This window comes from Mycoplana rhizolycopersici, from assembly GCF_013378445.1.
GTDB classification, from domain to species: Bacteria; Pseudomonadota; Alphaproteobacteria; order Rhizobiales; family Rhizobiaceae; genus Mycoplana; species Mycoplana rhizolycopersici.
On the sequence record NZ_JABXYK010000016.1, the window covers coordinates 1 to 96,354 of the forward strand.

At 58.8% G+C, this 96,354-nt stretch carries 104 protein-coding genes and 5 pseudogenes; 53 read left to right on the top strand and 56 right to left on the bottom strand.

What is annotated here, in order from left to right:
• Nucleotides 1-49: 49 nt before the first annotated feature.
• The 10 genes from HV823_RS20915 to HV823_RS20960 form a co-directional block, all read right to left on the bottom strand.
• Nucleotides 50-1,030, bottom strand: a complete 981-nt coding sequence (locus tag HV823_RS20915; RefSeq protein ID WP_003501092.1) for an ExeA family protein — start codon at nt 1,028-1,030, stop codon at nt 50-52.
• A complete protein-coding gene (locus tag HV823_RS20920) occupies nt 1,027-2,679 on the bottom strand; it encodes an IS481 family transposase (protein WP_003501095.1) in 1,653 nt (550 codons plus the stop codon). Before HV823_RS20920 ends, HV823_RS20915 begins: the two co-directional genes overlap by 4 nt.
• On the bottom strand, nt 2,672-3,274 hold the full coding sequence (locus tag HV823_RS20925) for a recombinase family protein (RefSeq protein ID WP_003501098.1): 603 nt from the start codon (nt 3,272-3,274) through the stop codon (nt 2,672-2,674). Before HV823_RS20925 ends, HV823_RS20920 begins: the two co-directional genes overlap by 8 nt.
• Before the next feature lie 339 nt (nt 3,275-3,613).
• The gene (locus HV823_RS20930) at nt 3,614-4,534 is read right to left on the bottom strand and encodes a LysR family transcriptional regulator (protein ID WP_003501100.1); all 921 of its coding nucleotides are present in this window, start codon (nt 4,532-4,534) and stop codon (nt 3,614-3,616) included.
• Nucleotides 4,535-4,546: 12 nt separating this feature from the next.
• Nucleotides 4,547-5,545 (bottom strand): phosphonate dehydrogenase, encoded by a 999-nt coding sequence (locus tag HV823_RS20935; RefSeq protein WP_003501101.1) that lies wholly within the window; start codon nt 5,543-5,545, stop codon nt 4,547-4,549.
• Nucleotides 5,546-5,558: 13 nt separating this feature from the next.
• Nucleotides 5,559-6,365, bottom strand: a complete 807-nt coding sequence (phnE, locus tag HV823_RS20940) for a phosphonate ABC transporter, permease protein PhnE (protein ID WP_006473411.1) — start codon at nt 6,363-6,365, stop codon at nt 5,559-5,561.
• Nucleotides 6,366-6,435: 70 nt separating this feature from the next.
• Entirely contained in the window at nt 6,436-7,284 is an 849-nt protein-coding gene (gene phnD, locus HV823_RS20945) for a phosphate/phosphite/phosphonate ABC transporter substrate-binding protein (protein ID WP_003501103.1), read from the bottom strand.
• Entirely contained in the window at nt 7,281-8,090 is an 810-nt protein-coding gene (gene phnC, locus HV823_RS20950) for a phosphonate ABC transporter ATP-binding protein (RefSeq protein ID WP_006473175.1), read from the bottom strand. Before phnC ends, phnD begins: the two co-directional genes overlap by 4 nt.
• Before the next feature lie 208 nt (nt 8,091-8,298).
• Nucleotides 8,299-8,592, bottom strand: coding sequence for an IS66 family insertion sequence element accessory protein TnpB (tnpB, locus tag HV823_RS27260; protein ID WP_080600525.1), 294 nt, complete (start codon nt 8,590-8,592; stop codon nt 8,299-8,301).
• Between the two features lie 167 nt (nt 8,593-8,759).
• Nucleotides 8,760-9,419, bottom strand: coding sequence for a LysR family transcriptional regulator (locus HV823_RS20960; protein ID WP_246301838.1), 660 nt, complete (start codon nt 9,417-9,419; stop codon nt 8,760-8,762).
• 160 nt (nt 9,420-9,579) lie between these two features.
• Between HV823_RS20960 and HV823_RS20965 the strand changes: the two genes are divergently transcribed.
• Nucleotides 9,580-10,299, top strand: coding sequence for a putative quinol monooxygenase (locus tag HV823_RS20965; RefSeq protein ID WP_176951683.1), 720 nt, complete (start codon nt 9,580-9,582; stop codon nt 10,297-10,299).
• 580 nt (nt 10,300-10,879) lie between these two features.
• Nucleotides 10,880-11,149 carry a hypothetical protein gene (locus HV823_RS20970; RefSeq protein WP_176951684.1) on the top strand — a complete coding sequence of 90 codons (270 nt, stop codon included), beginning with the start codon at nt 10,880-10,882 and terminating at the stop codon, nt 11,147-11,149.
• Nucleotides 11,150-11,154: 5 nt separating this feature from the next.
• Here HV823_RS20970 and HV823_RS20975 read toward each other — a convergent pair whose 3' ends face one another.
• From HV823_RS20975 to HV823_RS21000, 6 genes are read right to left on the bottom strand one after another with little or no spacing between them, the layout of a single operon-like run.
• On the bottom strand, nt 11,155-11,577 hold the full coding sequence (locus HV823_RS20975) for a hypothetical protein (RefSeq protein WP_113460402.1): 423 nt from the start codon (nt 11,575-11,577) through the stop codon (nt 11,155-11,157).
• Between the two features lie 9 nt (nt 11,578-11,586).
• Nucleotides 11,587-12,174, bottom strand: coding sequence for a hypothetical protein (locus HV823_RS20980; RefSeq protein ID WP_176951685.1), 588 nt, complete (start codon nt 12,172-12,174; stop codon nt 11,587-11,589).
• Nucleotide 12,175: 1 nt separating this feature from the next.
• Complete coding sequence (locus tag HV823_RS20985) at nt 12,176-12,580, bottom strand: hypothetical protein (RefSeq protein WP_176951686.1); 405 nt, start codon at nt 12,578-12,580, stop codon at nt 12,176-12,178.
• Nucleotides 12,581-13,285: a thermonuclease family protein gene (locus HV823_RS20990; protein ID WP_176951687.1), complete on the bottom strand. Its 705-nt coding sequence runs from the start codon at nt 13,283-13,285 to the stop codon at nt 12,581-12,583.
• Nucleotides 13,282-13,818 carry a thermonuclease family protein gene (locus HV823_RS20995; protein WP_102022194.1) on the bottom strand — a complete coding sequence of 179 codons (537 nt, stop codon included), beginning with the start codon at nt 13,816-13,818 and terminating at the stop codon, nt 13,282-13,284. Before HV823_RS20995 ends, HV823_RS20990 begins: the two co-directional genes overlap by 4 nt.
• On the bottom strand, nt 13,815-14,423 hold the full coding sequence (locus tag HV823_RS21000; RefSeq protein WP_176951688.1) for a hypothetical protein: 609 nt from the start codon (nt 14,421-14,423) through the stop codon (nt 13,815-13,817). Before HV823_RS21000 ends, HV823_RS20995 begins: the two co-directional genes overlap by 4 nt.
• Before the next feature lie 155 nt (nt 14,424-14,578).
• Between HV823_RS21000 and HV823_RS21005 the strand changes: the two genes are divergently transcribed.
• Genes HV823_RS21005 through HV823_RS21060 form a run of 13 tightly spaced genes read left to right on the top strand, consistent with a single transcriptional unit; the run spans nt 14,579 to nt 27,572 of the window.
• Nucleotides 14,579-15,553 (top strand): lytic transglycosylase domain-containing protein, encoded by a 975-nt coding sequence (locus HV823_RS21005; protein ID WP_176951689.1) that lies wholly within the window; start codon nt 14,579-14,581, stop codon nt 15,551-15,553.
• A 10-nt stretch (nt 15,554-15,563) separates the two neighbouring features.
• Nucleotides 15,564-15,911 (top strand): TrbC/VirB2 family type IV secretion system protein, encoded by a 348-nt coding sequence (locus tag HV823_RS21010; protein WP_052642572.1) that lies wholly within the window; start codon nt 15,564-15,566, stop codon nt 15,909-15,911.
• Nucleotides 15,911-16,210 carry a VirB3 family type IV secretion system protein gene (locus HV823_RS21015; protein WP_081950740.1) on the top strand — a complete coding sequence of 100 codons (300 nt, stop codon included), beginning with the start codon at nt 15,911-15,913 and terminating at the stop codon, nt 16,208-16,210. The genes HV823_RS21010 and HV823_RS21015 overlap by 1 nt, the downstream gene beginning before the upstream one ends.
• A gap of 3 nt (nt 16,211-16,213) precedes the next feature.
• A complete protein-coding gene (locus HV823_RS21020; RefSeq protein WP_176951690.1) occupies nt 16,214-18,673 on the top strand; it encodes a VirB4 family type IV secretion/conjugal transfer ATPase in 2,460 nt (819 codons plus the stop codon).
• Complete coding sequence (locus HV823_RS21025) at nt 18,670-19,761, top strand: lytic transglycosylase domain-containing protein (protein WP_176951691.1); 1,092 nt, start codon at nt 18,670-18,672, stop codon at nt 19,759-19,761. The genes HV823_RS21020 and HV823_RS21025 overlap by 4 nt, the downstream gene beginning before the upstream one ends.
• Nucleotides 19,762-19,775: 14 nt before the next feature.
• Nucleotides 19,776-20,474, top strand: a complete 699-nt coding sequence (locus HV823_RS21030) for a type IV secretion system protein (RefSeq protein ID WP_037093749.1) — start codon at nt 19,776-19,778, stop codon at nt 20,472-20,474.
• A gap of 10 nt (nt 20,475-20,484) precedes the next feature.
• Entirely contained in the window at nt 20,485-20,703 is a 219-nt protein-coding gene (locus HV823_RS26805; protein ID WP_246251533.1) for a hypothetical protein, read from the top strand.
• A 4-nt stretch (nt 20,704-20,707) separates the two neighbouring features.
• Entirely contained in the window at nt 20,708-21,733 is a 1,026-nt protein-coding gene (locus tag HV823_RS21035; protein ID WP_176951740.1) for a TrbL/VirB6 family protein, read from the top strand.
• A gap of 39 nt (nt 21,734-21,772) precedes the next feature.
• A complete protein-coding gene (locus tag HV823_RS21040) occupies nt 21,773-22,465 on the top strand; it encodes a VirB8 family type IV secretion system protein (RefSeq protein WP_176951692.1) in 693 nt (230 codons plus the stop codon).
• Nucleotides 22,462-23,274, top strand: coding sequence for a P-type conjugative transfer protein VirB9 (gene virB9 / locus HV823_RS21045; protein ID WP_176951693.1), 813 nt, complete (start codon nt 22,462-22,464; stop codon nt 23,272-23,274). The genes HV823_RS21040 and virB9 overlap by 4 nt, the downstream gene beginning before the upstream one ends.
• On the top strand, nt 23,274-24,485 hold the full coding sequence (gene virB10 / locus HV823_RS21050; RefSeq protein ID WP_037093760.1) for a type IV secretion system protein VirB10: 1,212 nt from the start codon (nt 23,274-23,276) through the stop codon (nt 24,483-24,485). Before virB9 ends, virB10 begins: the two co-directional genes overlap by 1 nt.
• Nucleotides 24,466-25,488 carry a P-type DNA transfer ATPase VirB11 gene (gene virB11 / locus HV823_RS21055; RefSeq protein ID WP_037093762.1) on the top strand — a complete coding sequence of 341 codons (1,023 nt, stop codon included), beginning with the start codon at nt 24,466-24,468 and terminating at the stop codon, nt 25,486-25,488. Before virB10 ends, virB11 begins: the two co-directional genes overlap by 20 nt.
• Nucleotides 25,485-27,572 (top strand): type IV secretory system conjugative DNA transfer family protein, encoded by a 2,088-nt coding sequence (locus HV823_RS21060; RefSeq protein WP_176951694.1) that lies wholly within the window; start codon nt 25,485-25,487, stop codon nt 27,570-27,572. Before virB11 ends, HV823_RS21060 begins: the two co-directional genes overlap by 4 nt.
• Nucleotides 27,573-27,579: 7 nt before the next feature.
• Here the strand turns inward: HV823_RS21060 and HV823_RS21065 are convergent, their stop codons facing one another.
• From HV823_RS21065 to HV823_RS21075, 3 genes are read right to left on the bottom strand one after another with little or no spacing between them, the layout of a single operon-like run.
• Nucleotides 27,580-27,762: a hypothetical protein gene (locus tag HV823_RS21065; RefSeq protein WP_176951695.1), complete on the bottom strand. Its 183-nt coding sequence runs from the start codon at nt 27,760-27,762 to the stop codon at nt 27,580-27,582.
• Nucleotides 27,763-27,791: 29 nt separating this feature from the next.
• Entirely contained in the window at nt 27,792-30,269 is a 2,478-nt protein-coding gene (locus tag HV823_RS21070; RefSeq protein WP_176951696.1) for a relaxase/mobilization nuclease domain-containing protein, read from the bottom strand.
• Between the two features lie 3 nt (nt 30,270-30,272).
• Nucleotides 30,273-30,674 carry a DUF6290 family protein gene (locus HV823_RS21075; RefSeq protein WP_176951697.1) on the bottom strand — a complete coding sequence of 134 codons (402 nt, stop codon included), beginning with the start codon at nt 30,672-30,674 and terminating at the stop codon, nt 30,273-30,275.
• A gap of 677 nt (nt 30,675-31,351) precedes the next feature.
• Here HV823_RS21075 and HV823_RS21080 point away from each other — a divergent pair.
• The 4 genes from HV823_RS21080 (at nt 31,352) to HV823_RS21095 (ending at nt 33,616) form a co-directional block, all read left to right on the top strand.
• A complete protein-coding gene (locus HV823_RS21080) occupies nt 31,352-32,056 on the top strand; it encodes a ParA family protein (protein WP_176951698.1) in 705 nt (234 codons plus the stop codon).
• Between the two features lies 1 nt (nt 32,057).
• Complete coding sequence (locus HV823_RS26810; protein WP_246301840.1) at nt 32,058-32,504, top strand: hypothetical protein; 447 nt, start codon at nt 32,058-32,060, stop codon at nt 32,502-32,504.
• The gene (locus tag HV823_RS21090) at nt 32,501-32,914 is read left to right on the top strand and encodes a hypothetical protein (protein ID WP_176951699.1); all 414 of its coding nucleotides are present in this window, start codon (nt 32,501-32,503) and stop codon (nt 32,912-32,914) included. The genes HV823_RS26810 and HV823_RS21090 overlap by 4 nt, the downstream gene beginning before the upstream one ends.
• 204 nt (nt 32,915-33,118) lie before the next feature.
• Nucleotides 33,119-33,616, top strand: a complete 498-nt coding sequence (locus tag HV823_RS21095) for a helix-turn-helix domain-containing protein (RefSeq protein ID WP_176951700.1) — start codon at nt 33,119-33,121, stop codon at nt 33,614-33,616.
• A gap of 14 nt (nt 33,617-33,630) precedes the next feature.
• On the opposite strand, the gene HV823_RS21100 is transcribed toward HV823_RS21095, so the two are convergent.
• The 9 genes from HV823_RS21100 to HV823_RS21140 all read right to left on the bottom strand — a co-directional run bounded on the left by HV823_RS21100 (nt 33,631) and on the right by HV823_RS21140 (nt 42,347).
• A complete protein-coding gene (locus HV823_RS21100) occupies nt 33,631-34,512 on the bottom strand; it encodes an ArdC family protein (RefSeq protein ID WP_176951701.1) in 882 nt (293 codons plus the stop codon).
• A gap of 220 nt (nt 34,513-34,732) precedes the next feature.
• On the bottom strand, nt 34,733-35,797 hold the full coding sequence (locus HV823_RS21105; protein WP_246301843.1) for a Fic/DOC family protein: 1,065 nt from the start codon (nt 35,795-35,797) through the stop codon (nt 34,733-34,735).
• Nucleotides 35,798-35,862: 65 nt separating this feature from the next.
• Entirely contained in the window at nt 35,863-36,069 is a 207-nt protein-coding gene (locus tag HV823_RS21110) for an antitoxin VbhA family protein (protein WP_037093580.1), read from the bottom strand.
• 119 nt (nt 36,070-36,188) lie between these two features.
• Entirely contained in the window at nt 36,189-36,521 is a 333-nt protein-coding gene (locus HV823_RS21115) for a DUF736 family protein (protein ID WP_176951703.1), read from the bottom strand.
• A gap of 397 nt (nt 36,522-36,918) precedes the next feature.
• Nucleotides 36,919-37,422 carry a thermonuclease family protein gene (locus HV823_RS21120; RefSeq protein ID WP_176951742.1) on the bottom strand — a complete coding sequence of 168 codons (504 nt, stop codon included), beginning with the start codon at nt 37,420-37,422 and terminating at the stop codon, nt 36,919-36,921.
• A complete protein-coding gene (gene repC / locus HV823_RS21125) occupies nt 37,422-38,702 on the bottom strand; it encodes a plasmid replication protein RepC (RefSeq protein WP_176951704.1) in 1,281 nt (426 codons plus the stop codon). The genes HV823_RS21120 and repC overlap by 1 nt, the downstream gene beginning before the upstream one ends.
• Nucleotides 38,703-39,277: 575 nt before the next feature.
• A complete protein-coding gene (locus HV823_RS21130) occupies nt 39,278-39,457 on the bottom strand; it encodes a hypothetical protein (protein WP_176951705.1) in 180 nt (59 codons plus the stop codon).
• A gap of 71 nt (nt 39,458-39,528) precedes the next feature.
• Nucleotides 39,529-41,457, bottom strand: a complete 1,929-nt coding sequence (locus tag HV823_RS21135; RefSeq protein WP_176951706.1) for a ParB/RepB/Spo0J family partition protein — start codon at nt 41,455-41,457, stop codon at nt 39,529-39,531.
• A 683-nt stretch (nt 41,458-42,140) separates the two neighbouring features.
• Complete coding sequence (locus HV823_RS21140) at nt 42,141-42,347, bottom strand: hypothetical protein (protein ID WP_037094711.1); 207 nt, start codon at nt 42,345-42,347, stop codon at nt 42,141-42,143.
• Between the two features lie 110 nt (nt 42,348-42,457).
• Between HV823_RS21140 and ligD the strand changes: the two genes are divergently transcribed.
• Complete coding sequence (gene ligD / locus HV823_RS21145; protein WP_176951707.1) at nt 42,458-43,513, top strand: non-homologous end-joining DNA ligase; 1,056 nt, start codon at nt 42,458-42,460, stop codon at nt 43,511-43,513.
• Here ligD and HV823_RS21150 read toward each other — a convergent pair.
• From HV823_RS21150 to HV823_RS21180, 7 genes are all read right to left on the bottom strand, one after another.
• Nucleotides 43,510-43,761, bottom strand: a complete 252-nt coding sequence (locus tag HV823_RS21150) for a hypothetical protein (protein WP_176951708.1) — start codon at nt 43,759-43,761, stop codon at nt 43,510-43,512. The genes ligD and HV823_RS21150 overlap by 4 nt on opposite strands.
• Nucleotides 43,762-43,858: 97 nt before the next feature.
• Nucleotides 43,859-44,056 (bottom strand): hypothetical protein, encoded by a 198-nt coding sequence (locus HV823_RS21155; protein ID WP_052642493.1) that lies wholly within the window; start codon nt 44,054-44,056, stop codon nt 43,859-43,861.
• A gap of 460 nt (nt 44,057-44,516) precedes the next feature.
• Nucleotides 44,517-45,539, bottom strand: coding sequence for an alpha/beta fold hydrolase (locus HV823_RS21160; protein WP_176951709.1), 1,023 nt, complete (start codon nt 45,537-45,539; stop codon nt 44,517-44,519).
• Complete coding sequence (locus HV823_RS21165; RefSeq protein WP_176951710.1) at nt 45,529-47,139, bottom strand: RcgA family putative transporter; 1,611 nt, start codon at nt 47,137-47,139, stop codon at nt 45,529-45,531. The genes HV823_RS21160 and HV823_RS21165 overlap by 11 nt, the downstream gene beginning before the upstream one ends.
• A 628-nt stretch (nt 47,140-47,767) precedes the next feature.
• Nucleotides 47,768-48,073 (bottom strand): hypothetical protein, encoded by a 306-nt coding sequence (locus HV823_RS21170; protein WP_176951711.1) that lies wholly within the window; start codon nt 48,071-48,073, stop codon nt 47,768-47,770.
• Nucleotides 48,074-48,625: 552 nt separating this feature from the next.
• Nucleotides 48,626-49,624, bottom strand: a complete 999-nt coding sequence (locus tag HV823_RS21175) for a hypothetical protein (RefSeq protein WP_246301845.1) — start codon at nt 49,622-49,624, stop codon at nt 48,626-48,628.
• Entirely contained in the window at nt 49,621-50,076 is a 456-nt protein-coding gene (locus HV823_RS21180; protein WP_176951712.1) for a DUF3846 domain-containing protein, read from the bottom strand. The genes HV823_RS21175 and HV823_RS21180 overlap by 4 nt, the downstream gene beginning before the upstream one ends.
• Before the next feature lie 744 nt (nt 50,077-50,820).
• Here HV823_RS21180 and HV823_RS21185 point away from each other — a divergent pair.
• Complete coding sequence (locus HV823_RS21185) at nt 50,821-51,282, top strand: helix-turn-helix domain-containing protein (RefSeq protein WP_176951713.1); 462 nt, start codon at nt 50,821-50,823, stop codon at nt 51,280-51,282.
• A gap of 464 nt (nt 51,283-51,746) precedes the next feature.
• On the opposite strand, the gene HV823_RS21190 is transcribed toward HV823_RS21185, so the two are convergent.
• Entirely contained in the window at nt 51,747-52,094 is a 348-nt protein-coding gene (locus HV823_RS21190; protein WP_176951714.1) for a hypothetical protein, read from the bottom strand.
• 162 nt (nt 52,095-52,256) lie between these two features.
• On the opposite strand from HV823_RS21190, the gene HV823_RS21195 reads away from it, so the two are divergent.
• The 3 genes from HV823_RS21195 (at nt 52,257) to HV823_RS21205 (ending at nt 54,921) form a co-directional block, all read left to right on the top strand.
• Nucleotides 52,257-53,096 carry a hypothetical protein gene (locus HV823_RS21195; protein ID WP_176951715.1) on the top strand — a complete coding sequence of 280 codons (840 nt, stop codon included), beginning with the start codon at nt 52,257-52,259 and terminating at the stop codon, nt 53,094-53,096.
• A 125-nt stretch (nt 53,097-53,221) separates the two neighbouring features.
• Nucleotides 53,222-53,653 (top strand): LexA family protein, encoded by a 432-nt coding sequence (locus HV823_RS21200; RefSeq protein ID WP_246301846.1) that lies wholly within the window; start codon nt 53,222-53,224, stop codon nt 53,651-53,653.
• Complete coding sequence (locus HV823_RS21205; RefSeq protein ID WP_176951716.1) at nt 53,650-54,921, top strand: Y-family DNA polymerase; 1,272 nt, start codon at nt 53,650-53,652, stop codon at nt 54,919-54,921. Before HV823_RS21200 ends, HV823_RS21205 begins: the two co-directional genes overlap by 4 nt.
• A gap of 525 nt (nt 54,922-55,446) precedes the next feature.
• Here the strand turns inward: HV823_RS21205 and HV823_RS21210 are convergent.
• The 4 genes from HV823_RS21210 to HV823_RS21225 all read right to left on the bottom strand — a co-directional run bounded on the left by HV823_RS21210 (nt 55,447) and on the right by HV823_RS21225 (nt 57,634).
• Nucleotides 55,447-55,611, bottom strand: coding sequence for a hypothetical protein (locus HV823_RS21210; RefSeq protein WP_176951717.1), 165 nt, complete (start codon nt 55,609-55,611; stop codon nt 55,447-55,449).
• A gap of 567 nt (nt 55,612-56,178) precedes the next feature.
• Nucleotides 56,179-56,520, bottom strand: coding sequence for a hypothetical protein (locus HV823_RS21215; protein WP_176951718.1), 342 nt, complete (start codon nt 56,518-56,520; stop codon nt 56,179-56,181).
• Nucleotides 56,521-56,626: 106 nt separating this feature from the next.
• A complete protein-coding gene (locus HV823_RS21220; RefSeq protein WP_246301847.1) occupies nt 56,627-56,926 on the bottom strand; it encodes an I78 family peptidase inhibitor in 300 nt (99 codons plus the stop codon).
• Between the two features lie 24 nt (nt 56,927-56,950).
• Complete coding sequence (locus tag HV823_RS21225) at nt 56,951-57,634, bottom strand: SOS response-associated peptidase (RefSeq protein WP_176951719.1); 684 nt, start codon at nt 57,632-57,634, stop codon at nt 56,951-56,953.
• Between the two features lie 460 nt (nt 57,635-58,094).
• On the opposite strand from HV823_RS21225, the gene HV823_RS21230 reads away from it, so the two are divergent.
• The 4 genes from HV823_RS21230 to HV823_RS21245 all read left to right on the top strand — a co-directional run bounded on the left by HV823_RS21230 (nt 58,095) and on the right by HV823_RS21245 (nt 62,048).
• Nucleotides 58,095-58,397, top strand: a complete 303-nt coding sequence (locus HV823_RS21230; protein WP_176951745.1) for a HigA family addiction module antitoxin — start codon at nt 58,095-58,097, stop codon at nt 58,395-58,397.
• A gap of 11 nt (nt 58,398-58,408) precedes the next feature.
• Nucleotides 58,409-60,022 (top strand): Eco57I restriction-modification methylase domain-containing protein, encoded by a 1,614-nt coding sequence (locus HV823_RS21235; RefSeq protein ID WP_176951720.1) that lies wholly within the window; start codon nt 58,409-58,411, stop codon nt 60,020-60,022.
• Complete coding sequence (locus HV823_RS21240) at nt 60,019-60,933, top strand: XamI family restriction endonuclease (protein ID WP_176951721.1); 915 nt, start codon at nt 60,019-60,021, stop codon at nt 60,931-60,933. Before HV823_RS21235 ends, HV823_RS21240 begins: the two co-directional genes overlap by 4 nt.
• 563 nt (nt 60,934-61,496) lie before the next feature.
• Complete coding sequence (locus tag HV823_RS21245; RefSeq protein WP_142523879.1) at nt 61,497-62,048, top strand: recombinase family protein; 552 nt, start codon at nt 61,497-61,499, stop codon at nt 62,046-62,048.
• A 173-nt stretch (nt 62,049-62,221) separates the two neighbouring features.
• On the opposite strand, the gene HV823_RS21250 is transcribed toward HV823_RS21245, so the two are convergent.
• The 5 genes from HV823_RS21250 to dsbD form a co-directional block, all read right to left on the bottom strand.
• Nucleotides 62,222-62,983, bottom strand: coding sequence for a L,D-transpeptidase (locus HV823_RS21250; protein ID WP_142523878.1), 762 nt, complete (start codon nt 62,981-62,983; stop codon nt 62,222-62,224).
• A gap of 115 nt (nt 62,984-63,098) precedes the next feature.
• Complete coding sequence (locus HV823_RS21255) at nt 63,099-63,710, bottom strand: DsbA family protein (protein WP_142523877.1); 612 nt, start codon at nt 63,708-63,710, stop codon at nt 63,099-63,101.
• Nucleotide 63,711: 1 nt separating this feature from the next.
• Nucleotides 63,712-64,407 (bottom strand): L,D-transpeptidase, encoded by a 696-nt coding sequence (locus HV823_RS21260; RefSeq protein WP_246301854.1) that lies wholly within the window; start codon nt 64,405-64,407, stop codon nt 63,712-63,714.
• Nucleotides 64,404-65,219, bottom strand: coding sequence for a TlpA disulfide reductase family protein (locus tag HV823_RS21265; RefSeq protein ID WP_176951722.1), 816 nt, complete (start codon nt 65,217-65,219; stop codon nt 64,404-64,406). Before HV823_RS21265 ends, HV823_RS21260 begins: the two co-directional genes overlap by 4 nt.
• Nucleotides 65,216-67,006, bottom strand: coding sequence for a protein-disulfide reductase DsbD (dsbD, locus tag HV823_RS21270; RefSeq protein ID WP_343051976.1), 1,791 nt, complete (start codon nt 67,004-67,006; stop codon nt 65,216-65,218). The genes HV823_RS21265 and dsbD overlap by 4 nt, the downstream gene beginning before the upstream one ends.
• A 150-nt stretch (nt 67,007-67,156) precedes the next feature.
• On the opposite strand from dsbD, the gene HV823_RS21275 reads away from it, so the two are divergent.
• A complete protein-coding gene (locus tag HV823_RS21275; protein WP_142523874.1) occupies nt 67,157-67,819 on the top strand; it encodes a response regulator in 663 nt (220 codons plus the stop codon).
• Nucleotides 67,816-69,207, top strand: coding sequence for an ATP-binding protein (locus HV823_RS21280; protein WP_142523873.1), 1,392 nt, complete (start codon nt 67,816-67,818; stop codon nt 69,205-69,207). Before HV823_RS21275 ends, HV823_RS21280 begins: the two co-directional genes overlap by 4 nt.
• On the opposite strand, the gene HV823_RS26815 is transcribed toward HV823_RS21280, so the two are convergent.
• Genes HV823_RS26815 through HV823_RS21290 form a run of 3 tightly spaced genes read right to left on the bottom strand, consistent with a single transcriptional unit; the run spans nt 69,188 to nt 70,439 of the window.
• Nucleotides 69,188-69,400 (bottom strand): hypothetical protein, encoded by a 213-nt coding sequence (locus tag HV823_RS26815; protein ID WP_246301856.1) that lies wholly within the window; start codon nt 69,398-69,400, stop codon nt 69,188-69,190. The genes HV823_RS21280 and HV823_RS26815 overlap by 20 nt on opposite strands.
• Nucleotides 69,397-69,990 (bottom strand): DUF2243 domain-containing protein, encoded by a 594-nt coding sequence (locus HV823_RS21285; RefSeq protein WP_246301858.1) that lies wholly within the window; start codon nt 69,988-69,990, stop codon nt 69,397-69,399. Before HV823_RS21285 ends, HV823_RS26815 begins: the two co-directional genes overlap by 4 nt.
• Nucleotides 69,987-70,439: a hypothetical protein gene (locus HV823_RS21290; RefSeq protein ID WP_142523871.1), complete on the bottom strand. Its 453-nt coding sequence runs from the start codon at nt 70,437-70,439 to the stop codon at nt 69,987-69,989. Before HV823_RS21290 ends, HV823_RS21285 begins: the two co-directional genes overlap by 4 nt.
• Before the next feature lie 118 nt (nt 70,440-70,557).
• On the opposite strand from HV823_RS21290, the gene blh reads away from it, so the two are divergent.
• The 6 genes from blh to dsbG all read left to right on the top strand — a co-directional run bounded on the left by blh (nt 70,558) and on the right by dsbG (nt 74,720).
• Nucleotides 70,558-71,856, top strand: coding sequence for a bifunctional sulfur transferase/dioxygenase Blh (gene blh, locus HV823_RS21295; RefSeq protein WP_142523870.1), 1,299 nt, complete (start codon nt 70,558-70,560; stop codon nt 71,854-71,856).
• Nucleotides 71,847-72,194, top strand: a complete 348-nt coding sequence (gene bigR, locus HV823_RS21300) for a sulfite-sensing transcriptional repressor BigR (protein ID WP_142523869.1) — start codon at nt 71,847-71,849, stop codon at nt 72,192-72,194. The genes blh and bigR overlap by 10 nt, the downstream gene beginning before the upstream one ends.
• Entirely contained in the window at nt 72,191-72,601 is a 411-nt protein-coding gene (locus HV823_RS21305; protein ID WP_142523868.1) for a YeeE/YedE family protein, read from the top strand. Before bigR ends, HV823_RS21305 begins: the two co-directional genes overlap by 4 nt.
• The gene (locus HV823_RS21310; RefSeq protein ID WP_142523867.1) at nt 72,598-73,029 is read left to right on the top strand and encodes a YeeE/YedE family protein; all 432 of its coding nucleotides are present in this window, start codon (nt 72,598-72,600) and stop codon (nt 73,027-73,029) included. The genes HV823_RS21305 and HV823_RS21310 overlap by 4 nt, the downstream gene beginning before the upstream one ends.
• A complete protein-coding gene (locus HV823_RS21315) occupies nt 73,026-73,808 on the top strand; it encodes a sulfite exporter TauE/SafE family protein (protein ID WP_176951723.1) in 783 nt (260 codons plus the stop codon). The genes HV823_RS21310 and HV823_RS21315 overlap by 4 nt, the downstream gene beginning before the upstream one ends.
• Nucleotides 73,809-73,916: 108 nt before the next feature.
• Nucleotides 73,917-74,720 carry a thiol:disulfide interchange protein DsbG gene (gene dsbG / locus HV823_RS21320; protein ID WP_210270888.1) on the top strand — a complete coding sequence of 268 codons (804 nt, stop codon included), beginning with the start codon at nt 73,917-73,919 and terminating at the stop codon, nt 74,718-74,720.
• A 69-nt stretch (nt 74,721-74,789) separates the two neighbouring features.
• On the opposite strand, the gene HV823_RS21325 is transcribed toward dsbG, so the two are convergent.
• Nucleotides 74,790-77,756, bottom strand: a complete 2,967-nt coding sequence (locus HV823_RS21325; RefSeq protein WP_137114099.1) for a Tn3 family transposase — start codon at nt 77,754-77,756, stop codon at nt 74,790-74,792.
• 161 nt (nt 77,757-77,917) lie between these two features.
• Here HV823_RS21325 and HV823_RS21330 point away from each other — a divergent pair, with 161 nt between their 5' ends.
• From HV823_RS21330 to HV823_RS21385, 12 genes and pseudogenes are all read left to right on the top strand, one after another.
• On the top strand, nt 77,918-78,493 hold the full coding sequence (locus tag HV823_RS21330) for a recombinase family protein (protein WP_137114117.1): 576 nt from the start codon (nt 77,918-77,920) through the stop codon (nt 78,491-78,493).
• A gap of 62 nt (nt 78,494-78,555) precedes the next feature.
• Nucleotides 78,556-78,876 (top strand): annotated as a pseudogene (locus tag HV823_RS21335) (transposase domain-containing protein); the annotation flags it as partial.
• Between the two features lie 166 nt (nt 78,877-79,042).
• Nucleotides 79,043-79,495 (top strand): hypothetical protein, encoded by a 453-nt coding sequence (locus HV823_RS21340; protein WP_176951724.1) that lies wholly within the window; start codon nt 79,043-79,045, stop codon nt 79,493-79,495.
• Nucleotides 79,492-80,262 (top strand): UDP-2,3-diacylglucosamine diphosphatase, encoded by a 771-nt coding sequence (locus HV823_RS21345; protein WP_176951725.1) that lies wholly within the window; start codon nt 79,492-79,494, stop codon nt 80,260-80,262. Before HV823_RS21340 ends, HV823_RS21345 begins: the two co-directional genes overlap by 4 nt.
• 152 nt (nt 80,263-80,414) lie before the next feature.
• Entirely contained in the window at nt 80,415-81,356 is a 942-nt protein-coding gene (locus HV823_RS21350) for a glycosyltransferase (protein WP_210270889.1), read from the top strand.
• Nucleotides 81,353-81,913 carry a VTT domain-containing protein gene (locus HV823_RS21355; protein ID WP_176951727.1) on the top strand — a complete coding sequence of 187 codons (561 nt, stop codon included), beginning with the start codon at nt 81,353-81,355 and terminating at the stop codon, nt 81,911-81,913. Before HV823_RS21350 ends, HV823_RS21355 begins: the two co-directional genes overlap by 4 nt.
• Nucleotides 81,910-82,638, top strand: coding sequence for a glycosyltransferase family 2 protein (locus tag HV823_RS21360; RefSeq protein WP_210270890.1), 729 nt, complete (start codon nt 81,910-81,912; stop codon nt 82,636-82,638). Before HV823_RS21355 ends, HV823_RS21360 begins: the two co-directional genes overlap by 4 nt.
• 277 nt (nt 82,639-82,915) lie before the next feature.
• A complete protein-coding gene (locus tag HV823_RS21365) occupies nt 82,916-83,365 on the top strand; it encodes a hypothetical protein (protein WP_176951728.1) in 450 nt (149 codons plus the stop codon).
• Nucleotides 83,366-83,438: 73 nt separating this feature from the next.
• The gene (locus HV823_RS21370; RefSeq protein WP_176951729.1) at nt 83,439-84,020 is read left to right on the top strand and encodes a hypothetical protein; all 582 of its coding nucleotides are present in this window, start codon (nt 83,439-83,441) and stop codon (nt 84,018-84,020) included.
• A 21-nt stretch (nt 84,021-84,041) separates the two neighbouring features.
• A complete protein-coding gene (locus HV823_RS21375) occupies nt 84,042-84,797 on the top strand; it encodes a response regulator (RefSeq protein ID WP_176951730.1) in 756 nt (251 codons plus the stop codon).
• A gap of 35 nt (nt 84,798-84,832) precedes the next feature.
• Nucleotides 84,833-86,182: an ATP-binding protein gene (locus HV823_RS21380; RefSeq protein ID WP_176951731.1), complete on the top strand. Its 1,350-nt coding sequence runs from the start codon at nt 84,833-84,835 to the stop codon at nt 86,180-86,182.
• Nucleotides 86,183-86,267: 85 nt separating this feature from the next.
• A pseudogene (locus tag HV823_RS21385) lies at nt 86,268-86,558 on the top strand (IS3 family transposase); the annotation flags it as partial.
• A gap of 47 nt (nt 86,559-86,605) precedes the next feature.
• Here HV823_RS21385 and HV823_RS21390 read toward each other — a convergent pair.
• Together HV823_RS21390 and HV823_RS27400 are read right to left on the bottom strand one after the other, a co-directional pair.
• A complete protein-coding gene (locus tag HV823_RS21390; protein WP_176951732.1) occupies nt 86,606-87,172 on the bottom strand; it encodes a hypothetical protein in 567 nt (188 codons plus the stop codon).
• A 171-nt stretch (nt 87,173-87,343) separates the two neighbouring features.
• Nucleotides 87,344-87,619 (bottom strand): annotated as a pseudogene (locus tag HV823_RS27400) (cupin domain-containing protein); the annotation flags it as partial.
• 582 nt (nt 87,620-88,201) lie between these two features.
• Here HV823_RS27400 and HV823_RS21400 point away from each other — a divergent pair.
• A pseudogene (locus HV823_RS21400) lies at nt 88,202-88,408 on the top strand (helix-turn-helix domain-containing protein); the annotation flags it as partial.
• Nucleotides 88,409-88,532: 124 nt separating this feature from the next.
• On the opposite strand, the pseudogene HV823_RS21405 reads toward HV823_RS21400, so the two are convergent.
• From HV823_RS21405 to HV823_RS21415, 3 genes and pseudogenes are all read right to left on the bottom strand, one after another.
• Nucleotides 88,533-88,745, bottom strand: a pseudogene (locus tag HV823_RS21405) (ATP-binding protein); the annotation flags it as partial.
• 148 nt (nt 88,746-88,893) lie between these two features.
• On the bottom strand, nt 88,894-91,023 hold the full coding sequence (locus tag HV823_RS21410) for a heavy metal translocating P-type ATPase (protein WP_176951733.1): 2,130 nt from the start codon (nt 91,021-91,023) through the stop codon (nt 88,894-88,896).
• 56 nt (nt 91,024-91,079) lie between these two features.
• Nucleotides 91,080-91,649: a hypothetical protein gene (locus HV823_RS21415; protein ID WP_176951734.1), complete on the bottom strand. Its 570-nt coding sequence runs from the start codon at nt 91,647-91,649 to the stop codon at nt 91,080-91,082.
• Nucleotides 91,650-91,722: 73 nt separating this feature from the next.
• On the opposite strand from HV823_RS21415, the gene HV823_RS21420 reads away from it, so the two are divergent.
• Entirely contained in the window at nt 91,723-92,130 is a 408-nt protein-coding gene (locus HV823_RS21420) for a MerR family transcriptional regulator (protein WP_176951735.1), read from the top strand.
• Nucleotides 92,131-92,144: 14 nt separating this feature from the next.
• On the opposite strand, the gene scpB is transcribed toward HV823_RS21420, so the two are convergent.
• Both scpB and HV823_RS21430 read right to left on the bottom strand, forming a co-directional pair.
• On the bottom strand, nt 92,145-92,843 hold the full coding sequence (scpB, locus tag HV823_RS21425) for an SMC-Scp complex subunit ScpB (RefSeq protein ID WP_176951736.1): 699 nt from the start codon (nt 92,841-92,843) through the stop codon (nt 92,145-92,147).
• Between the two features lie 5 nt (nt 92,844-92,848).
• Nucleotides 92,849-93,865 carry a DUF1403 family protein gene (locus tag HV823_RS21430; protein WP_176951737.1) on the bottom strand — a complete coding sequence of 339 codons (1,017 nt, stop codon included), beginning with the start codon at nt 93,863-93,865 and terminating at the stop codon, nt 92,849-92,851.
• A 124-nt stretch (nt 93,866-93,989) separates the two neighbouring features.
• On the opposite strand from HV823_RS21430, the gene HV823_RS21435 reads away from it, so the two are divergent.
• The 3 genes from HV823_RS21435 (at nt 93,990) to HV823_RS21445 (ending at nt 96,294) form a co-directional block, all read left to right on the top strand.
• A complete protein-coding gene (locus tag HV823_RS21435) occupies nt 93,990-95,123 on the top strand; it encodes a site-specific integrase (protein ID WP_176951738.1) in 1,134 nt (377 codons plus the stop codon).
• 132 nt (nt 95,124-95,255) lie between these two features.
• A complete protein-coding gene (locus HV823_RS21440) occupies nt 95,256-95,531 on the top strand; it encodes a metal-sensitive transcriptional regulator (RefSeq protein ID WP_176951739.1) in 276 nt (91 codons plus the stop codon).
• Between the two features lie 61 nt (nt 95,532-95,592).
• Nucleotides 95,593-96,294: a MauE/DoxX family redox-associated membrane protein gene (locus tag HV823_RS21445; RefSeq protein ID WP_425487684.1), complete on the top strand. Its 702-nt coding sequence runs from the start codon at nt 95,593-95,595 to the stop codon at nt 96,292-96,294.
• The last annotated feature ends 60 nt before the right edge of the window (nt 96,295-96,354 follow it).

Below are 96,354 nucleotides of genomic sequence, written 5' to 3' on the forward strand. Positions count from 1 at the left end.
CTTGCAAACATCCGCCACGTGCTCAGATTAATTGCCAGCGACGGCATGGTCAAACCGGGACGCCTGCCTGTCGTAGTTGCTCGGTCAGCTGACGGGAATATTCGGGATCAAGGGTGCCCGCCAGGAAGGCGCGGATATCCGACGGCCGAGCATTGAGGTGCGTGACCAGAGCCGTCGCATCGTAACCATTTCGGGTCAACGTCGGTTCGAGATCGTCGATGGCGCGGGACAGGACCTGCTCGACGATTTCGGCGGTAACCGGCTTGGCGCCGAGGCGAAAGCCCTGCTCGAATGCGAGGGTGAGATGCATCTCGATCTGAAGCGGCGTGCGCAAACGTTCGGCGATGAGGTCGATGGCTTCTTCCTCGAGGAGTTCGCCAACCTTTACGCCTTCGGCCGCACAGGCGCCAAGCAGCCAGGCAACATAGTCGCGGCGCGCGGAGCCGATCCCCTCGTAGTCAAAAATGGTCGTGCGGTAGCCAATCTCCTCCATTTGCGGCCGGCGCAGATCATTGCGCAACCGGGGATGCCCGACAAGAAGTACGGAAAGGAGCACGCCGGCGTCGGCGACCACCTCCATCAGTCGCTTCAGGCCGGTTAAGGTCTTGTGGTGCAGGTCATGGGCCTCGTCGACCACGAGGACGATCGGCCGTTTGCCTTTTTTCATGATGTCGCGCAGGTCGCGCTCCCGGCGCTCGGCCTGCTTGGGGATCTTGACCTGCGCACGATCGCCGGGAGACAAGTCGTAGAACAGGGCTTCAATGAGCGATGGCAGCGAAGTGCGCCGCTTGTCGACCGCCAGCGATTTGGCGAGTGCGACCTTGCCGGCTTTGGTGAGTTCGGCCTCGATGCGGCGCAAAAGGTGGGTTTTCCCCGAACCGACCAGGCCGGAGACCACGACAAGCCGACCGGTCTGGACGGCCGCACACACCTCGCGGATGATCGTGCGCTGATGCTCGGTCTCAAAGTTGCCGGCCCCTTGGAAAGGCCGGTCGAGGCCGTAACTGGATTGAACGTCAGCGAGCATCATTCTTCCTTTCTTCGCGCCTGGAAGCGTTCGCGGATACGGGCCGCGATCATCTTTTTGTCGAGTGTTTCTCCAAGCAGTTCATTGATGAAGGCGCGGTCACCGGCATTCATCGCGCCGATCGGCCGGCCGAGCTGGTCGGCGATGGCCCCACGGGCTGCGAGGCCATTTGGATAAGCGGTCTCTATTGCGGGTTCCGGAAACGGTGTCCGCCGTACACTCAGCCCAGCCGTGGTCGGGGGCAGCGAAGGCAATGGACGATCCCCGCCGGTGACCGCGGCGCGGGGGAGCCCAAGTTGGTCTGCCAGGCGCACCACCTTGTCGAGCCGCTCTTCGAGCTTGCTCTTCTGGTATTTGCGATAGCGAAAGAGGGGAACCGCCCCGCGCGAAGGTTGGAATGGACCGAAGCGCTTGCCCTCATGCTCGACGAACAGTTCCTGATCGAACAGGCCCCAGAGCAAGGTCACCGTTTCGCCGGCAAGTTCGGGCTCGACCTCATAGGATGCGCCTTCGACCGATACGGTCGCGTCTCCAGCAACCGTCCGTCGTTCCGGTTCGCGCGCAAAGGCGCAGAACCGCTCCCAGGAGCACATCGCCCGCACCCCGTCAGGAGGAAGATGCCGCAGCCAATCCTCGATGCGTGCATGAGACTCTGTGCGATGGTCGCCGTTATTGTAGGTGACCAAGGCGCGCCTGAGCCAAAGGTTGGCTTCCTCTTCGTCCTTCGGCTTGTGGAAATGATAGAGGGTCTCGTGCACTTCCTTGATCGTGCGAAACGGCCGCTCGACCTTGCCTTTCGCTCGCGCCGGCGTGCGCCGCTCGCTGTCCGACGGGGGCATATGCGTGAGAACCCGGACACCAAGGCTACCCATGACGGACTGGAAAACGCGCGAGCGGCTCACCGGCCCGTTATCCATATGGATGGTCGTTGGAATCCCCTGAAGCGGCAGTTCCGGTTCAGGCTTGGCGGCGAAGGCATTGTAGAGAAAGCGCAAGGCGGACTCCGCGTCCTCGCCGTAGACGGAGCGGTATTCCTGATAGCTCGCGCCGGAGCGATCATCGACCACGGAGAACAGCATCAGCGTCGGCCGGCCGCGCCCTTCCTCGACCCAAAGCGGCGCTTCCACCTGCTTCAGGTCGGACGGGCTCATGTCGAAGTGCCAGAGTTCGTTGGAACGCCGCGCCTGGAATCGGACGGCAGCCACCGGGCGGGTGACGCGCGCATAATCCAGGCCGGAAACACGCAGCAGCCGATCGACCGTTGCGCGTTTCAAGATGCCGGGCGGTGCACGGACCAGGCCATCGGGCGTCACCACGCCGTCTTCCTCAAGCAGCTTGATGGCGCGCGCCGTGGAGATATGCCGCCCCTTCCGGTTCGCCGTTCTGATCTTCAGGGCCGCGATGATTTCGGCATAGGTTTCCATCTCCGGCTGCGGGGCGATCCGGGAGGTTCCGTGATCGGCGCGCCGTACGGATTTCGGGCGGTTCAACTCCCGCAGCGCCCGATACAGGGTCCAGATCGAGATGCCGTAGGCATCGGCGGCACGAGCAACAATCTCGGTACGGCCTGGATCACGGGGAGAAAGCAGCGACAATCGGCGTCGAAGATCGACAAGAGCCTCTCCGGGCGGCCGCTTTCTCCGCTCAGCCATGGACGTCCTCGGATTCCACTGTTTTGGGAGAGCCACCCTTCTTGCCGATATGACGATAGAGGGTTGCAACAGAAACCCCCATGCGCTGCGCAATATTGCGTACCGGTATGCTGCCTTCCTTCATCAGGGCGCGCGCCGCGGCAATATCGCCCGGGCGCATCGCGGGCGGGCGGCCACCCTTGCGGCCACGTTGCCGCGCCTCGACCAGTCCAGCCGTCGTGCGTTCGCGGATCAGAGCACGTTCGAACTGGGCGATCGCACCGAAGACATGGAAGGTCAGCATGCCGCCCGGCGTCGTCGTATCAATGCTCTCGGTCAAGGACACGAGCCCGATCTTCGCGCGCTCCAACTCTTCCGCCGTCGCGATGAGCTTCTTTAGCGATCGCGCCAACCGATCGAGTTTCCAGACAACGAGCGTGTCACCAGTGCGAAGCACGTCGGAGAGAATTCGGCCCAATTCCGGGCGGTCATCGCGAGCGCCTGACCCGCGCTCGGTAAACACCTTCTCGCAACCGGCGCGTCTCAGCGCCTCAAGCTGAAGCTCCGGATTTTGATCGATCGTGCTGACCCTGGCGTACCCGACCCGCATAGCCATCCAAATGTTCTTGAAAGTCGTTGGACACATAGCATTTTGCGACAACCGTTTCTATAACAGTTTTGAGAAGATTCCATCGCGCCATTCAAGGGGCGTGACGGCATGCGCTATGGCATGCTCAAAAACCCTCGTTTATGACAAACGATCCATGGAAACCAACTATGTGTCTGACGGCCGAATATTCGCGACATGGAGCAGGGAACCTTACGCATCGAAAATCGGGCGGTCCCCGATCTTGTCCCCTTGTATGGGATACTCCGGGAATTGAGGCGGCGATACCAAAGGATGCGGTCGGCCAGGCCGTTACCATGTTCGAGCCGCAGGAATGCGCCAACTACTTCAAATCTTGCGGATATGACCCCGAGTAATGTGGACGTGCTCTAGGTCACCCAGAGGGGCGCTCGCATCGAGTATAACCTTAAGCGCGATTGCTTCCGGTGAACCATCCTCCATATGTACGGGATGTACAGCCCACACAGACTTTTCGAGAACCACATTCTCAACAGAAACCTCATAAAGCCTACCCGACGCGAGCTCATCGAGGACAGTGCTCCTCATCACGATCGAAATGCCGAGACCAGCTCGAACTGCATGCTTCACAGCCTCAGTGCTCCCGACATTGAATGAGATTGGGAATTGCTCTGCCGCTTGGCCGAAGGCCTCGCGGAGCACGGATCCGGTACCGGTTCCACGTTCTCCGCCAATGAGGGACTCTTGAAATAACTCTGCCGCTTCAATTGTTTTTCGCGTCCTCCAATTATGCTGTGGGGATACGATTATTACCAGCTTTTCCTTCCGCCAAAGGCGGGCTTGATATCCTTTTCGATCGTCCCACCATTCGGTAAAGGCTAGATCAATCTCCTTCCTCAAGAGCTTTTCGATGATTTCAGGATTTGAGGCAACGGCCACCTCAGGTGGCCGGCCTTGAGCATCCTGTAAACGCTTCAAGTGGACTGGCAAAATATAGGTACCGATGTTAGTACTGGCACCCAACGTAATCCGGCCGCTGTGCAGGCGGTCCAGAGATCTCTTCGTGACGGTCAAAAGGCTGCGTGCGAATGGCAAGAATACGAGCCCTTGCCGAGTCGGCACACACTTGTCCTTCCTCCTCTCGACCAGCCGCACCCCTAGTATATCCTCCAATCGTTTCACATTATGTGAGACAGTCGGTTGGGATATCTGAAGCCGTCGCGACGCCTCGTGAAAGCTGCCAGTTTCGATTACCTCTATGAATGCTGCGACATGCGAAAGGCTAAACATTACTTTCTCTAATCAAGGAATTAGTTGAACCTCGTTAATTGCCGCACGAGGTCTTCGGCCTTGGACAAAATCTATAATGTTGTCAGCAGCCTCGTGCTCGATAGCCAAACGCGACTTCGCCACTGCTGAGCCTATGTGGGGTGTCAAGATCGAATCATGTTCGCGATTGAGGAGACCCCCGTGGACCTTGTCAGGCCGGTCGGGTCTGGCCCAGTCCTCCATCTCATAAACATCAGCGGCGTAGCCTCCCAAGCGCCCCGCCTGCAATGCAGCGACAACAGCCTCTTCATCAACCACGCTTCCGCGTGCAGGATTGATAAGAAGTGCTCCTTTGGGCATTTTGGCGAGTTGTTCAGCGCCGAGGAGATGCTTCGTTTCGGCCGAAAGCGGGAGTGCACACACAAGAAAGGTAGACGACGAGATCAACTGGTCAAATTCAAGAGGCTTTACGTTCAGTCTGATCTCATCGGCTTTGTCCAGGGATTGACGATCCCAGTACGACACAATGGCGCCGAAGGTACTTAGGCGCTGTGCTATAGCTTTTCCGATCGCTCCCATCCCTAAAATGCCGATTGCTGTGCCCTGCAGCCCAAGGCCGTAAAACCGAGGGCGCCAACCTTTGTAATCCCTCCTGACGCTCTTGTCGCCTGGCAGAATGTGCCGCCCAAGAGCAATCATCAGACCGATTGTAAGTTCGGCTGTCGGGTCAGTGAGAAGATCGGACACTATCGTGACGTGGACTCCACGCTGCGTGCAGGCTTCGATGTCGAAGTTATCGAAGCCTTTCAGCGCACATGCCACAAGTTGAAGATCGGGAGCGTGCGCGAGTACAGACGCGTCGATCATGTCCGGCATGAACGCCATCATCGCCTTGGCGTCGCTCAATTCTGCGAGCAGTTTCTCGCGGGGCCATGTATCATCAGTATCGTTGCAAACTAAACGAGCGTGGGGAGATAGCTTTGAGATAATCTCCTCGTGGACGCGATGGGTGATTACTACCTTTGGGAGCATTTAATTTATCCTTCTATTGCAGCTGGCGGCGGAGGAGAGCGCCGACCTGGTCAACGATGGTGACCATCAGAAGGACAACGAGCATGATCGCAAGAACCTCCTGATAATTCATGATCCGGAGGGATGTCATCAACTCGAAACCGATACCACCAGCTCCCACAGTGCCCAGGATTGTCGAGGCGCGGAAGTTGTACTCCCACCGATAGATGGTCACATCGGCCAATTGCGGTAGAACTTGTGGCAAGATCGCCCGCGTCACGATCTGGAACGGCGACGCACCAGCTGCGCGTGCGGCTTCTATAGGCGCATTATCGCAATGCTCGATCGCCTCCGCAAAGAACTTGCCCACCATGCCAACCGAGTGAAGACCAAGAGCCAGCACGCCTGGGAGCGCTCCAAATCCCACTGCCGCCACGAAGACGATGCCCATAATCAGCTCCGGGATCGACCGTAGACCATTCAACAATCCACGCGAGATCATATAGATGACAGCGTTGGGTGCTGTTTTCCCTGAGGCGAAAAAGCCAACTGGAAGTGATATCAGTACCGCGATCGCAGTCCCAGCTATACTCATCGCCAGAGTGTCGATGAGAGGGCTGATCCACTCCAAGCCTCGGTTGAAATCCGGGGGAAACATTTCCGTACCGAGCTGCCAGAGCGCAGGAAACCCAGATCCCAGACGCTCCAGATCAAGAAGACCGGAGTGATAACTGCTAACAATGATCACACACGCAATTGCCAACGCGATCACGCCAGCTCTGGTCCAAGCTTTGTTTTGATGTTGAAGGATAGAGTCGTAGTCGGCCGACGGCTGTGTCATCACATATCCTGGAAGAAAGGACGCAGGCCAGCGCCTGCGTCGAAAGGTGAGAAACTGTCTCGAACGCGCCTTACTGACTCAGGTCCAAGTTCAGCACTTTACCGAGCTCACGGACGACGTCGTAGGCTTTGTCATCGATCGGAGCGAACCCATCGGCTTTGAAGGATGCCAATACCTTTTCGTCTTTAAGGTCGATGAAGGCTTTGGTGATCGCCTCTTTCAACGAAGTGTCAAGATCCGACCGCATGGTCCAGGGGTACTGCGGGAACGGATCGGACTCGGCGAGGGCGATAACTTTCTTAGGATCAATGGTGCCACGAGCGACCATTGAATTGTAGATGGGCAACGAAAGTCCGCCAATCTGAGCATTGCCATTCTGCACTGCAATAGCCACGGCATCATGCGACCCTACGAAGTTCTCGCTATAGTCTTTTCCAGCCTCAACTCCGGCCTTAAGCAGCATAGATTTCGGGATAAGGTGGCTTGAGGTGGAAGCCACGTCCCCAAACGCGACCTTTTTCCCTTTTGCATCTTCAAGGCTTTCGATGCCAGCCTCTGCATTGGCGACAACTACAGCGCGATAGGTGGTTTCGCCATCCTTCATAAGTGCTGCGAAAGGCTCGATATCAGCCTTGGTTTTCGCGAGCGTGTAAGAGAGCGGCCCGAAATAAGCCAACTCAAGCCGGCCGAAACGCATCGCTTCGATCATTGACGAGTAGTCGGTCGTTACGATCAGTTCAATCTCCCGACCGAGTGTCTTCTCAAGATACTCCTCGAGAGGACGATTGTTTTTGATGACAGTGGCGGCGTTCTCGTCCGGTAGCAACGCGACGCGCAATGTCTCTGGATTTGAGCCAGCATGCGCCAACGAACTCCAGCCAAGAACGGCGAGGAATGCGAGGGACAGAAGCTTCTTCATAATGCGGCCTCCATGGCAGCTAAAGGTTGATCATACTCGTAGTTGGACAAATCTTGTGTTGTGGTCGGATTTCTTGGGGCGCTGCGGTAGATCGACGCACACATTTGATCGGTCAGTTCGTCGACAGCGGCGTCCGCAACCACTTCCCCGTCGCGCATAGCAATGACCCGGTCGCCGAACCGGCGAGCTAGATCGATCTGATGAAGGCTGATCACAGCAGTGATGCCGTCGGCTGTGCATATTTCGCGAAGCTGCGACAGGACCTCGACAGCCGTTTCAGGGTCCAGACTTGCAACGGGCTCATCTGCAAGGACCAGTTGGGGCTTCTGGACCAGCGCGCGCGCAATGCCCACCCGTTGCTGCTGACCGCCGGATAGTTGATCCGCCCTGACGAGAGCCTTATCAAGAAGGCCTACGCGTTCAAGGCATTCCAACCCCAGCCTTCGATCCGAACGCGGCATAGGGAACAACGTACGCCAGCCAGAGTGGTAGCCCAGGCGGCCCGTCATGACGTTGTCGAGCGCGCTCAAGCGCCCTATGAGTTGGTGCTGCTGGAATATCATCCCAGTTCGCCTTCGGTGAATGCGAAGCTTAGTTTCCGCATCCAGAGCACCAATATCGTTAGAAGTGATCGAACCAGACGTCGGCGCAACCAAGCCGTTGAGTGTCCGGATGAGGGTAGATTTGCCTGCGCCGGATCTACCGAGGAGCACGACGAACTGACCCTGGTTGAACGTCAATGTCGTTGTCTTCAAAGCTTGGGTGCCGTTGGCATAGGTCACGGCAACTCCGTTCAGAGCCAGCATCACAATAATCCTGATCGTTAGTGGTGCATCGATTGAATATTTGCATCACTATGGGCGACATATGACGTCCGTTTATCAGGCTCGTGAAACTTCAATGACAGCACTTAAACTCAGCTCTACCTCCTCGCGTAGCTGCGATGGAGAAATTTCACCCAGAGCCGCCTGATCATGACGGCCCGGTCCCAATTCTACACCACCTTGACGGATGCTATCCCATATTCGGCCAGATAAACCGGCCCTTCTCCAGCCGCCGGGTAAAAAGGCAGGCGCCCAGACCATCATGCCAGATGATCTTCAAAATATCCGATCTGCGGCCCCTGAAGACGAAGAGATGCCCTGACAACGGATCATGCTGCAGAACCTCCTGCACCCGAAGCGCCAAGGAGGGAAAGCCACAGCGCATGTCCGTATATCCGCGCCTTCCTGGCGGGCACCCTTGATCCCGAATATTCCCGTCAGCTGACCGAGCAACTACGACAGGCAGGCGTCCCGGTTTGACCATGCCGTCGCTGGCAATTAATCTGAGCACGTGGCGGATGTTTGCAAGCAGACCCGGATGTTTGCGAGCACATTGGCAAAGAGCGTGAGCACGACGCCCGCTCCATTGTCAGATAATTCGAGCAGAAAATGCCGATGTTTGCGAGCAGAGGCGCTTATGTTGGCAAGCCGCTACAGATAGGCCGCGTAGAGTTCGTGACCATGATCCGCGCAGGTCCCATGCAAAGCATCCCGCATTTCGCAATTTAGTCGGTCAAGCATGTCAGTTTTAGCAAGAGTCGAAAGAGAAATCGCATCTAGTTCAGACAACGGGTGCGACTTTGACACCACTACCTTGTAGTCCTCATCATAGAGATGATCTATGCGATAGAGGTCTTCGCTGACCTTCTCTGCTGTGACGACAACGTCAAATTCACCATCTCGCAACCCAGCAAGAAGCTCGGAGGATGACGCAACGATCAGTTCGATTTCGGCTTGCGGCGATCGTGTACGAGTACGCTCCAAAGCTGCCGAAATCCTGTTGTGGCCAATCGTTTCGCCAATACCGACAGAAATTGGAACCCGCTCCAAGCGCAAATGACGGACCGCCTCGGCCTTAGCCTGTCGCGTCTCATCATGAACCGTCTGCAACCTTGGCTGCATGAGTTTTCCGAGTGCCGTAAGCCTGCATCCCGCACGGTCCCTGACAAACAGGTCACCTCCAAGCTCGTCTTCAAGTTTCTTGATCGCAGTCGTCAAGGAAGGTTGGGAGACATTGGAGGCACTGGCCGCATGGGTGAAGTTCCGGTGCTCGCAGACAGCGAGAAAATACCTGATCTGGTTCATTTCCATCGCCGCATTCTCCGTCACATCTCGGTTCAGGTCATCAAAACAATTTCGATAGCTCATGTCTATCAAAGAATAGCATTTCGGAATTGGAGTCCGAAGCATCCGGCATGGGACAAGAGTGCATCGAGACCAAGCACGGTGCACTTCAGATCAGGAGACTACCATGAAAATGCAAATCCTTCAGACATGCGCCGCACTGGCTCTGATCACAACTTCTGCAACTGCTCAGGACAACCCAATGGAAAATCACACTGCCAGCTACATCGCCATGCCGGCCGCAGAAGGCCAGACCGCTGCCTTCGCGGAGTTTCTGGCTGGTGCCGCACCCATCGTGGGAGAAACAGAGCCGGGCACTGTACTTTGGTTTGCTTTGCAAGCCGACGATACGCTCGCAATCTTTGACATCTTCGCAGATGAAGAAGCACGCGACGCTCACTTCTCAGGAGCGGTTGCTGCGGCTCTGAACCAAAACGCCGACGCGTTGGTCGACGGAGGATGGGACGACGGTGTTGTCGCGAATATCAACAACTCCGATGTCCTGTCGGCAAAGGCGCCGGTTGATCTCTACACGGCAACGACCGCAACTTACATCAAGCTCGAAGCCGCTCCAGGTAAAGGCCCCGAATTGGCAGCCTTGCTGACCGCCGCCGGCCCCATCGTCGCAGATACCGAACCCAAGACATTGTTCTGGGCGGCGCTGCAGATTGACGAGAACAACTTCGCCATCTTCGACATCTTTGCCGACAACTCTGGCCGCGAAGCGCACTTTGCCGGACAAGTCGCCGGACTCTTGAATGAAAAGGCTTCAGAATTGGTCTCAGGCGGATGGGACGACGGTGTGGTGGCAAACATCCACAATTTCAACATCCTCGCTACCAAGTAATCTCGAGGTGACTTGAGAAAGAAGTGCCCGTTGCAACCCAACGGGCGCTTTGCTGTTTGAATTAGGTTCACGCCAAAGCGGCCGTTCGAGTAATCGCAGCGAAAGCCGCTCCGTCCGCTCTGCAGACCTCCATGTCGTCCAAGCCGAACTTCCGCCCTCCTCCCTATCAGGACGTTGCTGCCGAGCGAGGCGAACGGCTGCTTAGGGGAGCTTGGTTCCAAATCGGGAACGACCGGAATGACGGCGCAAAGCCGCCTGGCAGCTATAAGTCCCCAATGACCGCTTCGGGCCGAAAGCCGACTTGATCTAACTCACTGAGAGGGGAGAAAGGCGCTCTGCCCTCTCTCCCCCACAAGCACTAAACCGGTCTCCCCATGCTTCGGCCTGCGGCCTGCAGCACCGGCCGCATTTCCCTGAAATCCGTCTCGGCCCTCCGGGTGGGTGATCCCCCTCCGGTTTAGCGCTTGTCCCCCTCTCTCCAGCTGTTCCGCACGAGCTCGGGAGCAGGAGCGGGGCTCCTGCCCTCCCTTCGATTTCGGGAGGTCAAGGAGTGATCGCTTGCGCTTGTTGAGAGGATAAGATGTCAGAGAACATTGAGCTGGAGACGAACCCGTCGTGGTCCTTGAAGACCGAACGTCACTTGGCGGCGATCCGCACCGCTGTTGCCGGACAAGAGGATCGGGAGACGGAGGCACGAATGGAAGTCATTAGGCACAAGCCTTCAGATCAGGAAGAAAGACGGCAGAAGCTCATCTACGTCGTTGCGTATTTGCTCGCCTCAAAAGAGGACCTTACGCCTGAGGAAGTGGAGCTTGTCCTTAGAGGCCCCACCTCGGTTCAAGGGCATTGAAGGCGTCAGTAGTTGGTGGCAACCCATTCGCCGGATGCAGACTTGGCAAATCCAATGACGCGATCGAGAGGAGCTGCGTTCGGATTCCTCTTGATGGCCGCAACGCATGATACGCCTGGACCGCTGGCGTTCTCGTCACACTCTCCCAAAGCAAGGGTTACATCGGCTTCACCGCGGCCGGTCCTCAGAGGATTGCGGGCATAAGCCTTGCGGTATGCGGCTAGGGCTTCCTCTTCTGTCGGTATTTCAAGCACAGGGGCCGGAGGTTCGGGAATTAGGGAGGGATTGGCTGCGATAAGGGCCGCGATCTCCGCATCAGTAGGGGCCCGGACAACCGGCTCTGGCTCCGGCATGATGAGATAAGTACCTCCAGCACCGGCGAGAATGCCGATACCTGCGGCTGCTACGATGAGAATGTTGCTGTTCATGTCATCCACTCAGTCATTCAGGTTGAACCAAGCGCGCTGCTTGACGCCCTTATCGTTCGGAATGTCGAAATAATAAGGATCTGCGCGGCGAGGGCGGGGCTGAGTGATCTGCACCATGCAGCCATTGTCTCGGTTGAAAACATCATTGTCGTTGTTCTGGTTGATCTGCCGGATCGTGACACCCTTGCGCTCGTTTTCGCGCTTGTCACTAAATTGGGTACGGAAGGCGGCACGGTTGCTGCACTGGTTGACGGTCTTCGTGCACTGATCCTTGTCGTCTCGGCCCAAGAACGGCCGATCTCCATCGGTGCGGGAGGAAACGGCGGTCATGCCGGCAGGGCATTCCTCGTAAGGTTCATAGCCCGGTTTTCCGGCTTTTGCTTCATGGCAGATCGGCCAGGAGAAGCCGGGCTTCGCCATAGCTGATATGAGCCTTTTCATCGGGGGAACGCAGTAGGGGACGCCATGCCATGACGGGCTTTGTGAGGCTGCGCACAAGAGGATCTGGCAACCCCATGAGGCATCCTCGGCCTTGGTAGATGCTGGAGAGATGGCAAGAGCCGCGAGACCGGCTGCGGCAAAAAACACTGGTTTCATATCAGGTGTCCCTCTTGATCAAAGCTGCTGAAATTGCCGGCTCGGAAAAAGGTCTTTCGAGCGGAGTCCTGTGCTGGATGCGTTCGCCTGCGGCGTAGATGACGGCCGAGATCAGCGCGAAGCACGCAAACCAGGAAATGCCGATGCGATAGAGCAGTGGCTGATTGGGAATGTCCCGAGAAACCGCGGCGAAGGCTAGGAGCCCGACCAGGTAGCTGTCGAAGGACAAGTGACGCTTGTCGTGGAAAGCCAGCGACAGGATGAGAAGGAAGGCCGCTAGTAGCGCGTGGATCCACCAGAGTCTCTGCGCCGGGATTATGAGGGCGATCGAGAGGGAGATGGCAAGCAGCAAGCCAGCCAAGGGATCCGTTGCGAGAGAGGTCGCAATATGTGCGATGTCTGGCAACTATCGGTCTGTCCTCTTCGGCTTGTTTCGCGCATCAGCAAAAGGAGGAGAGATCTCGCTTTTCCTCTCGGCCAATAGATTGAAGTCGGCGATCGGATGCCGATCTAGCGTCTTGTCGACGGCTTTGCGGCGCCATTCGTTCATGTCCAACACGTAGGTTCCCCACATCCCATACCGGGCGGCCATCGCGTTGGTCTGATAGGCGTAATATTGGGCGTTGATGTAAGGGGAATCGAGACGAGCCCAACCGACGCGCAGCATTTCGGCGGCGAGATCCACACCGTTAGTCGTGCATTGTGCGACGGGTATCCCATCGTTCGCGTAGGCCAGACCGACGCAAGTCGTGGGTCTGTTTCCGACAGTCCTTTTCAGCCAGGCCTTGGCGAAGGGACCGCATGGAACGGGGGCTGGAGCCTGTTGCTTGTCGCGGTTGGTCCACTTTGGGTTCAAAGCCCATTGAGGAAGCTCACAGGTGTCGATGCCAGCCAACCTTACTTTATAGCCATTGCCAAGCGTGCCGAACCATAGCGTTCGGCCGTCGAGAACGGTTACCGGGCCTTTGAACGTCGGCAACCGAACAGCAGCAGCAACGGGAGGCGCAGCCTGACCGCGTAGGGCGTGCCAGTTCTGATAGATCGGATCGGCGGCAAACGCCGGCAGGGCCAAAGAGCTTGCGGCGATAGCAACGATAAGGCGGTTTCTCATGGCTGGGCGCTCCTCGATCGCTGGTTCGCCTCACGACTAAGCAGGATGGAAGGGTGCTGAACGTCGGAGAATTGCCAAAGGCCGGCCTTCTTTTGCTGAGCAAGCTGCTCGGCTATGGCGTAGGGGGCATGATAAGGGAGACCATCGGTCTTCAAGGCGGCGAATGCATAGCCGCTTGTCACCATGATCTGCGCGAGGTCGAGCCTTTGACTGCCAACCGTGGCGTAACAAACGACATATGAGATGCCGTTAAGCTTCGCCACGGGGGCACAGATCGGTTTGGTGTCCTTGATGTAGGCAGCCAACATCGCAAGCGATGCCTCGCCGCAATCCTTCTTGTTGCCCTGACCGTCCGTGTAGGCAGTGCCGCGCAAACAGGACTGGATGCCATAGAGACGAAACCGTTCTCCGTTCGAAATCCAGGTGTCCCCCGTTTCCAAGGTAATGCCGGGAGCAAGATCGAAGTACCCTTCAGGTGCGGCATTGGCTGCAAAGGGCAGTAGAGTCGCGACGAGTGCAGCAGCAAGCTTCATTGCGCCTTCACCCGAGGATCTGCCCACATGCCGTAGGAACCCTTCTGGCCGATTTCCTGAGCTTCCGTGAGATCAGGACGTTCGAATGAACCATCGGCTTTCTTAGTCAGGCGAACCGCTCCCAACGACAGAAGCTGCTCCTCAAGATTATCGACCGTGTCCATTGCTCCAGGATAGTTATAGTAGCCGTAGCAAGTGACATCCTGAACGGGGGCTGTCTGCTCGCTGATGAAGGCCCTGCAGAACAGAACCTTGGGACTTTGCAGCATCGTTTGGAGCTGCTGCGTACCAAACTCCTCGCAAGTCCCGGAATAGTCCTCCGCACGATTGACCAGATCGCCGCTGCAGGGCTGAACGCCGTACAGGTGCAAGGTGGTCCCTTCATCGACACGGAAGTCGGTAGCCGAGACGGCCTTGAAGCCATTGGCCGTGGCGAAGCCTTTGCGATCAGCGACTTTGCCGGTCCCGTCATAATACTCAATGACGAGAACCGTCTTGCCCGGCGCTGCCAGCGACCGGATGTAGTCCTTGTTTACGGGAGATGCCGCGAGAGCCTGTGTTGCTATCACGCAACTTGAGAGCGCGGTAATGATGGTCCGTATCATGTTCTAGCCCTAACCATCTGCTGTGCGGTCGCTGCCCTGAAAAGGGCTTTTCCACCGATTGGAAAACTTGTAAGTCTGCGCCAAATCGGTATCATGCAAACGCTAACTTAATCGGTTTTTGTGGCGATCACAACACCGTTTGCTCAGGCGGAACGATGGAAAAAAGGGCTAGATACAAGGGCTATCGAGGCGGTTTTGCCTTGGTCGGCACAACCTTGTCTGCGTTGGTCGCGGCGCATCAAACCTATGCGCAAGATGCACATAAGTTCGCCGAAAAACCCAGCATTTACAACGGTTCTGTGACAGATCAACACACGGATTTAGCAACGAATTTTGAAGATCGTTGGCGTGGCACATCGTCAACAGGGCAGGAGTTCGTTCTGGGAAGCGATGGCGTTGTGTCGAAAGAAAACAATACTGACTCTGCCTCACATTCGGAAACCTTCACTCCAGACTCAAAATATAATATTGGCGCAGATATCAACGCATATTTCCACGTTTCTGATGCCGAACCAGCATCTATCACTGCCTCGCGACCGACCGGTTCAGTTGCCTCACTTGGTCGAAATCCCCAAAAATCAGGGGGTCATTTCACAACCAACGAGTGCGGCCCTTCTCCTCTGGATCCGAACGCAATCAAGGCTTTGGTTGCGGAAACCGCGCGGCGCCACGGTGTGGACGAAGGGTTCGCAGTAGCCATTGCCTGGGCGGAAAGCCGGTTCGATCAGGATCGGAATTCCCCGAAAGGGGCGCGCGGACCGATGCAGCTTATCCCCGAAACGGCGGCACGCTTCGGTGTTCAGGACATTTGCGATCCCGCTCAAAACATCGAGGGCGGGATGAAGTACCTGCGCTTCCTGCTCGATGAGTTTCAGAACCCGCTTCTGGTCGCAGCCGCTTACAACAGCGGGGAGGGTCGCATCTACGAATATGGCGGCGTGCCGCCATTCCAAGAAACCGTCGGCTATGTCGCAAAGGTCGTGAATTTCCAGCTTGGCCTACCGATGCCAACCGGCAAACGGAAGGCGAGCGGGATCGTCCGAGACATGGCGGCAAAGAACACCAGCGATGCCGGAGTCATCGCTGTGGAGAAGACCGGCAAGTTCGTCGGCGGCGTGATGCATTTTTAAGGAGAGAACTATGAAGAACGTCGTTTCCCGGCATTCCGGGGCATTGAAGGCAGTAGCCGTCATTGGCTTGGTGGCAGCCCTGCAAGTTGCTGGCGCTGATCAAGCGCTTGCACAGGCTAGCGGTGGCGGCGGCGGTGCATTCGCCCCTCTTCAGACAGCCGTGCAGATGATCGTTGACTTCATCACCGGCCCCTTCGGACGTCTGATGGCAATCATCGCCGTGATTGGCCTCGGCTTCCTTGCCTTTGCCGGCAGGCTTTCGTGGTTCACGGCCGGAGCCGTCGTCATTGGCATCGGTCTCGTGTTCGGCGCCCCTGCCATCGTTGACCAGATGATTTCGTCGGTAGGCGGCGGCTGATGAGCGATTTTCAGGACGAGAAGCCAGCTTTGACGCCGTTGGTGATCGGCTTGACCCGCTCTCCGACGCTATGGGGCGTGCCCTACATGGCGGTCGTCCTGATCATCGGCGTGACAATCATTGGGTGGCTGGTGACGAACCATCTGGCGGCACTGCTGATCGCGCCAGCCGCCTACCTTGTCCTTTTCTCGCTTTGTGCCTGGGACAGCAAGATTCTCGACGTCCTGCAGGTCACGTCCCGCAAGACGCCAAGGACCCCCAACAAGCGCTTTTGGGGCACCAACTCATACGGACCATAGTAGATGCTGAAAGTCGTCAAGGAAGAGCTTGGGTTTGGGAAGGTCGCCGGCAACGAGCGGCCTATGTCCGTTCACATTCCCTACATGCGGCATGTGTCTGACACGGTCATCGGGCTCGAGAATGGAACCCTGATCAGCGTCATCAAGCTCGATGGACTGTTCTTCCAGACGGAGGACCAGGCCGAATTGAACATGCGTTCTGTTGTGCAGAACACCATGATCCGAGCTCTAGGTTCGAGCCGCTATTCTCTGTGGTCGACCGTAATCCGTCGTGAGGTGGAGACCGAAATCGGCGGTTCGTTCGATTCCTCCTTCTGCGAGATCCTGAACGATCGTTATATGGACCAACTTCGCAAGAAGCGGATGTTCACGAACGAAATCTACCTGACGATCGTGCGTTCGAGCATGAAAGGGGCGCTTGGCCTCGGCGACTCGCTAAAGCGGATCTTTGAACGCTCGAACAAGGAGGCCAGGTCCCAAGCGACCCGTGAGGACGTGACCGACCTTGAAGAGCTGGTTGGGAACATCGTGAAAGAGTTGCACAAGTACGGCGCAAAGCCGCTTGGCATCACGTATCGCAAGAAATCGGACGATACCGCGAAGAAGGACATCGATGGGGAAGAGGCTAAGGGCGATCCGTATTCGGAGCCCTGCGAGTTCTTCAACACGATCCTGACCTGCGGTGTGCCGCGAAAGATGCGGCTTCCGCGCATGGGAATCCGCAACTACGTCGGCACTTCACGGCTTCACTTTTCAAAGCGGACGATGCAGGCACAAGCGGCGGTGGAAGAAGATAGCCGGTATGCCGCTCTACTCTCGATCAAAGAATATCCTCCATTCACTGGTCCCGGCATGTTGGATGGGTTGCTGCAGGTGAACCACGAGTTCATCCTGACCCAGTCTTTCACCCTTGCAGACAAGCCGATCGCACAAGAGCGGATCAGCCGCCTTCAACGCCAAATCAAGGCCTCCGACGAAGCGGGTAGCTCGGTCGAATCCGACATCGACTATGCATTGAACAGCCTCCTCAATCAGGAGGCTGTATTCGGCTTCCATCATTTTTCGCTTCTGTGCATTTCGCGGGACCTCGACGGATTGAGCCGTTGCGTGTCGGAACTTGGCGCTTGCCTCACCGACATGAACATCAACTGGCTCCGGGAGGATCTTAATCTTGAAGCGGCGTTCTGGGCGCAGCTGCCGGGAAACCGCTCCTACATCTCCCGCATCGCCATGCTGTCGAGCGCCAACTTCTCCGGCCTTTCCTCGATGCATAATTTCGCGACTGGACAAGCGGATCGCACCCATTGGGGCCTGCCGATCACCATTCTGGAAACGACCTCACAAACCCCCTACTGGTTCAACTTCCACCGTCGCGATATCGGGCACTTCACGGTGACTGGTCCGACAGGCTCCGGCAAGACCGTTGGTTTGACCTTCCTGCTGGCTCAGGCGATGCGGGTTTCACCCACGCCTCGCGCCGTGTTCTTTGATAAGGACCGCGGGGCCGAGATCTTCGTCAGGGCGATCGGCGGAGCCTACGAGGTTCTGTCTCCGGGAACGCCCACGGGTTTTAACCCGCTGCAATTGCAAAACACCGGCGAGAATCGGGAATTTCTGGTCCGTCTGCTCAAGGCCATGCTGCGCGGCGATCGACGCACCGACTTCACGCAAGAGGACGAGGACACGCTGGAAAAGGCAATCGTCCGGATCATGCAGGAGCCTGCAGCTCAGCGAAACCTCCCGAATCTTGCCGGCCTCTTGATGGGGCGGTCCAAGGCCGATGCCAACGATCTATACTCGCGGCTTCGCCCTTGGATCGAAGGCGAAAAAGCCTGGCTGTTCAACGCGCCCCATGACGTCCTGTCCTTCTCGGGGCACAGCGTATTTGGCTTTGATATGACCAACATCCTCGGAAACGAGGAGCTAAGAACCCCTGCGCTGATGTATCTTTATCATCGGCTGGACGAGCTGCTGGACGGTAACCCCGTCATGTTCTTCATGGATGAAGGCTGGCAGCTGCTAATGGACGACACTTTCAGCGCCTTCATCGTCGACAAGATGAAGACGATCCGAAAGCTCAACGGCATCGTGGGCTTTGGTACGCAATCGGCCGCTGACATCACCAAATCCAAAGCGTCGCACACGCTCATTGAGCAATCGGCGACCAACATCCACTTCCCGAACCCACGGGCTGACGAAGAGAGCTACATCAAGCGCTTCGGCCTGACGGTGAAGGAGTTCAAGTTCATCAAGAACACGCCTCCTGAAAAGAGAACCTTCCTGATTAAGCATGGCAACGACTCTGTCATTGCGCGTCTCGATCTGTCGACAATGCCGGATCTCGTGAAGGTGCTTTCAGGACGCAAGGAGACGATCGAGGAGTGCGCGGCACTTCGCGAGCAGTACGGAGACGAACCCGAAAACTGGTTGGCGAAATTCTGCGGATGGGAGAAGGCCGAATGAGGAACAGTCGGACTCTGACGCTGCTGGTTGCAGCCTTGGCTTTGGGGACAGCGCCGCCCGCCTCCTCGCAGGTTCCTGTTACGGATGGCGCCCTCACTTCAACAGATGCAGTGCGCAATGAAACGACGAAGCAGATCGAGGAAACCGACAGTCGTCGGCACTCCGTGAGCAAGAGCGTCACATGCTCGATGTATCGGCCCGGGCGCGGAGGTGACGCCCCCTCGGCAGCACAAGCCAATCCGGAGATCGTCGGCCTCGTGAAGCGAGTGGCGCGTGAGGAGGGGGTAGACGAAACCCTCTTCATGTCCCTCGTCTACCAGGAGAGCCGGTTCAATCCCTGCGCAAAGTCGCCTGTCGGCGCTATGGGCTTGTCGCAGCTGATGCCGGGCACTGCCAAGGATCTTGGCGTGAATCCTCACGATATCGAGGATAATCTTCGCGGCGGCGCACGCTACCTGAAGCAGCAGCTCCGTACCTTCAACGGCAATACCAACCTTGCGCTCGCCGCATACAACGCGGGGCCAGGCAACGTTCGGAAGTATGGCGGCATTCCTCCGTTCAAGGAGACGCAGGGATATGTAGCCGCGATCAAGGGTAAGTGGATGCCTCAGTTTGGAGGCTCCGATGTGTCGAACATCCCCGAAAACTTCGGCGGAGGCACGTCGGGCTTTTCAGGTGCGAGAGACGCAACGATCAACTCAATGGCAACCAGCCAGTCGATTTCCGAAAACAGCGGGAACGTCGCGTCATGGCTTCAGCAACTCGGCCAGATGGAAAGCGGCACGATCCAAGACAGCTGGGACCACAATTCCGGCGCACGCAATGCCAACCTCGAGATGATGAACCAGGTCATCCGCCTCGGAACAACGATGGCGGAGCTTATGAATTCTCAAAATGCACTCGATCTGGGCGGGCTCTCGGGGTCTTCGCGGTCCAGCGACTACAAGCGAGACGAGAAGGAAGACGATCGCGAGGTAGCTGACCTCTGCGACAAGGAACTGCAGCTTGAGTGGAATCCGGAGGAACAGGCCTGCGTTCGAAAACTCGAACCAGAGGCTGACATGAAGCTGATGTTGAGCGCCGAATGACAAGGAGAACGGCCATGAAAAGAGCATTTCTGACTGCGTTTTCGCTAGCGATGGCGTCTACCGCGCTTGCACAGGTTCCCGTGATCGACAGCGCCAACCTGAAGATCGCAACGGAAACCTCTCAGACGACTGACCAGATCCTGGACACGAACAAGGAGGTTCTGAAGACGGTAGAAGAGACGCTTAAAGCCGTCACAGGGGATCGCGGGAGCGTTTCCAATCCCATGCAGAACCTCGCCGTCGGTCAAGGGTTCAGCGTCTCTCAGATGCCGTCACTCGACAGCCTCATGCAGGGCGGGGTCCCGAACTTCGGCAGCATGGGCGGTGACATCGGCCAGATTGCCACAACCTTCATCAACGGTCTTCAGCTCGTAAAGAACTTGTCTGGCAAGGCGGACAGCACGTTCTCTGGCGACAAGTCCTACGAAGAAATGATGAAGACCGTCCTTGGAGTTGCTGCCCTAGTCACCGGCTCGCAACAGGCCGTTCAGTCGCGAACACAGGCATTCCAGCAGGCAGGTCAGCAGATCGGCCAGGCCGAAGACATCAAAGGGTCCATCGATCAAAACACACAGCTGCAGGTCCAAACCGGCCTGACGATCAACGAAATGATTGGCGTGATGAATGGGGCGGTCGGCTCCCTGCAGGCTCAAAACCAGCGCCGCCTTGTCGACATCTCCAATACCAAGAAGGCGCTGACCTACGGTGACTAAGACATTCCGAATGAAAGGCTTTGTGCTCCTCTCTGTTCTGGTTGCTGCCGGCGTAACCGGCTGCGCCGGTGCTCCGAAAGAGAAGACTGCACCATGCAAGAGGCCGGCAAACCTCACATCCTACGCCGAGGATCCGCGACAGGAGTGTGGCCCAATGACCAGCGTGAATGGCAACCCATCGGAAGCGCTGGCGGCGATCGACGCTTTCGCTGCAAGCGGAGAGCAGTAACCCCATGAACTTTCTAGGCGGCCTGCTTGAGGCTCTTGAAGATGCAGGGCGGAATTTCTCCCAACGGGCCTATGAGGTGGTTGGCGACGAGATCTTGCCCTTGCTGACGATCATGCTGATTGCCTACGTCGCCTATTACGGACTTCAACTCGTCATGGGGACCGCGCGAGTGAGCGTCGGCGAGATCGTCGGCCGGGTCGTGCGAATGATGATTATTGTCGCCTTCATTGATCAGTGGGGCAACTTCCAGACCTTCTTTTACGACTGGCTAAACAACACGCCGGAAGACGTGGGAAGGGCACTCCTGACGGCCAGTGGAACCGGAATTACCGAACCGACTGACGGCCTTTCCATGATTTGGAAAACAGCAAATGACGCAGCCGCGGCATTCGCTGAGCAGTCAGGCTACTTTGCCATTCTGCCGGGCCTCATAGGCTTCTTGATCATGTTTGCGGTCGGGGTTTTCATTGCGGTAGCGCTCGCAATTCTGGTGCTGGCAAAGGTGATGATGTGGGTTCTGCTTGGCACTGCACCCATCTTCATTGCCTGCCTGTTGTTTGACTCGACCCGTCAGTACGGGATGGCTTGGTTCCAGCAGGTTCTGACCTACGCTCTCATGCCATTATTCGTCTATGTCGTCGCCGCCTTTCTCATCACGACCATGGACGCTGAACTGCAGAAGGTCGCAGCGGCAGCATCCGCGAACGAGATCCAGCTAGACGATATCTCGGCTTTCGTCCTGATCTGTGCGGCTGGCGCATTTGTTCTCTTCAATGTCCAAACACTTGCGCAGGGCATCACGGGAGGCGTGGCAACGGGTATCGGACAAATCGCCAAATCCGTGGGTTATGCATCGGGCGTCGCACTACCTCTGAAGGCATGGGATGGAACCCGTTCTCTAGCCGGAAAGGCAGGGGAGATCGGCATGGCTGCGCGCGCCAGAACCCATGCCGGCATGAAGACCAATCTCCAAAATGCTGCGGCAGAAGCGATGCAAAACCGGATTAGCAACAACAGCATGCCCTCGTAGAGCGCGCGCTGTTCGAGAGTAACGTAAGGGCTAGATTTCATGGCAGATTCGAATGATGCTCTCCGGAGCTATTTTCAGGATGGGGACCGTTGGGAACAAGAGATCGTCAAAAAGGCCAAACGGTCCAAGGCGTTCGCTTGGCTGATTACGCTGATCTTCGGCGGCATCACGATCCTGTCGCTCTCCGCATTGGTGATGCTCGTGCCCCTCAAGAGCTTCGAGCCGTACATTGTCGAGGTCGACAAGAACACTGGCTACATTGAGGTCAAGACAGGGCTGACCCGAACATCGAACATCACCGATCAGCAGGCGGTCACTCAGGCGAATGTCGTCCGTTACATTCGATCCCGCGAGGGCTATGATCCTTTTGCCATCGAGCAGAACTTTGGAATTGCAGCTTTGCTCTCCACCGGCGACGCAGCGCGCGACCTCCAGGCTCAATGGAGTGCCGCGAACCCTGACAATCCAGCTCGCCGGCTCGGCAAAAACAAGTCGATCACCGTCGACATAAAGTCCGTCACCTTCCCCAACACGACAACGGCGCTCGTCCGTTTCTCGACGCATGAGCGCTCTGATTCAGACGTCATCACGCGCCATTTCATCTCTATCGTTCGCTATCGCTACACGGATACGCCTGAGCGCAACGAATGGCGCTTCGAAAACCCGTTGGGCTTCCAGGTTTATGACTACCGCCGTGATCAGGAAACGGTGACCTCGGGAGGCCAGCAGTGAAATATGGCTTCCTACTGGCGGCGTGGATCGCCGCTCTCACGATGACTCACGCCTATGCGGCGCAACAGCCCCGCCCTGGCAGTCTGGATGCGCGTGTGACCAGTGTTGTCTATCAGCCGAACAACGTCGTGAAGGTGTCTGCGACCTACGGCATCTCGACGATGATCATCTTCGACGAAGATGAGAAGTTTGAGACGATCTCGCTTGGCGACACCGACAGTTGGCAGGTTGCCCCGTCCGAAAAGGGCAACATCCTTTTCGTCAAGCCGATAGCCAAGGACGTTTCCACAAACATGAACGTGGTGACCTCAAAGAGGATCTACTTCCTTGAGCTCAACGACTATGCACCGGAAGCAGGGAAAAAGGTCTTCGGCATTCGCTTCGTTTATCCGGAGAAGAACCTGAACGAGTCTCTGCGGAAGGAGGCTGAGTTTCGGGCAGCTAACCCGAACATTTCGAGCATCGACAAAGCGAACGTCAATATTGACTACTCTTTCTCGGGCGACGCGGCGCTGAAGCCGACAATGGTCTTCGATGACGGAAAGAAGACCTTTTTCAAGTTCGGCCGAGGGACCGTGCCGGCCATTTTTGCCGTTCAATCCGACTTCTCCGAGACCCTGCGAAACTTCCGCAAGGAAGGCGAATACATCGTCGTTGACGGCGTAGCCACGCAATACACGCTCCGGGACGGAAACCAGTGGACGTGCATTTTCAACCTCCGCAAGCCGGACTTTGCAGCACCTGATCCTGACATCATGGCTCCGAAACCGGATCCTGATGCCAGCAAACGCAGGAGGAGCGGCAACTAATGAAGCGCAGCCCTGAACTTGACGCAATGGCGGCGGCCGACGAGGCCGAAATCAGCAATCGAAACGTGAAGCGCAATCAAACGGTCGGCATGGCCGCCCTTTTGCTGGCTGGCGTCTTCGCCGCGTACCTGGTGCTCGCGACGTCCGGAGAAAGCCCGCCTGAAAGCCCGCAAAGTGAGGAGGAGTTCCGTACCACGACCTTCCGGCCGCCCGGTTTCGTGCGCGATGGAGAACCCACTCCCCCACCACCCGAACAGCCTGTCTTGGAACTTCCACCTCCGCCTCCTCCGCCGCCAGCTCCGCCGGTGGATGTCACTGAATTCAACGTGCCTCCCCCGCCCGAAGTCGCTCAACCGGCGAGCGCCCCCCCGCCCGCCGAAGAGGTGTTTCCGGAGCGATTTCGGTCAAAGCTAATCACGCTTGACCAGAACCTGGGAGGATCCGCGAATGGTTCGCTCGATGGCTCGAACAGCGGCACGCCTTTGACCGTCGCTGGCGAGGATCGCAACAGCCAGTACCTGTCCTCAGCGAGTGCGATCGGTGACCGTTCCGCCAAGGCCCGACAGATCGAGCGCATCGACGCCATGATCCCAGAGGGCACGCTGATCCCCGGCATCTTAGAAACGGCGATCGTCAGCGACCTTCCGGGCCAGGTGCGGGCCATCACATCCAAGGATGTCTACTCCTTCGATGGGCGGCGTGTCCTGATCCCAACAGGAACACGCCTGATCGGGGAATATCAGTCCGAAGTTACGCGGGGGCAGAAGCGGGTCTTTGTCGTGTGGACGAGGCTGATCCGGGATGACGGCGTGTCGGTGCGTTTGAACTCCATCGGCACGGACAGCCTCGGGCGATCGGGCCTGACGGGACATGTCGACAACAAGTTCCGTGAGCGCTTTGGCGCATCAATCTTGCTGTCGATCGTCGGAGGCGGTGCAAGCTATCTAACCGGATACGGTAGCGACTCCAGCTCCGGAAACGATGATGCCGAAAGAGGTGCTGAATTGGCGCGAGAAACGATCGCGCAGACCTTCAGCGACATGGCGAACACGGTCCTTGCCGAAAACCTGAGGATCCCGCCAACGATCAGCGTACCGCAAGGCGAGCGGATCTTTGTCTATGTTCGCCAGGACCTCGATTTCAGCGCCATGTACGACGATCCTGTCACGGAAGCGATGAAGGAGATCAAACGTGAACGTTATGGTAGGTAACACGACCGCTCATGATCCTCATTATTTCCTGAACCGGTCTCTGGAGCCCATCAGGCAATTTCTCGATGACCCGAAGGTGGTTGAGATTGCGGTGAACCGGCCAGGCCAAGTCTATGTTGAGCGCTTCGGTGCTGATCACATGGAGCATCATGAAATCGATGCTCTGACGGCACGCGAGATCGAGAACATTGGCGAGCGGGTTGCCGCAGCGACAAAGCAGTTCCTCAACGCCGCTAATCCGATCCTTAGCGCAGCACTGCCGACCGGCGAACGTATCCAGGTCGTCTTGCCGCCCGCGGCACCTGATGGTGGGTCGATCACGATCCGTAAGCAGGTTGTGCAGAATTTCTCTCTGCAGGACTACCGTGACAACGGCTCTCTCGACAAAGTCTCGGTTGCTGTCGGAGGCCTGAGCGACGTGGATCGGGAGCTGATCGCCTATCTACGCGCGGAGAAGATCTACGACTTCATCCATACGGCCATCACGAAGCGGGTTTCGATCCTGATCAGTGGCGGCACGTCGTCGGGCAAAACCACCTTTCTGAACGCTTGCCTGAACTCTGTAGACCTGAATGAGCGGATCCTGACGCTTGAAGACACTCGTGAGCTATTCCCACCACAGAAGAACGCGGTCCACCTGATCGCCTCCAAGGGTGGGCAAGGCACGGCAAACGTGACGATTCAAAACCTTCTTGAATCGGCGCTTCGAATGCGGCCGGATCGCCTCTTTGTTGGCGAGATTCGTGGAGCTGAGGCCTTTTCATTCCTTCGCGCCATCAACACAGGCCACCCGGGCAGCATGTCGACAGTACACGCTGATACGCCGCTCGGCGCCTATGAACAGCTCGCCATGATGATGCAGCAGTCCGGCATGTCCGCGGGCTACTCCAAGCAGGATCTGATGTCCTACATCCAAATGGTCATTCCGATCGTGATCCAGCTCAGGCGCGAAGGCGGCAAGCGCGGGGTATCCGAAATCTACTTCGCACGGGATGCATCATGAGTAAGGGGCTACAGGCCTTCTATCTGTTCTTCTGCCTGTTGATCGCATTTGCAGTATGGATGCTGGCGTACGGGGCGGGGCTTCAGCTCTTCTACGGTGACGGTAGGATCCTCGAGGCGACAATCACTTCAAACCCATTCGCGCCAATTCAGCAGTTCTGGGCCTATAGCTCCTCCCCTTCCCTTCAAAAGGTCGCGCTCGGCTCCGTGGTGCCCGCGCTGCTCGTATCAGGCCTCATTGCGTACCTTGGGCTCAAACCTACCAGCAATCCATTGGGTGATGCGGCCTTTCAGGATCTTGCAACCCTTCGGCGCGGGAAGTGGTTTGGCAAGAAAGGTCACATATTCGGCCGCATTGGGAGCAACGTCCTTCGCGCGTATGACGATCGCCACCACCTCATTATTGGCCCGACGCGATCTGGTAAGGGCGCGGGCTACGTCATCCCCAACGCTCTCATGCACGAAGGCTCTATGATCGTCACGGATCTGAAGGGCGAGGTCTACAAGGCAACCGCCGGCTATCGGAAGCGCAACGGCAGCCAGGTCTTCTTGTTCGCGCCGGGCTCCGAGACGACCAACAGCTATAATCCCTTGGATTTCGTTCGTCCGGAGCGAGGCAATCGCACGACTGACATTCAAAATATCGCCAGCATTCTTGTACCGGAAAACACCGAATCCGAGAATTCAGTTTGGCAGGCCACAGCTCAACAGGTTCTCGCCGGCGCCATCAGCTATGTTCTCGAAAGCCCCTTCTACAAAGGGCGCAGGAACCTCGGCGAGATCAACTCCTTCTTCAACAGCGGGACCGATCTGCAGGCCTTGATGAAGTACATCAAGGAGAAGGAGCCATACCTGTCGAAGTTCACGATGGAGAGCTTCAATTCCTACCTGTCTCTCTCGGATCGGGCCGCGGCCTCGGCACTGCTTGATATCCAGAAGGCGATGAGGCCGTTCAAGAACGAACGCGTCGTGGCCGCAACCAACATGACCGACATGGACCTTCGATCCATGAAGCGTCGCCCCATCACAATCTACCTTGCCCCGAACATCACCGACATCACGCTTCTTAGGCCGCTGCTGACGCTGTTCGTTCAACAGGTGATGGACATACTCACCCTTGAGCATGATCCCAACTCCGTGCCGGTCTATTTCCTGCTGGATGAGTTTCGCCAGCTGAAGCGCATGGAGGAGATCATGACGAAGCTGCCCTATGTGGCCGGCTATAAGATCAAGCTCGCCTTCATCATTCAGGACTTGAAGAACCTGGATGAGATCTATGGTGAGACGTCCCGACATTCACTCCTTGGCAACTGCGGCTATCAGCTCATCCTTGGTGCCAACGACCAGGCCACGGCAGAGTATGCTTCCCGCGCGCTTGGCAAGAGAACCATCCGATACCAGTCTGAATCGCGCACTATCGAGCTTATGGGCCTCCCGCGCCGAACAAAGGTCGAGCAAATTCGCGATCGGGACCTGATGATGCCGCAGGAAGTGCGCCAGATGCCCGAGAACAAGATGATCTTGCTGGTGGAGGGTCAGCGGCCAATCTTTGGAGACAAGCTTCGCTTCTTTAAGACGCAGCCCTTCAAGGAGGCGGAGGCCTATTCTCAGACGCACATACCGACCGTTCCGACTGTCGATTACCTGCCACCTAAACCTGTTCCAGCGACCACGCCAGCCTATGCCAACGCAGGCCAGGAGCAGGCTGAACAAGCGGAAGCGATAAAGCCTGCGATTGAGGTGAAAGCGGAGGAGCCGCGGGCGTCTGTCGAGGAGGAGGCTCCGAAAGAGCCAGCGCCCTCTACCTCGCCCGCTCGCGTTGTGAATCCCTCCGCCTTGGCCAGTAAGAAGGTCAGCGCCGGGGGCACTCCGGAACCTGCAAAGGCAGCTGTGCCCGCTCCCGAAAAGCGCACAACACCTGTCTCAGAGAGCGACATTGAAAAAGCGCACAATGATCGAGTTAGCCGCCTTAGGGAGGTCGTCGAACGGGAAGCCGAAGGCAAATCACCGCGCAAGAGAAAGAGCTTGGAAGAGCTATTCGCAGCGACCGTTCCTGATCCAATCATGGAACAGGCCGGCCGCTAATCCAGGTTCAGAAGGGCCAGAAGCCGGCGAGGTAGTCCCCTGTCTCCGCCAACCAAAGGGCCGTGGAGTTGTACCATCTCTCAAGCGTTTGAAAGATGTACATCACGCCGAAGAGCACGGCGCAGACGACCATAGCGCCGACCATCATCTTTCCAGCGGCTTCGTCGGCCTTTGAGTTATCGACCTGCACTATGAATTTGTTGTGGTCCTGCATGACACTTAGCGATCACGGTCGTCCCGATTACGCTCCCTCTGTTCAACCTGTTCACGCTCCAACTCCTCGAGACGAGGAATGTGCTGTTGCGCGGGATCAGTCCGAGTGGTCTCGCCACCCCGCTGGGCCGCTTCCCTGTCTCTGTTTACACGATCTTGCTGCCTCTGAGTAGCGTCCACCGTCTCAGCGAGCTGGTGAGCCTCACGCTCCGCTTGCCCGATCGGACGTTCCTCTTCCAGATCCACCCTGAGATCGCGTTGGCGATCGTCGGCAGTATCCGCAGTTATTGGCTGCTTGTTTGACTTGTTGTCGTCCCCACGCTCTTCATTGCGTTCAATGGTCTCGATCTCCGCGCGCAGTTCCGGATCCTCGTTGGCAACATCCCGGAGATAGCCGTTTCCGGAAGCGGCGAGTTGAGCTGCATGATGAAGCGAAGCCTCAAGGCCCTTCTCATACTGCTCCCGGTTTTCGTCTCCGAGCTCGCCGGCTTCGATATGGGCGAGGCCGGAGCGATAGTGTTCCACATTTGCCATCGCATCGTGACCAGCCTCAACGACAGCCTCTCCATGCTTGGCAACAGCCGCCTCCCACTGGAGGTTAGCATTCGTCTGCTCTTGCACCTCAGATGCCGTTCTCTCCGGCGCGGCACCACCCTCTCTGGAGACGTCGCCAGCAGCGTTCCGTCCATCCTGCTCATCAAGCCCACGCTCCTTCATTTCGAGCATCTGCCTGCGCAGATCGACGATCTCGCGAGCGAGGGAGGAAACCTCTTCGAAGCCTGACCGGTCTTCTGGACCAGCGCTGCGCTGAAGGTTGAATAGAGCCGTTTCGACCGTCTTTTCGTACGCTTCGAACTCTGGGCGTGTCTGCTCGCGCATGTCCTTTGCCTCCGACAACATGTCTCTGATTGCTACCATATTGGAGCGGTAATCACCGCCGAAATCTGCATGAATGACTGCACCAGCAGGCGATTGATCCGTTTGGGCAAGGCCGTTTTCCAGATAGGAGCGATGTTGAGCGGCGTAGGCCGCAACCACTGTGTCGCCGGCGTTGACTGCGATCTTCTGCCAGGTCTCCTGCGCTTTTAGAATGTACTGGCGGCTTCTCTGGCTCGTCGCCACCACGCGCCGACCAGCTCGCTTTGCGTCATATCGCGCCTGCGCCGGATCGCTGGTGCCTACATGCTCGGTTCGACCGTCATGCTTGACGGCGCGAACCTGATTTCGCGTGAAGGCTGGCGGCGTGGCAAACTCTCGCCGATCGGTCATTTCCATATTGATGCCGTGGTCACGCGCCTTCTCGGCCATGACCTCACGCCACTGCCGGAAGGTGGCCGGAGTCGTCTCGATCCGGTCGCCCGCTTCCGAACGCATGGTAACGATGGCATGGGCATGAACATGCGGCCGCTTGCCCCCCTCCCCTGCTTCTTTCGGATCGTTCTCCGGATCGTGCATAGCGAAAACGTACCGATGGCCCGCAAACTGCTCAGCCAGGAAGTCGCGAACAGCTCCTTCGAACGCGACAGCATCCGTGCCGGCACGCGCCGACATGATCACATGCATCACGTCACGGCTCTTGCGGCTGTGCAGCTCATCCCGCCATTCCCTTTGCACCAGGTCGCCCGCAGCCTTGTCATCGGCAATCGAACGTCCCTGATCGTCTCGAACGTCGTTCCGCTGCGCGATCAGGTCTCGCAACTTGGCAGCGCCATATTCCACGCCATTGCCATAGCCTGTGAACGAGAAAGCTGCGGGGGCCTCTTTCGCTACGGCGCTGGCGTTGAAACGCTCCTGAACAATGGCGGCCGCCTTCGCGTCAGCCGTCAGCCGCTCGCCCTGCCCGCTGCGCAACACAACATAGCCCTCGACCTTCAGCGATCCATCGTTTTGGATTTCGACAGAGTAGGCGTAGCGTCGATCACCAAAGCCACTGCTGAGAATGTCCCGCACCTGCTCATGCGGGTTTGAGCCGCCGGAAACGCTCACCTCGACGCTAAACGCGCCGATATCGCGGCTCTCGGTCCTGTTCTGGAAAAGGTGATCCCAATCGCCACGGAGACGCGCCAGCTCCTCACGGCCACGCAACGTCTTGCCGTTCTCGTTCTCAACCTTCAGCTCCCCGCCTCTGGAAACATAGTTGAGCATCGAGCCGACGCGGGCGCCACCACCGTAGGAAGCCAGTTTGACGACGGCTGGCTGGCTCCCTTTGGCAACGCTCGCAAGACGAACATCCATTGATCGCATAGCACCCGAACCGGCAACCATCGACCTCGAAGGGGATGACACGTTGAATGCCGAAGTCCTCACCCCTCCCCTAGATCCCGACCCGCCTTTAGACATCCCAACCTGGTGCTGCAGGTTCTTCAGTCTCTTCTCAAGCTCTTCCTCGACAGCGCTCCCACGGCCGCCGAGCGTCATTTCGTGCAAAAGCGCCGCGCGCCTTTGCTCCCATTCGCTTGTGAAAGTGCCGAAAAAGAACTCCACGGCCTACACCTCGCCTCGTCGCTCATGCCCGGCACGGCGCGAAAGTGTCCGCAGCTCACTCATTACGGCCGCCTGAATCCGCTGGACGTTGCCAAGGTTGATGTCCAGTTCTGAGGGATGGACACCCTTTCCTGCATTCAGGGAGCGGGCGACCTGATTCAAATTGATGCCGATCATCCGCATGTCTTCGAGCAACGCGGCCATGATCAACCTGTCTTCCGCAATCAGAATGGGTCGAACGCCAGCCCCCTCGAGGAGCAGCGAACGGAAAAAAGCAGATACACTCATACCGGCCGACTTGGCCGCTTCTTCGATGGCCGAATGCTCTGCATCGCTGACGCGGACATTAATGAGACGCCCCTTGCGTTGCTTGGCAGTCGGCACTTCGATTGTGTCCTTACTCATCAATCAACTAGGCCTTCCCGGAGCTTTGCGACCCTTCATCGTGGGCTTGTCCCACGATCGCGATGCAAAATGTAAAACATTTTTGCGTATCCTGCCCCTCTAACCTAAAGCACTACCACATAACTTCAACCAAATTCCACCTCTTGATTGGCTCCGCTTCGCTTCGCACTCTTTCCGTTGGAACGCTCACCAGGGTTCACCGCCAAAACCGCTTCTGAAGGCCTTTGTCTGTCCCTCGTACTCAGGCGAAAGGGACGCTTCGCTCTTCGCCCTTGCGCCCTCCGTGCGAGCGCCAAAGACGGCCTCACGCGGCTCCGGGGTTCACCACTCGACCTAAGCACTCGATTAAACCACACGACTAACTCGTGTGGTTTAATCGCTATCTTTTTGGCATGTGTTTTATGCACACGATTACGTCACACGCTCTGATCGTGTTGCCTACTCGTGCGAACCTATCGTGTGAAAATGTCGTGTTTGCCTATCGTAGTTACGATCTTAACCACGATAGTTTCACATCGTTCGGTCACACCGTGGTTATGATCTTAACATGTGTGTGCCCACATGTTACTTTTGCTTCGTCGTTAAGATCTTAACAACGATATCGACGTATCGATCAAACACACGTCCCCACGCGGCGGGATGAAGCTGAAACTTTGGGGCTAGCAAAGGATCACAGAATGACAATTTGCATTTCGATGGTGAGCGGGAAGGGCGGAGCGGGCAAGACAACCGCCGTGATCCTCATCGCAGGGGAGTACGCCCTGCAGGGCAAGCAGGTGCTCTTGATCGACGCGGACGGAAGACAGAACCTCAATGAATGGTGGAGCCGTTCAGAAGCGAAGGACAACAGGCCAGACGGGATCGAATTGCGGACTGCGGCAAGCAATGCCTCTCTCCAGCAGATCTTGGAAAATGACGCTCCGAGCTTCGATGTCGTCATCATGGATTCGCCGGGTCAGGACACTGTGCTGCGCGATACCATCATTGCCGGCTCGCATATCGTCATGACGCCGATTCAACCAAATCAGGACGAGATCCTGGCTGCGGGTCAGGCCGCGATGGATGTTGCCGATACCTGCGATCGCATCGGGCGAAACATTCCTCACCTGAACTTCAGAACACGCATTACGATGCCTGGGCGATCGTTGGAGGCATACAGGCTCATCCGCCCGTTCATCGCGAACCTGAAGGAGCAGGGATACGATTCACACCTTCTCGAGACTGAACTGTACGAGCGAAATCCCTATCGCGACATAAGGCTTGGGTACGGCACCCTGCAGATGTTGGAGCTGAACGATTCAGTCAAAAAGGCTCGAGGCGAGGTTATGAGCATGATGCAGGAGATCGAAAGCTACCTGCCTAACGCAAAGAAGGGGATGTAAGATGGATAGAGGATCTTCAAGCATCACTGATTTTCCTGTCGCACCACGGCGGCCGCGAACAGCTTCAGCAGAGCCCGCACCAAAGCCCGAGGTGGCGCAAGAACCAGAAAAGGTCGTGGGGAATGATCCAGCGACCGAAGCGAAAGCAGAAGCGCCAGCAGCTGCAGACTCTCAACCTCCGGTCTCATCGCGGTCAAACGTAATCCTGCCGACGCCAGAGGCTCGCCAGGAGAGGGCAGCGAATAAGGCACTGGAGCGTGAAGCCTCTCGGCTTCGGCTGCAGGAGCTGAAACAAAACAGGGCTCGCGAGAGCAAACACTTCGTCAATTGCCCCCTCGACTACGACACCAAGAAGCGGTTGGAGCGAGCAGCATCCGAAAACGACGTCAAAATGACTGTCATCGTGAAAGCTGCAATAGATCAGTTTCTGCGGGACAACGGCTATTGATCCTCGACGTCCGATTCTTGGTAGGGGTGGCAGTTGGGGCCACCCTTGCCCTCATGATTTCGCCTGAGGCAAGGGGGCCAGCCGGTTTTGATTTACAGGGCATTAAGAACGCCATTTTCTCGCCTGCTGATCCCACAACACAGGTAGCCACAAAGGCTAACTGGCCGAGTGATGAAAGCGCCAAGAAAGAGCTGTTCAGATGGTCTAAGTGGGACCTGCAAAAATTCGGGCCGGACTCGACGGTGCATGTGAACAGATGCATCTACCTTAGCGCCGACACCATGGCTTGTGAGATGGTGGCATCACTGAGTTGGCTAAAGGAAGACGCCGTTATTGAGGGCGTATTCTCGCGAGAGTCTGGTGATTGGACTATGACAGACGCCAAAGGTCGACGAACCAAATTGAACTAGCGTCGCGACATTCTTCATGCTTGAACTGTGTTTCACAAAGCATCTGGGGCCGTGTTGGCTTTGGTTACGACCTTTGTGCCATTGTCATCTACCCCCCCAAATTGGTAGGCAATTTGAGGGCGATTCGATACAAAAATGGTGCGCCAAATCGGGTCACGTTGGTGCATAATCACCACCACGGGGTGGAATTAGGACTAGAATTATATGCCGTCCGAACGGGATCTCACCGACTATACGAACACCAGGGGCTTGGTCGAAACGACCGACAAAGAGGTGGAGAGACCTTTATTTCGGAAGCCCGGTCTTGATGGTGAAATAGCATCCTTTCAGGAGATCGAAGAAAGACTCTCCGCGTTTGTCAGAAAGCGCCGGGAAGAGTCTGGTTTAACAAGGGCCGAGTTCGCTTCCTTGTACGGCTTATCGACGGCGGTCTATGGCCGCTATGAACGAGCGTTCTCGCATCTCACCGTCGGTCGAATGATCCACCTCTGCGAGCTCTTAGGCTTCACCCCCCTGGAATTGATATATACCGCAGCTCCACACCTGTATGGCGCGACCCGAGAGGAAGCCGAGGACAGACTGAAGCTTGCGCAACTCATTGATGAGGTGCCACATTCAACTGTGAAAGCGATCATTATTCTGGTCGAGGAAATGAAGATGATGCTTAACGCCGGGACGGGCTCTCCCGGCGCCACTCGTTAGGCGGACGACATCGACTAGGCATCTTGTTTTCCGTCCACTATCTGAAGGCTCCGAAGGTAGTCAGCCACAGCCTGGGCTTTCGCGGCGGCGGTGATGACGGCTCGCTTGTCCTGCTTGAGCACCTTGAGCCAGCTATCAATGTACGCCGCGGTGTTGTCTCGCGGATCGTGCTCTACTCCGAGATCGGCGCAGACGAAGGCCGCTGAAATCTCGGCAATAAGCTCTTCCATGGCGTAGGTCTCACTCCCGAACCGCCCGCTAAGATCACGATCGAGCCGCGATTTTGCGCCGCTCCAGTGCCCGAGCTCATGAAAAATCGTGCTGTAAAGATGAACCTCGCTGAGGAAACGACCACGATTCGGCATTTGGATGTCATCGGGGCCAGGGCGATAGCAGGCCTGCTTTCCGCCGTAGGCTATCTTTGCGCCCGAAGCCTGGATGAAAGCTTCGACATGGTCGATAACCGGAACCGGCTCGATCGGCGCCGCCTCGGCCGGGCTCTTGAAACGGTCAGGCAGGTTGTCGATCTGCTCGACGTTGAAAACGGTGTAGCCCTTGAGATAGGGGATTGCGCGGTCGTCCGCCTCCTGCTCCTTCGGGGTGAAGGTGCCGTACTTGACGACGAGGGTTCCCTGTTCGCCCTTGCGGACCTGAGCGCCAAGCTCCTGAGCTTGCCGGTAGGTCATCCAAGTGTTCTCGTCGTAGCCGGCGAGTTGCCCGGAGAGCCACAGCATGACCACGTTGATGCCGCGATAGGCTTCGCCGGAGGCGCGGAGCGGCGTAGCCGACCTGCGGCTGTTTCCGCGCCAGGGCCGGATCCAAGGCTTGGTGCCGGCCTCGAGCTGCTGGATGATGGTGTCGGTGATCCGCTGGTAGGTGTCGTTTACGCTCTGCATCGCCGTCTCCTGTTCGTTGGTTGACGGCAAAGATCCGAAGATAGCGAAACGACCCCATGCACCCGTAGGGCCGCAACGGAGTGTAGGACCGCGCAAGCGGTTGAATGGGGGAGGGGCTATCGTAGTTGTCCGTCAAATCATCCAACGGACAGGGGAGGGCGCAGAGCTCCGGCACCCCGGCCAACGACACAGGCCCTCACTGCAGCGACAGGGCCGCAGATTAGCGCTCTCGGTCGTCTTGGTCGCGGTTTCGCTGGCGATCGGCAAGCTGCTGCGCTTCGATAGCCTTAAGCTCGGCGTTGATGTGCTGCGATGGAGGCTCTTGGGCCTTTTGCTGACCTGGCTGCGATTGGGCATCTTGGACCTGTTCCGGCCGCCCCAGAGTCTTGAAATCAGATCGAGCCGTGAACTTCACCTCCTCGTCGTCGGGAGGCATCCGCTCGGGAAGGTCAGCGCGGTCAACGGCCACAATCCCCCTGTCGGTCACAAGGCTCGCCACGCGGTTGTCATGCCCGAGAACCTGCCCTTCGATCACTTCGCCCGGGCGGGCCGTGCGGATGTTGTGCTCGAACGGTTTCTCGCCAGCCTGCTCAAGATCTGACATGGCACTGCGGATAGCCTCGCGGCGGTTAGGATCCATCGCATCCTGGATGAGATGCTTCATCGCCGGACTGGACGGATCATTGGTGGTCTCAATGGATGCCTCGATCATGCGAGGCTTGGTGATGACGGTAAGATCGATGTCATGTCCGTAGGTGCGGCCCAATGAGACCACCAGCGCTTCGTTTGCCCTTCCGTTGCCTTCCCGAAAAGCGTGAACGTAGTTCAGCTCAGAAAGGACGTGCGCGGCTTTCTCGGCAAATTGCTCAGGTGTTGCAGCTCTTAGGCCCTGAATGTCTCTGGCGGGTCTCAGCGCCTCGTTGAGGCCCATTTCAATCCGCGAACCATGCAAGAAAGTCGTGTCGCCCTTCGAGAGCCCACCTACCGGCTCTACCCGCTGCCCATCGACAACCGGACTTTCATTTCGCGTATGTCCTGCCCACTCATAGACATCTTGAAAGATGTAGCCGTGCAGAGCCTTCAGATGCGCTGCGTCGTGATTACCGGTCGGGCCTTTTCCCTCAGCCAGCTCCGTTTGCCTCAAAGCCGTGAAAGCGTATTCGGCCTCACGCAGCGCCGAATGGCTCCTGATATCCAGCTTGTTCTTCAGAACATCCCTGAAATCCTTATCTTCTGAAGTGTTTGGATAAGTGTAGGAGCCTTTGGCTTCATCATCGCGGGCCAAGCGAAACCTCATGCAAAAAAGCCGCCTGAGGTCACAGGCGGCCGCGAGAAATATCTAGGTGATGATCAAGCCCGCTTGAAGCGGGCCAGCAGCTCTTGGCGCATTTCCTCGGAAGTGATGTCTCCCGCAACGTAACGGCCGTTTGCTTCTTCCAAAACCGGATCGCCAGTGTATCCCTGCCGCATATTGGCGGCACGAGCCTGATCGACGGCTTTCTGTCGGGCAGCAACAGCTTCCGGAGAGCGATCGGGGCGGGGGGCATGAACGTTCATTGGCAGAGCCTCCAGTTACTGTTCAACTTAGCACAAAAAGAGCCGAATATCCAGCGAATGCGGGGTAATCGGCTCTTTTATGGTGGGAGCCCGATCAGAGATCGGGCGTCCCAGAGCGATCAATCGCGGGGTTCCCATTCGATGATGGCCTGCAGCGCCAGGTCATCTTGGCCGGGGTAGCGGCCCAAGTTGGCGTTGAAGCCGAGGCGCTTGATGGAGAGGGTGTAGTACGGCTTCCCTTCGCCGCTGGTTTTCTTCCAGATGCCACCGACCTCGATGTCGTGGCCGCGAGGCGACTTGGCATAGACGCGGTGCGTCGGAGCCTTTTCGTTGGTGGAGTCGAACGGCGTAACCTTGATGTCCAGGTCTCGGTCGATGGTGGAGATGAGCCCGGTGCCCTTGGCGGTATCGATGTCGTCTTTGTCGAACTGAATGAAGTTGGTCATGCTCATGTTAATCACTCCTCTTGGGTGGTTGCGATGATCGTTCACAGGGCACGTCAGTAAGCGGTGCGCACCGAAGGCCGAAGCGCAGCGAAGGAGGCAGGACGACGGAAAATTTTGTTTCGCGAGGAAGCCGGAGGCGGGGAAAACTTGGAGACGGACAGCTTTGCGCCAACCGCGTCGACGTGCGAACGGGCATCAAGAGCAACCGACTTTGAGGAGTTGGGGCTGAGCGCGTGTGGCAATCTTCCCTCGACAACAGCGACATCATCAACTTCAAGCTGCGCCAATATGGCTCATTAAATCGGCAGCAACAACCGGAAATACAGGAGAATGCTGCTCAAATCTGCGCCAATATGGCTATGCTTAAACCCCTCGACAAAAGGAAAACAGCCTGTGAGTGTTGTCAGTCGCTGGCATTGCTGCGGCGATACGAGGAAGGAGACTCCACCTCTGCCCCCCACAAGCCTTGGCCGAGCTGCCGGGCACGATTCTCGGCGCGGCGATACTGGTCCAGGTCGATCGGATGGGATCTTGGCAGATAGCGCAATAAGAGGCTGGCCTGGCCCGCCTTCACCATTTCAAGGCCGATATCCGAGCTCTCGATGAAGCACTGACCTACAAGGCGTCGGTACTGGTCCCGATCAATTTCGACACATCGGACATGCTTTCCATCAATCATGCTGGCGAGGAACCGTCGTGCCTCGAATCCGCACCTCCATATCCCCCCGTTCTTGAAACCGGTCTGATCGCGCTCACAAGCATCGATAGCCGCAATGCGGATCCTCTGCTGGCGGATGCTGAAGGTGTCTCCATCAATCACCCGCGCGCGGCCTGAAAACTCGGCCGATGCAGCGGAAGCAGTGAACAAAAGCGCAGCCAGCGCGGCTCCCACCAAGCGAATATTCATCAAGCGCGCGCCTCCATAGAATTGCGGGCAGCCAACCCAAATACCGAGCGATTCAGATGAAGCTCTCCGCTCGCGGCGCGGTCTGTCATGGCCCGCAAATACCCGCCCGGCGAGCTGATTTCGGCGCGCGTGTATTTCTCAAAGGTGAGAGCGATCGCAACGGCAGCCGCCTGCTGGCCCATTCGGTCCACGGCCCGCTGGCGCGCATCCTCGGACACGCCGGCGATGCGGCAAAGTTTGGGAGCGATCCGGTCCAGGTCCGCCCAACTACGCGGGGGCTGGTAGCCATATTCGGCAAGGCTTGGCGTGGCCCGCCACACGTCTTCCAGCGCCACAAGTGAAGGCCGCACTTGCAGTTGCCTATTGCTTTGGCGCGAACGGCTCCCCAGGCTTTCTTCAAAAGCCCCCTTGCTGGCGGAGCCAGCCCCTAGTGAACTGACTTGTTCGGCGTTAGCCGAACGCCGTTCATCATTACGAGCTTCAAAAGGTTTCGGGGTTGTAATCTGTATGTGCATGTCGTTTTCGACATTCGTGCATGTCATATTTGCATCCATGTCGGAAGCTTGCGAGGTCCGAACCACGTTGTGCAATCGGTCGGCAAGCCATTCCAAAAGCATGGTTGCCTTCCGGAGAACGTGGGCCGGTGCGTGCGTGGCTGATCCGATGAAGGTCGCGATCTTCTCAACACGGGACCCTATCCGCCCGAGAATGACTTCCCCTCGATCGGTTGAGGACGCCAGAGCATATCTCGCGGCACGCAGAGCGTCCCGGAAGCGACGCGCCGCGCTGTCGCGAACTCGAATCTCTTCCCGCTTCTGGCGCACCAGCTGATCAAGTTCATGGTGCCGAGCGATCAGAACACGCAGATCAATGCCGCAGGCGTCGGCAATATCTCCTTCGCCGTCCCGGATCGGGTAACGCTTGAAATTTGCACTGTCCTGCATGGTGACAAGGCCGAGGTCGTACAATCGGGAGAGGATCCGGCTCACGCGTCCCGGCGACTTGTTGATGTCATAGCCAAGCTGCCGGTTCGACTTGTAGATAATCGGCCGCCCTCCTTTGTCGAAGGCGTCTGCCTTGGCGGTCGTGATGATGGCTTCCAGCAACGCATACTCTGCGGTCGTGATCATCCCGATTGTCATCAGGTTTTTTGCAAGCACCGCAAGCTGTCCACGGGTAACCGTTCCGATTTCCGTTGACTGCGCCAGTCGCCGGAATTCGGCTCGCTCCTTTGTCATTCTGCGACCTGTCGGCCGCTTGTGTTGTGTGGGTTCCCCCATCGTCCGTCTCCTGTCAGAGGCCAGACAAAGCTTCGCCGTTCACCGAAAAGGTGTTTTTATTGTTGACTTGGGAGGGGAGGTCTGCGAGAACGGTTTTGGCTTATTTTTACCGAACTGCAGACCGCTTCCGGATTTTTTCGGGAGCGGTTTTTTCTTTCTCTGGGCCGGTGTGATCTCCAAAAAAGCGGTTAGAATGCACGAGTCGGAATCGGATGTGATTCCGGCTCAAAGCAATTCATAACCCGAAGATGCAAGTTGGCGCAACAAACGTCCTGAACTCAGCGGTTCGCCAGCATGCCGTTTTTCCGTAAGTGCCATTGTTTACAATGGCTTGCGGCTTATTGACCTCTTTTTGTCATGCCAGTTTCAGTGTATAAAATTGGCGCAGGACCGTCTCTCCGCTGACCACCCACACAGTCCAGGGTGGGGAGGAGAGTTTGAGAGGAGGGGGTTCGGGCCTCCTCTCAACAGGGTGCCTACAGAGCTGCCCCAACATTCTTTGCCTCCCAGGCACCTACGAAAGCGCCCGCACGGCTCGATGCCAGTCCGGGCGCTAGGTGCGATTCAAGAACAACTCACTCGGATTGCGAGGCTTCCTCGATGTAGGTCGGCGGAAGATCGAACGCCTTTAGCGCCGTATCGAGTGCCTTTTGCACGTCATCCCAATCAACATGCTCCGGATCGTTCAGGTAGGCGTTGATTAGCTGGCAGCAGCTTTCGGCGGCAAGGGTCGGATCAGGTACGGAATCAAGCATGGCTTATTATCCTCTGGAATAGGGGAGCCGGTCACGCTGGAGGACGTGACCGGCGGAAAGCAGCGGCGGGATTATTCCGCTGCCATCGGGAACGAGTGTTCGTTCTTGTGCTCTGAGGTTTCAGCCTCACCCTCTGCGTTGGGGTCAGACGCGATCCGAACGTGAGGCGGAAGCCAACCGCTGTCCTTGATGGACTTGGCGGCATACTCCGCAGCCTCGCCCTTCTTCATGTTGCCGACACCAGCGGCGAAATCCTCGCCGCGCACCTCGGCAACAACGGCTTGAATGGTCGGCCTGTTGACGTGGCTGAAATAGCTTTCCGCTGTAGTCTCAAACCAGTCACGCATGTCCACGTTCAATGCGCGGCCGATCTGGTCGGCATGCGCCAGCGCTTGGCTGCGACTGCTGAACTTCTTCTCAACCGCATTGACGGAATGGGCGGCGGCATAGGCCAGAAGCTGCAACAATTCGCTTTGCGATTGATCCATCAGCCATTCCCAAAGGTCAGCAGGATCGCCGGGAAGCCGGTACCCATAGTTTTCCTCAAGGCTTCCCCACGCCTCAAGGGCCTTGTTCTCGGCGGGACGCTTCATCGAACCGTCCAGCACTTCATGGGTGACAGAGATTTCAAGCGCGCTCTGGTGGCCGGGTATGCCCCATGCCGTGCGATATTGCACCTTGAGCAACATCGCGTGGACGACCGCCACAAGCGCAATGTCGGGATCGTTTGCCAGCTCGACACGAAGTGCCGCCGTCTTCTGAGCGGTCAGGTCTTCAATCAATGCGGCTGAATGGGTTAGCCCCGTAGATTTCGAAGCGCCGTCAGCTTCCTCGGTCGCCCCGCCCTGCTTCCCTTCCGTCGCCTCGGCCTTCTTCTTGTCCTCGTCGCGGACAAGGCCTCTCAGAACCGATAACTTGCCCCAATGGTCGATTGTGACGATTGCCCCTGCCATTGCGAGGTCTTCGCTGCGATAGGCTTCTTCGCGCTTCTGCAGGACGGCGATTTCCTGCTCGACGGCGGACAAGGCAGCCTCGGCAGCTTCATCCTCCTGATCCGCATCGATCTGCGCCGCCAGTTCGTCATAACGCTCAGTCAGTGCGTCAAGCTTGGCTTGATCCTCGTCGCTGAGGTCCACGCGCTGCGGGTAAACCCGGGACATCTGATAGATGTTATCTGGCTGCTGAGCGCACCACTCGACCCATTTCCAGCCTTCGGCCTTCACAGCTTCGGCCTCGACCTCCAACTTCTCGGCAACCAGCTTCTCCAGCAAGCCGCTATCGCATGCAAAGCCGCCTCCCTGCTCGGCAAACAGGTCGCGGCGCACAGGACCGCCAGCCGCCTCATAAACCTCTAACCCGCCGATCAGCGCGAGCCGCTTGTCGCTTGCGGGGACTTCATCCACGGCGAGACGGCGCTTGATTGTGTTGGCGCTACGATCCCATGAGGGGAGGGCATTCCAAACCTCTTCCTGTCGAGCGTGATCGTCGGTGATGGTGAAGGCGGCAAGCTGCTCAAAGGTCATATCCTCGGCGCGGAACGCCGCGAACAGGACGGGGGAAACCTTCGCCAGCGCAAGACGGCGATTGACGATGATTTCAGTTGTCCCGAACCGGGCGGCGATGTCCTTGATGGACTTGCCCTCATCGAACAACGCTTTGAACGCCTCGAACTGGTCTGCGGGGTGCATCGCTTCCCGCATGACATTCTCGGTTAGGCTCAATTCCGTTGCGTCGCCCGCCTCCCGGACAATGACATTCACAGCGTAGTCAGTCGTTATCTCGCCCCGCTCGGCCAGAAGATTGAGGGCTGCGAGGCGGCGACCGCCAGCGGTTACGAGGTATCTCCCCTTGGATGCCTTGCGCACCACAAGGTTTTGGATGACGCCATTGGCGAGGATCGACGCCGACAGGCTCTCGATGCTCTCCTTGGTGTAAGTCTTGCGGACGTTCTTCGGGTCTGCGTCCAGCTTGTTCAGTGCTATCGCGATGATGTCGCTCATGGTCTCTTGCTCCAGTTTTTCCCGTTTCCCTTGGGAGCAAGCCCCGCTAGTGGGCGAAGCCTCTGCCTTCGTTTTCGAAGGATGTGCCCCCACATCCGGCGGAACGAAGGGGGAGGGCGCAGCCCGCTCCCGTTAGGACGCGGATCGGGTCATGGGGCGGGAGGAAGGAAAAACGGAAGGTTTGCCGGCTTGACGGCGAAAGCCGTTTTTCCTGACGAGCGACAGCGCTTGCGCGCTTGCCCATTGGCGCGATCAGCGACCTATCGTAAGAGCGGTAAAGGGTAGTGTCGATGGGCGGCCGATCCTGGCCGCTCCTTGCGGATGCGAACCGGCGACGCCGGTTCTCCGTCTTCTGATCCAGGTTATAAAAACGATGGATCTGCCCGCTGCGCTCCGAGTGATGAGCGCTCCGCTCCTCGGGCAGCTCTCCATTTCAACTTGATTCAACGTGTCGAAGGCGGCGGCAAGCCGCTCGGCTCGGATCGATCGGCGCCAGTCCGAGATCCGAGAAGGACAATGAAGAACATCGGAGCTTTCAGCATAGCGCCGCCCCCCATCAGGGGCGGGAAAGCGGGAATTCTCGACACGGTTTTGCCGGAAGAAGGGAAGCCGCAGGAGGCTTAGCATAGCGCCGCGAAGCGGAAGCCGGGACCGACTTCCCCCGGCAAAACGGTTCCTTGCCTCTATAGCCTCGGCGTTGCGTTCATGATGTAGTGGGCGATCTGAAACAGCTGTTCAACAGTCGCAGCCAGGTCAGCAGAGGCTTGCTGGATCTCTGGCGGTTGGGACGGATCGCCGGCGAGATCGCCAGCCTTGGCGATGATATCCTCGCAAGGATCTGCGATACTGTGAATGAGCTTCAGCAGTTCTTGGGCGGTTGCCTGATCCACCAGTGCCTGTCCTACGTCGTTTCCGGGCACCGAAACCCTATGGAGCAAGCGGACGGAGGTCCAGAGGCTTCCTAAGCGGGTTGTTAAGCTGTCTCTGCTGAAATAGCGGAATGGTAAAAGGACCGCGAAAGCCGCCAAAACCGCTTCTGACGGAAGATAAGGCGCCGCTGCGAAGCGGACGCCTGAGACCTCGCGACCCTGAACAGCCGCGCCTCCTGTTCGATCCCATGCCGGATCGCGTCGAACCTTGCCTAGCCGTCTTGAAGAACCGCCCGCCGAAGGGCCCCGAATGGTCCTACGATATCAAGTGGGACGGCTACCGTATTTCTGTCCACCGGGAGCTATCCAAGGTGAGGATCCTGACACGCGGCGGCTTTGACTGGACGGAAAGATTCCCGGCCATAGCGTCAGCGGCGGCCGCTCTTGGTCCGGCGACATTCATCCTCGATGGTGAAGCCGTCGTGCTCGACGAGATGGGGCGATCAGACTTCGGGCTGCTGCAGGGCTCGCTTGGGGGCCGGACCGGAAAACAGCCGGCTGGAACCGCGCTCATGTTCGCGTTCGATCTCATGTACCTCGACGGGCATGATCTGCGTAAGCTGGAATTTGCTGCACGGCGGCACATCCTGGAGGATCTGCTTGATGAGGCGACAGGGGCGATCCGCTTGTCCGAGGAAATCAACGAGGATCCCGAAAGGCTGATCGAACACGCTTGCGCGCTGGGCCTGGAAGGCATCATCGGCAAGCATCGTGATCGCCCCTACAGACCGGGCAAGACTGGCGACTGGATTAAGATCAAGTGCGTCCAGCGCGAAAGCTTTGCCATCCTCGGCTACGAACTGTCGTCAGCTATGCCAGATGGCTTTGGAAGCCTCCTTCTCGGAGCTCTCAGAGGAGGTGAGTATGTCTATGTCGGAAGTGTCGGAACTGGCTTTAAACATCAGCAAGCGCGAGCGTTGCGAAAGCAGCTCGACAAGCTGAAAACGAACGAGCCGGTGATCCGCTTCAAAGAGAAGACCCGGATCGCGACAGATCCAGGCCTGATCGCTGAAATCGACTTCCGGGGATGGACGTCCGACGGGAAACTGCGCCACGCCTCGTTCAAGGGACTTCGCGACCCTGAAGACGCAGCGGCAGTATATTCGCTCGATGTTGGAGACGCCTAACCGGCAAGATTGGGCGGGGGCATGTTTCTTCTCAGAGCAGCGATGAGCAGGTCGAGATCCCGATTGGCGGCAGCCGCCAGCATGAGGTTGTCCGCAACTTCGGTAATGGCGGAGAGGACTTCCGTTTCCTCCCACCCTCGGCGCAAGGCGTCCTCTACCAGATCCTGCAAAACAGTCTCCACCGCCATCTGACATGCGATGTGGCGGCTTTCGTCCTTTTCGGGTGGCGCTTTTGGAAAGTCTGTCATCTACCAGCAAATATGCTTCCTGCGGGCGCTTGCAAGGCCGCGGGTTCGGGATCACGACGGATAGGCCGCACCCTGCAGGGCAGGGTGCGGCTGTACCTCACTGAGGCTTGTTGTCGTTTCCGGCCTTGCTGTTGAGCTCGACTTGATAGCTGAACTCGACCTTGGCGATGAGCGGAAGCATCACGGCGATGGAGAACCGAAGTTGGCCCTTGTGGGACAACTTCGCGATTTGCCGGTTGATGAACTGGCGAAGACGACGGCCGGTTTTCTGGCAGAAGGTTACGAGCGTTTTCATCAGAGGTTCCTCCTTAGTGGTTGTGCGTAATCGCGAAGCTCGAATACGGCTGGAACCGCCGAGTGCATCGCGCAGCGATCGCAACGGAGCGAAGCGGAGAGGAGAACCCTTTAGGGTTGCACGCCAAGGCGGGGCCTGACGTATCGTGCGCAGCATTAGATTACGTACGGCCACTAAGGAGCGGCCTGAAAACGCGGCCTTCGTAGCCCCGGCCGTCGCCTTTGCCTTCAACCGGCCAATCGTGATCCGGCCGCCAGGTCGTATCTCCATCGTCGTGATGCTGCAGCGGTGGTTGAGCTCGCGTCGGCGCTCCAAGCCGGAAACGACAACAAGCCTCAGTGAGCCGTCCCGCTTGCGGGGCGCGTCCGTCGTGAGGGGGAAGGGGAGTTTGAGGGGAGGGGCCGAAGGGGGCTCCCCTCATTTGCGGTTGGGTGCCGCTCGATGCGGCGCTCAAGCGCTCCTATGCCTGAGCGGCGTCGCGCTTGCGCAACAGAAACCGCTTCAGGCTCCATCCGGCTCCCAAGATGTAAGGTGGCCGCCCAAGAGAGTAGTGCCCGCAATTCAACCGCAGCACGCTCACTCTGGCTCCGGCATTCTGCAGCCGCTTTAGCAGGCGTTCTGACAGGTCCGGCAAAACAACCGTGTCCCTCGATGCTAGGACGACATGAATTTCGAGGCTTGGCCGCGCCAGCTTGTCTGCATGGTTTTCAAGATTGAGTGGTGCCCACGCTCGTTGCAGCTGGGCAAGCGTAAGATGCGGCTCGAGGCTCTTCCGGATCGATCGGGTTGCGCGCCCGGTCCATACCATTTCGGCAAGGCTTCCTGCCGAGAGGAAGAGGGACGCCCGAGAAACGGCGGTCTCATGCGCCGCGACCAGTCCAGCTATCCAGGAACCAAGACTCATCCCGAGGACAGAAACATCCCGATACCCCTCGCGCTTCAGCCAGCGGATAAGCTTGCGCCCGTCCCATACAGCCTGTCTGACGGCCTGCACCGTTCGGCCAAGATTGGCGCTGAGCATGTAATCGGCATAGAGCGAGCCCGGGCGCTTGCGCTCCAAGTGGTAAGGCATGGCGATCTCGATAACCGTGATCCCTTGCCAGGAGAGGAACCCGGCAATCTGCCGGTTCCGACTTTCGGCGTTCCAGTGATGGAAGATCACCACCGCCTGATCGCGTTTTCCGCTCTCCGTGATCCTGGCCCACACGATGTTGTTTTCCGCGACATCCGTTGAGATGTCCGAAGGGAATTTCAGCCAGCCATCCCGCAGCTCAAAGGTTTGGTCGCTTGAATGAGGCGGATCAAAGAAACCCGGATCAGCCGCGGCCATTTCCGCGAGTACGCAAAACCCCTCTAGCGTTTCAGCCGCTCCCATGCCGGGGAATGCACGATCGGCGTCCAGAATGAGGTCCGTGGTCTCCTTGGCCTCTTCGCCGCGTTGGGCGCGGCCCTCGTCCCAACGATCGAGCCAGCTATGAAACATGGCTGTCGCCTTCCATATCGCCGGCTCGCCAGCCGGATCCAAACTCTGGATCAAATAGCCCGTATGTGGCGATCAATGCGGCGACAATCAGCAAAACCGAGAAGCCGTCAAAGGCATCGATCGTCAGATACGAGATCAGGAGCAGTCCGATCGCGGAAGACATCTTCCACAAGGGCGCTCGCAGACGTGTGTCACTGCCCAGCCGGATTGCTCCATACAAGAAGACGCTGCAGGTCGATATGGCGACGAGGAGGCTGCTGTAGTGGGTTGGCATTCGATAGCCAAAGATATGATCGCCGTCGTCGTAGCTGGTGAGGGCAGCCCACACATCGCGAACCATCCATGTTATGATGTCGGGGCCTCGTGAAGCGAGATAGGCGCTCTGCGCCTTCATGCAGATGGCGGCCAGGACGACGAGAACTGTGCATCGGAACACGCCCCGCATGATCCTCAGACCGGCCTCACTGATTCCCGGCCCCGATGCCTGATCAGTCCGAAGCTTCGCTTGGCTGTCGAGCTTCCATAGATCATGGACGATCGTATGCAGGAGGATTAGGCCCGCGAACAACAGATAGAAGCTGAGGGACATATAGAGGTACGCAAGGGCGGTGAAGACGATGGCCGCCGGCGTCGAAATGACATCCGGACGGATGATGCCAATCGTCCCCCAGCTCGGAGCGAAGTCCTGACTCTGCTCAAGAAGAGGGATCAGGTCCACGCCGACCCATTGAAACACCCCCGCGAAGACGACGCAGATCAGGAAGACGGCCCAATAGGTATGGGAGTTGGCCTGCAGATTGTGCGTCCAGGCACCGACGCTTTGCGGCCGATCGACCTGCGCAAGGAACCTCGGGCGTGCATCATGCTTCCAGAATACCAGAAGCTCGATGACGAGCGCGAAGAACAGCGGCAACAGCACCATGAAGAGGAACGTCCAGTTCGGTGCCCATAGAAAGCCGACCTGCTTTTCGATACCGTCCTCACGTAGATAGGAGATGCTGTGGATCCCGAGAATGTAAGACAGGAAGCCAAGCGCGGACGAACCGGCAAAGATCGACGCCGGCAGGTTCAAGTATGAGCCGTGGGAAAAAATTGCCTCGGTGTTGACCGCCAATCCCGATGGCCGCTCCGCCGGCATGGGTTGAAGATCCACCGAAACGACTGGGGTTAGCGGAATTGGGTTTGCCGCTGGCGCCGGCATGTCGGGAACCCGAAACGTACCTGCGCCGCCAGCCTTCTTGTGATCCCGCCGCTTGGCCGTCAGTCGGGCTTGCGCTGCAGTAAGCTCCTTCATCCAATCATTCGTCGCCTCCTTATCGCCGCAACCAAAGATGCGTGCGAGCCAGCGGATGTTGGTGGTGCTGATGCCCTTGTCGTTCTCCTGAAACCAGAGCTGGACCGTGCGAAGATCCACCCCGCCGCGATTGGAGTCGATCTTTGAGATGGCCTCAGCCAGCAGTTCCGGCGTCCACGGACCTTGCGGAAAACCATCATCGCCGAGAGGTCGACCGGCTCCTGCAGCAGCCATTTGCTTGAAAAGTTCCTTGAAATCGCTTCCGTCGTTAGGCGGCGCGACAAAAATCTTACCGTTTTTTTCCAATGACTTGCGGGTCCAAATTTCGTTCCGTTTCGTATCCTATCGTGCCTTCCCTCTCGTGCAATGGTCTTAAAGCTCCTCCAATGCAACTTGATCAGTGAGGCATCTGCCATGCTACTGTTGTCATCCAGTTCGCCTTCGTCTCGTGGCGCAAGAACCACGCAGGCCGTAGTCCAGGCGCCGGGCGCATCCGCGCCCAAACTTATTGGAGCGGAAACCGCAGGTAGTGAGACTGAAGAAGCGCCTTCCCTTCGTGACTTGATCGAACAGCACTCGGCAGAGGTTCAGGAGGGCAAGAAGGCGAAAGCAGGACGCCTAGCGCTCATCAAATACGAGCCAAAGAGCGCCGGAGAGGCGAGTCTTAAGCTGGCTTATCTGACGAGCTACCTGATCGCGACAAAAAGCACCCTGACGGCAAGAGAGATGAAACAGTTGCTCACCAGTCGTCGGTCCCGGTCTGCTCAACCACATCACAGCGTGCGCCGGTAGCTCGGGCGGGAGGGGAGCCGAGGGGAGGGGCTTGGGCTCCCTTCGGGCGAAGCGCAGTCCGCTCGATGCGGCAAGGTTCGCAATCGCTGAAACTGCGACGGGGTCGGTTCTTCCGAACCAGCCCCGCAAAATCTGCCAATGGTCAGCGCACCAACCCTAGTCGCTCACCAAGGCTCGGCGGCGTCGGCGTGCTCGCCTCCTTCGTCATGGCGATAATGGCGTCCTGTGTCAGTCCCTCAATCTGGTAGCCAAAACGGCGAGCGCTTTCGATGATCGATTCAAGGCTCGGGTGCTGCTCAAGAAGCGTCCCGAACCAAAGCGCATATTCGTCGGTTTCCTCATCTGGAAACGCCTGCAGAAAGAAGGTGCGCAACGGTGGATCGTACCCGATGACGGCGTTTTCATCGGTGTCTTCATCCGTCTTTACGGTCACGGTGTAGCGGCTCAATGGCATGTCTTCCTTCTGCTTGAGAAAACGATGAAAAGGCCTTATATTCAGGGAGTGGGACGGCGAGCTTTGCCCGCCGCCCCTGCTCTTAAAAGATGACTTGGACCCGGAACATGAGTGACCAGCTCTTCCGGGTCTTTGTCATTTTAAGAGTGATGGTCAGTGGAATGAACCACATCACATCAACTCCTTTCGAGGGCGAGGCCCGTCGCCTCGGTCTGGGTAGCCTATTCTCCCAGATAGCGCGGGCTGGCTCCGCGCACGCTGCTTCCGCCCTCAAAACTTTACCTGCTCTTGTATAGCGGCATTGTCCTTTTGTTGCGAAGCTGATCCCGACTGGTGTCGAATGTGTATCCGTCCCAGTCTTTCCATGCCTCCCAACCCGTCGCGGTGGCGCGACCATACCAGACGCGCACTCTGACCTTACCATGTCCGATGTCATCGATGACCTCGACTGTATGACTTCCGCCTAGACCGGATGGTGTGTCAAACACTTCGACGGTTCGGCGCTGGCTCCTGCTCATCATGTCGATCCTCTGTTTCCAGAGCTGATCAAGCGGCGCTGTCGCCGCTGATCGATCGCAAGACGCACTTGGCCGCATAGCGTCCGGCCTCGTTCAAGTTGCGCTGCCACGCCCCTTGCGACGGGGACCAGCGGAAGCCGTGAGATTTCAAGGTGCGCCGCGTCTGCTCGTCCGGCTTGCCGGAGAAGAGCAACTGAATGCGGGCCATGTCGGTGTTTTCTTTGACTGTAACGGCTCCTGCCTCCGTCTCGATGTCCTCGGCGCGGTCGCCGCGCTTCTTCATAGCGGCAAGCGAAGCGAGGCGGGATTGCATCCGGCGCAGTTCGGCGCGGGTGTTGGTGGTGGAAAAGCCGCGCCGGTTCTGCCAAGGGGCAAGCGTGACGCCACGCGCTGCCCTTTCCTCGTCCATGCCGGTTTCTGCGACCACGCGGGCCAGAATGTCGGCTTCGCTCGCCTGATCCTTCTCCATCCGGCGGATGATGACATTCGCCCGTTTCATCCGGTTGATGGACAGGGCCAGGTCTTCGATCCGCGAGGCAATACGCTGCATGGCAGCCGGATCGCCGGAGCGGATCGGCTCGTCATCGGTCCCGTGGGGAAACGCCTTGCGCTTCACTGCCTTTTTCGCAGTCGCAATATGGGCCGAGATGTCAGCACGGCGGGCGTCTGAAACTCGCATCCGCTTTTCGTTACGGGCGACGGGAAAGCGGGCAGGACCGGTGATAAACCAGTTCATGCAACGGCCTTCCGCTGCCCAAAACTTGCGGGTGATCTCCACATGACGACGGGCAAAAGCCTCTAGTTCAGCGTCCGGCAGGGGCAGTTTTGCTTGCTCCCACAGCTCCACCATGTAGGCGGCAAAGCCGTTCAGGCGCTCTGCCAGCCCCTCCAGTTCGGACAGGGTGCGCCGCTCCGGAAAATGCGTGAGGGCATGGAAGTTATGTTCGATGTCCTTCGCCGCGATGGTCGCGGCAAAGGTTCCGGCGAGAATGGATAGGGTGCGGTCCTCGACAACGGCAATGATCATTGGATGCCTCCCTTGATCACGGTCGGGATGCGACGTTCGATGCGCGTCTGAAATCCAATCAGCACACCGGCAAGAATGACCCCTTTCGGCGTATGTTCGTCCTGTTGGGCAAACACAGGGTCCAGGACAGGCTTGCAGCATTTGAATCGGTTGGCCGCTTCCTCGATGCTGATTTGCGGCGGAAGGACGTGCGCCCCGTCCAGACTGGCAAGGACGATTTTTCCGGCCAATGGCTGCGGGTAGCCGTCAAAGATGGTGAAGGCGGTCAGGCCATCCCGCAAACCCTCCTCATCGACGATAAGAACGTGGTTCGTGTCGAATGGCACCACCTCGACAAGCTGGCATCCAATCAGCCCGTAGGTCTGAGAAAACGCGCTTGGCGCGGCGACCTCGGCGGCTTGAATGGTCCCGGCTTCCGGGTCCAGCAGGTAAACGGTTGCGGTTGTGGTCATAGTCTAGCCCTTTCTCCAATTCCGCGAAGCGGTCTTCTCATGCCCCTCGTGGGCAGGAGCCCCGCTCCTGCTCCCGAGCTCGCGCGGAGCAGCGGGGGAGAGGGTGGCAAGGGGATAAAAACGGAGGGGGTTCTCCCGCCCGAGGCAAAGCCGAAGGGGCGCCGCGTTAGCGGCGATCCTGCACGAAAGCGCGGCCTTAAGGCTGCGCGAAGGAAGGACGGGGAGACCGTTTTTTCCCCTTGTGAGGGAGAGGGGGCGGCGCTCCTCTTTCCCTCATCTAAGGGACAAAATGGACGCCTGCGGCGTCACTGCTTCTCTGTGAACCGCGCATGAGCGCAATGACTCATCGGAAGAACCGGAACCTGGCAGCGGAATAAAAGGAAAGGCCGCCCCGATACGAGGCGGGGCGGCCTCCGTTGGTACGCGACAAGAAAGGGCTAGAGACTTGCCACGACCTACCTGTGTCCGGGGGCAATATGGGTTGATCAATCACGCATGTAAACAGCCTAAGTCGATCCAATGTGGCGCGAGTTTTCGCTACGTTAGCGGCGAAGCCGCAAGCGCAACCGATCGCTACCCCTTTGGGCGGAGACAGCTTTTTGGCTGGCTCCGTGCCGCAGGCATAGAGCGGGGTCGCGTCAGCGATGCGCCAAATTTGATCACCAAAGTACACTTTAGGTCTTCCTTAGCGGTTGCGGTCCGGATTAGATGGACGCAACGTTTGGTGGATACGTTAGGAGTGCCATGGCAGGTCCTGTCTTCGAAAATTGGATCGACACCCTCGGGCTCATGGAGGTGCATGATCCAGCGCTTGAAAAGCCGACCTACCGTAAGCCCCAAAATGGTCGCGTGCTCCTTGCTGAAGAGCTGGAAAACCGAATTGCCGAGGCCCTTAGAGTGCATCGGACCAACCGCAGGCTCTCCGTCCAGAAGTTTGCCAAGCTTCTTGGTATCGGGTCCCGAACCTATGCGCGCTATGAAACAGGGCAGTCAAAGCTAACGGTCAGTCGTCTTGTTCACGCCTGCGAAGCTCTCGGGGCTCATCCGGAGGATCTGCTGGAACATGCGGCTCCTCACTTGTTCGGCAAAGACAAGGAGCATGCGAGATTGCTACGGCTCACGTTCAACGAACTGCGCAAGCTGGATACGAGAGGCCTGGAAGTAATTCGCGTCGTTCTCCCGCATCTGACAACGAAGGAGAAGTAGGCGGATCGTCGTTATCGGCGCGGCGAAAGCCGCGCCATAACTTTTCCTCAGTGGGATGGATTTGGTTTCCGCCGCGCGCCGGCCGCCTTTGGCGAACAGCCGGCGCTCATGCGGCGTCCTTCTCCGGCCGTTCTGGCGAAGACATCGCTCGGATCGATCGGCGCCAGTCCGAGATCCGAGAAAGACAATGAAGAACATCGGAGCTTTCAGCATAGCGCCGCCCCTCCTTCAGGGGCGGGAAAGCGGGAATTCTCGACACGGTTTTGACGGAAAAAGGGAAGCCGCAGGAGGCTTAGCATAGCGCCGCGAAGCGGAAGCCGGGGCCGACTTCCCCCAGCAAAACCGTTCCGCTGGGTTGAGGACAAGGCAACGTGGGAAGGGTTTGAGCACCTTTTGGACGCTCCGAACGCGCCAGAGGTGATTGGCATCGACGATCCTGTCGTCAGGAAAGGCAGCGACCGGTTTCAGTGAAGCGTGCGTGTCGAATCCGGTAGCAGTTTCACTGCCTTCTTCACGACGGTTCGCAGTTTCCGCCAGTCGGGCAAATCGCCTTCGTTCACGCGCTCCTGGATCGCCGTCAGGATCCATCCGACGCAGGCGATATCGTCTGCGGCTCGATACTCGTCTGAGCGGTGAAAACAAGCGACGATGCGAGGACGCGCGCCTTCTTCATTCTTCGGGATCTGGGAAACAAGATCCTGCGCTTCTCGATATGCCCTTGATACACGCCTGAGATCGTCTGGATCGGCTTGAGTGATCATACCCACCGTCCAGATCAGGGTTCTTGAAAGATCTTCTACTTCGTCAGCCATGGCGCGAGCTCCATTCTCTCCATCGTGACAATGCCCTCTAGCCTACCACTCGGCTTGAACTCGCGTTAGGTGCAAATCTGCGCTTTCACAAGCACAACCTGCGCATGGACAGTCTGCGGAACCCTCCCTAAAACTCTTCAGCAAGAGGCGGGGGATCGCGAAGTGGGACGATTTAAGTTTTATCTCGGTATCGGTGCGGCAGTGGCTGCTGCATCCGTAGTGAAGAGTTTCTTCGGGATCTCTGACCTCTGGATGACAATCGGCGTCATTGCAGCAATCGGTGCGATCGCACTTATGCACATCGAAAGCAGGCTAGATACCGTCGAGGCGAGAGTCGTTCACACGGACTATTCGGGCGTCTTAGCCCTGCTTGAAGGACCTCGACATGTCCCGCAACATCGACAGCCGGAAAGCCTTGCTGGAGGTGGCGCTATCTCATCGTGGATACGGCCGGAGCATGAAGTTCTGTTTCACGATTTTCGATGGTTCGCAGCGTTGCTGAATAAGCACCTCGCGGATCCATGGGCCATCGAAGAGCTGCCAAGCACTGATGCTCGCGGCTACGATGCACCAGACATCGGGCGGACCTACGCCGTATGGTACAACTCCTGCGAGGTCGGCAGTTTTCAGGTGACGCTGGGAGCCGGAATGCTCCTGGCTCGACAAAAGTCGACAGGCGAGCGGTCAGCACGCGTTGAACTCAACCTCCATTACCTTCGCTTTATTCCATATGTTCACGCTCGAGGGTTATTGTATGAGCTCGCGCTCATGGTAGGGAGTTTTGATCGCGCCCGGGACGATGAGTGGCGATCCAAGGCGCAGATAAGAGCTGCAGATGCCCTCAGCGGCCATCTATGGGAGGCAGTCCGCAGGCCAGATCAGGCTCCGCATTTCGAGTTTGTCGTTGAAGGATCTTATGATTTGCTGCGTGATCAGAACGACCATTGGACCAAGCATGGCTACGATCCGATGGCAGATGGCGGCGACAGAAAACGAGATTAGTCCCCCCACTCGCTTTTGAAGCGAAGCCTTCGATTAGGATCGCGTAATCTTCTACCTTGATTTTTGAGGCCCCATGTGTTCCCTGTTTGTTCCTTTCGCTACCAGTCGTGAAAGGATCCAATTGAATGCTCGCCGGCCTGAAAATCGAGGCAGAAATCTATGTGCCTCTCATGCTCCACGGGTTATGCGCCGGCTTTCCATCACCCGCAGATGACTACATCGAAGAGTCCATCGACCTTACCAAGCTCCTGATCCGGAACCCGCCGGCAACCTTCTTGTGGAAGGTCGACGGCAATTCGATGCGAGACGCCGGGATCTTCCATGGGGATCTGATCGTGGTCGACCGAAGCGTGCGGCCGGTCGATGGCGATATTGTCGTGGCGACCGTGCACGGCGAGCGATCATTGAAGCGGCTGCGCATGACGGGCGGTCGGCCGCGGCTGATGTTTGAGAATTCGGACATGCCGCTGTTCGACCTTCCAGAGATCGCAGAAGTCGAGATCTGGGGTGTCGCACTTTGCAACGTCCATTGGCTGCGACCGAGGAAGCAGGGATGACCTCATTTGCACTGATTGACGGCAACTCATTCTATTGCTCCTGCGAGCGCGTCTTTGACCCTACCATCGCAAAGCGGCCGGTGATTGTTCTGTCCAACAACGACGGATGCGCCGTTGCCAGGACGGCGGAGGCCAAGGCGCTCGGCATTGGCATGGGCGAACCCTACTTCAAGATCCGCGATCTCTGTCGTGACAATGATGTGGCGGTCTATTCCAGCAACTACACCCTTTATGGCGACATGAGCGCCAGGCTGAATGCGATCTATCGGCAATGGTCTCCGGATGTTGAGGTCTATTCGATCGATGAAAGCTTTTTGGATATGACCGACATCAGGCCCGCCGATCGCGTCGCCTTCGGCCGCGATCTTCGGTCCACAGTTCAGCAATGGACCGGGATCCCGACCTGTGTCGGCATTGGCCCGAGCAAGACACTGGCGAAGTTCGCAAACCACGTTGCCAAGAAGAACCCTGAGCTTGGAGGCGTCTGCGATCTGACAGATGCAGCCGTTCGGCAAAGCTGGCTCGATCGCGTCGAGGTTGGGGAGGTTTGGGGCGTCGGATCGGCATCAGAGCGAAAGCTATTCGGCCTGGGTATCGAAACAGCCGGCGACTTGGCGCGTGTTGATGCGCGGCTCGCCCGCAATCTTCTGAGCGTGGTGGGGGAGAGGACGGTTCTGGAGCTGCAGGGCATTTCATGCCTGCCGCTCGAAGACGTGCCGCCACAACGGAAGGGCTGCGCCGTAACCCGATCCTTTGGAACGCCGGTTACGGATCTGGCCGGAATGCTCGAGGCAGTCGCGGCCTATGCGATGAGGGCGGGAGAGAAGCTGCGACGGCATGGCCTCGAGGCGACACATATGGCGGTCTTCATGCATACGTCGCGCTTCAACTCGAAGGACAAACCGCACTCTGCTCAAACGACAGTCCATTTTCCCGAGACTTCGAACGATACTTTTGATCTGATCCGGGCTGCTCAGAGCGGAGCGCGCAAGATCTTCAGGGACGGCCATCGCTACGCAAAGGCCGGAATCATCATGAACGATCTGGTGCGGGCGGCGTCACAGCCTCGGCCCCTGTTCGATGCGCGGGACCGTGACCAGTCGCAACGGCTGATGACCGCCCTGGATGCGGTCAATGGGAAATTCGGGCGTGGCTCGCTTATCCCGGCCTCGGCCGGCATCAAGCGCGACTGGCAAACGAAGTTTGACCGTCGATCGCCGCGCTACACCACGAATATCAAAGAACTGCCCGTAGCCATGGCGCGCTAGAAAACGAAGAAGAAGCGAGGGATTTGGATGAGCCTGCCTCGGCTGAAGGATTACCGGGCGGAAAAGATCGACGTCGAGTGCCGGCGCTGCGACCGTTACGCCGTGCTCGATCGGAAAGCATTGGTGAAGAAATACGGCGCCAGCTGTCAGTTCGTGGACCTCAAGCGCGCCCTCGCGATTGGGTGCGACCGGAAGGGGGCAGATCATTGTGAGGCGCGGTTTCCCTGCCTCCTTAGGATCGGCGTTCTTATAGATCGTGGTTAGTCACCGAAAACGCCGGCTCGCCAGGATAAACACAATGCCCAAGCCTAAGAACGGCAGGGAGTAGGCGAGGGCATCCGGATATTTCCATGGCGCCGGGGGAAGGTTGCGACATCCGCCCGCGCCGTCCAGACCACAACTGAGGCTCGCTACAAAGTACCAGAAGCCGACTGCAAACAGGCAGACGGCTATTCCTGAGAATAGAAAGACGCGCTTGACCATAGCGCGACAATACCCAAGGCGCCGGCATTGAAAAGAGCCGCCCTAGTGGGGCGGCTCGGCGCTGATCAGCGCATCGAATGCGGCCTCTTCTTCGGCAAGCTTCGCTTCGGCCGCCGCCAGCTCGGCTGCGATCTGCTGACGCTCGGCATGGTCGATTGACGCTGCAAGTTCGGCGCGCAGTTCGTTGATGTGGTCGTAAGTGGTCATCGTCGGCTCCTTTGAATGAAAACAAAGGTGCGGGACCGACAAGGGAGGGTTTGGGTCAATGACCGCCGTAGGCGGCCTGCGGGGCGTGGGGGAGCCGATTTCGTTGCGTAGCGGCGAAATGGGGGAACCGCGCATCATTGACGCGAACCCTCACCTGTCGGTATGATGGTTGATGTTGAGAGAGATTTTACCTTTCCGTATCTCTCCGTCACTTCGGATCGGAACCTGAGACACCTCACGGCGTTCTGGCGGCGGAGGGGCAGCGATGACAGATAGATCTCACGTATTCAGGCAGCTCGCCTGTAGCGACATGGTTCGCAAGGCGGCACAGGCCAACCATCAACCGATACCGAATGACGCTCGCATCGACGCCCTGTTGCAGCGGCTTTCTCAGGCTGACCAGGATTCACACGAGAAAGCAACAAAAGGAAGTCCGTACCGAAACTCGGAGTAGTCGCCTTGCGCGCCATCTTACGGGAACCCATATAGGTTGGTAGCTGACGTGCGTACCCTCCTCCCAGTCCGCGCGTCGGCTGTTCCCCTCTGGAGGTTATTGACCCCCACACCTTAAGGGCCGCGATTTTCCGCTGGCCCTTTTTCTTTGAGGAAATGCCAATCAGCCGCAGGCTCAGTTTCACCCTTGGGAAGCACTAAGTTCAGCCTGCCATGCTCCGTTTCCAGGAGAGCGTTAAGGCCGCGAAAATCACGCCAGATGGAGGCGAGGAAGGCAGCACTCGCAATGGGCCGGTCAATGACTTGTTCCAGCTTTCTCGTCAGAGCTGCGCTTGTCCGCTTCAAATGCTCTGATGCATAGGGATCTTCGCATATAGCGGTGGTGATTGTGTGTATCTGCCTCACTGATCTGACTGTCTGCGCAGTTCTCAGATAAGCAGAAAAGGTCTGTCCCATAGATAGCTCCGTACCGGCCCCCGAAGCTAACGCAAAAGCCCCCCGATTCTATGGGGGCGATTGCCCTCTTGGTTAAGCAGTAGTTACCATGACTGGCACAGCTCAATCAGCCGCAGGTGGCTCGAACAACAAGGCTGGATGCGGGATCCGTCTCGATCGTCAGCCGATCCTCTCTAAAGTCCTGGGTCACCATATCGCCGGGTTGGATCTGGCGAACCGTCTTAGAGCCGGTCAGCTGCATCGCCTCTGCATCTGTCGGCTTTTGCTTGCCGACCAGCCCCTGCGCGGCTTCGGACTTGCATTGTCCTGCCGCCATGGAGGTCGAGGCACCATCCGCATTGCAGCCGGATACGACCAAAGTCATTCCGGCGAAAAGCATCGGTATGGGATAGAACGGCGATCTCATCGGACTCTCCTTGTTCTGAAGCTCCTACAAGGAGTTCAGGATTGGCTTTTTCGTGTCGCTGCCATCATAGCGAGACGAATTCACCTCCCGGCCGACACGGTAAAACTCAAGCTGGCTGTCGATCTGGTTTTCAAGAAGGAAGGCTTTCGCGTCAGCACCCTGAACAGAGGCATCCAACCAGGGCTCATAAGCCGATGGATCCAGCATGACGGGCATTCGCGTATGAATGTGCGCAATGTGGTCAACGGCTGGCGCTGTGATGATCGTGCAGCTGGTGACACCTAGCTTGTCGTTATGCGCCCATAGTCCGGCGAAGGAGAAAGGCTTTCCGTCAGGGAGCTGCAACAGCCATGGGTCTTTCTTGCCGTCCTCTTCGCTTGTGGTCCATTCGAAATAGCCATCAGCCGGGATGAGGCAGCGCTTCGACTTGAAGGGTTCGCGGAATGCCCCTGAAGTGTCGACCGTCTCGATCCTCGCATTGAACATCGCGGCCTTCGGCAATTCCTTGGCGAAGAAGGGCACGAGCCACCAGCGTCCGTAGTCGATTTCGAGGTCGCCGGCTTTGTCCTTGTGGGCGAAATGGACGTTCTGTGTCGGCGCGATGTTGTACCGCGGCGGCGTGTTCGACGGAGGCGGGTTCTCCGCATGGATATTGTAGAGGGCGTGAATCTCCGCCCAGGCCATTGTGTTGGTGAACCTACCGCACATGTCGATGTCCTAAGCCGCTGAGCCCAAAATGCCGTAATACAGGTTCCACAGCCAGCTTACACGAGGTTCAGCAGTCGCAAGGCAATCCAGTAAGCGTGGCTGCGCTTGTTCTATGTCGCAAATGCCAGTCACCAACGCGTACCTTTGGCGCTCGACGTCTGCTAACCGCCAGCCCATCCAGGTGCATCCTGCCATGAGGAAAACGATCAAAACATTCCTCAAGCCAAACCTCCATTCAGCTGTTGAACTAATGTCGGCATCCCTCTCTCCTCTCGATCCCGAAAACTATGAATCACGGGACTGGTTAAAACAACAGGCGCGGCTGGTTCAGGAGTGCTCGCATATCATTTAGAACGAAAGGGGAATTGGATTGTAATCCGTAGCATTACGGAATACACAATTTCGACGAGTCGACTTGTGGGAGGCGGCGATTAAAACGTCAGCCAGACTAAAACCGAAGATGCCGGCACATCCGGGTAGCGTCGTCAAAGGTGAGATTATCGAGGCCCGTGGGTTGTCGGTTACAGAGGCGGCGTCTGCGCTCGGTGTAACGCGACCGGCCCTATCGAAGCTGCTCAATGGTCGCGCGCACCTTTCTACGGAAATGGCGCTGCGTATCGAGAAAGCCTTTGGCCTTTCAATGGAGTGGCTGATGGGGATGCAAAACAGCTTTGATATTGCCGAAGCACGACAAAGGGAAGGCGAGATTAATGTCCTTCCCTTCCAAGATAAAACACTGCGCGCGCAAGCGAAGCCGGCGTAAGGGCAATTGGCATGACCGACTTACAGACTATCTTCAACAGCGAAAGCGAGCTGGTCGCAGCGGCACTCGCGCTGGGGGCAGAAAACGCGGGCGGCTCACTGACCGCGGGGGAACTCGCGCTCGCGAAGGAAGCCGGCGTTGCGCCCAAAGGTGCGGTAGTTACTCTGTTGAAAGACCTGATCCGCGCGGGGAAGGATCCTCTTGGAGATATCTTCTCTACGTTGCGCTCTTCGGAAACACGCCGCGAGCACGGCGCGACTTATACACCAGCTCCTATCGTGCAGACGATGGTGGACTGGGCGGCCTCGACGCGTAATCCCGTCCGCATCGTCGATCCGGGCGTCGGTTCGGCGCGCTTTCTGATGCGCGCAGCCGCGGCTTTTCCCAAAGCAGAGCTTGTCGGTATCGATATTGATCCGCTGGCGGCACTATTGGCGCGTGCGAACCTTGCCGCAGCAGGCTTCGCCGATCGCTCGCGTATCATATTGGGGGACTATCGTCGTTTTTCCGACCGCGTGGATGGGAGCACGCTCTACATCGGAAATCCGCCCTACGTGCGGCACCATCAAATAGCTCCGAAATGGAAAGAGTGGCTTGCAATCGAAGCTTCGAAGCTGGGTCTCTCAGCTAGCAAGCTGGCGGGCCTGCACGTGTATTTCTTCCTCGCGACGGCGCGAAACGCAAAGCCCAAGGATTATGGCACTTTCATAACTGCCTCTGAATGGCTTGACGTGAACTATGGTGCCATCGTGCGCACGCTGATGCTCGGCGCACTTGGCGGCAAGAGCGTGACAGTAATCGATCCCAACGCACAGCCTTTCCCAGATGCTGCTACGACAGCTGCAATTGCGACTTTCGAGATCGGAGCCAAACCCACTTCCGTATACTTTCAGCGCGTTGACGACCTAGATAAGCTGGGGGAACTCGGCAAGGGTCGTAAAATCCACCGCGACCGGCTATCGACGGAAAACCGCTGGTCGCACCTGACGCATATTACGGAAAAGCCCCCGGAGGGCTACGTCGAGCTGGGCGAACTCTGCCGAGTGCATCGCGGCACCGTGACCGGTGCGAATGGTGTATGGATTGCGGGCGAACATAGCGCAGGCCTGCCGGACTCGGTGCTGTTCCCCACAGTGACGCGTGCGCGCGAGGTGTTAGAAGCGGGCGGGCTTTTGCACGATCCTAAGCGCCTACGCTGCGTGATCGACATACCCACCGATCTTGATGAACTCGACAATGCCGACCGCAAGGCGGTGACCAAATTTTTGAAAATCGCGCGTCGGATGGGCGGGGATAAAGGCTACGTAGCGAGCCATCGCAAAGCGTGGTGGTCAGTCGGTCTCCGTGCCGCTGCGCCGATCATCTCGACATATATGGCACGTCGTCCGCCAGGCTTTGTCATCAACAGAGCCGAAGCGCGGCACATCAATATCGCCCACGGCCTCTATCCGCGCGAGGAGCTGTCGGAGGATGCCAAGAAGGCCCTCGTCGACTACCTGTCAGTAAACATTACGCAGCGGTCTGGTCGAACCTATGCGGGCGGCCTCACAAAATTCGAGCCTCGCGAAATGGAGCGTCTGATTGTGCCCGGTCCCGCTCTTCTCGTTGCGGGTGCTGCTCGATGATTGAACCTCCTGTCTGGACCGCCGAGCAGTTCGAAGCCGACCGCCTGAAAGCCAGTGCCGCCTTCACCAAGGAACGTCTCGAAGAACCCCTTGAGGACTACCTCGAAGCCTTCGACCTGTATCAGGGGTATGTCGAAGAATTGCTGGAAACAACGGTCGACCTGACCGATCTCGATACCCCCGCGCTCGATGTCTTGGGAGAACCCCATTTACTGGAAGCCTTTCGCTACCTTGCCGCACCGCCGATCTCGACGGACGATTACAAGGTGCTGGCAGATGCCAAGTCTCTTTCAAAGAGTCATCTCCAACGGTCGCCGGCTGATGTAGCACGGCTGATCACCGTTGTGCGTCAGGTGCTCGACCGCCGGCGCTTTGCTTGGGTGGTCGAAGGTCGTGAGCCGACTGAAGCGGAGCGCAATGCGGCAGTTGTAGCATCGGCCGCGCTGATCGCGGCAAGCAAAACGCAAACTGGACGTCGGACCAAGGGAAAAGAGCAGCAAGAAGCGACAGTAAAGGCCGCTCTACGTGCGCTGGGCTTCACGGAGGTGCCATCGCGCACAATCGTCAACATCTCTGGTGCCCCTGCGCCTGGAGAGTTCTGCGGCGAAAGTAAACTAGGTACACGCAAGGGCGACATCATCGTGCGGCTGCACGATCATCGCGTCATGCCGATCGAGTGCAAGGTGTCGAACTCGTCGACGAATTCCGTGAAGCGTCTGAACAATGACGCAGCGGTTAAAGCACAAAGCTGGAAGACCGATTTTGGCCTGCGCCAGGTTGTCCCAAGCGCTATGCTATCTGGGGTGTACAAGCTGCACAATCTCATCGACGCGCAGGATCGCGGCCTAACCATATTCTGGGCACATGACCTCGTGGCTCTGACAGACTGGATTGCCAGCACGAAACCCTGATAGGGATCGCTCAGGAATTCTTAGCCTCGTAATCCGCCCAAAGCTCCTCAAATAGCTTTCGTATTGACAGCTTCCGGCGAGCAGCCTCCGTTTTCACAGCGGCCGCCATTTCGGGGGACAGGCTGATGCCGACGATCTGCCTGCGGCGGGGCTTTTCAGAAGTTTCTTCCATACGTTAACTTGTCGCCCGGTCGATAACATCAGTCAAGTCAACTATTGCGCGCCGGCGCAGGCTAAAAGCCGCTTCTCGCAAGTCTTAGGAATCCGCAAAGTCGACCAGCGGGTTCACCGTCATGCATGCGCGACCAATAGGGAGTTGCCTACGGTCGACATTGAACCTGTATTCGCAGCTCATCGTCCCATCGATGACGCTCTGGGGTATGCGAACCTACTGAGCTTTGCCATCCACAGCCAAACCCATACGGCCCTGCCTCCGCAGATGTCTCGTTGATGTATACCTCCTGAGACAATCTCTGTGAGACACAAATCAGTGTATCATTTGGGTTGATTTTGCAGTTATGAGACGCTACCCATTGAAGGTCTAGAACCTACTGAGACGTTTCATGGCAATTTACGGGTATGCGCGGGTCAGCACCATCGATCAGGATCTGGCGATTCAAGAGGCGGCTCTGAAGGCGGCCGGGTGCACGGTCATCCGGGCGGAAAAGAAATCCGGAGCGAACAAGCAGGATCGGAAGGAGCTCAACACGCTTCTAGAATTCATGCGCGACGGCGACAGCCTGGTCGTGACGCGGGTCGATCGGCTGGCGCGGTCAGTTGGGGATCTGCAGGACATCGTACGGCTACTCAAGCAAAAAGGGGTGACGCTGAAGGCGACGGAACAGCCGATCGACACCAGCTCAGCGGCCGGCAAAGCTTTCCTGGATATGCTTGGCGTGTTTGCTGAGTTCGAGACGAACCTTCGTAGAGAACGACAGATGGAAGGCATCGCCGCAGCAAAAAGCAGAGGGGTTTACAAAGGCAGGAAGCCCCATGTTGATGTTGCTGAGATCCGCCGGCTTAGGTCCGACGGGATGGGACCGACAGAAATCGCTAAGGCGCTTAACATAGGTCGGGCGAGCGTATATCGTGCCCTTAGAGAAGCATCATCGTAGGGCGAGATGGCCGCTCGCGCCAACAGCGGACATTGCAGTGCCAGCGCCTACGGCTGCGTTACGGCAACACCTCAAGCAACACACAACGTTTCCACGAGCCGAATGCGGCCATTCCTGCCTCCTGACGCGCAGTTGACCCCCCTGTGGATTTTACAACCGGATCAACCTGAAGTTCAACCTACGAGCAGATGGCTCATTGCCGGGTCGGGAATGACCACGATGCGGCTGCCATCTCTTACCTCGTCGTGAAGGTGAATCACGTCCTGATTGATGAGCCGGATGCAACCTGAGGAAACGGCCTTCCCAATGCTGAAGGCCTCAGGTGTGCCGTGGATTCGATATAAGGTGTCCTTCCCGTCCTCATGGATGTAGAGCGCCCGCGCGCCGAGCGGATTCTTCAGTCCGGGAGGCATGCCGCCATTTGCAATGCTGTAGGGTTCCAGTTCCGGTTGCCGCGCGACCATGGAATCGGGCGGCGTCCAGCGCGGCCATTCCCGCCTGTAGGCCATGATAGCCTGTCCCGCCCAGGCAAATCCTTCACGTCCGACCCCGATCCCGTACCGCATGGCACGGCCATCGGCCTTGACGTGGTAGAGATACTTGCCTGGCGTATCGACTACGAGGGTTCCCGGTCTCTCGCTCGTGGGATAATCGACCTCCGTCCGCCAGAATTGCGGGTCGAGTTGAGTGATATCGACTTCCGGGACCGGAAAACGCTCATTCGGCATGGCATAGTACATCGGCGGCACCACTGGCGTGGGCGCCGGCAGGGGTTCCGGGAGCGTCGCCAAAACGGGCGGGGGCTCGGTCGAGACGCAGCCCGAAACGGCGATTGCTCCAATCCCAAGGATAAATGAACGCCTCGGCAAGCTTGCGCCAATGCGGCTCGCGGTTGAGCAGCTAGTTCTTCTTTTGGTCTGGATCTCATTGATCATGCGGCGACTCTTTGTTGATTTCTTCGATCTCTTCCAAGCCCGCCAGCCTTAAGGCAGCCTGAAGGCTCTGCCGGTGCTTCTTGCAGAACAAGACCGGCTCCAAAAAGCCGTCCACTCATGCCGCGCGGGCCTCTGCTATCGCGCCCTTCAGCCCTTTTTCATCCAGGACGCCGGCGAACGTCGTCCGCCCTATGACAAAGGAGGGCGTGCCTGCGAAGTTGAAGGCCAGCGCCTGACTGTAGTTGCGGTCGAGCAGCCCCGAGATCTTGGCGCTATGCTTGTTCACAGCGGCAGCAATCTCCTGCATGGTGAGGCCGGTGCTCGTGAGCGCTTTTTCCACCTCTTCCTCCGTCAGCTTTCCCGTCGTCTTCATCAGCGCTTCCATGGCCGGCTCGTACTTGCCGATCTGTGCGGCTCCAAGGACTGCCTGGGCGGCAAAGATCGATGCGCCGCCGAAGACAGGCCAGTCCTTCAGCACCAGCCGGACATTGCCATCCTCGCGAACCACCTTTTCGACCATCGGATGGATCTTCTTGCAGTAAGGGCACTGGTAGTCGAAGAACTCGACGACCGTGACGTCTCCCTTCGGGTTTCCGAGAACGGGCGCGTCTGGGTCGTAGAAGACTGACTTTTCGGTGATCTCCTGGCTGAACGCCATCCGAGGCAAGATAGCGGCGAATGCGGCAGTGCCGGCGGCGGCGGCGAGCAGGTTTCTACGAGTGATCATGTCATACTTCTCCTTTTCCGGATTCTGTGGGTCCGAGCACGACGACCTTCGACCCCTTCGGCACGCGTCGGTGGAGGTCGATGATGTCGTGGTTCAACAGCCTGATGCAGCCGGACGAGACCGACTTGCCGATGCTCCAGGGTTCATTGGTCCCGTGGATGCGATAGAGCGTGTCCTTGCCCCCCTGGTAGAGGTACAGGGCACGTGCTCCCAGAGGGTTTTTGATGCCACCCTCCAGGCCCGATGCTAAAGGGCCGTAGCGCTCCGGATCGCGCTGGATCATGTTCTGGGTCGGCACCCAGCCCGGCCATTGCGCCTTGCGCGAGATGTCGGCTTCGCCCTCGAACTCCATACCCGCCTTGGCCACGCCGACGCCGTAGCGCATCGCCTTGCCACCCTCCATGACGAGGTAAAGAAAACGGGAATGGGGATCGACCACGATCGTGCCCGCCGGATAGCCGGTCTTGTAGTCGACGACCTGGCGGACGTTCTTCGGGTCCATCTTGGAGACATCGACGCCGGGGATGGTCTCATCTCCATCCTTGATCGGGGCGTACATGCTGGCCAGTGACGTATCCACCTTCGGGTCTTCGATCTTTGGTGGCTCTGGGGCCGTCTGCGCGCAGGCGGACAGGCCCATGACGAAAAGCGAGGTGGTCAACGGTCGCCACAGAGCGGCCGCTCGGGAAGGTGTCATTCGGATATTCCTTCTTCAGATTTGAGTTCCTGGATCTTATGCGCGAGGACCTCGCGGGAAATCTCGCCAAGATGGGAGCCTGCGAGCGTGCCGTCCGCTGCGAGAAAGAGTGTCGCTGGAAGGCCGACTGCCGAGTAATGGCGGCTGAGCAGAAGTTGCGGATCGAGCACCGCCTGCGGCAGGATGAGGTTCTCGCTCCGGAGGTAGTCAGCGATCTTTGCCGAGGTCTCTCCCTGGTTTGCGAAGACAAAGTCGACATCGGTAGTGCTGGCAGCAAGTTCCACCATCATCGGCAGCTCGCGGCGACAAGGCGGGCACCAGGTCGCCCATAGGTTCAGAACCGTCGGGCGACCGTTGTCACCGATCCTGCTTTCTGCACCGTCAAGGGTCCGGAAGGCTGAGGTGACGGCCGGAAGCTGCGTATCGGAATAGGTGAATGCCAGCGTCGCCGTTGTCGCGACGGCTCCCGCTGCGACACTTGCCGCAGCCCATCCGACAAGCTTTCGGCTCCTCAGGAACAGCACGACCAGCATCACGCCGACGCCTGCGGCACCTCCGCTCCAGGAGAAGCCGCCTTGCCAAACAGAAAGGATCCGCCAAGGCTCTGAAGCGAAACTCCCTGCATACTGCAGAACATGCCCCAGGCGCGCCGCCGCAAGCCCGGCGGCCGCCGTCCACGACGACCAGCGGCCGAGCCTGTCGTCGACACGATGGGCAAGAACGGAGGCCACGGCAAGGAACGCGACCATGCCGATGATCGCTGCGAAACGCTCGGCATCGAACGCAAATGGACCAAGCGACACCGCGTTCATCGGAGCTGACCCTTCGCGCTCGACGCCGAGACCGTAACGGTGTCCGCAGTGATCTCGCCCACAAGTCGAGTGTCTTGGACTTCTTGGTTGTCCCGGTCCAGAAACAGCATCGTCGGCGGCCCGACGACCTGCAGCTCCTTCATTAACGACTGGTTTGCCTCGGTGATCTCGCTGAGATCGACCGAGACCAGACGGACGCCGTCGAGCGCGTCTGCCACGGTCGCGTCCGGAAGAACGGACCGCTCGATCACCCGGCAAGTGACGCACCAGTCGGCCGTGAAGTAGACAAGCGTGGGGGCGGCGGGCCCATCGGCTTTCAGCAACGAGGACAGATCGGCTGCCGAGGCGATGGACTGGAACGAGTCCTTGCCGATCACTCTCGCGGGTGTCGCGTCTCCGGAGCGTGCGGCAGCAATCGTCGCGAGAGGCTTCAAAGGGTCCGTCGCGCCGGAGAGGCCGCCAATCCCCAGGATGACGCCGTAGAGACCCGCCAACATGCCCGCGGATTTGGCAAGCCGTGCAGCGCCACCGGCCTCGGGTCGCATCTGATCGAAAGCTCCTATGAAGACTGCGAAGGTGATCGCCAGAACGGACCACAACAGAAGACCAGCTCCGGCAGGCAGCAGACGGTCCACGAGCCAGACGGCGGTGGCGACGAAGAGGAAGCCGAAGACCTGCCGGACACGTTCCATCCATTGTCCTGCACGGGGAAGGAGGCCCGACCCGAAGGTTCCCATCAGGATCAGCGGGATGCCCTTGCCGACGCCGAGCGCAAACAGGGCCGTCGCGCCGAGGACGACGTCTCCTGTCTGCGCAATGTACAGAAGCGCGCCCGCCAACGGAGCCGTGACGCAGGGGCCAATGACCAGAGCGGATGAAAACCCCAGTGCCGCGGAAGACATTAGGGAGCCTCCGCGGTGCGCGGCAACCCGGTTCCTGAGAAAGGACGGAAGCTGCAGTTCGAACAGCCCGAAACTGGAGAGTGCCAGAGCTACGAAGATGGCTGCAACCAAGAGCGTCGCAGTAGTAGACTGTAGTGCGATCTGGAAGCTCTGGCCCCACCATGCAGCGACCACGCCGAAGAGACTGAAGGCCGCTGCAAGAGCGAGGACGTAAGTCGATGACAGGGCGAATCCACGTCCGGTCGACAGGCTCTCGCCTTCCCTCGTCAGTGTCGCTGCCAGGATCGGGTACATGGGAAACACGCATGGCGTAAAGGCCAGCAGGACGCCAAGACCGAGGAAGCCGACAATCAGGAAGAGGACGCCGCCGCGGTCGAGGAGAGAACCGACCACACCGTTGGTTGACTGGTCCGAGATGCGGATGCTGGAGCTGTCGGCGGCTTTCGGCGCCTTGGACACGAGAGGAAAGGCTGCCTGCGATTGAAGCGCAGTCTGGAGACCAGATTTTCCTGTGTCCGACTTGGGTTCAAGCGTCGCTGCGTCGATCTCGACGGTCGTCGGCGGGTAGCAGAGGCCGCCATCCTGGCAGCCTTGGTAGGTCACGTTCAAAGAGCCCGTGACCGGCCCGGCGACCGTGGCCGTGGCAGTGCCGTAGTAGACTTCGGTGCTTCCGTACCCTGGATCCTCCTTGATGACACCCGGTGGAGTTGCCATTTCGAGAGGCTTGCCGCCGACGCCGGTCACACTCAGGTATTCCCGGTAGAGGTAGTAGCCGTCCTCGAGCTGCCATCTTATTGCGATGTCGGAACCATCGCGGCCAGCCTCCATGCGGAAAGCCTGATCCATGGGGAGCGGCGTTTCGATGGCTAACGCCACGGCCGACACAGCTATGGTCGCGAGGAAACATGACGCCGACAGGAAGAAACGCAAAGGGCTGCTCCGTTGGTTGGGTTGGAGCGGCGGTCTCTCCTCCCAACCTTAAGGCAGCCTTAAGGTGGCGGGCGCAGGGAGGATGCGAAGCTAGACGAGGATGTGATGCGGCTACTTGTGCTGGAAGATGACGAGATCCTGCTGGACGGCTTGAAGGTCGGGCTGCAGATGTGCGGCTTCACGGTGGACGCCGTGACATCGGTTGCCGACGCCGACGCGGCCATCGAGGCCGATCGCTTCGACGCGATCATACTCGACCTCATGCTCCCTGACGGATCAGGCCTCGATGTGCTGTCGCGGATGCGCCGCTCCGGCGATCGCACGCCAGTTCTCCTCCTGACGGCAAAGGACGAGGTCGCGGATAAGATTGCGGGACTGGATTCAGGGGCAGACGACTATCTCGGCAAGCCATTCGATCTCGACGAGGTTGCGGCCCGTCTGCGCGCCATTGTCCGCCGTGGGCATGGTCGTGCGGCAGGCCTTCTGGAGTGGAATGACATAAGCCTCGACCCGGCACGCATGTCCGCATCGCGCGACGGGATGACGATCTCCCTTTCCCGACGGGAGTTCGTGATCCTGCAGGCGTTGATGGAGACGCCGGGTGTCATCCTGTCGCGGTCGAACCTCGAGGAGAAGCTCTATGGGTGGCAGGAGGAAATCGAGAGCAATACCGTCGAGGTTCACATCCACAAGCTGCGATCCAAGCTCGGTGCGTCATTCATCGAGACCGTGCGTGGCGCGGGCTACCGGTTGAGGACATTGCAATGAATTCCATACGGATCAGACTGTTTGCGATCCTGCTGGCCACGACCGGCGCCGTCTGGCTTTTCGCCGCGGCCTGGATCTACGCAAGCACGCAAGCCGAAGTCGAGCGGGTGCTTGACGCACGTTTGATGGAAGCGGCACGCATGGTGAGCTCGCTCATCACGGATCACCGGATCGAACCGTCTGCGGCGGTAGACGCTGCAATCGCGAATGCTCCGCCTCCACCGTTCAAGCAAGCTGACGGCAGCTACAGCCGCCAGCTCTCCTGCCAGATCTGGTCGCTTCAGGGCAGCCTCGTCAGCCGCTCCGAGAGTGCGCCCGCAACTTCGCTTGCCAGCCATACGGATGGCTTCGAAGAAACTGAGATCGACGGAGAACGGTGGCGTGTCTACGCGGTCGTCAACCCGACGCTCGGCGTTCGTGTTCTGGTCGGCGACAGCCTTGAGATACGCGACCGACTCATCGGCGACGTCATCAAAGGGCTTCTTGTTCCCGGCATCGTCATCCTCCCCGTCTTGGCGGTGTTGATCTGGGTCAGCGTCGGCCGCGGTCTTGCCCCACTGACGCGCATTGCCGAGGGACTTGCCGGGCGTTCCGCATCTGAACTCCATCCGATCGATGACGGAACCGTGCCGCGGGAAGTGCGGCCGGTCATTCGAGCGCTGAACAGCCTGTTCGGCCGCGTGGCCGAAGCCCGTGACCGGGAGCAAAGCTTTACCGCCTATGCTGCGCATGAACTGAAGACGCCGCTTGCTGGTCTCAAGACCCAGGCGCAGATCGCTCTCAGGACCGACGACTCCACGATCCAGCGCGAGGCCCTTTCCCGTATCTCCACAAGTGTCGACCGAACCAGCCGGATGGTCCGTCAGCTTATTGATCTTGCCGCCGTCGATGCCTCGCAGGGCGCCGCCAAGGATGAGCCAGTCGACGTTGCAGTACTTGTTGGCGAGATCGCTTCGGAACTGGAGACGCAGCTAGCGGCTAACGAAGTTCACGTCGCGGTGGAGTTCGCAGATCGAGCCCGGCAGCCGGCAGTTCTTGAGGCCGACAGAATCCTCCTGCGTCTGGCGATCCGAAACCTGCTCGAGAACGCAGTTCAGCACTCGCCGAAGGGGGCAGAGGTCAGGTGCCGGGTCAGCGCAAGTCAAAGCGAGGTCGTTGTCGAGATCCTAGACCAAGGGCCGGGAATTACGGTTGCCGATGAGGCGCGGGTGACGGAACGCTTCTTCAGAGGGTCGACGGCCTCTGGTCATGGAAGCGGCCTCGGATTGTCGATCGTCCAGATGGCGCTCGATCGTCTCGGCGGCAACCTGACGTTTGAGAGAGGCGGTACATGGTTCGTCGCGAGAGCGTGCTTCCCATCTGACCGCCTCAGACGCGCGTCCAGTTGAAGCATCCGGCTGGGAAGATGGAGTTGCTGATCAGGATCGCGCCGTGATCGTAGAACCGCTTCACATCCCCTCCAGCAGACATGTCGACGGCCCAGACCATGTCGGAGGCGTCGGACCACAGGAGGCGCCCGCCGCTTGCTTCGAGCCCTTGCATCGCCTGTGCGCCGGTGGAGCCAGGGCCGAACACGATCATGATAGTTCCCTCATTTGGCGCGGTAGCGCGGCGAGAGGCCCGGCGATCACGACTGCCAAGGCCAGTCCGACCGGCTCCTTCGAAATCCGGCGCCCGTCGCCTCTCATGCCGTTCCGGCGCAAGTAGGCCCCCAGGGCGAGAGGCACTAGGCCGAAAACGACGAACCAAAGGAGATCCCAGAACAATTGGTTTTCCACGTCCATACGGATCCGGTGAATCCCGAGTATCCAGTGGGAAAGAACGCTGTCGAGAATGTGCCAGACGCCGAAGCCGATCAACGCGCTTGCGAAGAGGAGCCTGTCTGCTCCGCGAGCAGCAAAAGAGTGTCTCGACCGCCACAGAAGCCAAAGCCCCGCCGCGGCAATCACATACATCAGCGCGTGGAAGAGTCCGTCTGTCAGGATCAGGACGCGAATGTCTTGACGTGCTTCTTCGATGCTGCTCAGGAGATGATGCCATTGCAGGATCTGGTGAAGCAGTATTCCGTCGAAGAAGCCGCCCAGCCCGAAACCAAGCGCATAACCCGACCATATCAGTGTCGCGGGGAAGTTCTGCTTGTCACTTTCGTTCGGTCTGATGGCTGCCGTCATGCCCCGCCTCGTCTGATCCCTACAGCTCGAAGGACGATGTCGAGCTCGTTGCCGCCCTTGACGTCGAAATCACCTCTAAGCGCCTTCAGCGCATAGCGCTCCTGATTAATCTCCTCCGCCGTGCGGAAGCCGAGCCGACGCAGTATCGGCAGCGGAGGGCACCAGCCTTGCATGGCGTGCTGGAAGAGGAAGCCGGTTACGATCGCCGGAAGTGCAAGCCACCTTCGATCCACCGTGGCCGCAAGCATCGTTCCCGTGAATGCCAAAGTGGAAGCATTCGCCTCGAGCGTGCGCTCGATATCCCATTCCCGATCGATTTCGGCCAGCCTCGTTGCGATCTGGTCGGGGTGGGTTTCGTAGTAGGCGAGCCTTTCTTCCAACTGCCTACGAAGACGGTCGTTGATCTCGTCGGATGTCTGGGCGCTGACCCGGCTTGCTGTCGTGGCCATGGTTTTGATCTCCTCTGCGCGGGAACCACAGGGGGAGAACAAAATTCCGTCACACACCTTGAAGGAGAATCAATATATAATATATTATAACGTATCTCGAAGTGAGAAGGAGCTGTTCATGACTGTCACCAGAATTTCCGAGAAATTGTCTGTTGCGCCGCAGCCAAGCATCGAGGACATCCAGTCGCTACGCGACAAGGGGTTCGAGACGCTCATCAACAACCGACCGGACGACGAGGAGTCGGCACAGCCAGGAACGGAAGCAGAAGCACAGGAAGCAAAGCATTGCGACCTGTCATACACGTTCATCCCGGTCACGGGCGGCACGATCACCGAGGCCGACGTGCGCGCTTTCCAGCGTGCCGTCGATCAATCGGAAGGTCCGGTCTTCGCCCACTGCAAGACCGGCACCCGTTCGCTCACCCTCTACCTTATCGGAGAGGTCCTTGACGGTCGCATGTCTGCCGACGAGGTGGTCGAGTTCGGACGCAGTCGCGGCTTTGACACGGGCGCCGCTGACGCATGGCTTCAGAAGCACGCCGAACGCAGGCCGCAGGTGAAGGGCTTCTTCGACAAGCGCACCTGGAGCGTCCAGTACGTGGTCTCCGATCCGGCGACCAGCAAGTGCGCCATCATCGACCCCGTCCTCGACTTCGACGAGAAGGCAGGCGCGACGGCGACCATCAACGCCGACGCCATCCTCGACTACGTCCGCAAGGAGGGGCTCACCGTCGAGTGGATCCTCGACACCCATCCCCATGCCGACCACTTCTCTGCCGCTCACTATCTGAAGGAGAAGACTGGCGCGCAGACGGCGATCGGCGAGCGCGTCGTGGATGTCCAGAAGCTGTGGAAGGGCATCTACAACTGGCCCGAGCTTGCCACCGACGGCTCGCAGTGGGACCGGCTGTTCGCCCATGGCGAGATGTTCAAGGTGGGATCGATCGATGCGAAGGTGATGCTTTCGCCTGGACATACGCTCGCCTCCATCACCTATGTGATCGGCGACGCCGCCTTCGTCCACGACACGCTCTTCATGCCGGACAGCGGCACGGCGCGCGCCGACTTTCCGGGCGGCGACGCCCGCGTCCTTTGGAAGTCGATCCAGGACATCCTCGCGCTACCGGACGAAACGCGGATCTTTACGGGCCACGATTATCAGCCGGACGGCCGGGCACCGCGTTGGGAAAGCACGGTGGCCGAACAGAAGAAATCCAACCCGCATCTGGCCGGCGTGACGGAAGAAGAGTTCGTGGCGCTGAGGACGAAGCGCGACAAGACGCTGCCGATGCCGAAGCTCATCCTCCATGCCCTGCAGGTGAACATCCGCGGCGGCCGCCTGCCGGAGCCGGAAGCGAACGGCAAGCGCTACCTCAAGTTTCCGCTCGATGCCCTGCAGGGAGCAGCATGGGAATGAGTGCCGAACTGAAAGCTATGTTGAAGGCGGGACTTTCGACAGCCGAGATGGCGAGCCGGGCGGGGGAGGTGGCAAACCTCCTGAAGACACTATCGCATCCTGCGCGGCTGATGATCGTCTGCACGCTCGTTGAGGGTAGTTATTCGGTGGGCGAGCTTGAAGAAAAGCTCGACCTCCACCAGCCTCATTTGTCGCAGCACCTGACAGTGCTGCGCGGCTCCGGCATCGTCGAAACCCGCCGGGAAGGGAAACAGATCTTTTATTCTCTAACAGAGGAGAAGGCCGCCCAACTGGTTGCCGCCCTCTATGAAATCTTCTGCGTGGAGAACCAGAAATGAGCGCGTATCTCACATCATTGGCCGGAGGCATGCTGATCGGTGCATCGGCCGTCATGCTCCTGCTCCTCAACGGGCGGATCGCCGGCATCAGCGGGATTGTCGGCCGTCTCGCCCAGGGCGTCGGCCTGACCACCAACCTCGCCTTCGTGCTTGGCCTGCTGCTAGGACCGCTCGCCTACCTGTCAATCTTCGACGGCTGGCCGACAGTGGAGATCACGGTAGGGTGGCCGCTGATCATTATCGCCGGTCTGCTCGTCGGCTTCGGCTCGCGCATGGGATCCGGCTGCACCAGCGGCCACGGCGTCCTCGGCCTGGCGCGCCTGTCTCCGCGATCCATGGCTGCGGTCGCGACATTCCTCACTTCCGGCGCAGTGGCCGTCACAGTTCTGAGAGGTTTCGGACTATGAACAGGAACGTCTACCAGTTAGGAGCCGCTCTCGCCTCCGGCATCGTCTTCGGTTTCGGCCTGTCCCTCTCCGGAATGCTGAACCCGGCCCGCGTCCAGGGCTTCCTCGACGTCTTCGGCGCCTGGGATCCGAGCCTTGCCTTCGTCCTCGGCGGCGCCGTCGTCGTCGCCTTCATCGGCGTGCAGGTGATGAAGCGGATGCGCCATCCCGCTTTCGACGACAGCTTCCATGTCCCCACGAGCCGCAGGATCGACGCACCGCTGATAATAGGGTCGGCCCTCTTCGGCCTCGGCTGGGGGATCGGCGGCTTCTGCCCCGGCCCGGCGGTCGCTTCCTTGTCGATGGGCATCCCACAGACGGTCCTGTTCGTTGTCGCCATGCTGGTCGGAATGACCTTGCATGACAGGGTGTGGAGCAGACGGACATGAGCGCCTCAATCCTTACGGCGGTCGGCTCCGGCGGGATCGTTGGATTCATGCTCGGCCTGCTCGGCGGCGGCGGGTCGATCCTGGCGACGCCGCTGCTCCTCTACGTCGTCGGCGTCACGCAGCCGCACATTGCCATAGGAACGGGGGCGCTTGCGGTTTCGGTCAACGCCTTCGCGAACTTTGCCACCCACGCGATAAAGGGTCACGTCTGGTGGCGCTGCGCTGCAGTCTTTTCCGCGCTCGGCGTCGTCGGCGCACTTGCAGGCTCGAGCCTTGGCAAGGCCATGGATGGCGATCGGCTGATCTTCCTGTTTGGCATCCTGATGGTCGTCGTCGGCGTCCTGATGTTGAAGCCCAGGAAACCGGCGTCGGCAGAATGCCGCCCGGTCGACCTCAGGATGTGCCTGGTCACAGCGGCCGTCGCGCTCGCCGCCGGTGCCGCTTCCGGCTTCTTCGGCATCGGCGGAGGGTTCCTCATCGTTCCCGGCTTGATGCTGGCGACGGGCATGCCGATGATCAACGCGATCGGCACATCGCTCCTCTCCGTCGGGGTGTTTGGCCTCGCCACCGCCCTGAACTATGCCGCCTCCGGCTTGGTGGACTGGTGGCTTGCCGCTGAGTTCATTGGCGGCGGCATCGTCGGCGGCGTGCTCGGCATGCTGCTCGCCACACGGCTGAGCGCCTACAAGAACATCCTCAACCGCCTGTTCGCGGCCCTCGTACTCGTGGTGGCGGCCTACATCCTCTATCGAAACTGGGGGACCTTATGGACCGGCTGAGGCAGCAGCACATCCCATAGCTGCAACTCCTGGCATATTCACAATGGCCGCTGCCTTAAGCCTGCCTTAAGGTGAGCAGGTCAAGCGAGGGCTTTTGAAGGAACCAAAATGCGCCTCATCGTTCTCACCTACCTCAGACCTGCCCTGATGCTGTTAGCAGCGCTGCTGTTTGGTTTCGCGCCACAGATCGCCGCAGCCGAGGATAGTCCCCAGCCCAAAGAGTATCCCCGTATCCTGAAGGCGATCGAGCAGCAGGGATTGACAATCCTCGGAGAGATGAAGGTACCAGGCGGTTTGAGAGCATTCGCCGCAAAAGCTGGCGCGCAACCTCTGACAATTTACCTCACCCCGGATGGCGAACATGTTGTCGTCGGCACACTTGTCGACGAGGCAGGACAGGACATGGCGGAAGCCCAGCTCAAGGAAATGGTGGAGGCGCCGATCTCGGAAGAGGGATGGGAAAAACTGGAGGGATCGACGTGGGTGAAGGACGGCGATCCAGACGCGCCAAGGACCGTTTACGTGTTTACGGATCCCAACTGCCCCTATTGCCACCAGTTCTGGACGGCTGCCAGGCCCTGGGTTGAGTCGGGCAAGGTACAACTCCGACATGTCATGGTCGGCGTGATCAGACAGGATTCCCCAGCCAAGGCGGCTGCCATTCTTGAGGCCAAGTCTCCTGAGGAGGCGCTGGCTGAAAACGAACATAAGTACGGGGACGGCGGCATAGTCCCTTTGGAAACGATCAGCCCCGCAGTGGCAGAAAAGCTCAAGCACAATGCCACTCTGATGACCGAGCTTGGCTTCTCTGGAACCCCTGCGATTGTCTTCAGGAAAGCGGATGGTAGCATCGGGAAGATGGGTGGTCTGCCGCAGGACGCTGCACTCGAGATGATTTTAGGTCCGAAATAACTCAGAGTGCTATAGGGCGTCACGACACGAAAGTGATGAATCTGTCCGACTTTTGAGAACATAGGGTGATCAGGCTGCCAGCATAGATGCTTCGCACCGTAGCGGCCTGAGATCGAGGCTGTCTGTCGGGGTCCAGATGTAATCGCCGGTGAGGCTGATATGCTGCCATCCGAGCGGAGCGATGTGTTTGATCACGTCGGGCGGCGTGGCGACGCCCTCCTGGTTAAGCTCGACGAACGCCGGTTCGAGATAGAGCGTGTTCCAGTAGACGATGGCGTTGATCAGCAGGTTCAGTCCGGACGCCCGATAGAACTGGCTCTCGAAGGTTCTGTCCCGCAGCTCTCCGAGCCGGTTGAAGAACAGCGCGCGAGCCAGGGTATTTTGGGCCTCGCTCTTGTTGAGCCCGGCGGTGGCATTCCTGCGCATTTCGGGGTTCTGCCACCATTGGGGCAGGAAGATGGACCGATTGATGCGCCCGATGTCGCGCAGCGCCAGCGCCAGTCCGTTTTGGCGCGGGAATGCGGACAGCTTTGCCAGCAGGGTCGAAGGGCGGACCTGGCCGGAGCGGATCGTCGTGACAAGGCGCAGGATGTCATTCCAGTTTGCCTTGATCCGCTCGACGTTGATGGGCTCGCCGACGAGCGATGCCAGGTTTTCGGGAGGCGTGTCGCCCGGGAATAGATAAAGCTTGCGATCCTTGAGACCGCGCAGGCGAGGCACGAGCTGGAAACCGACGAGGTGGCAGAGGGCGAAACTCATGTCGCTGACCCCGCCGGTATCGACATAGTGGGTTTCGATGGCGAGGTCGCTGCCATGATAGAGGAGACCGTCGAGGACATATATGGCCTCGCTCGCATTGGCATTCATGGCGATGATATGGAAAGCGCCATATTGGTCGGAGGTGAAGCGATAGAATTTGGCGCCGGGATTGGGGCCATAGCGGGCGTTGAGGTCGCCGATCGCCTCGGCATGCCCTCCCGCCGGAAAATACTGCCCATCCGAGGAAGAAGTGGTTCCGTCGCCCCACAATCCGGCCAGCGGCAATTGCCTCTGGGCGTTGACGAGGATGGCATGCGCGGCAGTGTAGCCTTCTTCCCGGATGTGCCAGTCGTGCGCCCAGGCGAGCTGGCGCATCGTCAGCCCGGGAGAGACATCCGCCATCCTGGTGAGGCCGAGATTGATGCCGTCCGCCAGGATGGCGGTAAGAAGCGCAAGCTTGTTGTCGGCTGTCCGCCCGGTGCGCAGATGGGTGAAGGCGTTGGAAAATCCCGTGTGTGTATCCACCTCAAGCAAAAGGTCGGTGATGCGGATCGCCGGCAGGCGGCCTTCCACTTGTCGTTTCAGCGCCTTCGCGATATCCGGAAACATGGCCTTGTGCGGCGTGACGCTGAAACCCGCGCCGGTCAATTCGACATCGTCGAGTTCGCCGGCGGCAGCCAAACGGGAAAGGTCACTCAGCCCGTCGTTCAAGATCTGGCGTTGCTGCTTCAGATAGGTTTCCACGTCGGTATCGACGGCGACCGGAAGCGGACCCTCCTCGCGCATCAGCTCGAATGTCGGCGTGGGAATGAGGAAGCTCTCGAAGGACTGGAAGCGTTTGGCTCCTTCCACCCAGACATCGCCAGCATCGAGGCGGCGTCTCAATTCACTGAACAGGCAGAGTTCATAGGCCCTGCGATCGATCTTGCCATCCTGCAGGATGAGAGGCATCCAACCTCTCGGCGCAAACGATATGGGCGCCCTGTCGGGTATTGCTCTTTTCCGGGTGCGGTACAGATCGGCGACCGTGGACAGCGCCCGCAGGAGGTTTGCCGCCACGGCGTGGCCACGAAACACGAACGCCGACAGGAATTCCGGCGCCATTTTTCGGATTGTCGGATAGCGCTGGAGCATTTCGATCTTCCCGTCGATGCTGTCCGGGGCAATCAGCGTGTCGACCGCCTGAACGCTGGTCGTGAAGCCCGGCCATTGAATGATCCGTTCGAGCGCCCTGCCGATATCCTCGCCTTTCTCCCTGGCCTCGATGATCGCGTGGCAAACTTTCGAAACGTCCCTGAGCGGCTTTTGAACCTCCCGGACGGAACGGGTGATGCGGGCGGTCGCCTGATTGTCGGCGCGCCGCGTCAAGGCGCCGATCAGTTTCTTGAACACGTCGATTGCGCAATCGGTCAGATGGCGGGAAAGATGCAGGACGGTGGCCGCGAGCACGGCGTGCCGGCGTTCTGGGTTGAGATCGCGTAGATGCTGTGCGCTCATCCGCACCCCTTCCGCGGCGAGTTCATCAAAAACCTTGGCCGGAATGCGCTCCATCAGTTCCGCAGGCAGGTGCAGTGACCGAAGAAACTGAACGCGTTCGGCTATCCTGTCGAGATTGACGGCGGTGGGCGACAGTGCCGGTGTTCGTGCCCAGGCGAGGATGGTCGCGCTCGTCCCTTCACGTGGATCGAGAAGCTTCTCCAGATCAAGCTTCTGCTGTTCCGAAAGCCCGCCGGCCAGGGCCCGGTGACCGATACGGATACCGCGCCGGATTGCAACGTGGATGATGGCTTCGAGCGCGCCACGCGCCGGCAGGAGAATTCGCCGGCGGCGCAATTCCTCCACAACCATGTCCGCCAATGCATCGGCCTGACGCATGGTTTGCGCCGCAGGCGTCAGCCAGCCGGTCAGCGCCCGCACATCCGAAGGCCCGAACGGGCGCATCTTCATCCTCTCGAAAAGCAGAGCGAGGTGTTCTCGGCGTGTCTGCGGACGCTCGAAATATCGATCGATCTCGCGATGATCGACGCCGATTTGCCGCGCCAGGAACCGCAAGACACCTGGCGGCAGGACCTCACCATCTGCAAGCGGCCGGCCTGGAAATCGCAACGTTGCCAGAACACAGGCCAGACCCAGCCGGTTCGACGCACGGTTCTGCCGCATGATCAGATCGAGATCCGACTGGTCCAGCGTGTAATATTTGGCGATCTCCCTTTCGTCATCGGGGATCGATGTCGCCTGGTTCCACCATATTTCGCTCAACAGTGCTCTTCGCGCCATTCATCATCATCCATCTCGTCGAGGGGGCTGCAGCGAAATGGAAAATGCGTGTCCGGCAAACGACCGTTTCACGGCTTCCACAGATTTTGTCCGCAAACCTTGCCATGAAACGGCAAATCGGACATTGTCCGCATTTAACGAGAAAACGGACAAATCGCCTCATGACCACTATTGGCTACGCAAGGGTATCCACCGGCGACCAGCATACGGCGCTTCAACTCGATGCGCTGCGCAAGGCGGGCTGCGAGAAGCTGTTCGAAGACAAGGCATCGGGTGTGAAAACCGATCGGCCGGGGCTAGCCGAAGCCGTGCGCTATGCTCGAGACGGCGACACGCTTACGGTCTGGAAGCTCGATCGCCTGGGCCGATCGATGAAGCACCTGATCGAGATCGTCACCGAGCTGGAATCCAAGGGTGTAGGCTTTCGATCTATCACCGAAAACATCGACACCACGACACCCGGCGGTCGCCTGGTCTTCCATCTGTTCGGGGCGCTGGCCCAGTTCGAACGCGATCTCATTCGGGAAAGAACCCGCGCCGGACTACAGGCAGCAGAGGAAAGGGGCCGGCGCGGAGGCCGGCAAGCTGTCGTCACGCCGGAGAAGCTCGCCAAGGCCCGCCAGCATCTGGCTGCCGGCCTCAATGTTCGCGAAGCCGCCGCGCGTGTGAAAATCGGCAAAACCGCCCTCTATGAAGCCCTCAAAGCCGAGAAATCTGTCGCGGCCACTATCAAATAAGCCGGAGTTCCGGGTACGTTCTCAAAAGTCGGACAGATTCACCACTTTCGTGTCGTGACGCCTATACGCTCTCCCGATGGGAAGGACTCTCGCGCTTCCTCGATGATGGACGCATTGAGCCCGACTCCAATACCGTCGAGCGGTCAATCCGCCCGATCGCGCTCAATCGCAAGAATGCCCTCTTCGCCGGCTCCGACGGTGGCGCCGAGCACTGGGCCGTCGTCGCTTCGCTGATCGAAACCTGCAAGCTGAACGATGTCGAGCCGCTCGGTTACCTGGCCGACGTGCTGACGAGGATCGTCAACGGCCACCAGAATAGCCAGATCGACGATCTCCTGCCTTGGGCCTACGCCCGGTCTCCCGAGCTCAAGGCCGTGGCCTGAAAACCCCGCTTACACGCGCAGCGTAGCACCCCACGATTCATCATGCTCCCCATAATCCGTCACACTTTGTCACAAACTGCCCTGTCGCTGTAAAACTTGAGAGACATGGCGGTTGTTCAATCTCCTCCATTCGGAACGCCCCCCGAGCAAATTGATGGAGATAGATATGAACAGACCACGCCTTTACATCTTTGGTGCTGCGGCGGCCGTTTTGTTCGGCCTATGGGTGCTTGGCCATCCTGGAACCCCCATGTTCTATCCCGGTTTTGCGGGCTCGCCCTATATGGATCCCCACATGGCCGAGCTCGGCTTTGACTATGGTTGCGGCTACGGCCACAGGTTTTGTCGTTGGGTGGAAGGTATCGAACGTGGGGTTGGCGCACTGACTGGCAATCCTTACCAACCACCGTTTGCGGACCCGACGCAATTGGGAGAACTGAAATCGACATTGGGCATAACCCAGGCGCAAGAGGCTGACTGGGATACCTATGAAGCAGCCTTGCAGGGTGGGGTCATGGCGGTGGAGCGTGTCCGGACCAGTTTACCGTTCCCCTGGCTCTATCCGCGCGGCGCCCACTACGCCAACGCCATGTTTGTGAATGAGGAGGCGCAGCCATGAGCTACCGAGCAATGTTTTTGTCAGACTGTCACCTTGGCGCTGCAGTGGCGAAGGCGGAGCTTCTGGCAGATTTCCTCGAAAGTAATCGGGCGGAGCGATATTACCTGGTCGGCGACTTCCTTGATTTCTGGCACCCGGTAACGGTTCGCTGGACGGACGATTGCCAGAGAGTGGTCGACCATTTGCGCAGGCGCGTCGAGCAGGGCGCCGAATTGATATATTTGCGGGGCAACCACGACCCGCGACCGGAGGAGGCGCTGGTCGAATTGGGTCTGCAGGTGCCTGTCCAAGAGCGCGTCCTTCACACAATGGGCGACGGTCGCAAGCTGCTGGTTGTGCACGGCGATTGTCAAGATTACCGACTCTTCCGGTCGGCATTCATGACGAGGGTAGGCACCATCCTGAATCAAGGTGTGAGGTTCCTTGATTGCCAGTTCGGGCGAGGCCTTGTGCTTTTGGGCCTGCGGGACGGCGAACTCCTGTCGCGGGCCTTGCGCCGAGCAGGTTGGATCGTTTGTTCGCCTTCGGCGCACGAACGGCGTCTCGTCAAGTTGGCACAAGTCACAAACGTCGACGGCGTTATTTGTGGACACTTTCACGTCGCCGCCCTTCACGAAAATGAGGGCTTTGTTTACGCCAATTGTGGCGACTGGCTTCACAGCTTTACAGCAGTCGCGGAAGACCTCGCAGGCAATCTGCAATTGCTTTCACCAGCGCCGAGCCGGGGGAGCGTGACGGAACCCGCACAGATTCTGGTGCAGTCATGACCGTCGCCTTTTTCATAGCCGCCGGCTTCCTAGCAGTCCACATCACGTCGGTCGTTGTGGTGGCCATGCGTCGAGCAGTTCCAAGGGACTTGACGGTTGTAAGAGGCCGAATCAGTCTACTGCGGCCCGTCTGCGGTAGTGAGCCGTTTGACATGATAACACTGTCCTCCTCATTCAATCAGGACTGGCCAGACTATGAGATCCTCTTTTGCGCCGCCTCCGAACAGGATTCGGCCGTGCCGCTGGTTCGCCGTTTGATCGACGAGCATCCAGGACATTCTGCACGGCTCCTCATTGGCAACGAGCGGCCGACGGGAAACCCCAAACTGGACAACCTGGTGAAGGGCTGGATGACGGCGACTGGCGACTGGGTTTGCATGACGGACAGTAATTTGCTTTTGACGGAGAATTACCTGACGGTACTCGCTCAAACGTGGGACGCGCAAACTGGTCTTGTGTCCTGCCCGGCCTGGGGGTCACAACCCGAAGGTTGGGCTGGCGCGCTGGAATGCGCCTTTCTGAACACAAATCAGGCGCGTCTGCAATTCTTTGCGGATTCTCTCGGCATCGGCTTTGCCCAAGGTAAATCTCTGTTCTGGAATCGCCAAATCCTTGATAGCGTGGGTGGTCCCGTGGTCCTTGGGAGAGACTTGGCCGAGGACGTAGCTTCAACCAAGTTAGTGCATAGGCTTGGCCTTCAGGTCAAGCTTCCCGCGAAACCTTTCACGCAACCGATCGGCAAGCGCACGTTCAAGTCAGTATGGGATCGCCAACTGCGGTGGAGTAGGATTCGGCGAGATGGATTCCCGTGGCTCTTTCTCGCAGAGCCCCTGAATGGCCCCGTCGCTCCCGTTTTGCTTCTCGCGCTGGGCGGCGGCCCGACGTGGCTCGCGGCCTTTCTGTTGATTTGGTACTGGGCCGAGGTTGCCCTGTCGCGCTGGAATGGCTGGCCCGCAACATGGTTGGACATCGTCATGTTGCCACTCCGCGATTTGCTCATCTATGCACTCTGGCTGGCAACGTTCCTGCGTCGCGGCATCGAATGGCGTGGGCATACGCTGCCGGCACCTCGACAGTTTGGTGCTTCGCTGTGATCGATCCCGGCCAAATCGCTCCATGGATCGAGGCCTATGGCAATATAGGTTTACTGGCGTTGTCAATCATCGAGGGACCGATTGTCACGATAGCCGCAGGCTTGATGGTCAAGGCGAACTTGCTCAATCTCTGGCCAGCGCTCTGCTTGGTTATCCTGGGCGACCTGATTGGGGACACGATCTTGTATCTGTGCGGTCGGGGTATGAGGCTCGACCGTACCCCCATAATCAAAAAATGGTTTCACGTGCCGCACCGGCGTATAGTTCCGATCATTCGCGCGATGCGTGAGCACAGCGTCTCGGTTCTCGCGTTCGGAAAGCTGACGCAGGCAGCTGGCTTCCCAGTTCTGGCAGCTGCCGGTGTCGCGCGCGTTCCATACCTGCTCTTCTTGACGACCAATCTGCTTGCCTCGATTCCCAAGAGCGCGGGCTTCCTCCTTTTGGGGTACTACGTCGGTCAAGTTGGGGCCACCGCTTCCACGTGGCTCTCAGCAGTTTCCGTTGCAACTTTGGGCGGCCTGGTGCTTGCCGGTATTTGGTGGATGCGCAGAGCATGACAAACTCCAATATGACCTTCACATGTCTTGTCGCTGCCTGGAACGAGGCGCCACGTATCGGCTGTGTACTTGAGGCAATCAGCCAAGTTGAGGCAATCGAGCGCGTCATTGTGGTCGACGATGGCTCAACCGACGGCACCGCCAAGATTGCCCGCAAGCTTGGCGCGGATGTCATTCGGATCGAACAGAATGGCGGCAAGACCGCGGCGATCGTGCAAGGCCTTAGGCAGGTCCAGTCCGGGTATATTGTGTTCATCGATGCCGATCTTACAGGGCTGACGGCGGATGATATCAGGGCACTGATAGAGCCGGTCTGCCGCGGGGCGGTAGATGTAACCATGTCCCTGCGAGGAAACTCGCCATGGCTGTGGCTAGCCATCGGACTGGACTATCTCACAGGCGAACGCGTTGTGCCCCTTGATCTGATCAAGCCTCATTTCGAGCAGTTGGAAGCGCTCCCAAATTTCGGGCTCGAGGTATTCTTGAACAGATTGGCGTTGGACGCGGCATTGAAGATAGCGGTCCTCGATTGGCCGTCGGTTAAGAGTCCGTCGAAGGCCGAAAAGCGGGGCCTTATGGACGGCGTCAAGGGTGACGTCGCCATGATGTGGGACATCGTCAAAACCATTGGCATCTTTGAATGCACAACCCAGATTGTCGGCCTGCTGCTCAGCCGCAGAGCCGGTAGCACGGCCCTGCGGTCGGCCGGCCGCGCGCCCGCTTGATGAACCTTGCGGATAAAGTCTCTCTGGAATAGGTGTCGGCCACGCCGGCAGCGATGAAACTGCTCGGCGAAATCATAGCCGATCGTACGCATCCGAGGAAGCTTTCGATTACCCACATCGTCGACGTGTCCCAATGGAGATGCCGAAGGCGATGTCATTGAGGCGGGTCAGGCCTCTCCAGACAACCATATTTCCGGGTGGTGGATCGTGTTTGCGAGCAAGGTAGCCACCGAGCATGGCGATCTGGATCAGATAGGAGGCAAGGGTCCTGCGTTGGATGCGCGGCGTAGCGCGCGCTGTGTCGATGCTATTGAGTGTGGCGATTTCAGCCGGGGTATGGATTGTCTCCGGTTCTGCTTCGGGCTTTTCTCGTGCAGACATGGTGAGAAAGGAATATCCGCCACCTGACCACCGCGATGAGGGCGAGGAACTTGGCCAGTCGATCGGCAGTCTCGAGCCTCGCTTTTCGGATAGCGTCCATGTTTGTGGTGTAATTTCGGGGAGCGACGCGGGTGGATTTGGCGGTGGGATTTCGCTGCCAGTTTTGCCGAGTGTCGAGTGGTCACCGGGCCTGTCGGATAAGGTGGAGTTTCGCGACTTAAACCTGACCGAAAGGGAACCCCCGATGTCCGAGGCCTGGGTCGACGGCCATATGCCTGCCCGCCGCAGATCGTATTGGCCGCCAGATATCTGTCACACTTTGTCACAAACTGCCCTGTCGCTGTAAAACTTGAGAGACATGGCGGTTGTTCAATCTCCTCCATTCGAAACGCTCCCTGAGCAAATTGATGGAGATAGATATGAACAGACCACGACTTTATATCTTTGGGGCTGCGGCGGCCGTTTTGATCGGCCTATGGGTGCTTGGCCATCCAGGAACTCCCATGTTCTATCCCGCTTTTGCGGGCTCGCCCTATATGGATCCCCATATGGCCGAGTTCGGCTTTGACTATGGTTGCGGTTACGGCCACAGGTTTTGTCGTTGGGTGGAGGGTATCGAACGTGGGGTTGGCGCACTGACTGGCAATCCTTACCAACCACCGTTTGCGGACCCGACGCAATTGGGAGAATTGAAATCGACATTGGGCATAACCCAGGCGCAAGAGGCTGACTGGGATACCTATGAAGCAGCCTTGCAGGGTGGGGTCATGGCGGTGGAGCGCGATCAGGACAGCCTGCCGGTTTTCTCATGGTTTCGTCCACATGGCGCGCACTTTGTGGATGCCATGATCATGAACGAGGAGGCGCAGAAGCAATCCGCTGCGATAACGGTCGCAGCGCAGTCCCTGCTGTCGAAGCTCACGCCGGAACAGCAAGCCAAGGCGCGTTACATGCTTCCGGGGCTTCCCGCTGGACCGAACCCTTTTATCGGAATTGAATAGCTCGATGCCACGGTGATAAGCATGACGAAAAATCGAGACGACAACAAGGATAGCGCTCCGCCGCCCGCCGCACATATCCTTGTTGTCGACGACCATATCGAAATTCGCGACCTGGTTTCACGTGCGTTGTTGAAGGACGGGTTCCGGGTGAGCACGGCCGCCGATGGCAACGCGATGCGGCAGGCGCTTGTCAATAACGAAATCGACCTGATCGTTCTTGATCTAATGATGCCGGGCGATGACGGCTTGACCCTGTGTAGGGAGGTGCGGAGCCGGTCCGATATTCCAATCATCATGCTGACGGCGAGGAGTGACGAGATCGACAAGGTGGTTGGCCTTGAGCTTGGTGCGGACGATTATCTCGGCAAGCCCTTCGGTAGCCGAGAATTGGTCGCCCGTATTCGTGCGGTTTTGCGTCGCAAGACACCCGGTGGCCAGCAAGAGCCTGCTCCCCAGCCTCGCATCTATGCCTTCGAACGTTGGAAGCTCGATGTCGATGCGCGTGAACTCATTGGCGATGACGGTGTCTCGGTGGCTCTCAGCACTGGTGAATACGATCTGCTTATGGCCTTTGCCGAGCATCCGCGACGCGTGCTCAACCGCGACCAGCTTCTCGATCTGGCGCGTGGACGCCAAGCGAACCTGTTTGATCGCAGCATCGATACCCAAGTCAGTCGCTTGCGCCGGAAACTCGAATTAAACCAGGCAGATCCCCGCATCATCAAGACGGTGTGGGGCGGCGGCTACCTGTTCGCCGCCGATGTGACGCGTCTATGAGAAGGATCCTGCCCGACAGCCTGTTTGGACGTACAATGGCTGTGCTGCTCGGCGGATTGATCGTTTCGCACCTCGCCGGATTCTTGATCTACTATGGTCATCGTGAGGAGGCGACACGGGCGGTGGGCGGCTATGCCATCGCGCAGCGTATCGCCAATCTCGCCCGCCTCGTTGATGAAGCTCCACCTGAGTGGCGGCAAAAGATCGTAGCTGCTTCGAACGACCCATCGCTCTCGGTATCGATTTCAGGCAGCCCGCTGGTTTTAGAGGGTGGCAATGATTCCGTCGCTCTGTCGGTACGCGACTATCTTATGGCTCAGCCAGCCGCCTCCGGCCTTCCCGAACCTCGTGTCGCTACGCTGGTGATCGATGGAAGGGCCGGCGATCCTCATGCTGACGGCGGCGCGCGATCCCATCACCATGTGGGCTTCTCACGGCACACCGATGAAATACAGGTTTCGGTACCGCTAAAGGATGGCGAATGGCTATCGTTTTCTGCTCAATTCCCCAGCGGAGCAAATACCGCCTCCCGGCAGCTATTGTTAGCGATGGGGATCATGACTGTTGTCATTCTAGGCCTGTCTGCCTGGCTCGTGCGCTCGGTTGTGCGCCCTCTGGATGACCTGGCTACGGCTGCACAACGGTTCGAGACAGACCTCAATGCGCCACCAATGCCGGTGAAAGGAACACACGAGACCCGGCAGGCAGCACGAGCCTTCAACAAGATGCAATCGAAGCGCCGTGAGTTGATCGAGAACAGAACACGTATCCTGGCTGCGATATCACATGATCTACGCACGCCGTTGACGACTTTACGGCTCAGGGCAGAAACCCATCCTGACGACGACGACCGTGAGAAAATGCTCGCGACCATTGAGGAAATGAACACGATGATCTCGGCGACCATGCAGTTCGCCCGGGATGAAGCGCAGCTCGGCCCAAGGCGTCGGATCGATCTTGCGGCTTTACTGGCAAGCGTTGTCGCTGACTTATCGGATAGCGGTCTCCCGGTTGATATGGCTCCGAGTGCTCCAGTCGTCTACGAATGCAATCCCAGCATGATCAAGCGAGTGCTGACTAATCTTATCGAAAACGGCGCCAAATACGGACAGGCCGTTCGGGCCAGCATCGCGACCCATTCCTCAACGATCGACATATTGATTGATGATGATGGCCCCGGTATCGATCCGGCAGAACTGGAGCGGGTATTCCAGCCCTTTTACCGCCTGGAAGGGTCACGTGCACGTGAAACGGGTGGTATTGGCTTGGGCTTGGCCATTGCACGCTCCGCCGTGGAAGCGCATGGCGGCAGCCTGACCTTGCGCAACCGACAGGACGGCGGGTTGACAGCCCAAATTTCCTTACCCGTCCAGAACCAGCCGTGAAGAGTAGGATGGACTACCCTGATTTCGTCTTCCTGTAGCCATAAACACCTCCCGCTATGAGGTGTTGCGATGACCGGTTGAATCCGCCCAATATGTGTCGATCAAATAAACCGAGCGCTTAGCAGAGGTCGGCGTCGAGCCGTCGGTCGGCAGCTCCTACGACAATCCGCTCGCCGAGATCAACAGCCTATACAAAGCCAAGGCCATTCACCGGCGCAGTCCGTGGCGCTCCTTCGAGGCCGTCGAGCTCGCGACGCTGGAGTAGGTCGACTGGTTCAACAATCGCCCGCTGCTGGAGCCCATCGGCATCATCCCGCCGACGAAAGCTGAGGCACGCTACTATACTATGCTCGAAGAGGCGGCCATGGCAGCGTGACTCAAACGAAACGGCCTCCGGCAAGCCCGGCACTGTTCAGTTCAACCTTACAAGGACCGTTCTAGTTCTATATGTCGCGGCAGGCAAGTGTCGATTATTCCCCGGAAGGCCATGCTATTTGGCTGGAGTCGAAAGCTGTGTGTCTGCATAGCCTGATCGTTATTTAAAAATGTCGTTGTCAGCGCTTGCGCATGAATGGCGTATGTAAAAAGATCATTGCTAAACTTTGGATTAAAAGTCAGGATGGTTTCGGAGGTCTTCTTTGCCGTCGCATTCCACGGTGTAGCAGAATAATCCAGCGTTATTTCCACGGAAACGTCGTCCCCAACCGCTACCGGGAAGCCACTCTGATCGAGAATCGACGCAAATATCCTGCGATCTTCTCCACAGGTAAATCCCAACCAGACGTCGCTGCTTTCCTTGGATTGGGTCGTGTCGATATAGACAGTTTTTCCGCCTTTGTTACCCGGGCTGTTTCTAAAAGCCCATGGCCCATCTGTGTTAAAGGCGTCTGACGAAACCGAATTGCCTGCAGCGTGTGTGTCTGTCGCTATAAAGACAGTAAGAAGACAGAAGCTTATTCTGATTATAAGGAGGTTGACGGGAATATTCATCACATCAGAACCCCTTTTCAGTCTGACAAGTATCAACATTGGACAGGAACGAATATTGATACAGAAAAATATTCTGAGAGCATAAATTGAGTCTCAATGTTTACGTGTCTTTCATCGAACAGACTGAGTACGAAATATTGCATGCCAATATGACCTCCACTTCCCCCGAGCTCACTTCTTCATCGGTTGTGGAATAGAGCGTCGCTTGTCATTCTCAGCCACAATGAACTCTAGGAAGAGTACATGGTCCGCGGTGCTCGGGTTTCTGTGGGAATGGATCGTGCCGGCGGGAACAAACAAACTGTCTCCGGCATTCAGCGTAACCCGTGTTTTTCCTTCTTCCTGCCAAACGCCCGCTCCTGACACGACATAGAACGTAATAGCTGCCGGATGGAAGTGCCTTGGATTGATCCCGCCCGGAGCATATTTGACTTCATAGACTGTGACCTCTAAATGCGCGGTGTCAGGGCAATATGGTCTTCAGCAACGGTGCATGCGGAATCACGCCATGCTTTTCTTGGCTCATACCCGGTTGTGCCTGAAGCCTCCAAAGGGCTCCTACCATCGCAACACCAATACGTATAAAATCCACCATCTTTGTCGTTTGCCGTTTACCTGACACTGAACCGTTAGCGTCGTGCCTGAGTAGGCATGGGGTAATGGCAGCGCTGATCATTGGTCGAATCACGTGGAACGTATCGTGATGGTGTCACTAACTGCCGGATCCTCAGCCAGTCCTGGCATTTGGGTTTCACCGTCGTACTTATGAAGCCGACTGCGCTCCCAGCTGGAATGATACCAATCATGCCACGGCCAGTCCCACCCGTGGCCCATAGGTCCTCTCGGAACCAATACGGCGGCTGCCAGCAGCAAGGCCAGCGCCGCAACGACAGCGCGAGCAATCTTACGCATAGATTGTTGATTTCCGCCGAGATCTGACCCGGGATTGAGGGATTTTTCCATCGAGAAGTGACCCATGCTTGAACCCACCCCTGCTTGATGAGCGCAGGGGACATTGGAGTGATAGACATGGCGTTACTGAGCGTTATCCGGCGCTGGCATCTGCGGGATGGACTTTCGATCCGAGAGATTGCCCGGCGCACGGGACTGTCGCGGAACACGATCCGCAAATACCTGCGATCCGACGAGGTGGAGCCCCGCTTTCGGGTGCCGGAGCGGCCGAGCAAGCTCGATGCCTATGCCGAGCGGCTGTTGTCAATGATCGCGGAATCGGGACCCCGTATTTTCGCGCAAAAGGGACCCCGGTTTTGATGTGAGGGCACGACGGCGAGCACCCGATCAGGCGTAGCTGGTCGGGGTTGCACAGCCTGATCGGGTGCGGTTGAGAGTGGTTTCGGCTTTAGCTTTGAGAGCGGCTTTTGAAGCGCCAGGAAGCGTTTCCGGTCTCGATGATCTCGCAGTGATGCGTGAGACGATCCAACAGAGCCGTGGTCATCTTGGCGTCGCCGGCAAAGACACTTGGCCATTCGCCGAAGGCGAGATTGGTGGTGACGACGATCGAGGTTCGCTCGTAGAGCCGGCTGATGAGATGGAACAGTAGTTGGCCGCCGGCCACCTTCGCGGCAGGCGGCGTCGGCCGCGACCAGGGGTGGCCGACCTCGATGTCGCCGGCCTGGTAGTCGTGGGCGATCGCAGGCGTTGCGAAAGCGATAAACGCGGAAAGCGCCGCAAGGGTGGTCCTCAGCAAATCGGTATCCTTGTTACTTCGAGGGTCGGTAGGCGAGCAGCCTGAGAGCATTCGCGGTGACGAGCACGGTCGCGCCGGTGTCGGCCAGGATCGCCATCCACAGCGTCGTCACGCCGAACAGCGTGGTGACGAGGAACACCGCCTTGAGGCCGAGCGCGATGGTGATGTTCTGCCAGATGTTGCCGAGGGTCGCCTGCGAGAGCGCGACGAGATCGGCGACGCCTTCCACGCGGTCCTTCAGCAGCGCTGCGTCGGCGGTCTCCAGCGCCACGTCGGTGCCGCCGCCCATCGAGACGCCCACCGAGGCCGCCGCGAGCGCGGGCGCGTCGTTGATGCCGTCGCCGATCATCGCAACAGGACCCACCTCCTTCAGCCGCCCGATCTCGGCCAGCTTGGCGTCCGGCAACAATTCGCCGCGGGCCTCCATGCCGAGCCCCGACGCGATGGCGTTCGCCGTGCGCTGGTTGTCGCCCGACAGCATCAGCACCCGGACGCCCCGATCCTTCAGACGCTTCACGCCACTAGCCGCATCGTCGCGCGGTTCGTCGCGCAGGGCGATCAATCCCTCGATGGTCTTTTTCGCCATCAGCACGACGACCGTCTTGCCGTCGTTCTCGAGCGCCAGGATGCGCTCGCGCACGTCAGCCGGAATGTCGGTCTCCTCGGCGGCGTGGCGCGGCGAGCCGACCGAAGTGAAGCCGGATTTGAGGCGGGCCGTCACGGCCTTGCCGGGGACGGCGATACCGCCGCCGAAAACCTGCGGCAGTTCCAGCCCGCGCTCCGTCGCGGCTTCGACGATCGCGATGCCGAGCGGATGGCTGACATTCTTCTCGACGGCGGCCGCCTTGACCAGCACATCATCTTCCGACCCGGACAGCGCGATCACGTCCGTCACCTTCGGATGGCCACGCGTTAGCGTGCCGGTCTTGTCGAAGGCGACTGTCACCACCTTTCCGAGCGTTTCGAGCGCCGCGCCGCCCTTGATGAGCAGGCCCTGCCGCGCGCCGGCGGCGAGACCCGACGCGATGGCTGCCGGCGTCGAGATAACCAGCGCACAGGGACACGCAATCAGCAGCGTGGCGAGACCCCGATAGATCCACGTCATCCAGTCGCCGCCGAAGGCGAGCGGCGGGACGATGATGATGAGCGCCGCCACGACCATCGCGCCCGGTGTGTACCAGCGCGAGAAGCGGTCGATCATGCGCGCGGTCGGCGCCTTGGATTCCTGTGCCTCCTCGACCATGTGGATGATACGCGCGATCGTGTTGTCGGCGGCGACATGGGTGATCCGTACCCGAAGCTCGCCATTGGCGTTGATCGAGCCGGCATAGACCTTGGCGCCCGGCTCCTTCAGGGTCGGCACGGACTCGCCCGTCACCGGCGCCTCGTTCACCTCCGACGAGCCCTCCTCGACCACGCCGTCGGAGGGTATGCGGTCGCCGGGACGAACCACGACCTTGTCGTCGATAGCAAGGGCCTCGACCGGAACGCTCTCCGTCCGGCCCGAAGCGCCGACACGGAACGCGGTGCGGGGCACGAGGTCGATCAGCGCCTCGATGCCGGCCCGCGCCCGCCCGGCCGCCACTGTCTCCAGAAGCTCACCGACCGCAAACAGGAAGATGACGACGGCTGCCTCCTCGGCCTCGCCGATTGCGACGGCCCCGAGGGCTGCGACCGTCATCAGCGTCTCGATGGAAAAGGGCGATCCTTCCATCGCGCCGGCGACTGCCCGGCGGGCGAAGGGCACGACGCTGACAAGTGCCGCGCCGGCATAGAGCCAGGTATCCCACTCGGGCAGGAAGAAGCTCGCGACGAACGCGGCCGCGAACAGCGCGCCTGTCATGAACACCAGCCGCGCCTTCGTTCCCTGCCACCACGGCTCCGTGACGCGCTTTGTCGGCAGAGCTGGTTGGACGTCCTGCGCCGAGCCGGCCGGCTGGTAGCCGAGCGCCCTGATCTTCTCCTCGATCGTGCGTTGCGAAGTCCTGTCCGGATCGACCTTCAGCGCCAGGGTGCCCCCGGTGTAGCTGACATTGATGTCGCTCACGCCCGGCAACCGCTGCATGGCGGTCTCGATCTTCAACGCACAGGCGGCGCAGTCCATGCCTTCGATCTGGAGTTTGAGCGGGCTTGCTGCAGCCATCGTGTCACCTCAACTGTTCGGTGACACGAGAGTTAGTCCCTGTAGTCGCTACAGGGTCAAGAGGCTCGTTTCGTCCGATCCGTTGTTGCTGGAACCAGCATCCGATAGAGGCCCCACCAGGCCGCCGGCGCGAGCGGCACGACGCTGGCCATGCCGGGGAAGTAGCCATAAGGGCGGTCCTCGAACAAAGGGAAGATGAAATGCGCCAGCTCGATCACGCCCATCGACACGAAGAACGTCCAAGCGAGATAGTGGCCGAACGAGTATCGGCGCAGCATCAGGAACGGCACCAGCAGCCACGCCGCGGCCAGCACATAGAGAAGGATGGCCAGAGGAGACCCTTCCTGCGGCACGGGCACGCCGGTCAGTTGCGATAGCGCAGGAAAGAAGTCCAGCTCGCGCTCCTCGATCTTGTGCAGGACGAAGAAGCCGAGGGTGAGAAAGTAGGGAAGCCGAATGTCGGCGAAGGTCGCCTCGTCCCGTGCGACGAGCCAGATTGCCAACCCGCCAACAAACCCGAAGGCGAACAACGCCATCGGCACCAAGCCAAGCAGAACGTAACCTATCGCGACGATCGCGGCAGTGTGGGCGGCTGCCAAGGCGACCACCGAGATCTGCTTGTTCATAGTCTTCGCCTCGACAGACTGCCCTTCATCCGATAGATAACGCTACAGTCTGTAGTGACTACAGGGTCAAGACATGAACGCGCACGCACTGACGATCGGCCATCTGGCCCGCGAGACCGGCACCAAGGTCGAGACGATCCGCTTCTACGAAAAGTCCGGTTTGCTGCCGGCCCCGGCGCGCACCGAGGGCAATTATCGCTCCTATGATCGCGCGCACCTCAACCGGCTGAGCTTCATCCGCCGGGCGCGCGATCTCGGATTTTCCCTCGACCAGATCCGCGACCTGCTGGCGCTGTCCGATGATAGAGGCCAATCCTGCGCTGCGGTCGACGCGATCGCAAAGGAGCACCGCGCGGAGGTCGAGCGCAAGATCACCGATCTCCGGTCGCTCAAGAAGGAACTCGACCGCATGATCGACCAGTGCGGTTGCGGCGTCGTCGCCGACTGCCGCATCATCGAGTCTCTGTCTCCTCGCCAGTGATGGCGACGGACCGCCTATTTGTCGGTTTCCAAGAGTCCATCGCGCTCCTCGTTGCCCGCAAAGCCCGGCATGATGTCGCCGGCCAGCAGCTTTTCCTTGCTGAGTAAACCAGCGTCCTCGAGCGCCTCGCGGTCGGGAAGATCGCGCAGCGTGTCGAGCCCGAACTCGAGCAGGAACGCCTGGGTGGTGACATAGGTATAGGGTGCGCCCGGCTGCGGCGCGCGCGGGCCTGACGCGATGAAGTCGTGCGAGCGCAGATTGCCGATCAGGTCTCGGCTGATCTCCCGGCCGAAGAAAGTGGACAACTCGGCCCGTGTGATCGGCTGGAAATAGGCGATGCACATCAGCACCAGCACTTCTGATTGCGTCAGGTCGACGGCGCGCTCGCTTCCGCCGACGGCCCTGCGGATGGCATCGGCATAGGCCGGCCGGGTCAGGTGCTTCCAGCCGCCGGCGACGGCAACCAGGTCGTAAGGGCGGCCGCGCAGTTCCTCGCGGATGTCGTCGATGAGAAGATCGATGCTGCAGTTCTTTCCCACGATCCGCGCCAGTGTCTCGCGGTCGACCGGCTCGCTGGCCGCAAAGATGGTCGCCTCGACGCGATTCATCCATTCCCGCCAGCGCGCCTCCGGCGGCAGATGATCCAGCTCCCGATCAAACAGACCGTCGTCTGGTCGGCCTTTCGTTCGTCTTGCTCGCGACGCCTCCGCCATTCTCGTCAAATCCCATAGATGCGGAAGGCGGCACGGCCGCTGAGCTCGCGCACGGCGCCGAGTTTGAGCAGGCGCTCGAACAGGCGGCGCAGGCTGCGGTCGCTCATGCCGGCGGTCTTTGCCGAGGCGACGATCGCGTCGTCCGACAAAAACCGGTCGACGACGACGTCCGCGCCTCGGGCGCGAAGACCGGGCGCCACGGCGATCAGGCGGTCCGCCCGGCGCCCGATGTCGGCCGACAGGTCGACGGCCCGCAACGCCGCACGCGCCTGCGCGGCGAGCAGACTCTTTGCACGCTCACGGAGCACCTCGATGCTCGCCGCGACGACGGCGGAGGGGCGCCGCGGCCGGCCGGAACCATTTGCGCCGGCAGCTTCGCCACCGAGCAGCGGCACGGCGTGCGTCCAGCCCAGCCGCTGCGCGAGCTGCACGTCCGCGAACCAGCATCCAACCGTGCGTGGAAGGTCGCGCCGGTCTGCGGCCGCAAAGGCGCCGATCAGCATTCCGACCGCACCTTCGGTCGCCGCAAGCTGCCGAAGCTCTACGGCCAGTTCGGCCGCCGTCTCGTCATCGCGAGCGAGACCCAGAGCATCGAGCATGCCGGCGATGCCCGCCTCCGTCAGCAGTTCCTCCGCTGGCCGTGTGGCCAGCCGGCGCCAGGCCACGAGCATGCGGCCGGCCGGGCCGACATCGTCGCCGGGCCGCGTGAGCAGCACGGCGTCGCGCAGGGCGGCTTCATCCTCCACCCGTCCGGCCTGCCTGGCCGTCACCGCCGCCGCGACGAGCGCCAGCCGTTGCCGCCACGCGCCGGCCCATCTCTCCCGCCGGCGGACCACCGCGTCGAGCGCGCCGATGGCGGCGCCCGCGGTGATCGCGATGTCCTCAAGCCCTTCCGAAACAAGGCTTTGCGTGTCGGGAACGGCGCGGCGCAGCCAGCCCGGTAGTGCGACTGCCGGAGTGGCCGCGGAGGCGGCGAGCACCGGCCCTTGGTGGCGCGGAGAGGGTTTCGGGCGCAGAATCATCGCGAAAAGGATGAATCATGGCGGCGGTTTTGGCAACAAAAATGGCCTAAAACCGCCGCGCTTGTCGCTTCATTAAAACGACCGATAATCTTGCATTATCGGACGTTTTTCTCATAATAGAGAAATGGCCCAAATGATCGAGCAAAAAACCGAAAATCACTTCGAGGAGATCTCTGCGCCGTCTCTCAGCACGGCGCCGAAGCGTGATGTTTCCACGCCGGGGGTGTCGGGCGATAGCCCCCTCCCCTCTCTCGCCATTCAGGACCAGACGCCCGCCCATCTTGCAAGCCTTGCTGATCGCGCCCGGGGTTATGTTGAAGCCGCCAGTTCCGCCAACACGCGCAAAGCCTATGCCGCCGATTGGAAGCATTTTTCAGCCTGGTGCCGGCGCTCGAATCTCACTCCCCTCCCCCCACATCCGCAAACTGTAGGGCTTTATATTACGGCCTGCGCTTCCGGCACGGCTGAACGGGGCGCGAAAGCGAACTCCGTCTCGACCATCGAACGACGCCTCTCCTCGCTTTCCTGGAACTATGCCCAGCGCGGCCTCTCGCTCGATCGCAAGGACCGGCATATCGCCACCGTGATGGCTGGCATTCGCAACAGCCATGCCAAGCCACCGGTGCAGAAGGAAGCGGTCATGGCTGAAGACATCATCGCCATGGTCGAGACGCTCGACCGCGGTTCGCTGCGCGGCCTGCGCGACCGCGCCATGTTGCTGGTCGGCTTTGCCGGTGGTCTTCGCCGCTCCGAGATCGTTGGCCTTGATCTGAAGGCAGACCAGACCGAAGACGGGCGCGGCTGGATCGAAATCCTCGACAAGGGGATGCTCGTTACCCTGCGCGGAAAAACCGGATGGCGGGAGGTTGAGGTGGGTCGCGGCTCGTCTGACGCGACCTGCCCGGTCGCCGCGATCGAGATGTGGATCAAGTTCGCCAGGCTGGCCCACGGTCCCCTTTTTCGCCGCGTGACAGGGCAAGGGAAAGCTGTCGGATCGGAGCGGCTGAACGACAAGGAGGTCGCCCGGCTGGTAAAGCGCACCGCACTGGCGGCCGGCGTTCGCGGCAATCTCAGCGAGATCGAGCGCGCCTTCAAGTTCTCCGGTCACTCCCTCCGCGCCGGTCTCGCCTCTTCAGCCGAGGTCGACGAACGTTATGTCCAGAAACAGCTTGGCCATGCTTCGGCCGAGATGACGCGACGCTATCAGCGACGGCGTGATCGCTTCCGCGTGAACCTCACCAAAGCCTCCGGGCTTTGAACGCTCTTTTCGCCCTTACTGCATAACCTAGGCGTCGCTTTGGGCCGGTACGGGCGAAGTCTTCGCTGTCGTAAGGGAACAATGGCGGACCGCGATCGTTGAACATACTCCCCTAGGGTATGAGAGGTAACGATGTGCGGCGACAGAAAGCGGGCCAAGATCGTTCGGTTAAACCGGATTGCCGGTCAGGTCCAGGGTTTGGCGCGAATGGTGTCTGACGATCGCTATTGCATCGACATCCTGCATCAGATCCAGGCAGTGAAAGCAGCCCTCGGCCGAGCTGAGAGCGAGATTCTTCGTGATCACGCGGCTCACTGCGTCGCGGATGCAATCAAGTCCGGCGATGCGAGTGAGCAACAGCAGAAATTGGACGAACTCGTCGAGCTGTTCGATCGCGCAAGGCGCTAGAGATATTAGAGGTGATCGGATGAATGCTCATTCGCGCAGAGCGACGATCTATCGGATGGTCATGCCCGACCACATCTGTCCGTTTGGCTTGAAGTCCCTCGATCTGCTGAAACGCGAGGGTTTCTCTGTTGACGACAACTGGCTGAAAACCCGCGAAGAGACCGATTCCTTCAAGGCCGAGCACGAGGTTGAGACAACACCCCAGACATTCATCGATGGGCAGCGGGTCGGCGGCTACGACGATCTGCTTCGTCATTTCGGCAAAACCGTTCGCGATCCAAAGGCTGTCACCTATCAGCCGGTGATCGCGGTGTTTGCCATGGCCGCGCTGATGGCCCTCGCAGCCAGTTGGGCGGCGTTTAGCGACGTTCTAACCGCTCGTGCCTTAGAATGGTTTATCGCGATTTCCATGTGTATACTTGCGATCCTGAAGCTTCGGGACGTCGAGAGCTTCTCCAACATGTTCCTCGGCTACGACCTGCTGGCCCAGCGCTGGGTCCGCTATGCCTACCTCTATCCATTCGGGGAAGCGCTTGCCGGGATCCTGATGATCGCCGGCTTTCTGTTGTGGCTGGCTATCCCGGTCGCGTTGGTGATCGGCACTATCGGTGCCGTTTCGGTGTTGAAGGCCGTCTACATTGAGCGCCGTGAACTGAAATGCGCCTGCGTCGGCGGCGACAGCAATGTCCCCTTAGGTGTAGCGGCTTGCCAACATAAGCGCCTCTGCTCGCAAACATCGGCATTTTCTGCTCGAATTATCTGACAATGGAGCGGGCGTCGTGCTCACGCTCTTTGCCAATGTGCTCGCAAACATCCGGGTCTG

What these genes read in the sequence shown, in the direction of transcription:
- HV823_RS21200 (WP_246301846.1), top strand. Translation starts at nt 53,222, where the DNA reads ATGCTCGCCGGCCTGAAAATCGAGGCAGAAATCTATGTGCCTCTCATG.
- HV823_RS21115 (WP_176951703.1), bottom strand. Translation starts at nt 36,521, where the DNA reads ATGAGCATGACCAACTTCATTCAGTTCGACAAAGACGACATCGATACC.
- HV823_RS21410 (WP_176951733.1), bottom strand. Translation starts at nt 91,023, where the DNA reads ATGGCTGCAGCAAGCCCGCTCAAACTCCAGATCGAAGGCATGGACTGC.
- HV823_RS26805 (WP_246251533.1), top strand. Translation starts at nt 20,485, where the DNA reads ATGAAAGGCTTTGTGCTCCTCTCTGTTCTGGTTGCTGCCGGCGTAACC.
- HV823_RS21250 (WP_142523878.1), bottom strand. Translation starts at nt 62,983, where the DNA reads ATGATCAATGAGATCCAGACCAAAAGAAGAACTAGCTGCTCAACCGCG.
- HV823_RS21305 (WP_142523868.1), top strand. Translation starts at nt 72,191, where the DNA reads ATGAGCGCGTATCTCACATCATTGGCCGGAGGCATGCTGATCGGTGCA.
- HV823_RS21225 (WP_176951719.1), bottom strand. Translation starts at nt 57,634, where the DNA reads ATGTGCGGTAGGTTCACCAACACAATGGCCTGGGCGGAGATTCACGCC.
- HV823_RS26815 (WP_246301856.1), bottom strand. Translation starts at nt 69,400, where the DNA reads ATGATCGTGTTCGGCCCTGGCTCCACCGGCGCACAGGCGATGCAAGGG.
- HV823_RS21150 (WP_176951708.1), bottom strand. Translation starts at nt 43,761, where the DNA reads ATGACAGACTTTCCAAAAGCGCCACCCGAAAAGGACGAAAGCCGCCAC.
- HV823_RS21020 (WP_176951690.1), top strand. Translation starts at nt 16,214, where the DNA reads ATGCTGAAAGTCGTCAAGGAAGAGCTTGGGTTTGGGAAGGTCGCCGGC.
- HV823_RS20995 (WP_102022194.1), bottom strand. Translation starts at nt 13,818, where the DNA reads ATGAAGCTTGCTGCTGCACTCGTCGCGACTCTACTGCCCTTTGCAGCC.
- HV823_RS21095 (WP_176951700.1), top strand. Translation starts at nt 33,119, where the DNA reads ATGCCGTCCGAACGGGATCTCACCGACTATACGAACACCAGGGGCTTG.
- HV823_RS21000 (WP_176951688.1), bottom strand. Translation starts at nt 14,423, where the DNA reads ATGATACGGACCATCATTACCGCGCTCTCAAGTTGCGTGATAGCAACA.
- HV823_RS20935 (WP_003501101.1), bottom strand. Translation starts at nt 5,545, where the DNA reads ATGCTCCCAAAGGTAGTAATCACCCATCGCGTCCACGAGGAGATTATC.
- HV823_RS21230 (WP_176951745.1), top strand. Translation starts at nt 58,095, where the DNA reads ATGCCGGCACATCCGGGTAGCGTCGTCAAAGGTGAGATTATCGAGGCC.
- tnpB (WP_080600525.1), bottom strand. Translation starts at nt 8,592, where the DNA reads ATGGTCAAACCGGGACGCCTGCCTGTCGTAGTTGCTCGGTCAGCTGAC.
- HV823_RS21330 (WP_137114117.1), top strand. Translation starts at nt 77,918, where the DNA reads ATGACCACTATTGGCTACGCAAGGGTATCCACCGGCGACCAGCATACG.
- HV823_RS21340 (WP_176951724.1), top strand. Translation starts at nt 79,043, where the DNA reads ATGAACAGACCACGCCTTTACATCTTTGGTGCTGCGGCGGCCGTTTTG.
- HV823_RS21205 (WP_176951716.1), top strand. Translation starts at nt 53,650, where the DNA reads ATGACCTCATTTGCACTGATTGACGGCAACTCATTCTATTGCTCCTGC.
- HV823_RS21155 (WP_052642493.1), bottom strand. Translation starts at nt 44,056, where the DNA reads ATGAAAACGCTCGTAACCTTCTGCCAGAAAACCGGCCGTCGTCTTCGC.
- HV823_RS21180 (WP_176951712.1), bottom strand. Translation starts at nt 50,076, where the DNA reads ATGACCACAACCGCAACCGTTTACCTGCTGGACCCGGAAGCCGGGACC.
- HV823_RS21255 (WP_142523877.1), bottom strand. Translation starts at nt 63,710, where the DNA reads ATGATCACTCGTAGAAACCTGCTCGCCGCCGCCGCCGGCACTGCCGCA.
- phnE (WP_006473411.1), bottom strand. Translation starts at nt 6,365, where the DNA reads ATGACACAGCCGTCGGCCGACTACGACTCTATCCTTCAACATCAAAAC.
- HV823_RS21220 (WP_246301847.1), bottom strand. Translation starts at nt 56,926, where the DNA reads ATGAGATCGCCGTTCTATCCCATACCGATGCTTTTCGCCGGAATGACT.
- scpB (WP_176951736.1), bottom strand. Translation starts at nt 92,843, where the DNA reads ATGGCGGAGGCGTCGCGAGCAAGACGAACGAAAGGCCGACCAGACGAC.
- HV823_RS21445 (WP_425487684.1), top strand. Translation starts at nt 95,593, where the DNA reads ATGCCCGACCACATCTGTCCGTTTGGCTTGAAGTCCCTCGATCTGCTG.
- HV823_RS21210 (WP_176951717.1), bottom strand. Translation starts at nt 55,611, where the DNA reads ATGACCACTTACGACCACATCAACGAACTGCGCGCCGAACTTGCAGCG.
- repC (WP_176951704.1), bottom strand. Translation starts at nt 38,702, where the DNA reads ATGGGGGAACCCACACAACACAAGCGGCCGACAGGTCGCAGAATGACA.
- HV823_RS20960 (WP_246301838.1), bottom strand. Translation starts at nt 9,419, where the DNA reads ATGGAAATGAACCAGATCAGGTATTTTCTCGCTGTCTGCGAGCACCGG.
- HV823_RS20930 (WP_003501100.1), bottom strand. Translation starts at nt 4,534, where the DNA reads ATGTTTAGCCTTTCGCATGTCGCAGCATTCATAGAGGTAATCGAAACT.
- HV823_RS21080 (WP_176951698.1), top strand. Translation starts at nt 31,352, where the DNA reads ATGACAATTTGCATTTCGATGGTGAGCGGGAAGGGCGGAGCGGGCAAG.
- HV823_RS21390 (WP_176951732.1), bottom strand. Translation starts at nt 87,172, where the DNA reads ATGAATATTCCCGTCAACCTCCTTATAATCAGAATAAGCTTCTGTCTT.
- HV823_RS20970 (WP_176951684.1), top strand. Translation starts at nt 10,880, where the DNA reads ATGTCAGAGAACATTGAGCTGGAGACGAACCCGTCGTGGTCCTTGAAG.
- HV823_RS21015 (WP_081950740.1), top strand. Translation starts at nt 15,911, where the DNA reads ATGAGCGATTTTCAGGACGAGAAGCCAGCTTTGACGCCGTTGGTGATC.
- HV823_RS21310 (WP_142523867.1), top strand. Translation starts at nt 72,598, where the DNA reads ATGAACAGGAACGTCTACCAGTTAGGAGCCGCTCTCGCCTCCGGCATC.
- HV823_RS21245 (WP_142523879.1), top strand. Translation starts at nt 61,497, where the DNA reads ATGGCAATTTACGGGTATGCGCGGGTCAGCACCATCGATCAGGATCTG.
- ligD (WP_176951707.1), top strand. Translation starts at nt 42,458, where the DNA reads ATGGTAAAAGGACCGCGAAAGCCGCCAAAACCGCTTCTGACGGAAGAT.
- HV823_RS21005 (WP_176951689.1), top strand. Translation starts at nt 14,579, where the DNA reads ATGGAAAAAAGGGCTAGATACAAGGGCTATCGAGGCGGTTTTGCCTTG.
- HV823_RS21260 (WP_246301854.1), bottom strand. Translation starts at nt 64,407, where the DNA reads ATGACACCTTCCCGAGCGGCCGCTCTGTGGCGACCGTTGACCACCTCG.
- HV823_RS21175 (WP_246301845.1), bottom strand. Translation starts at nt 49,624, where the DNA reads ATGATCATTGCCGTTGTCGAGGACCGCACCCTATCCATTCTCGCCGGA.
- HV823_RS21325 (WP_137114099.1), bottom strand. Translation starts at nt 77,756, where the DNA reads ATGGCGCGAAGAGCACTGTTGAGCGAAATATGGTGGAACCAGGCGACA.
- blh (WP_142523870.1), top strand. Translation starts at nt 70,558, where the DNA reads ATGACTGTCACCAGAATTTCCGAGAAATTGTCTGTTGCGCCGCAGCCA.
- HV823_RS21360 (WP_210270890.1), top strand. Translation starts at nt 81,910, where the DNA reads ATGACAAACTCCAATATGACCTTCACATGTCTTGTCGCTGCCTGGAAC.
- HV823_RS21350 (WP_210270889.1), top strand. Translation starts at nt 80,415, where the DNA reads ATGATAACACTGTCCTCCTCATTCAATCAGGACTGGCCAGACTATGAG.
- HV823_RS21290 (WP_142523871.1), bottom strand. Translation starts at nt 70,439, where the DNA reads ATGGCCACGACAGCAAGCCGGGTCAGCGCCCAGACATCCGACGAGATC.
- HV823_RS20920 (WP_003501095.1), bottom strand. Translation starts at nt 2,679, where the DNA reads ATGGCTGAGCGGAGAAAGCGGCCGCCCGGAGAGGCTCTTGTCGATCTT.
- HV823_RS21110 (WP_037093580.1), bottom strand. Translation starts at nt 36,069, where the DNA reads ATGAACGTTCATGCCCCCCGCCCCGATCGCTCTCCGGAAGCTGTTGCT.
- HV823_RS20980 (WP_176951685.1), bottom strand. Translation starts at nt 12,174, where the DNA reads ATGAAACCAGTGTTTTTTGCCGCAGCCGGTCTCGCGGCTCTTGCCATC.
- HV823_RS21135 (WP_176951706.1), bottom strand. Translation starts at nt 41,457, where the DNA reads ATGAGCGACATCATCGCGATAGCACTGAACAAGCTGGACGCAGACCCG.
- HV823_RS21345 (WP_176951725.1), top strand. Translation starts at nt 79,492, where the DNA reads ATGAGCTACCGAGCAATGTTTTTGTCAGACTGTCACCTTGGCGCTGCA.
- phnC (WP_006473175.1), bottom strand. Translation starts at nt 8,090, where the DNA reads ATGCTGGCTCTGAACGGAGTTGCCGTGACCTATGCCAACGGCACCCAA.
- HV823_RS21365 (WP_176951728.1), top strand. Translation starts at nt 82,916, where the DNA reads ATGCGCGGCGTAGCGCGCGCTGTGTCGATGCTATTGAGTGTGGCGATT.
- HV823_RS20990 (WP_176951687.1), bottom strand. Translation starts at nt 13,285, where the DNA reads ATGAGAAACCGCCTTATCGTTGCTATCGCCGCAAGCTCTTTGGCCCTG.
- HV823_RS21265 (WP_176951722.1), bottom strand. Translation starts at nt 65,219, where the DNA reads ATGAACGCGGTGTCGCTTGGTCCATTTGCGTTCGATGCCGAGCGTTTC.
- HV823_RS21380 (WP_176951731.1), top strand. Translation starts at nt 84,833, where the DNA reads ATGGCTGTGCTGCTCGGCGGATTGATCGTTTCGCACCTCGCCGGATTC.
- HV823_RS21415 (WP_176951734.1), bottom strand. Translation starts at nt 91,649, where the DNA reads ATGAACAAGCAGATCTCGGTGGTCGCCTTGGCAGCCGCCCACACTGCC.
- bigR (WP_142523869.1), top strand. Translation starts at nt 71,847, where the DNA reads ATGGGAATGAGTGCCGAACTGAAAGCTATGTTGAAGGCGGGACTTTCG.
- HV823_RS21040 (WP_176951692.1), top strand. Translation starts at nt 21,773, where the DNA reads ATGGCAGATTCGAATGATGCTCTCCGGAGCTATTTTCAGGATGGGGAC.
- HV823_RS21120 (WP_176951742.1), bottom strand. Translation starts at nt 37,422, where the DNA reads ATGAATATTCGCTTGGTGGGAGCCGCGCTGGCTGCGCTTTTGTTCACT.
- virB10 (WP_037093760.1), top strand. Translation starts at nt 23,274, where the DNA reads ATGAAGCGCAGCCCTGAACTTGACGCAATGGCGGCGGCCGACGAGGCC.
- HV823_RS21235 (WP_176951720.1), top strand. Translation starts at nt 58,409, where the DNA reads ATGACCGACTTACAGACTATCTTCAACAGCGAAAGCGAGCTGGTCGCA.
- HV823_RS20925 (WP_003501098.1), bottom strand. Translation starts at nt 3,274, where the DNA reads ATGGCTATGCGGGTCGGGTACGCCAGGGTCAGCACGATCGATCAAAAT.
- HV823_RS21160 (WP_176951709.1), bottom strand. Translation starts at nt 45,539, where the DNA reads ATGTTTCATAGCTGGCTCGATCGTTGGGACGAGGGCCGCGCCCAACGC.
- HV823_RS21130 (WP_176951705.1), bottom strand. Translation starts at nt 39,457, where the DNA reads ATGCTTGATTCCGTACCTGATCCGACCCTTGCCGCCGAAAGCTGCTGC.
- HV823_RS21285 (WP_246301858.1), bottom strand. Translation starts at nt 69,990, where the DNA reads ATGACGGCAGCCATCAGACCGAACGAAAGTGACAAGCAGAACTTCCCC.
- HV823_RS21035 (WP_176951740.1), top strand. Translation starts at nt 20,708, where the DNA reads ATGAACTTTCTAGGCGGCCTGCTTGAGGCTCTTGAAGATGCAGGGCGG.
- HV823_RS21280 (WP_142523873.1), top strand. Translation starts at nt 67,816, where the DNA reads ATGAATTCCATACGGATCAGACTGTTTGCGATCCTGCTGGCCACGACC.
- HV823_RS21060 (WP_176951694.1), top strand. Translation starts at nt 25,485, where the DNA reads ATGAGTAAGGGGCTACAGGCCTTCTATCTGTTCTTCTGCCTGTTGATC.
- HV823_RS21190 (WP_176951714.1), bottom strand. Translation starts at nt 52,094, where the DNA reads ATGGCTGACGAAGTAGAAGATCTTTCAAGAACCCTGATCTGGACGGTG.
- HV823_RS26810 (WP_246301840.1), top strand. Translation starts at nt 32,058, where the DNA reads ATGGATAGAGGATCTTCAAGCATCACTGATTTTCCTGTCGCACCACGG.
- HV823_RS21240 (WP_176951721.1), top strand. Translation starts at nt 60,019, where the DNA reads ATGATTGAACCTCCTGTCTGGACCGCCGAGCAGTTCGAAGCCGACCGC.
- HV823_RS21185 (WP_176951713.1), top strand. Translation starts at nt 50,821, where the DNA reads ATGGCAGGTCCTGTCTTCGAAAATTGGATCGACACCCTCGGGCTCATG.
- HV823_RS20915 (WP_003501092.1), bottom strand. Translation starts at nt 1,030, where the DNA reads ATGATGCTCGCTGACGTTCAATCCAGTTACGGCCTCGACCGGCCTTTC.
- HV823_RS21100 (WP_176951701.1), bottom strand. Translation starts at nt 34,512, where the DNA reads ATGCAGAGCGTAAACGACACCTACCAGCGGATCACCGACACCATCATC.
- HV823_RS21430 (WP_176951737.1), bottom strand. Translation starts at nt 93,865, where the DNA reads ATGATTCTGCGCCCGAAACCCTCTCCGCGCCACCAAGGGCCGGTGCTC.
- dsbG (WP_210270888.1), top strand. Translation starts at nt 73,917, where the DNA reads ATGCGCCTCATCGTTCTCACCTACCTCAGACCTGCCCTGATGCTGTTA.
- HV823_RS21440 (WP_176951739.1), top strand. Translation starts at nt 95,256, where the DNA reads ATGTGCGGCGACAGAAAGCGGGCCAAGATCGTTCGGTTAAACCGGATT.
- HV823_RS21275 (WP_142523874.1), top strand. Translation starts at nt 67,157, where the DNA reads ATGCGGCTACTTGTGCTGGAAGATGACGAGATCCTGCTGGACGGCTTG.
- HV823_RS21215 (WP_176951718.1), bottom strand. Translation starts at nt 56,520, where the DNA reads ATGGGACAGACCTTTTCTGCTTATCTGAGAACTGCGCAGACAGTCAGA.
- HV823_RS21375 (WP_176951730.1), top strand. Translation starts at nt 84,042, where the DNA reads ATGACGAAAAATCGAGACGACAACAAGGATAGCGCTCCGCCGCCCGCC.
- HV823_RS20965 (WP_176951683.1), top strand. Translation starts at nt 9,580, where the DNA reads ATGAAAATGCAAATCCTTCAGACATGCGCCGCACTGGCTCTGATCACA.
- HV823_RS20975 (WP_113460402.1), bottom strand. Translation starts at nt 11,577, where the DNA reads ATGAACAGCAACATTCTCATCGTAGCAGCCGCAGGTATCGGCATTCTC.
- HV823_RS21315 (WP_176951723.1), top strand. Translation starts at nt 73,026, where the DNA reads ATGAGCGCCTCAATCCTTACGGCGGTCGGCTCCGGCGGGATCGTTGGA.
- phnD (WP_003501103.1), bottom strand. Translation starts at nt 7,284, where the DNA reads ATGAAGAAGCTTCTGTCCCTCGCATTCCTCGCCGTTCTTGGCTGGAGT.
- HV823_RS21025 (WP_176951691.1), top strand. Translation starts at nt 18,670, where the DNA reads ATGAGGAACAGTCGGACTCTGACGCTGCTGGTTGCAGCCTTGGCTTTG.
- HV823_RS21420 (WP_176951735.1), top strand. Translation starts at nt 91,723, where the DNA reads ATGAACGCGCACGCACTGACGATCGGCCATCTGGCCCGCGAGACCGGC.
- HV823_RS21010 (WP_052642572.1), top strand. Translation starts at nt 15,564, where the DNA reads ATGAAGAACGTCGTTTCCCGGCATTCCGGGGCATTGAAGGCAGTAGCC.
- HV823_RS21435 (WP_176951738.1), top strand. Translation starts at nt 93,990, where the DNA reads ATGGCCCAAATGATCGAGCAAAAAACCGAAAATCACTTCGAGGAGATC.
- HV823_RS21370 (WP_176951729.1), top strand. Translation starts at nt 83,439, where the DNA reads ATGAACAGACCACGACTTTATATCTTTGGGGCTGCGGCGGCCGTTTTG.
- HV823_RS21075 (WP_176951697.1), bottom strand. Translation starts at nt 30,674, where the DNA reads ATGAGTAAGGACACAATCGAAGTGCCGACTGCCAAGCAACGCAAGGGG.
- HV823_RS21030 (WP_037093749.1), top strand. Translation starts at nt 19,776, where the DNA reads ATGAAAAGAGCATTTCTGACTGCGTTTTCGCTAGCGATGGCGTCTACC.